The organism is Methanoregula formicica SMSP (assembly GCF_000327485.1).
In the GTDB taxonomy this organism is placed as follows: domain Archaea; phylum Halobacteriota; class Methanomicrobia; order Methanomicrobiales; family Methanospirillaceae; genus Methanoregula; species Methanoregula formicica.
This window is the reverse complement of sequence record NC_019943.1, coordinates 169250-284592: the sequence shown is the minus strand read 5'-3', so window position 1 is coordinate 284592 and position 115343 is coordinate 169250. Positions and strand designations below refer to the sequence as shown.

The 115343-nt window shown below is 56.2% G+C and carries 111 protein-coding genes (2 of these 111 running past the window's edge); 59 read left to right on the top strand and 52 right to left on the bottom strand.

The genetic code is table 11. The annotated features are described in order from the left end of the window. Positions 1-950: the 3' portion of a site-specific integrase gene (locus METFOR_RS01440; RefSeq protein WP_015284331.1), read on the top strand. It extends 187 nt beyond the left edge of the window; the window shows 950 of its 1137 coding nt (coding positions 188-1137); the start codon falls outside the window, past its left edge; the stop codon is at positions 948-950. Here METFOR_RS01440 and METFOR_RS01435 read toward each other — a convergent pair. Both METFOR_RS01435 and METFOR_RS01430 read right to left on the bottom strand, forming a co-directional pair. Further along, positions 939-2291, bottom strand: coding sequence for a hypothetical protein (locus METFOR_RS01435; RefSeq protein WP_148277563.1), 1353 nt, complete (start codon positions 2289-2291; stop codon positions 939-941). The genes METFOR_RS01440 and METFOR_RS01435 overlap by 12 nt on opposite strands. Beyond that, complete coding sequence (locus METFOR_RS01430; protein WP_083883379.1) at positions 2281-3258, bottom strand: winged helix-turn-helix domain-containing protein; 978 nt, start codon at positions 3256-3258, stop codon at positions 2281-2283. The genes METFOR_RS01435 and METFOR_RS01430 overlap by 11 nt, the downstream gene beginning before the upstream one ends. Before the next feature lie 233 nt (positions 3259-3491). On the opposite strand from METFOR_RS01430, the gene METFOR_RS01425 reads away from it, so the two are divergent. From METFOR_RS01425 to METFOR_RS01415, 3 genes are all read left to right on the top strand, one after another. Then, positions 3492-4190 (top strand): ComF family protein, encoded by a 699-nt coding sequence (locus tag METFOR_RS01425; protein ID WP_015284328.1) that lies wholly within the window; start codon positions 3492-3494, stop codon positions 4188-4190. Positions 4191-4251: 61 nt separating this feature from the next. Then, positions 4252-5133: a DNA-processing protein DprA gene (dprA, locus tag METFOR_RS01420; protein ID WP_233504426.1), complete on the top strand. Its 882-nt coding sequence runs from the start codon at positions 4252-4254 to the stop codon at positions 5131-5133. 446 nt (positions 5134-5579) lie between these two features. After that, positions 5580-5783, top strand: coding sequence for a hypothetical protein (locus tag METFOR_RS01415; protein WP_015284326.1), 204 nt, complete (start codon positions 5580-5582; stop codon positions 5781-5783). A 163-nt stretch (positions 5784-5946) separates the two neighbouring features. Here METFOR_RS01415 and METFOR_RS14340 read toward each other — a convergent pair whose 3' ends face one another. Next, a complete protein-coding gene (locus METFOR_RS14340) occupies positions 5947-6384 on the bottom strand; it encodes a plastocyanin/azurin family copper-binding protein (protein ID WP_015284325.1) in 438 nt (145 codons plus the stop codon). Positions 6385-6444: 60 nt separating this feature from the next. Then, positions 6445-8589: a DEAD/DEAH box helicase gene (locus METFOR_RS01405; RefSeq protein ID WP_015284324.1), complete on the bottom strand. Its 2145-nt coding sequence runs from the start codon at positions 8587-8589 to the stop codon at positions 6445-6447. Between the two features lie 287 nt (positions 8590-8876). Here METFOR_RS01405 and METFOR_RS16115 point away from each other — a divergent pair, with 287 nt between their 5' ends. From METFOR_RS16115 to METFOR_RS01385, 4 genes are all read left to right on the top strand, one after another. Beyond that, positions 8877-9002, top strand: a complete 126-nt coding sequence (locus tag METFOR_RS16115; RefSeq protein WP_015284323.1) for a symporter small accessory protein — start codon at positions 8877-8879, stop codon at positions 9000-9002. Beyond that, positions 8992-10557, top strand: a complete 1566-nt coding sequence (locus METFOR_RS01400; protein ID WP_015284322.1) for a sodium:solute symporter family protein — start codon at positions 8992-8994, stop codon at positions 10555-10557. The genes METFOR_RS16115 and METFOR_RS01400 overlap by 11 nt, the downstream gene beginning before the upstream one ends. An 85-nt stretch (positions 10558-10642) precedes the next feature. Next, positions 10643-10975 (top strand): 4a-hydroxytetrahydrobiopterin dehydratase, encoded by a 333-nt coding sequence (locus METFOR_RS01395; RefSeq protein WP_015284321.1) that lies wholly within the window; start codon positions 10643-10645, stop codon positions 10973-10975. Between the two features lie 515 nt (positions 10976-11490). Next, entirely contained in the window at positions 11491-12648 is a 1158-nt protein-coding gene (locus METFOR_RS01385) for a CPBP family intramembrane glutamic endopeptidase (protein ID WP_015284320.1), read from the top strand. 170 nt (positions 12649-12818) lie between these two features. On the opposite strand, the gene METFOR_RS01380 is transcribed toward METFOR_RS01385, so the two are convergent. Continuing rightward, positions 12819-16736: a DNA-directed DNA polymerase II large subunit gene (locus METFOR_RS01380; protein WP_015284319.1), complete on the bottom strand. Its 3918-nt coding sequence runs from the start codon at positions 16734-16736 to the stop codon at positions 12819-12821. A gap of 27 nt (positions 16737-16763) precedes the next feature. Between METFOR_RS01380 and METFOR_RS16030 the strand changes: the two genes are divergently transcribed. Continuing rightward, the gene (locus METFOR_RS16030; protein WP_267878660.1) at positions 16764-16898 is read left to right on the top strand and encodes a hypothetical protein; all 135 of its coding nucleotides are present in this window, start codon (positions 16764-16766) and stop codon (positions 16896-16898) included. Here METFOR_RS16030 and METFOR_RS01375 read toward each other — a convergent pair whose 3' ends face one another. Further along, complete coding sequence (locus METFOR_RS01375) at positions 16899-17627, bottom strand: PEGA domain-containing protein (RefSeq protein WP_015284318.1); 729 nt, start codon at positions 17625-17627, stop codon at positions 16899-16901. It lies immediately after the preceding gene. Positions 17628-17922: 295 nt separating this feature from the next. Then, on the bottom strand, positions 17923-18600 hold the full coding sequence (locus tag METFOR_RS01370) for a mechanosensitive ion channel family protein (RefSeq protein WP_015284317.1): 678 nt from the start codon (positions 18598-18600) through the stop codon (positions 17923-17925). Positions 18601-18803: 203 nt separating this feature from the next. Between METFOR_RS01370 and METFOR_RS01365 the strand changes: the two genes are divergently transcribed. The 4 genes from METFOR_RS01365 to METFOR_RS01350 all read left to right on the top strand — a co-directional run bounded on the left by METFOR_RS01365 (position 18804) and on the right by METFOR_RS01350 (position 25466). Further along, the gene (locus tag METFOR_RS01365) at positions 18804-20192 is read left to right on the top strand and encodes a PAS domain-containing protein (protein WP_148277562.1); all 1389 of its coding nucleotides are present in this window, start codon (positions 18804-18806) and stop codon (positions 20190-20192) included. Between the two features lie 137 nt (positions 20193-20329). Beyond that, the gene (locus METFOR_RS01360) at positions 20330-21709 is read left to right on the top strand and encodes a COG1361 S-layer family protein (protein WP_158491339.1); all 1380 of its coding nucleotides are present in this window, start codon (positions 20330-20332) and stop codon (positions 21707-21709) included. Positions 21710-21720: 11 nt separating this feature from the next. After that, complete coding sequence (locus METFOR_RS01355; RefSeq protein WP_015284314.1) at positions 21721-23055, top strand: COG1361 S-layer family protein; 1335 nt, start codon at positions 21721-21723, stop codon at positions 23053-23055. Positions 23056-23132: 77 nt separating this feature from the next. Then, a complete protein-coding gene (locus METFOR_RS01350) occupies positions 23133-25466 on the top strand; it encodes an efflux RND transporter permease subunit (protein ID WP_015284313.1) in 2334 nt (777 codons plus the stop codon). Between the two features lie 51 nt (positions 25467-25517). On the opposite strand, the gene METFOR_RS01345 is transcribed toward METFOR_RS01350, so the two are convergent. Next, the gene (locus METFOR_RS01345) at positions 25518-26051 is read right to left on the bottom strand and encodes a HEAT repeat domain-containing protein (RefSeq protein ID WP_233504424.1); all 534 of its coding nucleotides are present in this window, start codon (positions 26049-26051) and stop codon (positions 25518-25520) included. 37 nt (positions 26052-26088) lie between these two features. Then, entirely contained in the window at positions 26089-27207 is a 1119-nt protein-coding gene (locus METFOR_RS01340; RefSeq protein ID WP_015284311.1) for a DUF1646 family protein, read from the bottom strand. Between the two features lie 174 nt (positions 27208-27381). On the opposite strand from METFOR_RS01340, the gene METFOR_RS15205 reads away from it, so the two are divergent. The 3 genes from METFOR_RS15205 to METFOR_RS01325 are packed head-to-tail and all read left to right on the top strand — an operon-like array spanning position 27382 to position 29879. Next, complete coding sequence (locus METFOR_RS15205; protein WP_148277560.1) at positions 27382-27579, top strand: hypothetical protein; 198 nt, start codon at positions 27382-27384, stop codon at positions 27577-27579. A 13-nt stretch (positions 27580-27592) separates the two neighbouring features. Further along, positions 27593-27916: a V-type ATPase subunit subunit G family protein gene (locus METFOR_RS01330; RefSeq protein WP_015284309.1), complete on the top strand. Its 324-nt coding sequence runs from the start codon at positions 27593-27595 to the stop codon at positions 27914-27916. A 25-nt stretch (positions 27917-27941) separates the two neighbouring features. After that, complete coding sequence (locus tag METFOR_RS01325) at positions 27942-29879, top strand: V-type ATP synthase subunit I (RefSeq protein ID WP_015284308.1); 1938 nt, start codon at positions 27942-27944, stop codon at positions 29877-29879. Positions 29880-30360: 481 nt separating this feature from the next. On the opposite strand, the gene METFOR_RS01320 is transcribed toward METFOR_RS01325, so the two are convergent. The 10 genes from METFOR_RS01320 to METFOR_RS01275 all read right to left on the bottom strand — a co-directional run bounded on the left by METFOR_RS01320 (position 30361) and on the right by METFOR_RS01275 (position 38978). Then, positions 30361-31074 carry a DUF5131 family protein gene (locus METFOR_RS01320; RefSeq protein ID WP_015284307.1) on the bottom strand — a complete coding sequence of 238 codons (714 nt, stop codon included), beginning with the start codon at positions 31072-31074 and terminating at the stop codon, positions 30361-30363. A gap of 5 nt (positions 31075-31079) precedes the next feature. After that, positions 31080-32210, bottom strand: coding sequence for a three-Cys-motif partner protein TcmP (locus tag METFOR_RS01315; RefSeq protein WP_015284306.1), 1131 nt, complete (start codon positions 32208-32210; stop codon positions 31080-31082). A gap of 114 nt (positions 32211-32324) precedes the next feature. Then, positions 32325-33002, bottom strand: coding sequence for a V-type ATP synthase subunit D (locus METFOR_RS01310; protein WP_015284305.1), 678 nt, complete (start codon positions 33000-33002; stop codon positions 32325-32327). Positions 33003-33008: 6 nt separating this feature from the next. Continuing rightward, the gene (locus METFOR_RS01305) at positions 33009-34436 is read right to left on the bottom strand and encodes a V-type ATP synthase subunit B (protein ID WP_015284304.1); all 1428 of its coding nucleotides are present in this window, start codon (positions 34434-34436) and stop codon (positions 33009-33011) included. Then, positions 34433-36181, bottom strand: coding sequence for a V-type ATP synthase subunit A (locus METFOR_RS01300; RefSeq protein WP_015284303.1), 1749 nt, complete (start codon positions 36179-36181; stop codon positions 34433-34435). Before METFOR_RS01300 ends, METFOR_RS01305 begins: the two co-directional genes overlap by 4 nt. Positions 36182-36185: 4 nt before the next feature. Beyond that, positions 36186-36506, bottom strand: a complete 321-nt coding sequence (locus tag METFOR_RS01295) for a V-type ATP synthase subunit F (RefSeq protein ID WP_015284302.1) — start codon at positions 36504-36506, stop codon at positions 36186-36188. Further along, on the bottom strand, positions 36499-37572 hold the full coding sequence (locus tag METFOR_RS01290; protein ID WP_015284301.1) for a V-type ATPase subunit: 1074 nt from the start codon (positions 37570-37572) through the stop codon (positions 36499-36501). Before METFOR_RS01290 ends, METFOR_RS01295 begins: the two co-directional genes overlap by 8 nt. A 1-nt stretch (position 37573) precedes the next feature. Beyond that, entirely contained in the window at positions 37574-38131 is a 558-nt protein-coding gene (locus METFOR_RS01285; RefSeq protein ID WP_158491338.1) for a V-type ATP synthase subunit E, read from the bottom strand. A 180-nt stretch (positions 38132-38311) separates the two neighbouring features. Next, positions 38312-38530 carry an ATP synthase subunit C gene (locus METFOR_RS01280; RefSeq protein WP_015284299.1) on the bottom strand — a complete coding sequence of 73 codons (219 nt, stop codon included), beginning with the start codon at positions 38528-38530 and terminating at the stop codon, positions 38312-38314. 103 nt (positions 38531-38633) lie between these two features. Further along, positions 38634-38978 (bottom strand): hypothetical protein, encoded by a 345-nt coding sequence (locus tag METFOR_RS01275; protein ID WP_015284298.1) that lies wholly within the window; start codon positions 38976-38978, stop codon positions 38634-38636. 151 nt (positions 38979-39129) lie between these two features. Here METFOR_RS01275 and METFOR_RS01270 point away from each other — a divergent pair, with 151 nt between their 5' ends. Further along, positions 39130-39459, top strand: coding sequence for a hypothetical protein (locus tag METFOR_RS01270; protein ID WP_015284297.1), 330 nt, complete (start codon positions 39130-39132; stop codon positions 39457-39459). Positions 39460-39507: 48 nt separating this feature from the next. Here METFOR_RS01270 and METFOR_RS01265 read toward each other — a convergent pair whose 3' ends face one another. The 3 genes from METFOR_RS01265 to METFOR_RS01255 are packed head-to-tail and all read right to left on the bottom strand — an operon-like array spanning position 39508 to position 42461. After that, entirely contained in the window at positions 39508-40674 is a 1167-nt protein-coding gene (locus tag METFOR_RS01265; protein WP_015284296.1) for an aconitase X, read from the bottom strand. A gap of 4 nt (positions 40675-40678) precedes the next feature. Then, complete coding sequence (locus tag METFOR_RS01260; RefSeq protein WP_015284295.1) at positions 40679-41914, bottom strand: UbiD family decarboxylase; 1236 nt, start codon at positions 41912-41914, stop codon at positions 40679-40681. After that, positions 41907-42461, bottom strand: coding sequence for a UbiX family flavin prenyltransferase (locus METFOR_RS01255; RefSeq protein WP_015284294.1), 555 nt, complete (start codon positions 42459-42461; stop codon positions 41907-41909). The genes METFOR_RS01260 and METFOR_RS01255 overlap by 8 nt, the downstream gene beginning before the upstream one ends. 56 nt (positions 42462-42517) lie before the next feature. On the opposite strand from METFOR_RS01255, the gene METFOR_RS01250 reads away from it, so the two are divergent. Then, complete coding sequence (locus METFOR_RS01250) at positions 42518-42856, top strand: hypothetical protein (protein WP_048110732.1); 339 nt, start codon at positions 42518-42520, stop codon at positions 42854-42856. Positions 42857-42865: 9 nt separating this feature from the next. Here the strand turns inward: METFOR_RS01250 and METFOR_RS01245 are convergent, their stop codons facing one another. The 3 genes from METFOR_RS01245 to METFOR_RS01230 form a co-directional block, all read right to left on the bottom strand. Further along, complete coding sequence (locus METFOR_RS01245; protein ID WP_015284293.1) at positions 42866-43339, bottom strand: hypothetical protein; 474 nt, start codon at positions 43337-43339, stop codon at positions 42866-42868. A gap of 15 nt (positions 43340-43354) precedes the next feature. Continuing rightward, positions 43355-43831 carry a hypothetical protein gene (locus METFOR_RS01240; protein WP_015284292.1) on the bottom strand — a complete coding sequence of 159 codons (477 nt, stop codon included), beginning with the start codon at positions 43829-43831 and terminating at the stop codon, positions 43355-43357. Positions 43832-44337: 506 nt separating this feature from the next. Then, complete coding sequence (locus METFOR_RS01230; protein WP_015284291.1) at positions 44338-45543, bottom strand: HD domain-containing protein; 1206 nt, start codon at positions 45541-45543, stop codon at positions 44338-44340. A gap of 39 nt (positions 45544-45582) precedes the next feature. Here METFOR_RS01230 and cofD point away from each other — a divergent pair, with 39 nt between their 5' ends. The 3 genes from cofD (at position 45583) to METFOR_RS01215 (ending at position 48854) form a co-directional block, all read left to right on the top strand. Next, complete coding sequence (cofD, locus tag METFOR_RS01225) at positions 45583-46485, top strand: 2-phospho-L-lactate transferase (protein WP_015284290.1); 903 nt, start codon at positions 45583-45585, stop codon at positions 46483-46485. Between the two features lie 95 nt (positions 46486-46580). Further along, on the top strand, positions 46581-47510 hold the full coding sequence (locus METFOR_RS01220; RefSeq protein ID WP_015284289.1) for a PEGA domain-containing protein: 930 nt from the start codon (positions 46581-46583) through the stop codon (positions 47508-47510). A gap of 156 nt (positions 47511-47666) precedes the next feature. Then, positions 47667-48854, top strand: a complete 1188-nt coding sequence (locus METFOR_RS01215; protein ID WP_015284288.1) for a HEAT repeat domain-containing protein — start codon at positions 47667-47669, stop codon at positions 48852-48854. Between the two features lie 80 nt (positions 48855-48934). On the opposite strand, the gene METFOR_RS01210 is transcribed toward METFOR_RS01215, so the two are convergent. Further along, complete coding sequence (locus METFOR_RS01210) at positions 48935-49603, bottom strand: flavodoxin family protein (protein WP_015284287.1); 669 nt, start codon at positions 49601-49603, stop codon at positions 48935-48937. A gap of 131 nt (positions 49604-49734) precedes the next feature. Between METFOR_RS01210 and METFOR_RS01205 the strand changes: the two genes are divergently transcribed. Together METFOR_RS01205 and METFOR_RS01200 are read left to right on the top strand one after the other, a co-directional pair. Continuing rightward, positions 49735-50106 (top strand): cupin domain-containing protein, encoded by a 372-nt coding sequence (locus tag METFOR_RS01205; protein WP_015284286.1) that lies wholly within the window; start codon positions 49735-49737, stop codon positions 50104-50106. Positions 50107-50181: 75 nt separating this feature from the next. After that, entirely contained in the window at positions 50182-50544 is a 363-nt protein-coding gene (locus METFOR_RS01200; RefSeq protein WP_015284285.1) for a hypothetical protein, read from the top strand. 84 nt (positions 50545-50628) lie between these two features. Here the strand turns inward: METFOR_RS01200 and METFOR_RS01195 are convergent, their stop codons facing one another. From METFOR_RS01195 to METFOR_RS01185, 3 genes are all read right to left on the bottom strand, one after another. Continuing rightward, positions 50629-51216, bottom strand: coding sequence for a diguanylate cyclase family protein (locus METFOR_RS01195; protein ID WP_015284284.1), 588 nt, complete (start codon positions 51214-51216; stop codon positions 50629-50631). Positions 51217-51359: 143 nt separating this feature from the next. Further along, positions 51360-52124: a sulfide-dependent adenosine diphosphate thiazole synthase gene (locus METFOR_RS01190; protein WP_015284283.1), complete on the bottom strand. Its 765-nt coding sequence runs from the start codon at positions 52122-52124 to the stop codon at positions 51360-51362. A 125-nt stretch (positions 52125-52249) separates the two neighbouring features. After that, positions 52250-52840 (bottom strand): thiamine-phosphate synthase family protein, encoded by a 591-nt coding sequence (locus METFOR_RS01185; RefSeq protein WP_148277559.1) that lies wholly within the window; start codon positions 52838-52840, stop codon positions 52250-52252. Positions 52841-52994: 154 nt separating this feature from the next. Between METFOR_RS01185 and METFOR_RS01180 the strand changes: the two genes are divergently transcribed. Then, positions 52995-53669, top strand: coding sequence for a VTT domain-containing protein (locus METFOR_RS01180; protein ID WP_048111057.1), 675 nt, complete (start codon positions 52995-52997; stop codon positions 53667-53669). A gap of 141 nt (positions 53670-53810) precedes the next feature. Here the strand turns inward: METFOR_RS01180 and METFOR_RS01175 are convergent, their stop codons facing one another. The 3 genes from METFOR_RS01175 to METFOR_RS01165 all read right to left on the bottom strand — a co-directional run bounded on the left by METFOR_RS01175 (position 53811) and on the right by METFOR_RS01165 (position 57528). Then, on the bottom strand, positions 53811-56378 hold the full coding sequence (locus METFOR_RS01175; protein WP_233504421.1) for an oligosaccharyl transferase, archaeosortase A system-associated: 2568 nt from the start codon (positions 56376-56378) through the stop codon (positions 53811-53813). A 69-nt stretch (positions 56379-56447) separates the two neighbouring features. Then, positions 56448-56789: a hypothetical protein gene (locus tag METFOR_RS01170; RefSeq protein WP_048110728.1), complete on the bottom strand. Its 342-nt coding sequence runs from the start codon at positions 56787-56789 to the stop codon at positions 56448-56450. 232 nt (positions 56790-57021) lie between these two features. Next, positions 57022-57528: a hypothetical protein gene (locus tag METFOR_RS01165; RefSeq protein WP_015284278.1), complete on the bottom strand. Its 507-nt coding sequence runs from the start codon at positions 57526-57528 to the stop codon at positions 57022-57024. 230 nt (positions 57529-57758) lie between these two features. Here METFOR_RS01165 and aspS point away from each other — a divergent pair, with 230 nt between their 5' ends. The 3 genes from aspS (at position 57759) to METFOR_RS01150 (ending at position 60562) form a co-directional block, all read left to right on the top strand. Beyond that, on the top strand, positions 57759-59051 hold the full coding sequence (aspS, locus tag METFOR_RS01160) for an aspartate--tRNA(Asn) ligase (RefSeq protein WP_015284277.1): 1293 nt from the start codon (positions 57759-57761) through the stop codon (positions 59049-59051). Positions 59052-59114: 63 nt separating this feature from the next. Next, on the top strand, positions 59115-60020 hold the full coding sequence (locus METFOR_RS01155) for a methionine synthase (protein WP_015284276.1): 906 nt from the start codon (positions 59115-59117) through the stop codon (positions 60018-60020). A 62-nt stretch (positions 60021-60082) separates the two neighbouring features. Continuing rightward, entirely contained in the window at positions 60083-60562 is a 480-nt protein-coding gene (locus tag METFOR_RS01150; RefSeq protein ID WP_015284275.1) for a hypothetical protein, read from the top strand. A gap of 43 nt (positions 60563-60605) precedes the next feature. Here METFOR_RS01150 and METFOR_RS01145 read toward each other — a convergent pair whose 3' ends face one another. Beyond that, positions 60606-61241: an RAD55 family ATPase gene (locus tag METFOR_RS01145; protein ID WP_015284274.1), complete on the bottom strand. Its 636-nt coding sequence runs from the start codon at positions 61239-61241 to the stop codon at positions 60606-60608. 93 nt (positions 61242-61334) lie between these two features. Next, positions 61335-62876, bottom strand: coding sequence for a class I adenylate-forming enzyme family protein (locus tag METFOR_RS01140; protein ID WP_015284273.1), 1542 nt, complete (start codon positions 62874-62876; stop codon positions 61335-61337). Between the two features lie 72 nt (positions 62877-62948). On the opposite strand from METFOR_RS01140, the gene METFOR_RS01135 reads away from it, so the two are divergent. Further along, positions 62949-63413, top strand: a complete 465-nt coding sequence (locus tag METFOR_RS01135) for a hypothetical protein (RefSeq protein ID WP_148277558.1) — start codon at positions 62949-62951, stop codon at positions 63411-63413. A 41-nt stretch (positions 63414-63454) separates the two neighbouring features. On the opposite strand, the gene METFOR_RS01130 is transcribed toward METFOR_RS01135, so the two are convergent. Continuing rightward, entirely contained in the window at positions 63455-64021 is a 567-nt protein-coding gene (locus METFOR_RS01130; protein ID WP_015284272.1) for a cysteine hydrolase family protein, read from the bottom strand. 67 nt (positions 64022-64088) lie between these two features. On the opposite strand from METFOR_RS01130, the gene METFOR_RS01125 reads away from it, so the two are divergent. Beyond that, entirely contained in the window at positions 64089-64895 is an 807-nt protein-coding gene (locus METFOR_RS01125; RefSeq protein ID WP_015284271.1) for a sulfite exporter TauE/SafE family protein, read from the top strand. 468 nt (positions 64896-65363) lie between these two features. On the opposite strand, the gene METFOR_RS01120 is transcribed toward METFOR_RS01125, so the two are convergent. Continuing rightward, complete coding sequence (locus tag METFOR_RS01120) at positions 65364-67781, bottom strand: CDC48 family AAA ATPase (RefSeq protein ID WP_048110726.1); 2418 nt, start codon at positions 67779-67781, stop codon at positions 65364-65366. 42 nt (positions 67782-67823) lie between these two features. Here METFOR_RS01120 and larC point away from each other — a divergent pair, with 42 nt between their 5' ends. The 5 genes from larC (at position 67824) to METFOR_RS01095 (ending at position 73728) form a co-directional block, all read left to right on the top strand. Continuing rightward, complete coding sequence (larC, locus tag METFOR_RS01115; RefSeq protein WP_015284269.1) at positions 67824-69014, top strand: nickel pincer cofactor biosynthesis protein LarC; 1191 nt, start codon at positions 67824-67826, stop codon at positions 69012-69014. A gap of 62 nt (positions 69015-69076) precedes the next feature. Beyond that, positions 69077-69640, top strand: a complete 564-nt coding sequence (locus METFOR_RS01110) for a GNAT family N-acetyltransferase (RefSeq protein ID WP_015284268.1) — start codon at positions 69077-69079, stop codon at positions 69638-69640. Positions 69641-69696: 56 nt separating this feature from the next. Further along, the gene (radB, locus tag METFOR_RS01105) at positions 69697-70371 is read left to right on the top strand and encodes a DNA repair and recombination protein RadB (protein WP_015284267.1); all 675 of its coding nucleotides are present in this window, start codon (positions 69697-69699) and stop codon (positions 70369-70371) included. A 109-nt stretch (positions 70372-70480) separates the two neighbouring features. Continuing rightward, positions 70481-72532 carry a PAS domain S-box protein gene (locus METFOR_RS14335; protein ID WP_015284266.1) on the top strand — a complete coding sequence of 684 codons (2052 nt, stop codon included), beginning with the start codon at positions 70481-70483 and terminating at the stop codon, positions 72530-72532. Positions 72533-72642: 110 nt separating this feature from the next. Continuing rightward, on the top strand, positions 72643-73728 hold the full coding sequence (locus tag METFOR_RS01095) for a radical SAM protein (protein WP_015284265.1): 1086 nt from the start codon (positions 72643-72645) through the stop codon (positions 73726-73728). A gap of 24 nt (positions 73729-73752) precedes the next feature. On the opposite strand, the gene dapF is transcribed toward METFOR_RS01095, so the two are convergent. The 3 genes from dapF to METFOR_RS01080 all read right to left on the bottom strand — a co-directional run bounded on the left by dapF (position 73753) and on the right by METFOR_RS01080 (position 77182). After that, on the bottom strand, positions 73753-74574 hold the full coding sequence (gene dapF / locus METFOR_RS01090) for a diaminopimelate epimerase (protein WP_015284264.1): 822 nt from the start codon (positions 74572-74574) through the stop codon (positions 73753-73755). A 131-nt stretch (positions 74575-74705) separates the two neighbouring features. After that, positions 74706-76055: a diaminopimelate decarboxylase family protein gene (locus METFOR_RS01085; protein WP_015284263.1), complete on the bottom strand. Its 1350-nt coding sequence runs from the start codon at positions 76053-76055 to the stop codon at positions 74706-74708. Positions 76056-76216: 161 nt separating this feature from the next. Continuing rightward, positions 76217-77182, bottom strand: coding sequence for a ribose 1,5-bisphosphate isomerase (locus tag METFOR_RS01080; RefSeq protein WP_015284262.1), 966 nt, complete (start codon positions 77180-77182; stop codon positions 76217-76219). A gap of 57 nt (positions 77183-77239) precedes the next feature. On the opposite strand from METFOR_RS01080, the gene METFOR_RS01075 reads away from it, so the two are divergent. The 10 genes from METFOR_RS01075 to METFOR_RS01030 all read left to right on the top strand — a co-directional run bounded on the left by METFOR_RS01075 (position 77240) and on the right by METFOR_RS01030 (position 87110). Next, positions 77240-78097 carry an HAD family hydrolase gene (locus METFOR_RS01075; protein WP_015284261.1) on the top strand — a complete coding sequence of 286 codons (858 nt, stop codon included), beginning with the start codon at positions 77240-77242 and terminating at the stop codon, positions 78095-78097. A 35-nt stretch (positions 78098-78132) separates the two neighbouring features. Beyond that, positions 78133-79746: a methyl coenzyme M reductase system, component A2 gene (atwA, locus tag METFOR_RS01070; protein WP_015284260.1), complete on the top strand. Its 1614-nt coding sequence runs from the start codon at positions 78133-78135 to the stop codon at positions 79744-79746. An 8-nt stretch (positions 79747-79754) separates the two neighbouring features. Then, positions 79755-81284 (top strand): methyl-coenzyme M reductase-associated protein Mmp3, encoded by a 1530-nt coding sequence (gene mmp3 / locus METFOR_RS01065; RefSeq protein WP_015284259.1) that lies wholly within the window; start codon positions 79755-79757, stop codon positions 81282-81284. Beyond that, the gene (locus METFOR_RS01060; protein ID WP_015284258.1) at positions 81281-81739 is read left to right on the top strand and encodes a methanogenesis marker 6 protein; all 459 of its coding nucleotides are present in this window, start codon (positions 81281-81283) and stop codon (positions 81737-81739) included. Before mmp3 ends, METFOR_RS01060 begins: the two co-directional genes overlap by 4 nt. 2 nt (positions 81740-81741) lie before the next feature. Further along, positions 81742-82188 carry a methanogenesis marker 5 protein gene (locus tag METFOR_RS01055; protein ID WP_015284257.1) on the top strand — a complete coding sequence of 149 codons (447 nt, stop codon included), beginning with the start codon at positions 81742-81744 and terminating at the stop codon, positions 82186-82188. After that, complete coding sequence (locus tag METFOR_RS01050) at positions 82185-83423, top strand: methanogenesis marker 15 protein (protein WP_015284256.1); 1239 nt, start codon at positions 82185-82187, stop codon at positions 83421-83423. The genes METFOR_RS01055 and METFOR_RS01050 overlap by 4 nt, the downstream gene beginning before the upstream one ends. A gap of 1 nt (position 83424) precedes the next feature. Next, positions 83425-84009: a methanogenesis marker 17 protein gene (locus tag METFOR_RS01045; protein WP_015284255.1), complete on the top strand. Its 585-nt coding sequence runs from the start codon at positions 83425-83427 to the stop codon at positions 84007-84009. Beyond that, positions 84006-84944: a methanogenesis marker 7 protein gene (locus METFOR_RS01040; RefSeq protein ID WP_015284254.1), complete on the top strand. Its 939-nt coding sequence runs from the start codon at positions 84006-84008 to the stop codon at positions 84942-84944. Before METFOR_RS01045 ends, METFOR_RS01040 begins: the two co-directional genes overlap by 4 nt. Positions 84945-84958: 14 nt before the next feature. Further along, on the top strand, positions 84959-85456 hold the full coding sequence (locus METFOR_RS01035) for a carboxymuconolactone decarboxylase family protein (protein ID WP_015284253.1): 498 nt from the start codon (positions 84959-84961) through the stop codon (positions 85454-85456). A gap of 328 nt (positions 85457-85784) precedes the next feature. After that, positions 85785-87110, top strand: coding sequence for a COG1470 family protein (locus METFOR_RS01030; protein WP_015284251.1), 1326 nt, complete (start codon positions 85785-85787; stop codon positions 87108-87110). Positions 87111-87295: 185 nt separating this feature from the next. On the opposite strand, the gene METFOR_RS15700 is transcribed toward METFOR_RS01030, so the two are convergent. Further along, positions 87296-87667, bottom strand: coding sequence for a hypothetical protein (locus METFOR_RS15700; protein WP_052310732.1), 372 nt, complete (start codon positions 87665-87667; stop codon positions 87296-87298). Positions 87668-87721: 54 nt separating this feature from the next. On the opposite strand from METFOR_RS15700, the gene METFOR_RS16165 reads away from it, so the two are divergent. Next, positions 87722-87820, top strand: a complete 99-nt coding sequence (locus METFOR_RS16165; RefSeq protein WP_148277706.1) for a DUF3387 domain-containing protein — start codon at positions 87722-87724, stop codon at positions 87818-87820. Positions 87821-88207: 387 nt separating this feature from the next. Here the strand turns inward: METFOR_RS16165 and METFOR_RS01020 are convergent, their stop codons facing one another. Next, entirely contained in the window at positions 88208-88660 is a 453-nt protein-coding gene (locus tag METFOR_RS01020) for a GNAT family N-acetyltransferase (protein ID WP_015284249.1), read from the bottom strand. 179 nt (positions 88661-88839) lie between these two features. On the opposite strand from METFOR_RS01020, the gene asnB reads away from it, so the two are divergent. Both asnB and METFOR_RS01010 read left to right on the top strand, forming a co-directional pair. Then, complete coding sequence (gene asnB / locus METFOR_RS01015) at positions 88840-90741, top strand: asparagine synthase (glutamine-hydrolyzing) (RefSeq protein ID WP_015284248.1); 1902 nt, start codon at positions 88840-88842, stop codon at positions 90739-90741. A gap of 79 nt (positions 90742-90820) precedes the next feature. After that, a complete protein-coding gene (locus tag METFOR_RS01010; RefSeq protein ID WP_048111054.1) occupies positions 90821-92170 on the top strand; it encodes a mannose-1-phosphate guanylyltransferase/mannose-6-phosphate isomerase in 1350 nt (449 codons plus the stop codon). A 24-nt stretch (positions 92171-92194) separates the two neighbouring features. On the opposite strand, the gene METFOR_RS01005 is transcribed toward METFOR_RS01010, so the two are convergent. From METFOR_RS01005 to METFOR_RS00985, 5 genes are all read right to left on the bottom strand, one after another. After that, on the bottom strand, positions 92195-94039 hold the full coding sequence (locus METFOR_RS01005; RefSeq protein ID WP_015284246.1) for a YgiQ family radical SAM protein: 1845 nt from the start codon (positions 94037-94039) through the stop codon (positions 92195-92197). 39 nt (positions 94040-94078) lie between these two features. Beyond that, a complete protein-coding gene (locus METFOR_RS01000) occupies positions 94079-94663 on the bottom strand; it encodes a PPC domain-containing DNA-binding protein (protein ID WP_015284245.1) in 585 nt (194 codons plus the stop codon). Positions 94664-94768: 105 nt separating this feature from the next. Then, on the bottom strand, positions 94769-96592 hold the full coding sequence (locus tag METFOR_RS00995) for a DUF2207 domain-containing protein (RefSeq protein ID WP_015284244.1): 1824 nt from the start codon (positions 96590-96592) through the stop codon (positions 94769-94771). A 13-nt stretch (positions 96593-96605) separates the two neighbouring features. Next, a complete protein-coding gene (locus tag METFOR_RS00990) occupies positions 96606-97175 on the bottom strand; it encodes a LemA family protein (protein ID WP_015284243.1) in 570 nt (189 codons plus the stop codon). Between the two features lie 297 nt (positions 97176-97472). Next, on the bottom strand, positions 97473-98444 hold the full coding sequence (locus tag METFOR_RS00985) for an EF-Tu/IF-2/RF-3 family GTPase (protein WP_015284242.1): 972 nt from the start codon (positions 98442-98444) through the stop codon (positions 97473-97475). Here METFOR_RS00985 and METFOR_RS14330 point away from each other — a divergent pair. From METFOR_RS14330 to METFOR_RS00965, 4 genes are all read left to right on the top strand, one after another. Beyond that, positions 98431-99006: a DMT family transporter gene (locus tag METFOR_RS14330; protein WP_148277557.1), complete on the top strand. Its 576-nt coding sequence runs from the start codon at positions 98431-98433 to the stop codon at positions 99004-99006. The genes METFOR_RS00985 and METFOR_RS14330 overlap by 14 nt on opposite strands. Continuing rightward, positions 99006-99338 carry an EamA family transporter gene (locus tag METFOR_RS14325; RefSeq protein ID WP_015284240.1) on the top strand — a complete coding sequence of 111 codons (333 nt, stop codon included), beginning with the start codon at positions 99006-99008 and terminating at the stop codon, positions 99336-99338. The genes METFOR_RS14330 and METFOR_RS14325 overlap by 1 nt, the downstream gene beginning before the upstream one ends. Positions 99339-99532: 194 nt before the next feature. Next, on the top strand, positions 99533-100216 hold the full coding sequence (locus METFOR_RS00970) for a class I SAM-dependent methyltransferase (RefSeq protein WP_015284239.1): 684 nt from the start codon (positions 99533-99535) through the stop codon (positions 100214-100216). Beyond that, positions 100209-101105, top strand: a complete 897-nt coding sequence (locus METFOR_RS00965; protein WP_015284238.1) for a class I SAM-dependent methyltransferase — start codon at positions 100209-100211, stop codon at positions 101103-101105. The genes METFOR_RS00970 and METFOR_RS00965 overlap by 8 nt, the downstream gene beginning before the upstream one ends. 47 nt (positions 101106-101152) lie before the next feature. Here METFOR_RS00965 and METFOR_RS00960 read toward each other — a convergent pair whose 3' ends face one another. The 4 genes from METFOR_RS00960 to METFOR_RS00945 form a co-directional block, all read right to left on the bottom strand. After that, complete coding sequence (locus tag METFOR_RS00960; protein WP_158491337.1) at positions 101153-102334, bottom strand: glycosyltransferase 87 family protein; 1182 nt, start codon at positions 102332-102334, stop codon at positions 101153-101155. Between the two features lie 210 nt (positions 102335-102544). Beyond that, positions 102545-103663 carry a glycosyltransferase gene (locus METFOR_RS00955; RefSeq protein WP_015284236.1) on the bottom strand — a complete coding sequence of 373 codons (1119 nt, stop codon included), beginning with the start codon at positions 103661-103663 and terminating at the stop codon, positions 102545-102547. A gap of 21 nt (positions 103664-103684) precedes the next feature. Continuing rightward, a complete protein-coding gene (locus METFOR_RS00950) occupies positions 103685-105226 on the bottom strand; it encodes a glycosyltransferase family 39 protein (RefSeq protein ID WP_015284235.1) in 1542 nt (513 codons plus the stop codon). A gap of 111 nt (positions 105227-105337) precedes the next feature. Beyond that, positions 105338-106195 (bottom strand): nucleoside 2-deoxyribosyltransferase, encoded by an 858-nt coding sequence (locus tag METFOR_RS00945; protein ID WP_015284234.1) that lies wholly within the window; start codon positions 106193-106195, stop codon positions 105338-105340. Between the two features lie 31 nt (positions 106196-106226). Here METFOR_RS00945 and METFOR_RS00940 point away from each other — a divergent pair, with 31 nt between their 5' ends. The 7 genes from METFOR_RS00940 to cgi121 all read left to right on the top strand — a co-directional run bounded on the left by METFOR_RS00940 (position 106227) and on the right by cgi121 (position 113136). Next, positions 106227-106718, top strand: a complete 492-nt coding sequence (locus METFOR_RS00940) for a DUF367 family protein (RefSeq protein ID WP_015284233.1) — start codon at positions 106227-106229, stop codon at positions 106716-106718. A 155-nt stretch (positions 106719-106873) separates the two neighbouring features. Next, a complete protein-coding gene (locus METFOR_RS00935; RefSeq protein ID WP_048110724.1) occupies positions 106874-107905 on the top strand; it encodes a type II glyceraldehyde-3-phosphate dehydrogenase in 1032 nt (343 codons plus the stop codon). Positions 107906-107930: 25 nt separating this feature from the next. Further along, positions 107931-108872: a tyrosine--tRNA ligase gene (locus METFOR_RS00930; protein ID WP_015284231.1), complete on the top strand. Its 942-nt coding sequence runs from the start codon at positions 107931-107933 to the stop codon at positions 108870-108872. Continuing rightward, the gene (locus tag METFOR_RS00925) at positions 108869-109693 is read left to right on the top strand and encodes a serine protein kinase RIO (protein ID WP_015284230.1); all 825 of its coding nucleotides are present in this window, start codon (positions 108869-108871) and stop codon (positions 109691-109693) included. Before METFOR_RS00930 ends, METFOR_RS00925 begins: the two co-directional genes overlap by 4 nt. Before the next feature lie 54 nt (positions 109694-109747). Continuing rightward, positions 109748-110293 carry a KH domain-containing protein gene (locus METFOR_RS00920; protein WP_015284229.1) on the top strand — a complete coding sequence of 182 codons (546 nt, stop codon included), beginning with the start codon at positions 109748-109750 and terminating at the stop codon, positions 110291-110293. A gap of 148 nt (positions 110294-110441) precedes the next feature. Beyond that, positions 110442-112604, top strand: a complete 2163-nt coding sequence (locus tag METFOR_RS00915; protein WP_015284228.1) for an ATP-dependent DNA helicase — start codon at positions 110442-110444, stop codon at positions 112602-112604. A gap of 4 nt (positions 112605-112608) precedes the next feature. Next, positions 112609-113136 (top strand): KEOPS complex subunit Cgi121, encoded by a 528-nt coding sequence (cgi121, locus tag METFOR_RS00910; RefSeq protein ID WP_015284227.1) that lies wholly within the window; start codon positions 112609-112611, stop codon positions 113134-113136. Between the two features lie 67 nt (positions 113137-113203). Here cgi121 and METFOR_RS00905 read toward each other — a convergent pair whose 3' ends face one another. After that, entirely contained in the window at positions 113204-113692 is a 489-nt protein-coding gene (locus METFOR_RS00905; RefSeq protein WP_015284226.1) for a MogA/MoaB family molybdenum cofactor biosynthesis protein, read from the bottom strand. A 94-nt stretch (positions 113693-113786) separates the two neighbouring features. Continuing rightward, positions 113787-114050, bottom strand: a complete 264-nt coding sequence (locus tag METFOR_RS15195; protein WP_015284225.1) for a hypothetical protein — start codon at positions 114048-114050, stop codon at positions 113787-113789. Between the two features lie 366 nt (positions 114051-114416). On the opposite strand from METFOR_RS15195, the gene METFOR_RS00900 reads away from it, so the two are divergent. Then, positions 114417-115343 carry the 5' portion of an ORC1-type DNA replication protein gene (locus METFOR_RS00900; RefSeq protein ID WP_048110723.1) on the top strand. The gene runs 369 nt beyond the window's last position, so the window shows 927 of its 1296 coding nt (coding positions 1-927); its start codon is at positions 114417-114419; its stop codon lies off the right edge, out of view.

Genomic DNA, 115343 nt, shown 5'->3' with positions numbered 1-115343 from the left:
GGTTCCTCCCACAATATCGTGATGCTACTATGACTGATCTTGTTCAGGCAATCGGTGATGCCAGGATAGCGAAAAATCAGCGAGGTGAACCGTACAAACAAAACACACTTCACGATCACATTACCCTGATTAAACGATTCTATACTTGGTTAATCGAGAACCAGTACACGCACGTTTCTGTTACCCCTGCGGGCATCAAGAGAATCAAACCTCCTCCCGTTCAGAGAGTAACCCATTCCCCTGATGAGATCCTGACTAAAGCTGAGATCAACAAGATGGTCAAGACTACCAAAAACCCAATGTACCGCGCGGTTGTTTGCATGTTGTATGAGGGGGGATTTCGGGCGAAGGAGATCGGTACTCTGACCTGGAGCCAGGTTTCATTCGATCAATATGGGCTAGCTGTCCGGACGGATTTGAAGACGCGGATTCCAAGATACATCAGGCTCATTAAAAGTAAGAAATATCTCAATGCCTGGAAACGAATCTACCCTGGCAATCCCTCTGGAAAAAATCTGGTTTTTCTGAATAATGATGGGAATCCACTTTCTCACAATGTCCTATCTAGGCAAGTCCGGATTATCGGTCAACAGTCAGGGATTATGAAAAAGGTCACACTCCATATCTTCCGCCATTCCAGGATCACGCACCTCATCAAGATGGGAGTTCGTGAAGATGTCATCAAACTGATGATGTGGGGGAGTACGGACACCGAGATGCTTCAGACCTACAGCCACATTTCGAATAAAGATATCAGCGAAATCGTACGGCAGATGGAGGGGATAAAATTGAAACCTTTGACTGAGGATCGGACTCTCGCTCCACGACAGTGTAAATATTGTTGGGAGATCAATCCTCCAATGTTTAATTATTGTGGAAAATGTGGGAGAGAACTCAAACGACCGGATGGATCAAATGATAAGAAAAAGGAGGAGAAGTTATTTCCTTAGTTCCTCTGCTTCAGCATTAAAGAAATCAAGCTTAACTTGGATTGCTTCTCTCTCCAATTTTTGTTCATCAATTTTTTCGAACATAGAGGCTAATTTATTTTTAATGTCATACTCAGGATCAGTAACTTTCCTTGATTTTGCCGCAACCGTTAATACATCAGAGAGGAATTCTTTACCGTTTTTATTTGGTGCAATTTGAATAATTCCTTCAGATTGGGCATCCTTACTGATAAGGCCAATTAAATCGAGAGTATTCCTAACTTGTTGAACTACAGGGATCTCATATTCATCAATTAACTCCTCTTCAGTAAGCGTTCCCTGTTTTTCCAGTTTTACAAGAATTCCAATTGATTCGGGAACACTTCTGACGAGACATAATGTTGCTGCTGCGTTATTATATTCATAATAATTCATGTTTAGAAGAGTGCCACTTGTAGGTCTACTAAGTGCATCTTCCATCTGAAGTGTCCGAGTTTTTTGAGCTAAGCCCATATTATCCATATGTCTTATTAGCCGGTTCACCAATCGGTGATTCTTCCCAGTTGCTTCAGCTATTTCATTCTGTGTGATAAATCCACCACACTCTCCCTGTAATACTAATAAATCTCTTAATCCGACCCGAACTACATCCGTTGTGTCAAGGACCGTCTTCCAAGTATCCAAGGACTTATCACCTGTAATATACGACTTGGCAAATGTGAATGTCCTACCCGAAATACTATGGGAACGAATTACGTCCACACTTTCCAAAGCATTATAATCCCGACTGAAGAGATAACGACGTGGGGAATTTGCCTCAAGCGTATCAGTAAGCTCTGGAAAATCTTGGACACGGTTGATAATATCAAAATGATTCTGTTGCTCTTCGAATAATTTTGCATTATTAAGAAAATTATTAAAAACGTACAATTTGCTGCTGATGGGATAGGGCATTACTTGCAAAATTCTCTGTCCAGATGCGTCAAGTTGGATAAGTCCATCATTAATTAAATGTGGAATTACCGTATCCCGCAAACTAGTGTTAAAACTCGCCCGTTGACTTGTTGTTGGTGTAACATTCCAGACTCGTTCCTTAATCTCACTCAAAGAACGTGTAGAATGTGCAACATCTAAAAATGCTAAAGCACGGGCAAGACTCACAGCAGAACTAAAATGTCCTGCATGTCTCTCATAATTTCGCAAAGGGTTAGACAATACAAATTCTCGAACCCCACGGATCATTTGATCTTCGGCTCTTATGACATTGTTTAATGTAACATCGTTTAAAGAAGAGAGAGTATTCGGACGAATTTGCCTAACAAGAGGATCTGACAAATAAGGGTCATAAAAATTATTTGTCAAACTCTCTCACTCCTTTGATGACTTTTTTTGTGCAGTCATTGAAAAATTCTTTCGAGATAACGAGATTATCACTCTTAGAGTCCAATGAGACGAAATGGGCATCCTTTACTTTTATTCGCCAGTTTTCATGTTTGAATAACCTATCGAGATCGGGAGCAAAATCATAATTCGCTAATGCTTTTAAGAGAATTTCCCGGTCGTTGTTATTTCGTGTAGAGGTGATGACATCAGAATAGGTTGCGAATATTTGTTCATTGATATCAAGAATTGGTGCATACGGATGAATGGTATTATTTGATGCTTTCTTTTCCATCTTATAACTCATAGCGGAGGCCAGTCCTCTAATCAATGTCAAATATTGAATATATTGACGGTTGACTTTCTCGATTTTATAAAGGGGTTCGAACAAGGTCGTAATATCATTACCCGCCGGAGCTCGGATGGTTTTAATTTCAATAATGTTATGGGTGGCACAAGTGACCATTATTCTTCGAATAGTATCAAGTGAGATGGCTTTTCCGATTATTTGTCCTAATTCGAGATCATTAAGCCCTTCTTTCAGATTTTGCATGACTTCCCAACAGTGATTTTCAAAAACAAGAGAAAATGGTGAGAACGGATCGCAAATGAGCTGATCATAGTTTTCAGCAAGCATTGATGCAGTTATATGACTCGTTGTAGAGGACTCCAATTCTGCATCAAGCGCGGGTGTTCCCCCAATCCATTTAATTACAGACTCCTTGTTTGATTTAAAGGAGATCACCAAACCCTCTTTCTGAATTAGGCGGACTCGCCTACTTACAGTTGGCTTACTTATTTCCAAGGCTTCCGCTATCTCATTATAGGAGGCTTGTTTTTTCTCAAAAAGATAATTAATGATCTTGGTATCCGTTTCGGAAAATTGTGTATTCACCAATTTTGCCACATGTGTGATTTTTGGTAAACCTGTTTTTGATCCAACCATCATTACCACCTAATCAACAATGCAACGTTGCATCATCGTTGCAAGATCATGTAACCTATACTCCTAACTTGTATTAATTAATTTATTTTCGACTCGCAACAAGACTGGCGGTGATCTTAACACTACTTGTATGATCGCACACCACTTTCACTCCATGCGGTATCGAATATATAGTGCCTTGATTAATACTACAACATTGAAAGAAGTGCGATACATCCGAGAGATGAGGGCAGTCAATGTGTCAGGTGTTTACACGCTCTGATGGGACTGAACTAGAAATTCTTCACCCACCATATTGTGAGATTTGTGGGAATCCTATTCCTGATTCGTTTGCATTATCTCATCCTTATTGTGGAGCTTGTAAAGATTGTTCCGATAAACTCCATCCTATCGTTCAAGTCAGAGCGTTTGGAAAATATTACTATGAGGACGAAAAGCCCGATGATGTTCTCAGTAATGAGATCCGTCGCTTTAAAAGAGACAAACGGCTTGCCCCACTTCTCTTGGAATGTATGTATTATGCAATTGATGTTCAATATCCAGACCTTCAAGAATTAGATGTGGTAATCCCAGTGATGAGAGGTACGCAGGATGGGGGATACAACCAATCTGGCCTCTTGGCACAAGGTATTGCTGCTCATTATGGGAAGCCATTCGTGGACGTTCTCTACAAACAACAGCCCTATCGATCAATGCATGACATCCATGATCACCGTGAAAAAGAGGCTGAAATTGCAGGAAAGATTGGATGCAATTATGTCTTCGAGAGTGATGAGTCTGTTCTCCTCATAGATGATACGTGTATTGACATGGTTACAAAACGAGAATGCGCTAGAGTGCTTAAAGCGAATGGTGCAAGTACTATCAAATCACTTGTAATTGGGAGAATGGTCAACCGGAGACACATGGAAACATTACGGAGATATAATGACTAAAAATTCTATCAAAGAGATAGCTTTTCTTGCTTGTCTCAATGATACACAGTCGTTAAAAAAAATGGAGTATGTCAAATATTTCCAGGATAGCGTATTCCTGCATGAGTTATTTGACAACACATTCGTCAATTATGTTCATTGTGTTTACCGTTATCCGGATATCGGACCCATTATTGAAAAATCCGAGAATATCCGGAAAAAGAGACTAATTGACTTCTATGTCGATGCCATCAATGGGTACACGAGAGAGGATGTTCGTATCATTTCAATCAATGATAATGCGTATCCAAAAAAACTCATCAATATTTCAGATCCCCCATTCATAATTTATCAAAAAGGGGATCCCTCGTGCCTTACAAAGCCTGCAATAGGTGTGGTAGGATCGAGAACAATCAGTCCCAAAGGGATAGAAAATGTTCGAGAGATCGTTAAAACATGCGTTGACCTTGGATTTGTTATTGTCAGTGGCCTCGCTCTAGGAACTGATACCTATGCACATCAAACAGCGCTTGAATGTGGCGGAAAAACAATAGCAATCCTACCTGGGGATATCGATAACATTGTTCCAACAGAGAACAGAGATCTCGCCAATAAGATTGTTTTTTCCGGTGCCCTTATCAGCGAGATCACTAATCTCACTAAAATGCATAAGGGCCGATATATTGAGAGAAACCGCATTACGAGTGCACTCTCAAATGCTGTTATTGTGATCGAGAGTGACGAACATGGGGGGTCGATTCGCCAGGCTGAAACCGCATTTAAACATGGAAAAACGGTTTTCATTGTCCGAGCGGATAAATCAGATGAAAGAGCGTTCAGAGGGTATAAAAAATTACTATCACTAGGTGCAATATCCTTGGATTCGCCCCTTGATCTCCCGCAACATCTCGAAGCAATCCGAAAGCCAGAATCGAAAATTGCAACACTCGCGGATTTCTCTTGATCCGAAAATCATTATTAGATAACCATACTTCTGAAAACGCGCGAGATGAGAACGTGACTTAAAATGGGCTCTGTTCGGCTGATTTCTGGGGGTGATTTGAACTCCGATCATAAAATCTCCCCCTCGGCGTATTTAGAAACGTTCAAATCTTCTTTAGTTGAGAGTTGAACATTATTGTTAACGCACCCCCTCGGCGTCTGTCACGTGTCTTCATCCTGCCTTTCCGTTCCCGTTCGCGGGGTGGTACAGTGATGCGGATCTCTTCTCCTGAAAATTCTGAAAAATATTCCCAGATTGGTTGAATTTTTTGTAAAAAATCCATATAATTGATTTTCTCTTTTATTACCCGTTCCAAAGCAATAAATATCGAATGTTCATATTATATGATCAATACAGGATGCTGCCCTCAGGGAACAGTGCAGCGGCCGGGAACAGGTGAACAAAGGATGCTCCGGATCAAACAGAACAAACCCCCCATATCCGCCGACGCAAAGGCATTCCGCGCCATCCGCAGGCTGAACCTGAACCGCACCTACATGCCCCTGAAGATCGGGGCAATCGCCGGGTATATCCTGCTCGGGATGCTCTCGGCGTCAACCTCTATGTTCGGTATCCTCGTGGGTGCCATCCTCCGCCTTGTCGGGCTGTAACCCCGGCGGCTCCGGATCCGTTTTTACCTGCCAATGGCGCCTTTGTGACGTTTTTTTGTGACAACGCTTACGGTAATTGCCATCAGGCCCGGTATTCCGGTTGCTTCTGCGTATCGCTCGAAAAAAATGAAAAAAGGGATTGCAGGATTGCCCGGGGATCGTTCTATTCCACTACGGTAACCCGTCCCTGCATCGCAGGGGCAATAATGCAGCTGTACTCATACACGCCCGGCCGGGTGAATTTCTGGCTTGAGGACTGGCCGGGGGCAAGCAGGAACGCGGTGAACCCGCCCGTGACAAAGCTGACCCGGTGGGGTCCCTCGTCTGCATTGACCCACCGGACCTGCGATCCCACTTTAACCGTGACTTCTTTGGGTGAGAAACCGGTGTCGTAGATCCAGACGGTGAGCTCTGTTGGCGTGAGCGTTGGCGTGGGGGGGATGATGGTTGCGACCGGCAGCGGGGTTTTCTGAGTGGTTACCTGTTTGGCGGTTGTTGCCGGAACCGGCATTGAAGACGGTTCCGCGGGAGTTTCCTGAACGCACCCCCCGACAAGCACCAGGACCGCAACAAGGGTGATAAGGGCGAGCCATTTTTGCATAAGAACCGTTTTCCGGGGTATCACAAAAAGGGATCCGTCCTTCTTGGAAAGGGGAGCGGATCACTCCCCCGTGCCGGGCTCCGGGGCAGAGGGAGGAAGCGCAGTAACCGCCATCCCCGCGAGTCTTTGTTTAAACTCGGTAATATGGTAATAATCCGGAAGAACAGTCTTCCGGAAGAGATGGTCTGAAAGGAGCCCGGCGAATTTCCAGGCATCCCGTTGCGGTGCCGGGAGAATCTCCGCAATCTCTCCCGGGCTCAATGCCCGGACTGCCTCCAGTGCAGCGATCACCCGGGCAATGGTATCCTGTTTGCCTGCACCCGACACGCGGAGAAGGAAATCACCGGAACTGACCCTTGACTTCTCTCCCAGGCAGTGGACAAGGAGGAGTGCAAGGACGCGGTTGAACCTGCTGCCGTGGAAGGAGTACACCTCCACGATCCTCCTTCCGGCCCGCTTCCTTTCTCTCACAAAGAGACCGCTCCCGTCCACCTCCTTCGGGATTGTTTGCAGGGCGTTGTGGAGTATGGCCCGTTCAGGATCCCCAAGCGGCAGCCGGGTTGTTCTCTCCTTCCGGATAGCCCCGGCCCGCTCGCAGATGAGGCCGGAGAACCCGGCTTCGCCACTGCCCCTCCAGAAGGTGCGGGCCCCACCAGCGACAGACGGAACAACAACGACAATGTTGTGGCCTTCGTCACACTTCACCATCGACCAGATCTGGCCGCCCAGCGTCACGTCGCCATCGCTGTGGCTGTTGACAAAACGTGCATCGAGCTTCCCCACGGCCTCGCCCTCGGGCGTCATGGCCCGGTACTCCCCGCCGCCGGCAATGACCGAGTACAGGTCTTTCCAGTTCGATCGCCCCAGCACCCGCTCCGCCTCGGTCCCGGGCATCAGCATCTCGCCGTCGGTTGCAATGAACCCCTCATCGACGAGGTGCCGAATCAGGCGTTCCAGCTCCGTCGGCCGGATCCCGGAAAATGCCGGCCGGGCAAGGAGGGTTTTCATAAGGGTTCCCCAGCCAGTCCGCCCCTTCTGAAGGGCAAGGAAGAGCTGCTGGAGGAGGACATTATAGGGTTGCTCCGGTGGGTGCAGGTTCTCGACCCTGCGGTCGATGGCACATTCGATGATGGCACAGCTGCAGAGCAGCTGACAGGGGGTTTCCAGTACAAAGACAACGAACGCCGGGCGTCCCCGCCTCCCGCTCCGGCCCATCCGCTGGAGGAAGGACGACACGGTATCCGGTGGACCCACCTGGACCACAACATCCAAGTCGCCGATATCGATCCCCAGTTCGAGCGTGCTCGTGCAGACAATGCAGGCCCCGTCCTCAGACAGGAACGCCTCCTCGGCCTTCCTCCGCATCACCGGAGAGAGTGACGAGTGGTGGATATGGAGGTTACGCACCCGCCCGGAGAGGGCTTTCATGAGGTGCTCGGCACCGCTCCGGCTATTGACAAAGACCAGCGCCTTTCTCCCGGTAACGACCCGCACAAGCGCACTCGTCCGCAGGTCCTCGTCCGGCTCGATGATGAACGAGAAGTGTTTCTCTCTGGGTGCCGGGGCTACCTCAACCAGTTTCTGGCCCTGCCTCCCATCGGAGAGCCAGGAGAGGATCTCCTGCGGGTTCCCGGCCGTGGCAGAGAGGCCGATCCGCTGGATCTTCCGCCCGGCCAGTTCGTCCAGCCGGTCGAGCAGCACCCTGAGATGGACACCGCGATCGGTCTCCACGAATGCGTGGAGCTCGTCAACGATGACAAAACGTACCTGCCTTAGGTCTTGCGAGAGCTCGCGCTCCTGCAGGAGGACCTCAAGCGATTCGGGAGTGATCATCAGGAAATGGGGAGGCTCCCCTTTCCATGACCGCCCCCCTTTGGGGACATCGCCATGCCATTTCATCACTGACAACGATGTCGGCAGGCAGAATGCAGAGAACCGCTCTTCCTGATCATTGATCAGCGCTTTTGTGGGTGCGATATAGAGGCAGGCCACCCCGGGCTGGCCATTTTTCAGGACAGCGTCCATCACCGGGATCAGGGCAGCCTCGGACTTTCCCCCGGCCGTAGGGGCAATGACCAGCGTGTCGCTCCCCCCGGAGATGGCGACACAGGCCCGTTCCTGCACCTCGCGGAGTTCAAACCAGCCAAGCCGCTGGGAGAGCACCTGCCGGAGAGACTCGTGGAGGGTGGAGAAGACGGATGCCACGGTTGTACCTGAAGAGGGTTAAGCCGCTACCGATATGGTCTTTTGCGCGGATGGCCAATAGCGTGCTATAGGATAGCATTGTACAGAAGTATGCACCAGAGAATAATTGAAAACCGTTATATATTGTGGTCTTCAGAGTAAGATCCGGTAAACAATGAGGTTGCAAGGGGCTTATTCCACTGTTTCTCACAAGAGCCCGTGCTACGCATTCTTCTTTAGATAGGGGACCGTCGTTCTGTTTGGTCCCCGTGTAATGTCGCGATGAAGAGTTTACCAGAGGTTTTTCTATGCTCTTTGGAATTCCTGATCTACAGATAGTGCTCGGCTATGGGCTGTCCATCGGGTTAGCCCTGGCGTGTATCGTGTACGGTTTGCTGTACTGGAACGAGGGGGACGGCGGTCATGGCAGTTAATACGCTGACGATGACGGCGCTGGTGCTCATCTACCTTGCAGCCACCCTCATCATCGGCTATTTCGGGTACAAGAAGACGAAAAGCTCCGAGGACTACCTGGTTGCCGGACGGTGCAGCCACCCGGTGATCATCGCCCTTTCGTACGGTGCAACGTTCATCTCCACGTCCGCGATCATCGGGTTCGGGGGACAGGCGGCAAACCTCGGGATGAGCCTGATCTGGCTCACGGTGCTGAATATCGGGGTCGGCATCCTGCTCGCGTTCGTCCTCTTTGGCAAGAAGACCCGGGAGATCGGGCACCGCCTCTCGGCGGTCACGTTCCCGGACCTGATGTGCAAGATCTACAAGTCCCCGGTCCTCCAGTACATTGCCGGGTTCATCATCGTTGTCTCGATGCCGCTGTACACTGCCGCCATCCTCATCGGCGGGGCACGGTTCATCGAGCCCACGCTCGGGATCGAATACACGACGTCCCTGATCCTCTTTGCCGTGATCACCGCGGTCTACGTGGTCTTCGGGGGCCTCATCGCGGTCATGTATACCGATGCCTTCCAGGGCACCATCATGCTGATCGGTATGACCGTCCTGCTGGCCCTCACCCTTGTGGTGGTCGGCGGATGGACTAACGGGGCGACAGCCCTCACCAATATGGCTGACCTTGTACCCAAGGCACTTGCAAGCCAGGGCATGACCGGCTGGACAACCATGCCGGAACTCGGCTCGCCGATCTGGTTCACGGTCATAACAACGCTTGTCCTCGGCGTGGGTATCGGGGTACTCGCTCAGCCACAGCTCGTGGTCCGGTTCATGACGGCAAAGGACAACAAGTCCCTGAACCGGGCAGTCCTTGTCGGCGGGCCGTTTATCCTGATGATGACCGGTGTCGCGTTCACGGTAGGAGCACTCAGCAATGTGTATTTCTACCAGACTTCAGGCAAGATCGCCATCGATGCTGCCGGGGGCAATGTCGATGCCATCATGCCGCTCTTCATCAACCAGGCCATGCCCGAGATCTTTGTTGTCATCTTCATGCTGACACTCCTCTCGGCAGCCATGTCCACGCTCTCCGCCCTTTACCATGCCATGGGCACTGCCCTGATCTGCGACCTCTGGGGCCGCGGGAGGGAGTGCGCCCTCTCCTTAAAGGCACACCAGGCCGGCATCGTCATCATGATGGTCCTCTCAACGATCCTCGCCCTGCTCATGCCCATCAGCATCATTGCCCGGGCTACCGTCATGTTCATGGGGCTCTGCGCCTGTGCCTTCCTGCCGGCTTTTGCCGTAGGCGTCTATGCAAAGGCGCCATCGACAAAAGCAGCGCTGTGGAGCATGGTTACCGGTGCTGTCGTCTGGTTTGTCTGGACTGCGTTCTTCCATGCCGCGGAGGCAAAACCTCTGGGCCTCTGCCAGGCACTCTTCGGCAAGGTCACGCTCCTTGGTGCACCATGGACCGCGGTGGACCCGATCGTGATTGCACTCCCGATCTCGCTCATCGTCATGGTCGTCATGCAGGTGCAGGCCGGAAAGGCACAGCCGGCTGCTACAGCCGCATAACCGGGATAAATCCCCTGCCGTGGGAGCGTCCGGCTTGCGGGCTCCCTTGGAGAAACTTTTTTTGCCGGCACACCGAGAGATAACCATGGAACTCGCACACCAGAAGTGCACCACGTATAAAGCAGGATCCCCCCCACTCACGAGAAAGGATACTCTCGAATACCTTGCGCAGGTGCCGGGCTGGACCTTAAAAAACGGCCATATTTCCAGAACCTTCACCCTTGCTGATGCATCGGCCTGCATCGCGTTCTTTGGCGAGATTGCAGCCCTCGCAACCGAGGAGGGGCATTTCCCGGATATCTGCATGCGGGAGTCCCGGTATGTCGATGTCTCCCTGTATACCTATCCCGCCGGCGGACTCACCCTCAACGATTTCATCATCGCTGCCCGGCTCAACGCGAAAGACACGGCACAATAAGACACTTTCTTTGACCCGGGTTTTTTTAACCGGATTGGTTGCGCAGGAACAACCAGACCCGGCTCAAGTTTTTCAAAATAATTCCGGGTTTGAAAATTTTTCGCGCGAAAAAAATCCGGATTGAAAAGCTGCCCCTGCCCGACCCCCCTTGGTTTCGCGTGGAGGAATTTTTAGGAAAGTTTACATCGCAGATTCCACATGAAATTAAGGTGTTTTTTGCATACCTGAAAAGGGGGGTCGGGCAGGGGCAAACCGGAAAAAAACGATCGCGTTTGAAAATTTTTTCGTACGGTTTGATGAGAAAAACGTTCAGAAAAGATGCGAGAAGCAGGAGTTGAACCTGCGAACCCCTTCGGGAACAGATCTTGAGTCTGCCTCTGTTGGCCACTTAGATATTCTCGCGCAGAATAGTATGGGGGAGAGGAGAGTAAAAGGCTTTCACAGGACACAAAATGCCGCCAAGAAATTCCCAATTCCCACATCCTTAATTACCAAAATGTCCCCATTAGATGAGCATGATTGAGCGCTTGTGGCAGGGCCGATACCGCGATCTCCTCATTGCAGTCCCGGTAATCGTATTCTTCCTCATCCTGCTGGCGCTTTCAGGTTCTGAGGTCCTGGGCGGGGACCTTGGGGAGTTCGTGCTTGCCGGCGGGATGGTAGCACCCTTTGTCATCCTCGCCTTCCTCGCCTATACAGGGGAGACGTACCGCTGGGCCCGGTATACCGCAGTCCTCTGGCTCCTTGGTATCCTCTTCAGTATCTGGGTCGTGACCCTTATGATCACTCTTGCACCGGTGATCAGTCTCTCCGGCGATGAGGCGGCCCTCGACGCGTTTCTTGAGACGCAGCCTCCGGAATCGATGGGCCTGGTACTCCTCGTCTCGCTCGGGGCTGTCCTCGCCAGTCTCCTCGGCTTCTCCCGCTGGTTGCGTGGGCTCCTGTCCCGCGTCCTCCCGTTCAACCCGGATTCGTTTGCCCATACCATCGGTCTTGTCTGTGTTATCGCGCTCATTGTTCTTCCATTGGTCCCGCTGGCTGTCAACGGCAATGCTCCGTTCCTGGATGCCGGGCTGCAGGAAGCCCTTGGTATCGGGAGCGAGGAGCCGGGTTCCAGCGTCAAGCTCGACATCTTCACCCTCATCTGGACAACCGTTGCCTCGTTCTTCTTTGTCGGGCTCTGGGTGAGAAAAGACCTTTCAGCAACGCTCTCTCGTCTTGGCCTGGTCCGGCCTTCCGCCCGGCAGGTTGCCCTCGGGGTAGCAGCAGGCATCCTGCTCGTAGGAGCCTTTACCGTCATTGATGATCTCCTGGTGCAGCTCTTCGTTGCCTGCGGTATCACGGTGACAGACGAAACTTTGGTGAACAACCTGTTCATCGCTTCCTTCACGCCACTTGCGGCACTCGTGGCATCAGTCGCCGCAGGGTTTGGGGAAGAACTCTCGGTCCGCGGCGTGATCCAACCCCGGTTCGGTATCCTCCTTGCGGCACTGGTCTTTGCATCCCTTCATGCGTACCAGTACGCGTGGGATGGTGTTATCGAGGTCTTCCTCATCGGGCTCTGCTTCGGTGTGCTCCGGCAGTACACCAACACCTCAACGAGCGCCATTGCGCACGGGGTCTACGATCTCGTGCTCTTCTCCCTCATCATGGCGGGGATCACGACGATTTAGGGGAGGGAGAAGGGAGGTTCGAGAAGGAGAAAATTTCCGCCGGATATCTTCAACCCACACCTTGGTCGAAGAACCCTTCGGGTTCCTCGAAGAACTACGTTCTTCTCATCTCACAAGTCTGATGACTTGTTCGATTCTCCAGCCTGCCCTTCCCTTGCGGGAACGGCAGTCTACATGAAATCCGCCAACCCAAGCTGTTGCTGCTTCTCCTCACCGAAGGTAGACTCAATCGCTAAATCGATCACTTCCACCCGCTGCTTGGTGTATTCTGAAATATGGTATTTCCGGCAGATCTCCCGGGACATCTCCAGGTACTTCTTGACAGAGCCCTCGTGGACGGTCGGGATGATATTGCCATTGCAGATGCCCTTGCCTTTGAACTTCGTGCACTTGCCGGCAAGCGGCATGCGACGGTAGCTCGTGTTGCACTTCGTGCACCGGAACTTCTGCTTGGAGAAGGCCGAGAGGTTTCCCATCAGGTCGCGGATGAAGTGCGTGTTTAAGACCCGCTCTGCCACGTCATCGGCATCCACCGCCCGGATCTTCTCAGCGAGTTCAAGTTCTGCACCGAGCTTGTCGGTCATCGTCTTCATCTGGGTGTACATGGATTCGATGGGGCCGGCCGAGATATCCGAGGTGTCGTGGGTGAACTGGAAGCCCTCAAGCTGGGCCGGCGTGCCGAGCCGGTTCTCGACGCGGTCGATGAGCTTGACGATGGTTTTTGGCTCCGCGTACGTGAGGGCACTCGTGTAGACCTCGATCGGGTACCGCTCACAGACATCGACATTGAGCGCTTCCTTGTCGATCTCAGCCGGGTCGATACGGCTCGTCAGCACCAGGGGTGCGTCCATGGAGCCCCCGCGGTTCTGGGGCAAAAACGAGCGCGAGAAGTTGATAAGGCCATCGAGAAGGAGCATGATGCAGTCCTCGTCGCCGTCGCACTGGCCGGTGAAGATGCCATTTGCCACCAGGGTGTGGTCATCGGCAACCGTCAGGCAGTACACGCGTTCCTCAGGGGCGGGGACCTGTTCGGCCAGCTTGATCGTATCGGAGATGACACAAGAGCCCTCGAAGACAGGTACTGCATCGCCGGGTTTGAGTTCCATGGCCCGGATCTTGCGGAGATAGCCGGTGTCCCAGACCAGCATCGCGTGGTCGGGGGTAACGACGAGCTCCTTCCCGCGGGAGGTGGTGAACCGTATCAGTGTCTGCGGGGCCCGGTGGACCGAGACCGAGGTGACCTTCCGGAGCCGGATCTGGCCGGTGGTGTCTACGGCGCGGGTCCAGAACGGACGGGCCGGGTCCGAGTAATAGGTGCCGAGCCGGTCAAGGCCGGGCCGGGTAAGGTCGAAATTCTCCAGCACGAACTTCCGGATCGGGATCTTCTCCCACCGTTTCCCATCGTTGACCTCGATCTCCGTGTCGCCCCAGAAGCAGTTCCGACGTTTGGCGGCATGGAAGAACGGGTGGGCATATCCCACGTTGGCCCGGGTGAACCCGACGATCCGTGCCAGAACGCCGGCGCTCGTGTGCGGGGCAAGGCCGATGACGAGATGCCCGATGAGGTCATCGGGCTTGCTGACCTTGTAGAAGGGTTCAAGGCCATAGCATTTGACGAGCAGTTCGTCCATGAACTTTGCCACGCTGATCAGCCATTCGGCGCAGGAGTCGGAGACGAGGATGTCCTGCGGGTGGAGCTCGACGACCTGCGACCCGTTCTGGAGGTCGTAGCCGTGCGTATCTTTCGTGTACCCGAGCGAACGCATCTTCTCGACGGGAACGCGGACCTCATCAGGCCGGATGTGGGTGAGCGGCAGGTCGATCATATCGAACCGGGTCGTGCCGTCCTTGAAGACAAAGACGTTCTGCTGCGCCCGGAGAATCCCCTTCTCCATTGCCTCCACGGTCTTCTCCCGCGAGATGACGCCCTTGACCCCCTTGACGAGCGCGATGCTGTCGGCCTTCAGGCCCATCCGCTCCATCGCCTTTGCGTACTCTGCCTTCACGTTCAGGCTGATCCGCTGGCTGCACAGGGCGGGGACATCGCAGTTCGGGCAGCGGTCCTGCGTAAGCTCGTGGCCGCACTTTGAGCAGGTGAAGAGGGCGATCGTGTGCCCGCCGCAGTTCCCGCAGCGGTTCATGTAGGTGATCTCACCGCACTGGCTGCACCGGCGCCGTCCCACTTCGATCTCGATGATCCCGCCCTCTTTCTGGAAGTCAAGATCCACATTGTCTGCGTCAATCTCCGCGGTATGCGTGGAGGCGGACTGGAAAGAACGCCGGGCCCCGCCGGAGTCCCCGAGCGGGAAGAGGACATGGGGCGGCGGGTTCATCTTCCGGGGTTTCGATTTCCCCGGCCGGCCCATGCGGCCGCCGATCCGTGTCCCGGACCGGGACCGCATCTTCAGGCCGGAGAGGTGCATCACGAGATCGAGCGGGGCTGCGTCAGCAGGAAGAGTCTGCCAGGTATCCCGTTTCTTCAGGTTGCTGTCAAGCCCGAGCCCGGCAAGGAACGCCAGGTACGTATGGATCACGATCTCGTCATCACGGACATCATGGGGCAGGAGGATCTCTTCAAGCGCTGTCTTGATGGCCGGATCCAGCGGGATGTGGAGGCCATCTTCCTGTATCGCCCCTTTTGCGGCTACATACCCGGCAACTGCCCGGATCTGGTCGGAAGAGATGTCGTCCCAGAACCACGTCCACGCCGGGTGGAGATATCCCCCCTTCTTCGCAGAGTCCAGGGCCTCCGTCTCATCCTTCGGAGGCTTTACCCCATCCCCCACGTCAAGCTGCCACCACTCCTCGCAGTATCCTGCCGGCACGAGCGGATGGTTGTTCTCCAGAAATTCCCCGAATGAGATGAGGATCTCGCCGATATCGAGGATCTTCTCGATCCCCGGGCTGAGCCGTTTTGCCGTGGCTTCGTCATCGATCCGGAGAACGCTGCCTTCCCTGAGCCGCACCGTCGGGCCCTCGAGCGTATCCACCGGCACCACCCCGCAGGCCTTGCCGGGCCGCTCGGTCTTCATCTGGGTGCCCGTCGCAAGGAATTCTCCGAGGACATAGAGCGTGGCCGGATGCATGCCGGCAGCGGCAAACCCGGTGTTCCGGGACCTCCCGTACCGGAGCCGGAACCCCCCTTTCCGCATCGGGTAGGAGAAGACCGGCCGGCCGCCGATGAGATCGCGGAGGTACTTGTCGAGCGGCTTTACTCCCGTGCTCTTGCCGCCATCCCCGCTCTTGGCCGCACCGGCGATCAGCTTGTCGAGCCAGTTCCAGCCCTCCATCTTCATCTTCTCGACCCGGCCTTTGAGCTTCCGGGCCTTCCCGGCAATCCCTTCGCCGATGACGAGCGCCATGCCCCCCCGCACAACGTTCGTCTCCACCCGCTCCAGGTTCCGGTGGCCCGATACCTCTTCCTGCTCGGTTGCTTCACCGTCAATGCAGACCGGGCAGTTCTCGATGATGAGCCGGATCTCGGCCTCGCTCGGGAGGTACTGGAGGTTCATGATCGAGTTGTACTGCCGGATCTCCTCGACGTACCGCTCCACCTCATCCTGCCGCGCAATGTAGCGGTTAATCCCCAGTTTCTGACGCACGTAGTCGCCGACCAGTACCGACATGGCCTGCGCCGTACCTCCGGCACTCCGGATCGGGCCTGCATAGAAGATCATCAGGTACTGGGTCCCGTCATCGTTCTTCCCGAGCGCGACCTTGGCAATTCCTTCCGTGGGTGCCGACACGACGCCTTCTGTCAGGAGCGCCATGGCAACGCGGATGGAGTGGTCGAGGACTTCCATGATGTCCTTCTCCCCGAACCTCCGGGCAACGAAATCGTCACCGATACGGAGTGCCGCCTCCTCGCGGGACATCGTTGCCTCGAGCTCGCGGATCCGGGCTGCCACCCCTTTGACCCCGGTCAGGACCTCCACCCGGTCCGCAAGGTCGCTTGCAATCGGGATCTCGACATCCATGCTGGGGTCGAGGCCCCGCGACCGTGCCTCCTTTGCTATCGCAATCTGGCGATGGAGTTCGTCCAGCAGGGACTTCTCGTAGGCCTCCATCACGGGCGAGAGCTTGAGCATATCTACGGATGGGCCGTGAGGAGATTTATGAGTGCTGATTCAGGAAGCGGTTTTGAAAAGCCGACCCTGGCGGCAGGGACATCATACAGGGTCGTGAGGATGGAAACTGCAAAAACAGGAAAACCGGGCAGAGGTATCAGGTACCCCCAAACGCCCGTGTAATTATTCTTTCTTTGTCTCGTCTTCCTTTTTCGCCGCTTCTGTCTTTGCCTTGTGCGTAAAGATGGATGCACCGGCGCCGATCGATGCGGTGACGATACCAATCAGGGCCGCAAGCACAGTCGGGTTCTCAAGCGGGCTCTCAGAAACGGGTTCTGTGGCAACCGGCTGGGCCGTTATTACCGGGGCAGCAGTGGCGGGAGGCGCCGATGGCGTGGCGACAATAATCTGCGGGGAGCCGGTGCTCATGGGGTGGAGCGTCCCGTACTCGGTAGTCTCCTGGCCGGCAATAACATAGATCGTCCCTTCATAATCGATATACCCGCTGAGGGAAAGGCGGATCAGGTGGTTTCCCGGCGCAAGCCCGGGTACTGTTGCCGGGGTAGTCCCGTAATACACCCCATCGATCAGGATTGCAGCACCGGGAGGGGACGAGGCCACGAACACGCCCCCGGTTGTCGGTGTTGTGGTGGGAATGACCGTTGTCACGGTTGTTGCCGGGATGGTTGTAGTGGTCGTTGTCGGGGCCGCAGTGGTGGTTGTCGGCACTGCGGTGGTGGCCGTCGTTTCCACGGTCGTTGTCGGTGGAACGGTGGTCTCTGTGGTGACGAGGGTTGTTTCGCTGGTCGTGGAAATGCTCGTGTTCGTGACGTTCCCTTCATCGGCCATCACGGGCACGACCATGCACGCTATGACAAGAAGGAGCACAAGATGCGTATAGTTCCTGTTCATGATAGGATCTCCATGATTTCTTATCCTTGTGCGGATCCCTGCCCGTGAGAGATCCGCCGGCCTCCGGTCACGGGAGACCTCCCGGAAGGGGATCATGGTTCTTGAAAAGTATTGCGTGGTCTGCCATGATGAATGTTGCCGGAGGGGGGGAACAGCTGCCAGCGCTCCCTCTGATCCGGACCGGTTCCAAAGTGGCGGAGGTATCTGCGGGAAGCATGAAAAAAGGACGGGTATAAAGTGAGGGGAAAAAATCCCCTTTTCCTGCACAAGAATACAGGGTCTTTTTTTGTGATCCTTACTTTGTGATTGATTCCACGACCTTGTCCATGATCTGTTCGCTGCGGTTCTTCATACCGAACCAGACAACGATTGCGATCGAGGCGCCAAGGCCGATACCGATGCCCCAGAAGATGGGCGTGATGATCGTGTAGATGATCGTGAGGTCAAGCATGAGCTGCGAGAGTGCAAGCATGACAACAACGAAGTACAGGAAGAGCCGGAGCAGGACGAGAACCGGGGTGACCAGTTCGATCTGCGAGGTCTGCGAATACTTCCTGAAGAAGTCGATGAAGTAATCGACAAGGATAATACCCACGACAAGGATGATCACGAATGCGACAACATGCGGAATGTACTCGAGGACCTGCGTCATGAACTTGCTGAGGTAGTCGAGGTTGAGGATGTCAACTGCCGCAAGGATTGCGATAAGGTACACGACACAGCGCATGGTGATGTCGCCCAGATAGCCCAGCGACACATGCGATGTTGCTACGGTCTTTCCCACATCTGATTCCCCGATCACGGGGGCGGTCGATACAGCGGCCATGGCCTTGTCGACGATGATACGGACTGCCTTGCCCAGCACACGTCCGACAATCCAGCCAAGAAGAAGAACAATCACTGCACCAATGATGGCAGGAAGAACTGCCACTACGTTTTCCAATCCACGGGAAATAATGTCAACAGACACCATACAAATTACTCCTGATTCCGATGTTTTTTAATCCTTCTGAAATAGGGTTGCAGCAGGGAATGCTGCATACACTACAGTGTAGTGTTATCGTTGTTTGTATTTAAACTATTCACTAATAGATTATACATCCTGATGATTCATAACACTTATAAATTTTGGAGGTCAATAGATTACCTACAACGCCTCCGGGCATGTTCACAGCCATGATGCAGGATTACCAGCAGGAACTCGGCGCAATACGGGAGCTTTTGAAAAAGAACCAAAATGGCATGAGTGTCACCGACATCTCCAAAGCGCTCAAAAAGAACAAGAATACCATCGGGCGTTACCTGGATATCCTGCTTATCTCCGGGCAGGTCGATATGCGGACCTATGGCATGGCAAAGGTGTACACACTTTCCCAGCGCGTCCCGCTCTCCGCCATGCTGAGCTACTCAAAGGAGCTCATCATGGTGCTGGATGACGAATTCCGGATCATCGATGTCAATGCAAATTTCCTGACCCTGCTCCACCTTTCCCGGGAGGAGGCTGTCGGGAAGAATATCTCGTTTCTCCAGTCTCCCGAAGTGGATGTTCACGAGCTGCTGGACAGCATCTCAAAGGAGAAAAAAAAGGCAGAGACAACCGTCACCTTCCTCGTGAAAGGCAAAGAGGAACGGATTTTTCACCAGAAGTGCATCCCCACGGTATTCGATGACGGGGGAAAAGGGATCACCCTGGTGCTTGAGGATGTGACGGAACGCATCCTTGCCGAGCGCGAGATCCGGGAGAGCGAAGAGCGGTTCCGGATGATGGCAGAGAACATCCGGGACGGCCTCATCATCTTTGAGAACGGGAAGACCGTGTACGCAAATCGTCGTATTGCCGAGATAACCGGGTATTCCTTCAAGGAGCTCTGGACAATGAACACGCTCTCCATCATCCCTCAGGAGTGTCGTGACGAAGTGACACGGCGAATCCGGGACATCGAATCGCACCCGGAGTCCCCGGGCGATCTCAAGATGTGGATCATCAGGAAAGATGGCGAGAAACGGTTTGTCTACATCCGTATTAATGCCGTCAGGCGCGGGAGTATCCTCTACAATTTCGTCGTCTTTACCGATATCACAGAGCTGAAAAACCAGGAGGCAAAGGTCCGCGAGAGCGAGCAGCGGTTCCGGATGATGGCAGAGAATATCCAGGACGGCCTCATCATTGTCGAGAACGACAAGGTGGTGTACACAAATCACCGCATCAACAAGATCTCCGGCTATTCAGACGAGGAGATGATGACCATGGGACTCCACGGAACAATAATCGTGGAGAACGTATCCGGGGGAATGGCTGATGCAGGCCTCATCCCGCTTTCCGAGAAGACGAAGATCGAAGAGATAATCAAAAGTGTAGAGCCGGATTCCGGGGTCCCCGGCGAGTTCAGGATCTGGATCCGGAGGAAAGACGGGATCCCGCGGTTTATCCACGGGAAGGTCACCGCTGCCCGACAGGGTTCCGTGACCAGCACCTACATCACGATTGCGGATATCACAGATTTTGCCGAACGGGAGAACGCCCTGCGCCAGCGTATCGATGCGCTCCAGGACCTCCTGCGCTGAGGCTGGCATGTGCCCATCTTGTTTGCCCGGCTGGAGTTCCGGAGTTTACTATTCATATGTATAACCCATTGGAGAAATGTTTTAATATGATTGAATTCAACACTAGTGAGACATCTGGAAAACAGCGAGAAATTCTTATGACAACGATAAATTACCTGACCAGGGGTTCCCTCATCAGAACCGGAATCCCGTCGTGCCGGGACGGCAGGAGCCACCCCCACCTGTCCCTCCTGCTCCTGGCCGGCATTGCCATGACATTGTTTGCAATCGCTCCGGTGAGTGCAGAGGATGGGACACAATACCTTGCAGGCAGCCCGAAACTCTCTGCGGCTATCTCCGGGAACAACGAGCTCACCCCAGGAAAAGAAGTCCAGCTCGGGATCGTGATCCAGAACACCGGGACAAACCAGTTCAAGTTCGTCCGATCAAATATCGTAAACCGCGATGACCTCCCGAACACGGCAAAATTCCTGACCGTAGGCCTTGGCGCAGGGAGTTCTCCCCTTATCGTGAAGTCCGACCCGCAGCTGACCGGCGACCTTCCGGCAAGCAGCACGGCAACCGCGACCTTCACCGTGAAAGTCCCGACCGATGCAGCGGCCGGAACCTACCAGCTCCCAGTATCCCTGCAGTACACCTACCTCTATAATGCCGACCAGTATGGATACGACACGATCGAATACCGGTACAAAGCCATGAACGAGACCCTCACCATCCCCGTGAAGATCAAGCCGGACGTCCGCCTTGACGTGGAGTCCGTGCAGGTCAGCGGCCTCAACGCCGGGACTGAGGGCTACGTGACCCTTATTGTGAAGAACATCGGTCACGAGGACGGGAAGAAGGCCATTCTCAGCATTGCCCGGAATGACGGCAGCCCGGTTATTCCCACCGAGGGTAGTGCCTATATCGGCGATTTCCGTGCCGGGGGTACGGCAACTGCTATCTTCCGGACATCGATTGACTCCGGTGCAGAGGAGCAGACCTATCCTCTCGACGTGTACGTCAAATACGAGAACAGTGACGGTGACACAATCACTTCCGAGAGCGAATCCATCGGCATCCCGGTTGGCGGAAAGATCAAGTTCGCGATCGTCTCCGGACCGCAGACTATTGCCGCAGGCCAGAAGAAAGTGATCACGGCACAATTCAAGAATACCGGTGGGGCAACAGCACACCAGGCCGTAGGCCGGATCAGCATGGTCGACCCCTTCAGCAGCAATGATGACTCGGCATTCTTAGGAGACCTTGCTCCCGGAGAGATGAAAGAGGCCTCGTTCCTTGTTTCCGCCGATGGCACTGCAACCGTGAAATCGTACGGTATCGATGCTGAGGTCCGCTACCGCGATTCCCTTGACAACCAGGTTGTCTCGGACCCCATAAAACTCAATGTTGAAGTGGTGCCCGAAAAGAACTTCATGTCAACCCTCACCGGCAACCCGGTACTCCTGGCCCTGCTGGTCCTGGTCGTCATCGCAGCTGCCGGATTCTATTACTACCGTAAGAAGAAACTCCAGTAACGGGGAAGAACATGGCCCATTCCCGTTTTTCCAGGACTTGTGGCAATGCTGCCCTTGTCGCAATCGCCATCCTTGTCTGCGCAGCAGCGGTCATCATCCCGGCTTCCGCAGCAACCAAATACCTCCAGGGAAGCCCGGATCTCTCTGCCAGCGTGGTGGGAACCAATGAGTTCTCCCCGGGAGAGGATGCCACCATTACCATCCTCATCAGGAATACCGGCGTCAGTACGCTCAAACAGCTCAACCAGGGCACGATCAGCTACGAGGACCTCCCGACAACGGCGAAATTCTCAACGATCGGGCTCTCTTCGGGGACCGATGCCATCATTGTCAAGAGCGATCCGCAGTTTGTCGGCGACATTCCCGCCGGGGGGGCAGGCAGGACAGTCAGCTTTTCCGCCAAGATCTCCTCGAACGCAACCATTGGCGAGTACCAGCTGCCGGTGACCATCAGTTACCAGGTTCCCGACATTGAGCGGCAGGAGGTCGCTGATGTCTACCAGTACTCCTACACGAAAACCAGCACGACCATCCCTGTCACCATCAGGATCAAACCTGAGGTAAAGATCGCGGTGGTCGAAGCCATTCCTGACACGCTCAGTGCAGGTACTTCCGGGTATGTTGTCCTCAAGATACGAAACGACGGGCCCGAGGATGGCATTAAGGCGAGCGTCAAACTCACGCAGAGCGGGTCGAGCGCAGTCATCCCGACCGACAGCACCGCGTTTGTCGGGGACTTCCCGAGTGGTGGTATCATCTCCTCCCGGTTCAAGATTTCTGCCTCCAAGGACGCTGCTGACCAGATTTACCCGGTCGATGTCTCCGTCACCTATACCAACCGGGAGGGCGAGATCGTCACCTCCCGGAGCGAATCCGTGGGTATCCCGGTAAGCTCCAAGATCAGTTTCTCCGTGACATCCCCCGTTCCTTCTGTTGCAGCAGGTTCGCATGATGACATCGAGGTCACGTACCGGAACAACGGCAGGACCACGGTCTATGAGACCCAGTCGCGGATCACCACCCATGGAGGAGTCACCGCAGAAGGCACGGTCGCGTACCTTGGCGAGATCCGCCCCGGGGAGACCGCGACTGCCCTCTACGAGGTTGCCGTGAGCGGGGAGACAGAGCCGGGGATGTATACCTTCGACAGCAAACTCCGGTTCCGTGACGCGCTGGGTAACAGCATGGAGTCCGACACCGTGCCGGTGACCATTCAGGTTCTCCCGGCAAAGGCCGGTACCATCGCAGGAATCCCGACAACAATCCTGGTTGCAGGGCTCATCCTTGTGGTCCTTGCAGCAGGCATCGGGTACATGGCATACCTGCGGAAGACAAAACCGCAGTGAAGGCATATGACGTTTACGCAGGAGCAGCTGCTCCCACCCCAACAAAAACACTCCCAACACCGTGCCGAGGGACGGCCATGATCAAGGAAATCTTCGAGGGCATCGCACATGCCATCACCAGGAGGCCCAAACTCGTAGCCTGCCTGCTTGTCGCGGTCTTCTGCATTGGTCTGTATGGCATGACCCTGCTCTCCATGCAGACCGGATGGGAGACCTACGTTGACAAGGACACTCCCCAGGGCGCCCTCCAGGCAAAATACAACCAGGAGTACAAATCGGCTTCGATCATCCTCATCATCGAGGCAGGCGATCCGCTCAGCCCGGACGTTCTCGCATATATCGACGACCTTGAGAAGAACATCAAGCAGCAGCAGAATATCGAGAGCGTTGGGAGCATCACCGATTACCTCAAGGCGTACAACGGCGGCTCGCTTCCCTCATCAAAGGATGAGACCCTGGTGCTGGTCAACGCCCTTCCCGAAGACCTGCGCTCCACGCTCTATCCCTCCAATGTCTTAACACTCGTCCAGATCAAGCTCACGCCTAGCCTGTCCGAGGATGTGCAGAAATCGGTACTGAATAATATCGAGTCCGTCATCGATAGCTCCCCCATTCCGCCAGGCGTGACCGTAGAGATGTCCGGCTCCCCGGCATTCGCCCAGCAGATGGGTGCCGGTTTAACCAGCAACATGGGTATCCTCATTGGCGGGGCGATGATCCTGATGGTCATCACCATGGGGATCCTGTTCGCCTATGTCCGCCACCGCTTCATGCCGGTCCTTCTCGTGGGCCTTGGCCTCATCACATCGCTGGGGCTCATGGGCCTTGCCGGGATCTCCTTAAACATGGCCGTGATCGGGGCATTCCCGGTCCTGATCGGTCTTGGGATCGATTACGCCATCCAGTTCCATGCCCGGTTCGATGAAGAAGCACGGAAGGGATCGCTTGATGACGCGGTCTTCATGACCGTGACCCGTACCGGCCCTGCCGTGCTGTACGCGATGCTGGCCACCTCCATGGGGTTCGTGGCCATGTTCATTTCGACTGTCCCGATGATCCGCTCGTTCGGGCTGGTCGCCATCATCGGTATTAATACCTGTTACTGGTTCTCCTGCATTGGCATGCCCACGCTCGGCCTCCTCTTAAACTACAAGCCCAAACCGCAGACCGGGCAGTGCTACGCAGTTGGGACAGATGCCTGTGACACGGTCATCGGAAAGGAGCAGAACAAAAAGAAGAGCGGCTTCTCGTACGCAGATTTCCTTACCAGCACCTCGGTGAAGATTGCAAAGAACCCGGTGCCGGTCCTGCTCCTTGCAGGCCTTATTGCCCTCATCGGCTTCCAGATCGACCCGACCATCCCGGTCAGTTCTGATGAGAACGCGTTTGTCCCCTCTGACATGCCGGCCAAGATCAACATCGACAAGGTCACTCGCATTATCGGGGCAACCAGCACCGCGGACTTAATGGTCCAGGGGTCCCGCGTCACGGATCTTGATACGGTAAAATGGATCAAAGAGTTCCAGGACTATGAACTGGCCCATCACAAGGAGCTGACAGGCGCGACCAGCATTGTCACCTACATCCTCCAGTACAATGGCGGCGCGATGCCCAAAACCCAGGCAGAGCTCGACACCGTCATTGCGAAGATCCCCCAGAGCACGAAAGAGGCATACCTCAGCAGCCCCATGAACGGGATCGTCCGGTTCAGCACCACCGACATGGAAATGACCCAGATGAACGATCTCAAAGAGCAGATGGAAAAGGAGATCAAGTTCCTCGAACCACCCGTCGGGATCACAGTCGAACCGGCCGGGAGTTTCGAACTCTACACCAGCCTGCTCGGGTCAATGTCGGAGTCCAAGGACCAGATGACCCTGCTCGGTTTCATCTTCGTCTTTGCGTTCCTGATCCTGGTATACCGCCACCTCCACGCGGTCTCCCCGATCATCCCGATCATCTTCGTTGTCGGCTGGAACGCGGTGATGATGTACCTCATCGGCCTTACCTACACTCCGCTGACGGCAACGCTCGGGTCCATGACGATCGGTGTCGCCGCCGAGTACACCATCCTGGTGATGGAGCGCTATGCCGAAGAGGAGGAGCGGCTGCACAACCCGATTGCCGCAATCCAGGAGAGCGTCCAGAAGATCGGCAGCGCCATCACGGTTTCGGGCCTTGCAACCTTCTTCGGGTTCTCGGCACTCTGCCTTGCCACCTTCCCCATCATCAGCAACTTCGGCATCTCGACCCTGATCGCAGTCGGGTTCTCCCTGACGGGCGCGATCTTCATCATGCCCGCGGTGCTCTCGCTGATGGGGCAGCTCTCCGAATGGCTTGATTCACGGAAGAAAGGGCACACCGTGCCGCCGACTGCCGCCAGTGAAACTCCGGCAGCACCGGCAGAATAGAACTATTGGCCCTGCCCCGGATCCCCCGGGGCACAATTCCCTTAACCTTCTTTAGTCTTCTTTTCTGGCGTCTTCAACAATGACCGGCACGCCCGCCTCGCCCAGCTTCCAGAGCGTGAGCGTGGCACATGACCGGACAATCTCGTCCGCATCATGCAGCCGCTGCCGCAGGGGCTCGATGGCGGGGGTGCCAATCCGGCAGAGCGCCTGCGAAAGAAAACCACGGAGCTCTGCCTCATCGGACGCCATGGCATCGATGAGCGGAGTAACAGCTTTTGCCCCCATCTCCCCCAGTGCTGCTGCACCATAGCGCCGGAATGCCTGCGCCGGGTTGGCCTTCATGGCTTCAATGAGCGGTGCGATGGCGGGAACACCGATCCGGGAGAGGGCAACCGCTGCGTACCAGCGCCGGTCATTGTCTCCTGCTTCCGCAAGTTCCTTAAGAAGCGGGACAACCGCCGGCTCCCCGATCTCCTGGAGGGCCGCAACAGCAGCGTGGCGGACATCAAGGGAGGGATCGGACAATCGTGCAATCTCCTGTTCAACCTTCTCTGCCACCGCCATGTTCCCGCCTGCATCGCTCATAGGTATCATTGATCTGGGCATTCCACCCTCATGAATATCACGCAAAGCCAAGCCAGGCCGGGACAAAGAGGATGGCAAAGAAGACTGCCATCAGCGCAAGGCCGAGAGGGACGCCGATCCTTGCCCACTCGCTGCTGGTGATCCCCAGCTTGCAGGCCGCGATGATGTTGGGGATATTCCCGGGGATGAGCATCCCGCCGGCAATGAGCAGGCCCATGAGAGCACTTGTGATCTGCTGGGCGGAGAGCGCCGGGCTGATCTCTGCTGCGGCAAGGGTCGCGTTGTCAAGGACTGCTGAGACAATGTTGATCCAGTACAGGCCGGCTGACGGGATGCTGATGATATACTGGAGGATCAGCGGCTTGAACCCCTCCCCCAGGAAGACAAGGGCCATGATGAAGAGATACACCTTGCCGGCCCGGAGGAAGATCTCTCTGAGCGACTCGCGCTGGACGATACATTCAAGTTTCTCATTGCCGGTGTGGCTCCGGGAGAAGAGGACCACCCCGACGACCCCGAGCGCAAGGACGGCCGGGATGATGAAGAGGGCCAGCCGGTCGAAGAGGAAGGTGAACCCGGCATAATACGGGGCGCCCGAGAGTTTCGAGACAACGATCGTGGACAGGGGTTCCCCTAAGGGGGTAAGGCCCGCCCCGAGGCCGATGGAGAAACAGGAGACAACGGTCACCTCCACCTTGGCCTTCTGCACGATCGGCAGGGCGTTGACGATCTCGACCAGGATGATCGCGGCAAGGATTGCGGAGATGATGCTTGAAACCAGGCCGAGCCCGACGATGAGGAGAAAGACTATCCATTTCAGCGGGATCCGGTCAACCATACCGACAATCGCTTCCTGCATACGGTGGTGGAAGAAGTAGATCAGGAGACCGAAGAGGAGGACGATCTGGACGATCCCGACAGGGATGCCCCAGATGCTTGCGATGTTCAGCGAGGAGAAGAGCGCCTCCTCAACGATCGCGATGCTCCAGCCGGTCTGCTCCCCGGGAAGGGTGATGAACCCGGAAAGGGTCAGCGCTGCGACACCACAGACAAAGAGGAATGCTTCGAGATTACACTCGATATATTTCACCCGGAACGGGAGGATGAGCACGAGTATAAAGATGATGAGAAGCCCAACGTTTGCCAGCATGTCCATGTTCTCTCTCCAAAAAACCGATCAGGAGGGCGGTCTGCCCGTTGATGATTATACATCTGACCCAGGATGTTTAATGAATTACCGTCCATTGGCCATGGACAGAAGAGCTTCAACAAGGTTTATATCCCCATGGCACGGTATAGGCAATTGATCATTTCCGAAGGAGGTGCTGGTGTGGCACAGGACCTCATGAAAACGATCGGTGCACTGCAGGACGCGGCAGTCGGGCGCTGCCGCAAGCGGATTGAGGATGCAGCACTGAAGGCGAAGGGACTTTTACGGACCGGGGAGCAGGGCGATAACGAGTCGTCTCCTGCACAGAGACCCTCGTGCGGGGTGACCTCGATCCTGAAACGGAAGCACGGACTATAACGGGGAAGGGGAGATGGATACCGAACGGACGCTCCTGCAGCAGATCCGGGACAAAGAGCAGGAACTGGGATCCCGGATCGAGGGGACGAGAAAAAACGCCGCCGCGATGATCGCTGCAGCACAGAGCGAGGCCGATGATCTCGTCTGCACGGCTGAGAGCCTGGCAAAGACTTCCGCGGAAAAGGTCTACTGGACGGAACGGGGGAGGACCGAGACCGAGATCGCAGAGCTGAAGAGGGCAGCAGAGCAGGATACCGCCGCGGCAATAGCCCGGGCGGAGAAAAACATTCCCGCTGCTGCCGATGCGATCGTTAGGTACGTGACCGGGGAGCAGTGAGGGGCACAAGGGACAGGAGGGCCGTATGCTCCAAGCGATGAAACGGATCCAGGTGGTCGGACCCCGGGAGGATCTCGGGCAGGTAGTGGATTTCCTGTACCAGGCAGGCACGGTCCACCTTGAGAAAGCAACCGAGCTTGTCTCAAAGGAGGAGATCCGCCTTGACAGCGTGCGGCAGGAGGAGACGGCAGAAGTCTCCTCGGTCCTTGCCACCATCAGCGCAATCCTCTCAACCCTTCCAATTACCGCAGACGATGAAACCGCCCAGGATGCGCTGAGGGCTTCCCTTTCGTCAATGACCTACAAGGAGATCCTTGCCCGGAGCCGCGAGATCATCCACACGCTCGAGACGACGACACGGGAGCTTGCGGCAAAGAAAGGCGAACTCGTGCTCTCGGTAACAAACCTGAACCGGTACGAGAAGGTCCTCGACATCATCCAGCCGATCGAAAAGGAACTCCCCGTGCTCGAAGGCTTCGAGGTCACGATCCTCCTCATCCAGCAGGAGCACAAGGATGTCCTGGACCTGATCAAAAAGGAACTCCTCGCAATCACGGGTGATCGTTTCGAGATGACCTCAACAACGGTCGATGCAGAGACCCTTGCGGCCATCATGGTCTTTCCCAAGAAATTTTCCGAAGAGATCCACTCCTTCATCTACTCCGTGAACGTGAACGAGGTCCGCCTGCCAAAGGAATATTCCGGCCGACCGTTCTACGAGATGTATGCCCTTCTCGAGGACAGCCGGCTCCGGGCCCAGGACGAGATAGCCCGGATCGACCGTGAACTCCTCGCTTTCTCTGCAACATGGTACCAGGAGCTCGTTGTCCTGAAAACCTATCTCGATAATATCCACTGCGAACTCGGGGCGTACCGGAACTTCGGGCAGTCCGAGTATGCGTTTGTGATCATGGGATGGATCCCCAAAAAACACGTAAAGAAAACCCAGCAGGAGCTGAAAGCCCGGTTCAGCGGTCGGGTTGTCCTCTGCGAGCTTCCGACAAGCGAGAAGGACATGGAGAGTGCCCCGGTCTTTTATGACAATCCCTTCTGGGTGAAACCGTTCGAGTTCATCATGCAGCTTGTCACACCGCCGCGGTACCGCGAGCTCGATCCGTCCCCCATCCTTGCGATCTTCTTCCCGCTCTTCTTCGGGATCATGGTCGGGGACATCGGGTACGGGCTCGTCATCCTCGCCTTCGCGCTCGTGATCCGGCACAGGTTCCGGGCCATGGCATTTGCCCGGAGCCTTGCCGACATCCTGATCATCTCATCGATCCCGGCCATCTTCTTTGGCTACCTCTTTGGCGAATTCTTCGGCGATTTCGGCGAGCACATGGGCTGGTTCCACCCGGTCCATTTCCTTGGCATCACGTGGAACCGGGTGGACGCGATGATCCCGATGCTCGTACTCGCGATCCTGCTGGGTGTCATCCACGTCCTCCTCGGTCTCGTCATCGGCATCCGGAACGCGGTCATCACGAAGAAACGTAAGCACCTGTACGAGAAGTGCGGCATGCTGCTGATGATCGTGGCACTGATCGTCCTGATCACTACCCTCGCGGGATTCCTGCCGGAAGTTGCCATGTACCCGGCCATCGCTCTTGTCATCGTTGCCCTGCCGCTCATCCTTCTGGGGGCCGGGATCTTCGGCACCATCGAAGTGATGAGCACGGTAGGGAACATCCTCTCGTACGCCCGGCTGATGGCAATCGGCATGGCCTCGGTCATTCTCGCGATCGTTGCCAACCGGCTTGGCGGGGCATTCGAGATCGCCATCATCGGCATCATCGTTGCCCTCCTGCTGCATGCCCTCAACATCGTGCTTGCGATGTTCTCTCCTTCGATCCACTCGATGCGTCTCCATCTCGTGGAATTCTTCAGCAAGTTCTACGAAGGAGGCGGGGTGCCGTACAAGCCGTTTGCCCGGCCGGCGGGGGAGGGGGAGAAGAAGGGGGAGTGAGTGGAAATCCCGGTTCCGGGACCCGATCCGGAACCCCTGATTTTCCCTTCCCGACAACCAGCAGCACGTCCGGACCCGACTTTCGCGGCTGTATTAGCGCTATTTACGTCTCATTTTTTACGACGGAAAAATGGGAAAAATAAGGGACTTAGTCCTGCTTTTTGCCGAATTAGTCCTGCTTTTTAGGGTACTTAGTCCTAAGGGGTCTTGTGGGATCAGAATTCACCGTCGAAGAATCCCTCATTGGGAATTCTTCTCCTGCTCTAAGTCTGACGACCTGTCACACGTCGGAGAATCCCCTCATCGGGATTTCCGGGGGAGTCTTAAAAAACAGGGGGTTCTTTGAGAATGATCTACTGATCCGTGACGGGTCAGTGACCTGTCACGGGTATTTTTTGAAGAGTCTCGATCTGAGGATTCTTAGTATAGCTCGGAGAGATATTTCTCCTTCGGTCATCGTCGGGAAAATGCGGACTCCTTCCTATACTGTTGCCGGCATCTGGTCCCACGTCCGGCCTTCAAGGATCCGGCCTGCACGCTTCTTGAACACACCACCCCACTGCTTGAAAAAGAACGGGACGTTTGATGCAAGACAAACATCGCGGATATCAGTGACCCATTCTTCCTGCATCGGCCGTGCCCCGGGCCCGGACTCGCCACCAACAATGACCCAGTCAATGCCTTGAAGGTTCAGACCCGGAAGCGGACCGATCAATGGTTCGAGCGAGAGGAATTTTGTTTGCGCACTTGTTGCTCTGAGTTCATCGATACGATAGAGATAATCCTCGCACTCAACGCTGACACCCAGCCAGACATTTTTCGGTATCGCGATCGATTGTTCGATCTCTCTGAAGCGATTGGAACGTTTTGTGAGAACTTGAAATGTATGCCACGATGCCTTTCGCATGACATCAAATGTTTTCCTGATGAAGGAGGTCGGAACATCTTTGTGGAAGAGATCACTCATTGAATTGACAAAGATCATCCGTGGCTTTCTCCATTCAAGAGGAAGCGGAAGCATCCGCTCGTGTAAGGTCACCGCAAATCCGTTCCGGTAATTCGGCTGGCCCATTGCTTGGAGCCGGAGAGCCATCCGCTCAGCATAACAATGCCTGCAGCCCGGGCTGATCTTGGAGCACCCGGTGACCGGGTTCCATGTTGTTTCTGTCCATTCGATACCGGAATTTTGAGCCATAGGTACTACCTGTCTCTAGGAGGGAATGTTACTTTCACATTATCTCCAAATGTTGGAATACCTTTTCTTGGAGGACGGGTCTCTGCGGAAGGATTTGTAATTATTTTTCCTTGATGTTCAAGATGAAGCAATGCATCCTTATAATTTCGACTGACAAAACGCTTCCCAACATTATGCTGCTCAAATATTTCTTTCATAGTTTGTGTTTTCCCGGCAAATTCTGTGAGTAACATCTCTTCAAGATCCTCAATCGGACGAGAGTATTCATAGAGTAACATTTGTCTGATTGTTGCCGGATTATATTCAAACGAGGGAACACCCTGAATATCGCTGGAGCTTTCTTTCGCCATAATATCCTTCATTATCTGATAACCACGAGGATGTTTTGTGGCCAGAATTAGATGATGACTCGTACAATGCCGATGGTCATCTTTAAAACAAAAAGGTAGGACGTATGTTGCACCTGCATCATGAAGAGCTTCTGTCACTGCCTCAATGATAGTCAATTCTTTTTCTTCAGCAGGTACTGCATCCAATTGACCCTTCAGTTTCTCAGCACGCTCCTTTCCGAAAAGTGCATCCATGTGTTCAGTTACTTTCGGATTTGTGAGGCTGACCTGTATTCGATTGTAATTAAAGAAAAGGATACAATCACACCCCCAGTTTTTGAGTACAGATCCTATCAAATCTATGGATAATCCCTTGTAACCCCAAGGATCAAGAAAAAGGAGTGTCGGGACGAGATTCTTATCGGAGAAGACCTTTTCAAAGCCAATATCAACTTCATCATTACAAACAGTAGGCCGATATTTTAGAGACTCAATTCCTGGTAAGGAATTGATTGCTCGTGCTAATGATGTGGCGTGCTCAGGATTTGCATCATTAAACAACGCGACTAACATATTTCTTAAATCAAATTCCTGAATTGCTCTCTCTAATATGAGAATCGGTGTAGATTTTGATCCATCCCCATAAAACCCAGGACCAGCAAATAGATCGATGTAAGCGATCTTTCCACTGTATTTTTTTGCTGATGGAATAATTACCTTTGACCACGCCCAAAAATATTTACGGACAATCTCAGTTTTTATCAAAGATTGCTGTCTTTGTTCCTCAAAAAAATCAGTTAATTCCATGCAATATCCTCGATATCTGATCATTATCAGATTTTTTTTATACTTTTTTGTACCTCGTTAAAGAAGCATAATTTTAACGAATATAAAAATAGCAGTCCACAGTATGAAAGTGTCTCAATCAGACTCTTGGATTCCCATCTTCACCTTCTTCTCCCTCACCTTCTTTTTCTTCTTCTCTAAGAGGCTCTTCACCTTCTTGAGCCGGAACAAATCCTCCCGCTCCCGCTCCTCAATTGCGTTCTTGATATACTTGGCCTGGCTCCTCAGCTCCGGGATCAGGATCTGTTCGAGCGCGTTGACGCGCCGGCGGTTCATCTGGATCTCCGCCCCGAGCCGGCGCATCGCGGTCTCGGTCTCGGCGAGCTTGATGAGGAGGTCGAGCTCCACTTCGTACCGCTCGGCCGTCTCATCGATCCGTGCACTCGTGGCAATAATCCCATAGCCCCGCTCCAGCATGCTCTTGGACACGCGTTTCTTCTCGATGACCGGGACAGGCACGCCCATGATGTTCTTGCCGCTGATGCCGACCGTGATGGAACGCCGGGTGGCAAACGAAGCAGAACGCAGGGTCACCGGATCATCGGTTGCGGCCGCGATCATCAGCGCAAGATCGGCAGCCCGGGAGATCTGGTCAAGCTCGTCGCGGGAGTCCGATACGCTGGAGAGGATCTTGAAGAACTCCTGGATGAGCGCGTCCATCTTCTCCCGCAGCAGGTCGCGGCCCTGCTCGGCAAGCTTGATCTGCGCCTTCTTCTTCATCAGCTCCATCCGCGTGGGCTTGACCTGCTCCATCTCCGCTCAGCTCCCTTCGCTCTTCTCCTGCTGCGCAGTCACTTCCTGTGCGGCCGGGTGATATTTCGCGATGTGCTCGCGCTTGATCCGTTTCAGCTCATCCACCGGCAGGGTCGAGAAGAGGTCCCATGCAATCGCAAACGTGGTCTCGATAGCCCGGTCCTCATCCCCCTGCGTGATGAACTGCCGCTCGAAGGCATCCGCGAACTTCAGGTATTTCCGGTCAAGATCGGTGAGCGCTTCCTCGCCCACGATTGCCACAAGCCGGCGCAGGTCGCGGCCGTACGCATAGCTGGCATAGAGCTGGTCGGCAACGCCCCGGTGATCCTCGCGGGTCTTGCCAGGGCCGATCCCGAGGTTCATGAGCCGCGAGAGGCAGGGCAGGGCATCGACCGGAGGGTCTCCTCCGCGCCGGAAGATGTCACGCGAGAGCACGATCTGCCCCTCCGTGATGTAGCCCGTGAGGTCAGGCACCGGGTGGGTGATGTCGTCATCGGGCATCGTGAGGATCGGGATCTGCGTGATCGAGCCCTTCTTCCCTTTCAGCCGCCCGGCCCGTTCGTAGATGGAGGCGAGGTCGGTGTACATGTAGCCGGGATACCCGCGCCGGCCCGGCACCTCCTCGCGGGCGGTCGAGATCTCGCGGAGCGCCTCGCAGTAGTTGATCATATCCGTTAAGATCACGAGCACGTGTAAATCGTGGGCAAAGGCGAGGTGCTCTGCAACCGTAAGGCCGCACCGCGGCGCCGCGAGCCGCTCGACTGTGGGGTCGTCGGCAAGGTTCATGAAGAAGACAACGCGATCGAGCGCCCCGGTCCGCTCGAAGTCCTGCATGAAGAACGAGGCTTCTTTGTGCGTGATCCCCATGGCAACGAAGACCACCGCGAACTCCTCGCCCTCGCCCCGGACCTTTGCCTGCCGGGCGATCTGGGCGGCGAGCTTGCTCGCGGGAAGGCCGGAGCCGGAGAAGATCGGCAGCTTCTGCCCGCGGACAAGGGTGTTGAGGCCATCGATCGCCGACATCCCGGTCTGGATGAAATCCGCGGGCTTGTCACGGGCCGACGGGTTGATTGGCTCACCGGCAATGTCGAGCACCGCCTCCGGTATGATCTCCGGACCGCCGTCGCGGGGCGTTCCCACGCCCGTGAAGATCCGGCCCAGCATGTCCTTGGAGACCGTGATCCGTGCCGGCTCGCCAATGAACCGGGCGGTTGTCCCGACAAGATCGATCCCCCGCGTGCCCTCGAAGACCTGGACAACCGCATGCTCCTCGGAGATATCGAGAACCTGCCCGGTCCGGACCTCGCCGTCCTTTAAGGTGATCTTCACAATCTCGCCGTACGATGCGCCAAGGACGCCGGAGACAAAGATGAGCGGTCCCGAGACGTACTCGATGGTCCGGTATTCTTTGGTCAGGAGGGAAGAGTCCTTCATCGCTCCACCTCCAGATGCGACACCGCAGCAGTCACTTCATCGATCATCTTCCGGACCGCTTCCGCATCGGCCGCCTCTTTCATCCTCCCGATGGTTGCCCGGAGCGGGAGCGCCTGCACCTGCCGCAGGCTTACGCCCCGGTTCATTGCCAGGTTCACCTGCTCGTAGTAGGTCATGATCACCTTCAGCATCATGTACTGTTTCTCCACGGGACAGAACGAGTCGGTGTCGCTGTACGCGCTCTGCTGGAGGAAATCTTCGCGGATCATCCGTGTCACCTCGAGGATTGCTTTCTCGCTGTCGGGCAGGGCATCGGGGCCAACGAGCTGGACAATCTCCTGCAGCTCGACTTCCTTCTGGAGCAGGTACATTGCCTGCTCCCGGAGCTCCCGCCAGTCGTGGGCAATGGACCTGTCGTACCACTCCGCGATGCAGTCAAGGTAGAGGCTGTAGCTCTTGATCCAGTTCACGGACGGGAAGTGCCGGCGGTAGGCGAGGTTTGTGTCAAGCGCCCAGAATGTTCCCACAACCCGAAGGGTGTTCTGCGTGATCGGTTCCGAGAAGTCCCCGCCGGGCGGTGAGACTGCTCCAACGACCGTGACCGAACCGGTCCGCTCTGCCCCCTCCCTGCTCCCGAGGCAGATGACCCGTCCCGCCCGCTCGTAGAAGGCCGAGAGCCGGGTGGCGAGGTAGGCAGGATAGCCTTCCTCGCCCGGCATCTCTTCGAGCCGGCCCGAGACTTCACGCAGCGCCTCGCCCCAGCGTGAGGTCGAATCGGCCAGCAGCGCCACGTCATACCCCATGTCCCGGAAGTATTCCGCAATGGTGATGCCCGTGTAGATCGAGGCCTCGCGGGCGGCCACCGGCATATTGGAGGTGTTGGCGATCAGGATCGTCCGCTGGATGAGTGGGAGTTGTGTACGCGGGTCCACGAGCTCGGGGAATTCCGCGAGCACGTCCGTCATCTCGTTGCCCCGCTCGCCGCAGCCGATGTAGACTACGACCTGTGTGTCCGACCATTTCGCAAGTGTCTGCTCCGAGACCGTTTTGCCCGTACCAAAACCGCCCGGGATCATCGCGGTGCCGCCCTTCGTGACCGGGAACATACAATCGAAGACCCGCTGTCCGGTGATGAGGGGCAGGAGGGGGTCGAGCTTCTTTGTGTGCGGCCGGGGGATCCGGACCGGCCAGGTATGCATCATGCTGAGTTTTGTCGCGTTGTCGAGAACGCAGACGATTTCTTCGACCGTGAACGGTCCGGACCGGATCTCCGTGACGGTGCCTGCGACTTTCGGGGGAACGAGGATGCGGTGCTCGAACTGGAACTCTCGTACCGTGCCGATGATGTCCCCGGGCCCGAGCTTGTCGCCTTTCTTCACGGAAGGCGAGAACTCCCACTTCTTCTTACGGTCAAGCCCCGGTGCGGTGATGCCGCGGCCGATGAAATCGCCGCTCATCTCTTTCAAGACCGGCAGCGGGCGCTGGACGCCATCGTAGATGGAGGAGAGGAGGCCCGGGCCCAGCTCCACCGAGAGCGGCGTCTCCGTGTTCTCCACGGCCTCGCCCAGCGTCAGGCCGGTCGTGTCCTCGTATACCTGGATAACTGCCTCGTCACCCTCGAGCCGGATGATCTCGCCGCGGAGGGCCTCGGCCCCGACCTTCACCACGTCGTACATCTTGGACCCCTTCATGCCCTTTGCCACGATCACCGGGCCCGAGATCCGTGAAATTGTCCCCGATATCATACCATCACCTCTTCAGCACGATGTTGTACCCGATCGCTTTTCTGAGGAGCCGCTCGATATACGTCCGCCGGTCCACTTCCTTCTTCTTTGAGGGGATTGGGATGATGAGCGGGCGGTGCATCTTCTCGATCCGGTCCATCAGCTTCTCGTCAAGCCCGAGCATGTACTCCTCATTTACTGCAACGATCCCGATGTCGTCCTTGTGGAGGAGGGGAGGGATTGCAGCCCGGGCCTCCTCCATGCCGTCCGCCTCGTATACCTCTGCTCCCGCGAGCCGGAACCCCGATGCCCGGTCGCTGTCCGTCACGATGACCAGCTTAAACATAGACAAGCTCCTCCCGGAGGTTCTCGACCGGGAAGTCGGCCGTCTTGCAGCGCGAGATGATCCGGATATTCGTTATCTCGTTGTACTTGGCCCAGAAGTACCCGATGAGGGACGCCACGCTCAGCGGGTCGCCAAGGAATGAGTCGACACCCTCCCGTACCAGGTGCCGCTCCAGCTGTTTCTCGATAACGGAGATCTTCTGGGCCCGGAGCACATCCTCCGGGATCGTTGCCAGGAACCGGTAGCGCGTGGGATGTAACGTGGGGTACCAGGTTGTGGAGAGCATAGCCGCAGCCTCCGCGATCGTGGGAAGGACAAGGACCCGGGCGATCATCTTCTCATCCAATGCCTGACCTCCTTCGAGCAGGAACTTCTGTGCATCCTCGGGTGCGATCCGGTCCCTCACCATCCGGAGGATTGTCTTGATATTCACCACATCGACCTCAAGCGAGAGCACCTGGCGGATCTTCGCGTTGTTTGCCCCTTTTGCAGAGACTGCCTGGAGCGCGTCGTTGTAGTAGAACCGGTCGAGCGCACACTCCAGCATCCCGAGATCCCCGCTCTTTGCAAACTCCGGAAATGCCGTTGTGAGCGGCCGGGCCCAGCGGATGTCCCATGTTGCAAGGAGATCGATCACCGCCTTTACGTCCGGTTGCCGGACAAGCTCGGTGAGGGTTGCTTCGTCCAGTTCGCCAACGGGAACAAGACAGTCCACAATCTCCTCGTTCGTCACGTGGATGTTCTTTCCGCGGAGGATTGTCTTGATGTTCTGCACATCCCAGCGGTGCAGGAAGATGCTGATATAGAGCCGCGCCTCTTTCTCCTTCGAGAAGTCGAGGACCTTCCGGAACGTCCGGACAAAGTTGTTCCGGAGGGCATATTCAACAGCAGTGACTCCCGTGTACTTCCCTTTTGCCTCGATGAGGTCCTCGCGGTACGCGGTCTTCTCGAGCTCGGCTATCAGCGAGTCCATGTCCGGCTGCAGGATAAGGTTGTCAAGCGTCCGGTGGTCGAGGAGCCGGCTCTTCATTCCCCGGATCCGGGCGTTGATATACCCCCAGTCCATCTCAGCCTCCGGAAAGGATTTTGTAGATCGCAAGCCGCTTGTGCTCCCGGATCCGCTCGATGCGCGACTCAACCGTGTTGGCGATGGTGACAAGGCCGTCCGGTGATGCTGCAACAAGGCCGCCGGCGCACTCGATGTCAGGGATGACCTCGCAACGGATACCTATGGCTGCAAGCGTTGTCCTGCAGAGATCCAGGTCGCGTTTGTCAACGTGAAGGACAAACGGATTTGTTCCCACAGCACTCACCGTCTCCCGTGCGAGCCGTTCGAAGATGGCAGGGTACTGCTTGTCCTGCCGGAGCCCGGACAACCGTCTCTCTGCCTCTGCAAAGGCGGAGAGGAAGATCTTCTCCCGGCCCCGGAGGGATTTTTCCTTGGTCTCTCCCTTTGCCAGGTAGAGCTGCTTGTTGCGCTCGATTGCCACAGACCGTTCTGCATCGCGGATCGTAGCCTGCTGGATCTCCTCGGCCCGCTTCCTTGCCTCAGCCCGGATCGCTTCCGCCTGCTGTTCTGCCTTTTGCAGGAGCTCCCGCTCCCTTGCTTCTGCACTTTCCTCCACGGATTTCAAAAGATTATCATAGGCCACGGCATCACCGTCCTCTCATGCCTGCTCCGGCAGGGCGGGGTGCCAGCCCGGTCTCTCCCGGGGTTCCCGGCCCGGGAAAGGGGTGATAAGGATTTTTTTGGGAACGCACTGCTCACGGGGCTTCCCGCACCGGAGCCGATTCGTCTGCGTGAGTCACTTCACCATCAGGATGATCATGGAAGCGACAACGAACCCGAGAATGACCAGGGTCTCGGGGATTGCCTCCAGGATGATGATAGTTCCGGCGGTCTCCGGCTTCTCAGCAATCGCACCGGCGCCGGCTGCTCCGATGCGTGACTGCGCCCAACCTGTACCAATCGCACCAAAGGAGAATGCGATGGCAGCACCGATGGGGACTTCCCAACCAACCATCTCGTTACCTCCTAATGATAGAACCTACAGAGTCCAGCTATAATAAGGTTATTGGGCGTTTTCAGGGCAGACCGGGGGAGTACTCCCGGGCCTGCACGACGTGTCACGCTTTTTTTCCTGCGTTTTTTGCATGGGAGATGACCGCATCCATGGCTTCCATGGTTGCGCGGGGGATGGCGCGGCCCGGTGCAGCCCCGCCCAGCAGGAGGAGTTCGCGGATATCCTCCTTTGTGAGCGTGGAGAACGCGTACTGCTGCCACTTCTCGCGGTCAACGCCGATCCAGATCTCGGCAAGGATCTCCCGGAGCCGGGTATAGTCCCTGCCGGAAAAAGAGGCCCATCCGGCATCAGGGGCGCGGCGTATCTTCTCGATCGCAGCCTCGATCGCCTGTTCTTTCTGGAGCTGGAACCGTCTCCTGCCCAGCTCTTCTTCACTGGTAGAGGGCATAGTTCCCGTACAGGGGAATTATCCTGTCCAGGATTATAGCATTTTCCCTTGCATGGGGCTGACCGTTTTGTGCCGGCCATTCATCCGCAACATTTATGGGTGCACAGCGGGACTCACTCATCATCCCCGAAACGGGGCTGGAGGAAAGAGTATGCCGGAGGTTACCCAGGCAGAGCTGGGAAGGCGCCTGTACCATGTCCACCGCGGGAAGACGGTCGAGAGTTCGATGAAACTGATGCAGCAGGGCATCGGTGCGGACTGGAAATTGCTGTCGGAAGCTGAGATCATGCTCCTCTCTCACCTGCTCCAGTGCACATGGAACAAGATCGACCAGAAGGTATGGGATAAGATCCCGTTCATGACAATGAACATGGAAACGGTCAAAAAGATCCTATCTTATGGTGACGGTGTGCGGCCGGGAAAGAATCCCTCGCCCGAAGCCGTGGAAGAGATCCGGAAGATCCTGCTGGCCGTACGGTGAGAAACTATTTTAAAAATATCTGTGGCCGTGATCTCCCGACGGGGAAGATCACTCCGTTGCCACTTTAACGCACTCCGCAATCGTGCCGATCCGGGCAACCGCGGCGCACATGTCCGGCACGTACGCAAGGGCTTTTCCCGAGTTCACCATGATCGCCTCGTACTGTTCCATCACCGGTGAAACCACCATGCAGGTGTCGGCAAAGACACGGGCGCCGCTCTTCTCAATCTGGTCCACGGTCTTCTGGTTCCGATCAATCACGCCCTGTGAGGCGAAGACATAGAACGGCATGGTGACAACCTTGCCCTTCAGGAGACCGGCTATCTCCCCCAGCTCCAGCGGCGAACAGTGCGGGCAGCCTACGGCAACCGCATCCACCGGGATCTCTTTGAACAACCGTTCGACATCTCCTGTCTCAACGTTGATCACCTCAAGGCCGGAGAGCTCGAAAAGTCCCTGCGCTGCCTCGGGAGTCACGCCCTCGACATGGTACAGTGCCACGGCACCGGTCGCCGCCATCGCCGCCCCGAGCCCCTTGAGCCGTTCGGGAGTCGCGGACTCAAGCCCCGAGAAGAAGGGGATCCGGTTGCCCACGAGTTTTCCCGCATGGTACCCGAGCGCCCCGTAATGGGATATGTCCCAGTTACGGGTATCTGCCTCGACCCGGACGATCACCTGCGGCTTGCGCTTCTCTTCAAGGTGGAGCCCGTAACAGGGCGTCTTCCCCACGAGTGCCGCGGCAAGGGCACCGGGACCTCCTTCCCGGTTCGTCCTCGCCCCAATCACCGAGTTTGCATAGCTGACCGCGGAGGACTCCGACCAGGCAAGATGGTCGCCAAACGATGTCTCGCGGAGGTAGTAGGGTGTGCAGGTGCATTCCAGGGCAATGCCGAGCCGCTCGTAGGCAGCAACAACGGCCTGCTGCTTTGCGGCAAAGTCCGGATCAACGCCCATCTCTTCCCAGCGCTCCCGGGGCATGCCGATCGGGTTCAGCACGGCCGGGACAATTGCCTTTGCATCGAGCGATGTAAGCCACTGGAGGCCGTACTCGCCGATGGTCTTGTAGGATGCACCGCTCACCTGCGCGCTCTTAATCGGGACGAGCCGCTCCGCACCGAAAACCTTGCCGAGCGCAACAATGAGCTCAAGCATCTTCTGCTTCGTCTCGCCCTGCTCCCCGGCAAGGATCCGTTCGTCGTCGCGGTCGAGCTGCATGGCGTCACCACGTTGCGCGGCGGAACTCGTCCTCGCGCCCGAGCACCATGGTCGCATCCACGCCGACTTTGACATTCGTCCCGTCTTCGAGCTGACAGGGATCGAGTGATGAGCCGCGAACCCCCTGGATCACCATGATGTCCCGGTCCCCGCTGACCCGTGTCGCAATGGCGTACTCGACTTCATGAGGATTGGCCGGGTCGATGTCCTCGTCAACGACAACGACATGCTTGAGGGATGTGTGGGCAGCAAACGCCGCCATGATCGCATTCTTCCCGTCGCCCTGCGTGCTCTTCCGGATCTGGATCACGGCGTGAAGGTACCCGCAGCCCCCTTTCGTGAGGAGGACATCCTTCACTTCGGTGACCCCGGCAACTGCCTTGTAGATCTTCGGCTCGTAGGGTGCCCCCATCAGCATCTTGTGCTCATCGCCACCGGGCAGGATACCGTGGTAAATGAAGTCCGGCTTTGTGTACATGCCCGTGATCTCGATGATGTGCTGGCGGCGGATCGGGTCGTATGTCCCGGTGATATCGACGAACGGCCCCTCGTCGGTGAGCTCGGCCGTGATGAATCCTTCAAGCACGATCTCCGCTTCAGGGACGAGCACGCCATTGCTGCACTTCTTCACCTTCAGCGTGCCGCCCATCAGCTCCGCGGCGTACGGGAGTTCTTTCCCGGTCGGCACTCTTGTGCAGCTGGCAAACGTAACCGCCGGGTGCGTCCCGATGGTGATCGCGACGGGCAGTTTTTCGCCTTTCGCAATGGCTTTCTTCACCATCACGTGTGTGTGCCTGCCCTCGACGAGCCGCGCAACAACGCGGTGGTCATCGAGCACCTGCATCCGGTGAATCGACCCGTTTTCGACACCCTCCCAGCGCGAGAAGACGATGGCGGAGGTGAGGTACTTCCCGGCATCTTTCGGGAAGTGGTGCATGATCGGAAGCTTCGTGAGGTCCGGCTTCTGCATCTTCAGGGTCCCGTCTTCAATGACGTTCCCATTGAACTGCGCATCCGCAAGGGTCTTCACCATCGTTGCCTCGTCTATCCCGAGCGCAAGAGCGAGCGAGGCCCGGTTCGCTGTCAGGTTCATCACGGCCTTGTGGCCGGCAAGGTTATGGAAGAAGAGGGGCTTGTCCGTCTTCGCGGCCATCTTCGGCGCTTCCATGTCCGGCGAGACAGCTTCCTTCACATCAGTGACCAGCCCTGCCTTCCGCATCTTCTCAATAAAACTACGCATCGTATCCCTCCCAGCGCCCGCTCAGCGTATGCTCGACATCCAGGTGATCGAGCACCCGGGCGACGACCATATCCACGAGATCTTCGATAGTCTTTGGCCGCTGATAGAATCCCGGGCTTGCCGGCATGATGGTAGCGCCCGCCTCCTCGGCAGCAAGCATATTCTTGATATGGATCCGTGAGAGCGGCATCTCGCGGGTGACAAGGATACACTTCCGTCCCTCCTTGAGGCAGACATCGGCGGTGCGGGTAATCAGGTTGTCCGTGTACCCGTTGGCAACAGCGGAGAGCGTCTTGGAGCTGCAGGGGATTATCACCATCCCGTCGTACTTATGCGAGCCGCTCGCTATAGAGGCAAAGAGCTTGTCGTTGTCATGGTAGGTTGCAGAAAATCCCTCAAGCGACACACCTTCATGGGCTGCAATCTTCGCTGCAACATCCGAGACAATGACATGTACCTGCGCTTCCCTGCAGAGCACCTCAAGCAGGCGCCGGGCATAGACAGCCCCGCTCGCCCCCGTCACCCCGACAACGATCTCCTTCTTCATAGCAGAACAACCGCCTCTCCTGTGATACCAATGTCAGAGCGCGGGGGAAAAAGAGTTTGTGGATTCGAAAGGTCCATCAGGACCTTGAGAAAGAGAAGAACGCTTCAGCGTTCTTCGACTTTCGACTAGTTCGAAGAGCCTGCAGCTCTTCTCTTTCTCGACCTTCTCATGAAGGTCTCGAATTCATCAGAACCAGGAAGACGAGAAGATTTGCAGAGCAAATCTTCGAAAACCGAGAGGCCCATCAGGGCCTTGAGGTCGAGAAACATCCTTCAGGATGTTTCGAGTTCCGAAAGGTCCATCAGGACCTTGAGAAGGAGAAGAACGCTTCAGCGTTCTTCGAGTTCCGAGGGGTCATCAGACCCCGAGAAGAGGAAGATCTACCAGCCCCCTGAGGAAAAGGTTCACTCCTTCTTCTCAGGTACCACCGGCACCCTGTTCCGGGAAGGCGCAAAGAACCTGAACCTGACCTGTGACTCCTCGATTTTCCGGGCATGCTCGGGGTTGATATCGCGGCGTGCCTCGATCACGAGCCTGTTGAGGATGTTATGGAGCCGGAGGGTATCGTAATCCTTGTCCTTGTACTCGTTCAAGAAATCCAGGAGGTCGTTGGTGCTCCGGAGCACTCCCGTGCTCCCGACAAGGTTGAGCCGGTTCAGCGTCAGGGCCAGGTTCTTCTTGGCAACATCCATCTTGTATGGATCCCCGCCGGCAAGGTTGAGCTCTGTAATGGCATTGAGGAGATCGGAATAAACCCTGAACTTGTGGGTGCTCTCGTGCATCTTTCGTTCAGCGCTGCGGAGTTTCAGTACTGCAACCGCGATAGCAGCCACAATAACGATGACGCCGCAGATTGTCACAATCCAGTCTTCAATCATGGTACTATCTCCGTTTCACGGATTCCGCTTTGCAGCGGTAACCCACACTTTAGCGCAATTTCCTGTCATCGTTAATTTGTAGGGTCCATCCCCATGCATCGCAATCCATTGTTCTCTTTCGTAGGGCTGGTCTTTTCCATAGCCATCATGGATTACTAATTTTTGTGTATTTACATCAGTTACATCAATTGAAAACCAGCATTTCTGCACATCATCGCTCAATGGCTGGACTTTAAAGTAAACGCCCCAAGATGGATCGTCAACCCTGAATTCTTTCACGAGGACATCTTTTTCGGTCTGAAAAGTGTAACCTTGGGGATCCTGTAGATAGTGATCGCCAAGAGAGAACGAAACCTGGGGGGTAATCCTAGCGGTTTCTGTCGCCACCTGCGTACCAGTAGACGCAGGTGTTGTGGTCGTGCCCTGGGTGCACCCGGCGATCGCGACACCAGCGATCATCAGGATACAGGCAGCAAGAACATGATACTTCATATGCGTGAGTGTTGGAAGACTGGGATATTATTGTTTATCCGACAGGTCATAAGGCCTGAAGGATTCTTCTCACTCCCGAGTTTGATAAACCGCGAAACTTCGGGTTCCGACCAGTCATCAGACTGGGAGGACGAGAAGAATGCATCAGCGTTCTTTGAGTTCCGACTGGTTCATCAGATCTAGAGACGTTAATCACAAAGCAATTGACGAGGGGCCGCACCAATGGTGGGGAGTCGCATAGGTACACAACCAAAGCGTTCCTGCCCTTACAAGCAAGTCATCTTCGGGATAATTTTCCTGTTTTCCCATAGCAGGCAGCCTGCCCAAAAACAATTTGTACCCACGCGACCCCCTTCAGTCAGATTTCTCATAAACACCTTTTTAGTAAAAATTCCGACGGCAAGTGGGTGGGACCACGCATAATAGCGATGCAGGGGGTCGCACGGGTACAAACGTACGCTGGAGTTTCCTCCCCCTGCCCGGTTCTCCAAGACCGCAAAGCCTGCCTAAAACAGCGTATCCTGCCGGGTCGGTTTTTTGATGTGCAGGATCTCGCAGGCCGCATCGCCGACCGCATCGCGGTGTTCCGGCACCGTGTAGATGCCGAGGCGCCACTGCTCGCGCCGGGTCATGTTGAGGGTCCGGATCCGGGGCGAGAGCTCCTCGAAACTGGTGACGGCATTCCGGCTCTGCACCCGGACGCCAAGGGACATCTCGCGGGGGATGGGGGGGATGTCCACGAGCACTTCTTCGGCCCGGATCCCTGCCTTTTCCGCTATCTGTGCTGCAAGGTCCCGGGACTTCTCCAGGGTAATCCCCTCCTGCCAGGTCGCCGGGTTGATCTGGTCGCTGCCGGCATACACGGCCCGCTTGTACAGGCGCCGTTCGTAAAGCCTGAGCGCGATCCCGCGGGAGACCGGGTTTTCTGAAGTGCGCAGGGAATGCATGCAGCCTGCATCGTCAAAGCGCAGGAACTGCTGTATCTCCTCTTCGCCCATGCCGGCACAGTGTTCCAGGGCAGCGAGCTGGAACATGCTCTCTCCGATCCTGCTGACATGGTGGTAATAGACGGTCGGCCGCATCAGCGTCCGGGCGATCAGGAGGGACTCGGCGGCATTCACCCCGTTCTCGTCCAGCACGGTTCCGTCCGGGTACCGGATCAGGTGCCGGATGAGGCGCTGGGCGTCGACCGTGCCATAGGGCGCGCCGGTATAGTAGGCATCGCGCAGGAGGTAGTCCATCCGGTCCACATCGAAGTCCCCGTGGATGATACCGGAGAGGGGATGCTTCCCCTCAACAACCTGCGACAGTGTCTCCGGGTCCACCCCGGCTTCCGCAAGAACACCTGCAGTCGTTGTATCAATAACCGGCCGGATCTCATCATGGGTCCGGTGCAGGTACTGCTCCATCAGCGGCTCGCTCGCATGCGAGTAGGGGCCGTGGCCGATGTCGTGGAGGAGTGCGGCGGAGACAACGAGCCGGTGCTCGTCCTCCGGCAACTGGAACCTGCGGCAGGCAACATCGGCAAGGAACATGGTCCCCAGGGAATGCTCGAAGCGCGTGTGATTTGCCCCGGGATAGACAAGGAACGAGAAGCCAAGCTGGCGGACATACCGGAGGCGCTGGAGCACGGGCGAATCGAGCAGCCGGAGCGCATAGTCCTCCATCTCGATGTAGCCGTGGACCGGGTCCTTGATGATCTTGGCGTTCACTAAAGAATCTTCATATACATCGCATAAAAGTATTGAGTAATGATTACGTTCCTGTCGGGCGGGACCGGCACGCCCAAACTGTTGCGGGGCATGCAGCAAGTGATGGACCGGCACGAGATCTCGGTGATCGTGAACACGGCCGAGGACATCTGGATCTCAGGGAACCACCTCTCACCCGATGTTGACACGGTCATGTACCTCTTTGCCGGTATCCTCAACACCGACACCTGGTGGGGGATCCGGAACGACACCTTCACCACCCACGACGAGATCATGCGCCTTGGCGTCGATGAGTTTATCGGCATCGGTGACCAGGACCGGGCGGTCCACATCGCCCGGGGCGAGATGCTCCGCGGGGGGATGCGGCTGACAAATGTGACCAAGTTCCTCTGCGAGCGCTACGGTGTCCGCGAGAACGTGCTGCCCATGACTGACACGGAAGTGACAACGCAGGTGAAGACCGAGCTGGGCCCGATCCATTTCCAGGAATACTGGGTGCGGGCACGGGGAAAGATCGCGATCCAGGGGGTCATGCGGAGTTACGCAGAACCGCCGGTGGCAACACCCGAAGCGCTCGAAGCCATCGAAGCGAGCGATGCAGTCGTGATTGGCCCCTCCAACCCAATAACAAGCATCTCTCCGGTCCTTGCCTGCGGGGGCATCAAAGAAGCGATCCAGAACAAGATCGTCCTCGCGGTCAGCCCGTTCATCGGCAACGAGCCGGTCAGCGGCCCGGCTGCGGCCCTGATGCGGGCAGCCGGCTATGAACCGAACGCGATCGGGACGTTCAACTGTTACGGGGGCCTGACCGATATCTTTGTCCAGGATATCCGCGATCCCGTTGAGGTCAGCCACGCGGTGCGTTTCGACACCCTGATGACGGACGAGGACAAGAGCGTGGCCCTCGCAAACGAGGTCCTCCGGCTAATCGCGGCCGCCTGATCCAAAATCCTGCCCCTGCGCGGTGGTCCGGCGGCCCGTTTTGCAAATCTATATATCGCTCCGCAATAACGGTTAACGTAAGAGGGAAGATCGCTTTGATCCGGAACCTACTGATTGTGCCGCTGGTTTTTTTGGTCCTGCTGGCGGGTTGTGTCTACGAATCCCCCAAAGAAACGGGGACAATCCAGTTTACGTCGTCGCCAACGGGCGCCCAGGTCTATTTCGACTCCCAGTTCAGGGGAACCACACCGGTCTCCCTGACAGATGTGGAGCCCGGGAACCATGCCATCGAGTTCCGGTATCCCGGTTATGAGGGCTGGTCTGAGATCATGGTCGTATCTTCGGGCAGGAACAATGTCTTTGCCGCCCTGATCCCCACAGCCTCCGTCGTAACTACAACACCGGCGATCACAACAACGGTTCCGGCGGCATCGTCTTCCTCACCGGTGATCCTGACCGTCACGCCAGGCAGGAACCCGATGATCGTGGGGGAGACAAACACCTTCTCGGGAACCGCCTCCGGAACAAAGAGCGTTATCGTGACGATCTATGGAACCGGGATTTACTCCGCCGGGAGTTCTTCCCTTCCAAAAGACGTTGATGCCTTTGGTAACTGGGCATATGTCTGGAACCCGGGAACCAAACTCCTGCCGGGTACGTACCGGGCCACTGCAACCGATCCTGACAAGAAAACCCTGGCCCAGGCAGAGTTCGAGGTTATCGGCAACGGGGAAGTGAGTGTTGTCCCAAGCACATACTCTGCTTCCCGGGGAGACACGATCAAGTTCTCCGGCCTCTGTACCACCAATGCCCCTGAGGTCGAGCTTGTGCTGTACGGTCCTGACCGTTATGCCGGTGGGATCAAACTGGGTACAGTCTCGGTGCAGGCAAACGATAACTGGGTCTTTTCCTACACCCTGGACAACACCGTGCCGACCGGCACCTATACCATGAAAGCGTACGATGTCCCAAAGACAACATCGGGCTCTGCCCAGTTCACGGTAGGGTATACCGGACAACCCTGATGCATTCTCCCTCTCCCTCCCTTTTCTTCAGCTCCCGGTCAGGAATGAAAAACAGAGTTTTTGGGCGAGATCGGGCAGTATTGCGCCAATCTGGCGAGAACATTTACCCGATACCTATTTGAACATTTTCACCTAATATTCGTCTGGAGAAGTTTTATGAGTGTAGTGAAAAAATTCCTCAACCTGTTCAAGTCAGGGGCGGAGGAGGGCGAAGAGGCGCGCCTGAGAGCACAAAAGGAGCGCACCGAGAACCTCCTGAAAGCCCTGACCGACGGCGACCTCGATGCCCGCTGGGCCGCGGTCCGGTCTGTCGGCGACCTTGGCGAAGCCTTTATTGAACCACTGATCCGGGGGCTCCAGGACGATTACTGGATCATCCGCAGGGGCTCCGCCGATACGCTGGGCAAGATCGGGGCACCTGCGGTCACCCCGCTGATTGCAGCGCTGGCTGAACCCAGTGACGATGTCCGGCAGGAGACGATCCGGGCTCTCCAGCTGATTGGCGAGCCTTCGGTCAGTCCCCTTGTCCAGGCAGCCAAGAATCCCCACCCGCTTATCCGCAGGGGCGCTGTGCAGGCGCTGGGGTTGATGGGCGAGGAACGGGCTGTCCCGGTACTTGTCGAGGCCATGAAGGATACCGATGCCGGCGTCAGGTACGAGGCTGCCGTTGCCTTTGGCCGCATCAACGATCCCCGCTGCATCCCGCACCTGATCGAGAGCCTGAACGATGTGCAGGAGCGGGTGCGAACCGCGGTCATGGCGACCCTCTGCTCTCTGGGGATCCCCGCCATCGATCCCCTTATCCGTGCACTCATCGCCCAGAACGAGGATGTTGGCAGGCGGGCATCCCTTGCCCTCGTGACAATCGGGGAGCCGGCCATCGACCCGCTGATTGCGGCACTCGCTGACCAGAACCCGGGCATCCGTAGGGGTGCAATCGAAGCGCTCGGCCAGATCGGCAATACGCGGGCAATCCCGAAGATCATCGAGTGCCTCGAAGACGATATCCGGCCTGTCCGGATCGAGGCTGTCAGGGCCCTTGCAGCCCTTGGCGTGCCGGCAATCGCCCCGCTCATGCAGGTCTTCCGCGAGGGGGACAACCGGATCCGGTCCGGTGCCATGGAGGCGCTCTGGATGCTCGGCCAGCCGGCAACAACGCCCCTTATCATGGTCTTAAAGGACGAGCAGAGCGATGTCCGGAAGCGGGCCGCACTCCTGCTGGGCGAGATTGGCGACCAGAAGGCTGTCGACCACCTGACCGGGCTCCTCTCGGACGACAACGTTGCCGTCAGGAAAGAAGCGTTCGAAGCCCTCGAGATGATCAAGACGCGGACCGCTCAATAATACCAATATCCGTCTTTTTTCCGTTCGTTCAGACGGTCAGGGTGTCCGTGCTATGCGGGTGTTCTCTTCTTAAAAAAAGTTCAGGGCAGTTCTCCTGCCGCTTTCCAGTAATCGTACTCGTGCTTCCAGAGGTCCTTGTTAAAGGATACAAGACGCTTGAAGTACTCTTTGCGTTCAAAGAGAATCTTCTCCTGTGCGGGATCGGACCACTTTGTCTTTATCGCTTCGGCAAGCTTCTTTCCGAGCGCCTTTGACTCTTTCTCCGCACCGGTAATGGCAGCCGGATCGGCGCCCAGGTGCACGGCAACCTTCCCGACGGTCATTGCACCGTAATTGCCAAGGGCCATGTTCATATAATCCGCAACCTCGTTTGCATAGGATCCACCTGCGGTGCAGACAGCGCACCCGTACTTGCCGGCAAATGCCTGGCAGTGGACCGTGTCTGCCATCCGGTCGAGCATGGTCTTGAGCTGGGCAGTCACTGCGTTGATATAATTCGGCGACCCGAGGACAATCCCGTCCGCGTCTGACATCTTTTCAAGAAGCGCAGGGAAATCGTCGTCATGGATGCACTCTCCTTTTGCATAACAGGTTCCGCATGCAGTGCAGTAGTGGATGTCCAGAGCACAGATATCGACAAACGTAATGTCCGCACCCGCCTGCCGGGCGCTTTCGAGAACCGCCATCACGAGCCGGCGGGTCTGGCTCTTCTCGCCTTTCGGGCTGGAATTGATACCAATGATCTTCATAGTACCACTACAGTAATGATACCTGCAGGAGGCTATTAAGATGCACGGTACGGGACAGTGCCAGCTATCCACGGCAATGCTGCGACGGCTCCATATACCAGCGTGTCCCAAGATCCTGAAGAGAGATTTCCATGCTTATCCGAAGTGTTGCAGACAGCTCCCATGAACGCGTGATCGACCGTTCTCTCTTGTGCGAACTTCTGCATCCCGATAAGGTCCCGGAAGCCACGGGCCTTGGGTGCAGCATTGCCCATGCGATTGTGCCAGCGGGAGAGTCCACGCTGCCCCATGTATTGGACCGGTCGGTGGAGCTCTACTATATCCTTGAAGGAAAGGGGGAAATCCATATCGGAGACGAACAGGCGTCCGTACGGGCAGGGCAGATCGTGTATATCCCCCCGGGGGCCCGCCAGTTCATCCGCAATTGCGGTACCGAAGACCTTGTATTCCTCTGCATTGTATCCCCCAAGTGGCAGGCGTCGGATGAGAGGCTCATCGGCTGATTTCCCGGGCTCGCTGGTCCCTGCAATTGCATTCCATGAATTATTTTTTTATAGTGGGAGGGCTATCCTACCCATATGGCGTTGTCGGGGAGTACGCCAGAGCGGAGGACGCGCATCATCTTCTACCTGATCCTGTTCGTTGCCGTACTCTGGGCGGTCTTTCTGCTACACCGGGGCGAGGTGTTCCAGTTTATTCTCCTGTTCGCTTCGCTTGCAGCAATCAACCCGGTTGTCGGGTTCATCGAAATAAGGAACAGCAGGGAGAACCGTCCCCTCTTTCTCTTCTACTGCCTTACCCTCGTTGCCCTTCTCTGGGCAGCGTTCCTGCTGTACCTGGGCGTCCGCCTCTGGATCAGCCTCTTCCTCTTCATAACCGTTGTCGGGGTTCCCATCCTGCTCAGGGAGATGGAACGGTCCCCGGCAGAACCCTCTGCATGAACGGGGAGCCCTTTTGCTGCTGGTACAGGGGTTCTTTTCCTAAAAAACAAGGGGCGGAAGAACCCCGATGTCTGAAAACCAGGATTAATCCCAGTACGTCTTTACAAACAGACGGCTCTTCTGTACCCTCTGCGTGAAGAGTTTGAGGAAGAGGGGCACGATCAGGATACAGATCACCCCATTGCCGATGAACCAGGCAGTAAATGCCGTAGTGAACGATACGGTCTCGATGAGCGAGAGCGTCAAGACTGCCCAGGCAGCGCCAACCAGGTTGTTGATGATGACGGCAAAGAGAATAACATACGTATAGTCCCGCGGATTGGACATGGTCAGGTCTACCCCAAAACTCCTGACCGCAACGAGCGGGATGAGGACCTGGAGCAGGCCGGCACCAGCCCAGAGGAGCGCGATGAGGGGGTTGTGGACAAGGGTCTCGGACACCAGCAGGCCTGAACCGACAAGGGTCCCGACATAGGCCGCGATCGCACCGTACCCCCCGAACCAGAGGGTGAAGAGGATCATGAAGGCAACGGCGATGAACACCCACGAGATCACCCCACCCCCGACGGTTGGAAACACCGTAACGGAAAGCCATGCAAGGATGGTATCGATGAGGATAAGGACGAACGTAAGAATGACAAAGGAATACGTTGGTTCATTCTCATGCTTCATGAAAACCACTTTATTCCTTATTGTCTCCCTGTATAAATATCATTTTTTCTTACGAATGGAAAAACTACTGTTTCACTTGAGAGGCAATACGGGAATCCCGTTAAATGCAACCGTGATAATGCGTGGCGATAAAGTGGGAATTGTTATGCTTTCATTTCCCGGAGAACGATCTGTGCTGCACGTTCTCCCGACAGAAACATCCCGCCAAAGACCGGCCCCATCCGGCTCTCGCCGGCAACCGCATTCGCCGCCATACCGGCAACCACGAGTCCGGGGAATATCTCCTTTGTATGGTTCAGGATGTTTGTCTCGGCCCGGTCAGCCCACATAAAACCTTCGCCTTTCACCCGGATGTCTCCACCTTTCTTCTCGACAAGACGGGCCACGACTGCATCGTGACCGGTGGCATCAACAGTATAACGGGAACCCATCACCAGCGGATCGACATGGAGCTTTCCCATCTCGACTGCTGTCCAGTTGATGACCAGCCCGCTGATTCGCTTGTCGGCTTTGATCATGACATCCTCCACCGACATGAGGTTGAAGAACTCGACCCCGGCATCGCAGGCTGCTGCGGTAAGCTTGGATACCGCCTCCACTGACCGGGCAACATAATAGCCGCTCTCAAAGGGAGTGTACCGGATGCCGAAGAGGTCGAGGAGGCGGCGTGCTTCTTCCTGCACTACGATCCGGGGGAACATCATCCCGCCACCCCACATCCCGCCGCCAACCGAGAGTTTCTTCTCAATGACTCCGACTTTTTTTCCCTGCCCGGCTATGAGCGCTGCACAGGTAAGCCCGGCCGGCCCGCCACCAACCACCGCAGCATCGAGTTCCAAGTGATTGATAAGCACATTCGTCTGCGAGGCAAGAATTGCCCTGCTGATGGTGAGTTCATCCAGTTCCATGAGGTCAGATCCCTCTCCTGAGATGTGGAAAGGTGTATGTGCAGACTATAAAAAAGGATTTGTTTAATACGATGAGGTGTAAGGTATTCCGGTTCAGCCCGTCGTTAGAGCTTCGGGAGCCTGCATCAGCGGCGGGAATATTCACGGACGATTGACAGGAGTTCCGTTACCGTGCTGATCGGCTCCGGGCCAACGATCACGCTGACTGGCTCCTTCCCGAAATCCCCCCGGTCGCAGATGATCTTCGGGGCACGATCACCGGTTTTCCTGATCGCTTCTGCAGCTTTCCATGACATCGTTGACCCCTCGATATTCCGCCCCCCTGTGGACTCTTCAGACCGGTCAATCACAGCAAACGGCCAGTCCTTCTGCCTGCAGTACCACTCAAGCCACTGGATAAGATCCGGAGGAGAGGAGAAATTGATTGCCACCCGGATCTCCGGGTGATCCTGCATGATCCCCAGAACAAACCGGGCTAGGTGGCCCGATGCCCCGAACCGCGGCCGCCCGGCAGCGTGGGGCATCCCTCCGACAACCGTGATCCGCCCCTCAATTGCCAGCACATCGGCAGGGGTTTTTGCTCCCGGACTGGCATACGCCATATTGGTCCGGACCTCCGGAATAAATGCGGCAAATTCCCGGCAGTCCTCGATCGCACCAAGCGCAATCATCATGCGCCCGTACATTTCTATCTCAACGTCGCTGTCAATACCCATCTGCTTCCCCAAACGCTCCATTACCCGTTGGCAGCCAATCCTAAAATAGTGGCCCTTCCCCCCTTGTACTCCCTGCAGGACACTGCCCGGAAAACGCATGCTCGTTAATCAGATAATAGATCATTTATTGTCTGCCGGGCCAAACATAATGGAAATGGATCTGCCGTTTGTTTTCCTCGACCTCGTGTTACACATCGACAAATACCTTCCGGGGATCATCGAGAGTTATGGTTTCTGGACATTCCCGATCCTGTTTGCCATCATCTTCTGCGAGACAGGCCTCGTGGTAACGCCGTACCTTCCTGGCGACTCCCTGCTTTTCGTTGCAGGAACCCTCGCCGGGGCCGGTTACCTCAACATCGAGGTCCTGATCGTTGTCCTCCTCGCCGCGGCAATCCTCGGGGACACCGTGAATTACTGGATCGGGCACACAACCGGCATGAAAGTCCTGGACATGAAGTGCAGTTTCGTCCGGGCCGAGCACCTTGACAAGACGCGTGAATACTTTGCACGGTATGGCGGTATCACCATCGTGATCGCCCGGTTCGTCCCCTTTATCCGGACCTTCGCCCCGTTCCTTGCCGGCGTGGGCAAAATGAGCTATCGCTGGTTCCTCACCTACAATATCGTTGGAGCGGTCCTCTGGGTCCTCGCATTCACTCTTGTTGGATTCTTCTTCGGGGGCCTGCCTATTATCAAAGAGAACTTCAGCCTCATCGTGTACCTGATCATCGGGGTCTCGATGCTGGCCGTGGGGTCCATCATTTTCCAGATGCTCCGTAAGTCATCGTGTAATGAGAGGGTTACGGGCCCGGAAGGAAAGAACTAAGGAGAACCGTATAAAAAATCCCGTGCCCGTCCTGTTTTCCACGACAACGCGATCCGCGAGAATACAGAGCAAGGGGCCGGGAGCTCGTTTCATATTCTCAATAAAGGGGGTAAGGGGGGCAGGGATCTGTCCAGACCCCGGTTAATGAATGGTGAGTCCCTCAATGACTGCCGATTCCGGGACATCGAATTCCCGGCCGGTTGCGATAATCTGGTATTTTCCGGTGGCCCTGACGTCATACTCGTTACCAGTTGTCGAATACGGCACAATGAATTCCCCGTCCGTGCTCTCCTGGTAATACGTAAAGGTCCTGCCGGTATTCGTGATCAGGGGTACCGCAATAATCCCGTCTCCCCGGATATGCGCACCCTTCACATATTCGAAGGTCTTGACAAACTTCAGGTCAGCAGAATCCGATGCCAGGCTGTTGGTAGGAGATTCGTGGACAAGGCGGTAGTGCTGCAGCGCAGGTACCGTATCGGCCGGGGAGAGGAGTGAGACACTGATCAGCTTTGCATGGTAGCCGGGCCGGGCCTGGCTGTTGAAGGTCCGGGCTCGTTCAGTGGCATTCGCGGTATCCATCTCTTCTGCATTCACGATGAGCGGGAACGACAGGCCGGTGATGCCCGGGTCGGAATATTCGATATAGAGAATACGCGCCGGCTGCACCATGGAGCCGTCAAGGTTGTGGAGGCGCGATACCATAGTGTGATAGTACAGGGGCGTATAGATGAGCCGGGCCTCTACCATGCCGGACCCTTCGGCTCCGGGGACGTACAGGTATTCCATGTAGGGGCTTTCCTTAACCGAGGAGTTGTACCACGTTGCCATAGGCGGGAATTTCGCGGTATCCATCAGGCTGTCGGTGATGACATAGCGCGTATGCAGGTTGTCAAGGATCCTGCTGGCACCGGACTCCGATGTTGACACAAAGAACGCCGCCGCCCCGTCGGGTCCGGCCACTCCCTGCTGGAACGGGTTGGCGTTCGGGATCCGCTTTGCGATAAACGTGATCATGTGGCCGTAATCCCACCAGGTCATGACACCGTACGACTGTTCAGGATAGGCAAAGGTCTTCTGATCGTATATCTTCAGGTAGTCGACACCCGTATCTGGGGTGTTGTTCCCCAGCCAATCAAGCGATTCCCGCCAGTCGGGGATGAGGTTGTCCCCCCGGGCAGAGACGACCGAGTAATTCGTGGAAACGGAAGAATAGCAGAACAGGGCCGCAACAAGAGCGGTGGCGATAACCAGCCCAATCAGGACCGCGTCCGTTCCGGAGCGTGCTGCGGTACGCTTTTTGGATCCCCGGGAAGATTTCTTCTTTCCCTTGCCGGCTTTCTCCTTCTCAATGCTGGCGGATACTGCCGGGGAATGCTCGGATCTGGTCCGCCGTACAAACGGGGAGATCACCGGCATCCCCTTTTCCACAACGAATGCGACACAGACCGCTGCCATGAGGGCGATGGTGATGGCCAGATAATACTCGTACCGCATATGCTGCCAGGTGGAGATGAGCATGACCAGCGACCAGACAAGGGCAAAGACCTGATGGGGGTGCTCATCGATCCAGTTGTTGTACAGCATCACAAGAACTCCCCCGGCAAACAGGATGAGACCGTAATGGTATGTCAGCCAGGCTTTACCCTCCGACCAGCCCATGGCCTCCTCGACGGTCTCGGTAACCGCCTGCTGCCCGAAGAACTGTTCAACGGCGTTGATGAACATGGTGAAGACTTCGGGTAACAGCAGGGAGAGGAGGACAAGGACCAGACATGCGCACCCCGCAAGGGTGGCCGGGTAATACCACGGGTTTTTTCCTTTGAGGAGCCAGGCAAGACCGTACAACACTCCTGTTCCGACGATCAGGGTGAGATACGCGTAGATATGCCCGATGGAATACGTTGAGAGACCCATTCCCGGGTCTTTCAGCCCGAACAGCAGGAGCCCGGCTATTGCAGTGAGAAAGACCGTCCCGTTGATGACAACGAGATACTCGCTGGTGCGGTTCCGGAAAGCATCAACAACGAACTGGGTGAGCGTGAAAAGGCCGACAATCAGGGCAAACAGGATCATTGTCGGCATAGTGAAGAGGCCGAGGAGATATCCGACCCCGGCAAGACCGGCGAGGCCCGCGGTTTTCCCCCAGGTCTTCACGTCCCGGATATCGATATCTGCACCTTTCGCCGACAGTACCGCACCGGTGTACAGCAGGCAGAAGAGTGTTGAGAAGAACACTTCGGCAATATGGTGGTCGATGTAACCATACATCGAGACGGTGAAGAACTGCCCGGCAATAATGGCAGAGAACCCCGATGCCAGAACACCGGTCTTCCAGTCGCCAAATGCCCTGCCCACATAGTACATCAGGACCACCGTGGCAGCCGCAAGCAATGGGGTCACCAGGAGAGCGGTGCCGATGATCTCCGGGCGTGTTGCCGAACCGGTTACCAGGCAGAAGAGGGCGATGATGGTCGGGAATACCGGTCCCCAGTAGATGCTTGTCCCGAACGGATAGTGGGTCATGGCATCGAACCAGCCATACTGCAGGGAGTTGGCAAGCAGCGACTCCGTCTGACGGAGGTTGTAAAACGGATCGTCCATGGCAACCATCCTGATGAGGTCGCTGTGTCCTATTGAGAGCAGGGGGACGAGCCGGAGCCAGAGCGCAAACAGTGCAAAGAGACCGACTGCCAGTGCTATGAGCACTTGTTGTTTCTTGAGTGCCGGGGGAAAAACCATGGGTTTGCCTTCAGGATAACTGATTGTGCTGCAGGATTATACTTTCTCTTCCTGATCGCAATTTTTCCGCCGGTAATACAGAATTCCGGCCCCGATAACCACGATGGCAATTACTGCTGCTGCCATCACCAGGGGATCGAACGAGAAACCAATAGACCGCGGGCCGGCGGCCATCTCCCCTTTGGGGGCTGCAAGAACGGTCTCGTTCAGCTCGGATTTGACAACTACCTGCTCCCGGGTTTCCCGGAACTCCGGGGGAAGGGCAGCCGGATCCAGGGAGGTATTGGTCGTATTGATCTCGACCGGTGTGAAGAATGGCCCGGCCTTCGCTGGTTCGGCTGCCCCTGCCGGACTCAGGAATGAGAATGCCAGGAACACGAACAGAAAAACAAGAGGCAATTGCCTGCTTATCCCATTGTGCAGTCTCTTTACTTTCATGAAGGAGAATGTGCGAGGGGATCCTGCATTATGTTTGTGGTTTTATACTAGGATCTTCCCGTTGTTATCAGTCGTTATACAGTAAATCGGGCATCGCGGAGAGAGTCAGCCGTCATTAACCGCGAGGTCGTACCGTAACCGGGAAAACCGGAAAAAGAAGAGAGGATAGATATTATACCGGCTGGGCATTCATGCTGGAGGGGATGATATGCCGGATCACCATCTCCGGCACCTGTGTCGATGTTTTGACACTCATATCGAAGTTCGCATTTTTCCCGGTTGAGCCAAGATAGGTGAGGGTGATCTGGAAATCCGTCTCGATGACCGGGAGACCCATCACCGTTACCTTTGCGTGCCCGGGGCCGATGACGCGCTGCTGGCCGACAACGAGTTTCTCCTTTGTTCCGTCAACATCACAGAACAGTTCGTTGTCATAGGAGGCGACAAGGATGCGGCTGTTCCCGATCGTCACCGGTTCGCCATCCGGCAGGGTGACGCGGTAATTCGTCGTGTAGGGGAGAGAACTCCCGGTAAGCGATCCCATAACCACAACGGTCAGGGTAAAGACCGCAAGCGTGGCAAGGACAAGGATGAGTACAACGATGCCGACCAGCGCCTTGGTGCCGGTACTCCAGCCCTTCGTGCCCTGCGGCTCCTTGGATTTTTCTGGTTCTGTCATGATTCTTCACCTAAGTGGGGTTCTTTGAATAATATATGGGTTATGGAATTTGACTGGTAGGCATAGGAGAAGGAGATGATTTTTGACAGATTCGTCAGATCCCAGGCAGATCCTTCTCGTTTCCTGCGTCCGGTTACCCACGAAAAGGAAAAACCATCCCTGACTTCTGATTGAGCCCCGAACCCACAATAACATCATTACCTCCCGATGCCCATTGTTATAGGATTTTGATGCGCACGCCCATTGCACAGGTCACCCCCGCATCCGGTTCCGCCGAGATCGCCGGCTGGGTCCACGAGGTCAGGGATCTCGGCGGACTCGCCTTCATGCTGATCCGCGACCGGACCGGCATCATCCAGGTGACCATCCCGAAGAAGAAAGTATCCGAACAGGTCCTTGCCGCGGTCAAGGCAGTCTCCCGGGAATCGGTTGTCCGGGTCAGCGGCCCGGTCAAGGCCATCGACAAGGCGCCCGGCGGCCGCGAGCTTGTCCCGGAATCGATCGAGATCATCAGCCTTGCCGAAACCCCCCTCCCGCTCGATGTCTCCGAGAAGGTCCCGGCCGAGCTCGACACCCGGCTCGATGCACGGTTCCTCGACGTGCGGCGGCCCCGTGTTGCTGCGGTCTTCGAGATCCGAAGCGCTGCGTGCTATGCAATCAACCAGTTCCTCCACGACGCAGGATTCACCGCCATAACCACGCCCAAGATCGTGGCGGCGGCAACAGAAGGAGGCACCGAGCTCTTCCCGATCGCCTACTTCGACAAGGAGGCCTTCCTCAACCAGAGCCCGCAGCTCTACAAGCAGATGATGATGGCAGCAGGTTGCGAGAAGGTGTACGAGATTGGCCCGATCTTCCGTGCCGAGGAGCATGCAACGACAAAGCACCTCAACGAGGCTACCTCGATCGATATCGAGGTCTCGTTTGCCGACCATCTCGAGGTCATGCGCATCCTTGAGAACCTCATCATCCACACCTACGGGTACGTAGAGAAGACCTGCAGCGCCCAGATCGCCAACATCGGTGTCGAGGACTTTGCTGTCCCGAAGGCCGGTTTCCCCCGGCTCCCGTACGCGGAGGCCATCGAGATTGCAAAGAAGGGAATCGAAGAGCCGATCAAGTACGGCGACGACATCAGCCCGGCAGCAGAACGGGCGATCGGTGCCGAGATGGGCGGTCACTATTTCATTGTTGACTGGCCATCCGAGATCCGGCCCTATTATGCCATGCAGTACGAGAACGACCCCTCGATCTGTAAGGCGTTCGACATGATGCACCCGCGGATGGAGCTCTCGAGCGGCGCCCAGCGTGAGCACCGGTATGACCGGCTCGTGCAGCAGATCAAACAGAAGGGTCTCAATCCCGAGAGCTTCGAGTTCTACCTCAAGCCGTTCCGGTACGGCATACCCCCCCATGCTGGCTGGGGTCTTGGAGCCGATCGGCTGGTCATGACCATGCTCGGGCTCTCTAACGTGCGCGAGGCGGTTCTCTTCCCCCGGGACATGCACCGGCTCGTGCCGTAACACCCGACCACGAACTATTTTTCCTTCCGGGTCAATCGATCTGTACGATCGGAGCCGTTTCCCATGTCCAAGGCATATTTCATCAACAAAGTGCTCGCAACCACGGTTGTTGGCAGTTATCCGGTGGTCAAGGCAGGCGGCTTCAAGAGCCTCTTCGACCCGCTGGGTAGTGCCGTCGAGACGGCCGTTACCGACATGATAGGGGCCGGCATCGATATCATCTCTGACGGTCAGGTCCGGGGCGACATGATCGGTGCGTTTGCGGGCAAGCTTCCGGGCATTAAGGGGCAGGAAGTTGTCGGGAAGATCCAGCCTGCTGCTTCCGCGATCACCGTGACGGATACCAAATACGCGATCTCGAAGTTCCCGAAAGTAAAGGGGATCGTTACCGGCCCGTCAACGCTCGCCCACGGCCTCCATATCAGCACCCCGATGTACCGGAACAAGGAAGAACTGGCACTCGACCTTGCCGCTGCGCTTGTTGTCGAGGCCCGGAGCCTCGAGGCAGCCGGGGCTGCGGTGCTCCAGATCGATGAGCCGATCCTCTCGACCGGTGTCGCCGACCTTGCTACCGGAAAGCAGGCCGTGGAGATGATCGCATCGTCCGTGCGGATCCCGGTCTGCATGCATGTCTGCGGGAACATCGCCAATGTTATCGACGAGATCCTGAAATACAACGTGGGTGTCTTTGACTTCGAGTTCTCGAAGAACCAGGCAAACCTCGACATCCTCTCGCGCCGGGACCTGACCGGCAAGATGCTCGGGTACGGCTGCGTGGACTCGACAACCGATACGGTCGAGACCGTGCCGGAGATCCGGAAACGGATCGAGAAGGCCGTTGAATATTTCGACCCGAAGATCCTTCTCATCGATCCCGACTGCGGTATGCGGATGCGGACCCGCGAAGCTGCCTACTGGAAGCTCAAGAACATGTGCGAAGCTGCAAAGGAAGTGCGGCTGGCGCTCTGACGTTCCTGGTACCTTCCGGTTCTCGCATAAAACTTAACCATTTCAGGGTGGGATTATCTGTCATGCAAGCTCGCTATCGGTTTGCCCTTCCCGTTCTTGTCGTTCTTTTCCTGGTCTTTGCCGGCTGCATTCACCCATCCGCAGACAGCACGACTCCCGCTACATCCCAGACCATCGTAACACCCCTGCCCCTAACCTCAGCAACCGCCTGCTCGCTGACGCCCGGTCCCCGGCAGACACTCCCGGCGTACGAAGATGTCAGTATCACGGTAGACCGGAACACGATCACCGACGAACCGACCATCACGGTACGGTTTGATGGCGGCCTTGGGAACGGTATGGTACAGCGGATGACGGTGACGATGATCCGATCGGACTGTGTTACGGAACAGCAGTTCCGGGACAATCCGGTGGTAGGCACCAGCATCACGCAGATGGGGACGCTTGGTACCGACCGGGTAATTGTTGTACTCGTAATGACATCTGGCGATCAGTATACCGTGATCGACCAGAACTACCCGTTTCCGGTGAGAATGGGATAACCCTTTTTCCTAAAAAAAGAATGCCCGGGATACCGGTTTATCCTCACACCACTCTTGACGTGGTCGAGGCCTCGATACCCTTATCGGTGATGATGAACGGCAGGAGCCGCTGGGGGGCTGCCGCGTCCCGGATCTTCTGGACTGCAAGTGTCCGCTCGATCTCCGCCTGCTGGACGCTGTTCCGGAACTCGATGACCACATCGGCTGCACGCATCAGCCGGGTCATCTCCATGGGCGAGTGGATGCCGGTAAAAACAATGAACATCAGGTTTGCCCCGCGTTTCTTCATATCCTCGCGGGCGAGCCTGAGGAACTTGAGCGCCACGTCAATCCCGTACTTCAGGATGATAGCTGAAAGCGAATCCACCACGATCCGGCCTCCCGCCATCTGCGGCAGGTACATCTCGGGATGAAGATCGGCTGCATCAATCATGTCGATGTCAACATCGCCATCGTTCATGAAGTACGTACCTTCCTCCCCGCCCTCGGCCTTCCAGAACTGGAGGGCGGCAAGGTCGAGCCCGGCAACCGGCGTACCGTAGATCATGACAAGAGTCCCCTCGGGAAAGCCGCCGTCTAGGAGCAGGTTCAGGCCGACAATGCCGGTTGTCCGCTTCTTCGACCTTCCGGTAATGGCAATATCCTGGATACGGCTTCTCGTGTCAGTCGGGGCTGCCATCGGGGGTTGCACCGGACAGTATTATTGAATTGCTGGTTAAAAAGTTTGTGGGCTTTCGGGGCGTTTTGTCGCAGAATATCACGCCAAATCGGATTATACGCCCGATCCGCCGAACTTTTGCCGGAGGTCCCTCCTCAGGAGTTTCCAGCCGTGGACCCGCGGGAGCGATTCAACGATCAGCAGTTTCCGCGGGACCTTGTACCCTGCCACGCGTTCCCGGCAAAAGACATCGAACTCTGCCTGGCCCAGGCTCATCCCGGGCCGGAGAACAACTGCTGCAACCGCAAACTCCCCTTTCCGTTCATCCGGTACACCGAAGACCGCGACATCCGCAACGGCCGGGTGACGGACGATCACGTTCTCTACCTCAGTCGGGTAAATCTTCCAGCCCGACATGATGATCATGTCCTTTTTCCGGTCGGTGATGCAGAGGATCCCGTCTGCGTCCAGGTTTCCGATGTCGCCGGTCAGGAACCAGCCGTCCGGCCGGAACACATCCCTTGTAGCATCGGGCAGGTTCCAGTACCCCTTCGCAACGGCAGGCCCGCGAAGGGCGATCTCCCCGCTCTCGCCGTGCGGCAGTTCTTTCTCCGGATCACCCGTATCCACGATCTTGATCTCCGTGTACCCGACCGCGACGCCGACACTCGTAAAATTCTTGGTAAGGTGGGGATACTCGGGCAGCGTTGTTGTCCCGGAACCGATGACAATCGTCTCGGAGAGCCCGTAGGAGTTTGCAACCGGGATATGGTAGCGCTTGTCAAATGCTTCCCAGACAGAGGGGAGGAGCCCCCCGCCCCCTGAGATCATCACGCGGGCATGGCGGAGCCGCTCCTCGGTCCCGGGCGCTGCATGGACGAGCGAATGGATGACCGGGGGCATGCCGGCAAGAATCGTCACCTCGTACAATGACGCAAGAGAGAGATACCGTTCGAGATCGAACCGCTCCATCATGACATAGGTGCCGCCGGCCCGTATCACCGAAAGACCCCACGAGAGCCCGACATGCCCCATGGGATAGATGCCAAGGTAGGTATCAACCGGGCGGAGCCGGAGCGCGTCCCGTTCCGTATCGAGTGCAGTCATCCAGTTGCCATGCGTGAGCATCGCACCTTTCGGCCTTCCGGTTGTCCCGGCTGTGTACTGGATATGGCAGATATCCTCTGTCGAGCAGTTCTCGGCCCGCATGTTCGCGGGGGCGGGGGGGAATGACTCCCAGGCAACCGTGCCATCGCAGGCTCCCCCGATACAGATGACATGGACAAGGTTGGGTGCGTTCTTCCGTATCCCGGCAATGACCGGGGCATCCTGCCGGTCCGTGATGACCGCGATTGCACCGGCATCATTCAGGACATGCAGGAGCTCTTCCCCGCGATAAACGATATTAGTCGGTACTGCAACAGCACCAATCCTCCAGATCGCAAAGTAGCTGATCAGGTATTCGGGGGAACTGTCAAGGTAGATGCAGACCCGGTCGCTTTTCCTGATCCCGAGCGAGCGGAGGCCTGCGCCGACCCGGTTCATCTCGTCCCGTAACATCTTGTAGCTGTACGTCTCGTTCCGCGACGGGCAGATGAGTGCAGCCTTGGCTTCGGGAACGCTCTTTGCATCCAGGAGAGTGGTAACATTGGACATACAATAACGTCCGCTTTTACAAAATTGGGTGCTGATGTATATAGTTGTTCATTATCTGTTCTCCGTTTCCCCGTGAAAGCAGCAGAGCGGGCAGCGATGCCAAACTATTTCTTCTCTCTGGCCCGATGTATCTGCCGGACAATCATGGCGGAAGAGACAACCCAGTCACAGAAGACAGAATCCCGCCCGGATGCCCCGCAGCAGCAGTCAGCAGGATCGCGGCAGGCGGATCCTCAGGCGCAACAGAAGCCGGGCCAGCAGCAGTCCGGGCAGCGGCGACGGCATGACCGCAGGGACCGTGCCCCGTCACAGGGCCGTCACCCGGGAGGGCAGCGCCACCACTTCCGGAGGGATCATCCCCCGCGGCCGCAGCAGGAAGAGACGCCCGCCCAACCGGGAGGAAAACCTGAGGACAACGAGGCAGGTGAGGATGAGGGGGGATGCGCCCGCTCCTCCCAGCAGCACCGACACCACCGGGGCGGCCGGCCCCCGAGAAAGATCATCGAAGAATGGGCCAGTGATATTTACTGCGAATAAGAATCCGGCGCCCTCAATCTTCTAAACCCATTGTTCTTTTTTCAGCCAATCAGCTCTGGTATGTCGGTACTTTTGACAACACGGACGCCGATATTCTCCATGTCACGCAAGTTGGCCCGGTGGATCTCTTCTGTCGCCGCACCCACCGCATCATCGACTATTATGGCCGGGTAATTGTATGCGATCGCGTCGAAGACCGTTGTCCGTATGCAGTTTGGCGTCTGGATCCCGGTGACAACGACACTCGTGATGCCGAGCGTCCGAAGTATCAGGTCAAGCTCCGTGCCGATGAACGCACTCATCCGTGTCTTTGTGAGAATGTACTCTCCTTCCCGCGGTACCAGTTCATCGATGATTGCTGCTCCATGTGTGCCGGCAACCGCAAAGGGCACCTTTTTAAATTTCTCCTGCCGGATGATCTCCACATCGGAGCCGTCCGGGCGATGGATACGGAGGATATGAAAGACGGGAAGGTTCCTTTTCCGGAATTCTGCAAGAACTGCCTGGATCTTCGGGACAACGGCTGTCGCCCCCGCAACCCGGTACGGGCTGTCCTCACAAACGAAATCGTTCTGCATATCGATGATCAAGAGGGCCGGTTTTCCCATTCTGTGTTTCCCGTTAGTCTATTGACACCCGGGAGATAATAATTCTGCAACACATCCGGTGCCCTTCATGGATCCCCTCTTCCAGTATGCCTGCCTCACGGTAACAGGAATTATCGCCGGAACGGAGTCGGGGCTCTTTGGTGTCGGGGGTGGGTCCCTGATGACACCGGTCCAGTTCTGGCTCTATTCTGCCGGCGGCATGGACGCCACGCTTGCAACACGGATCGCCTTTGGCACCTCGCTTGCCGTGATCATCCCCACCATGATCAGTGGCGCGCTCGCCCACCAGAAACACGGGGTGGTGGACTGGCGGGCGGCCGTGCCAATGGGCTGTGCCGCGGTCTTCGGGGGCCTTCTTGGGGGAACGCTTGCAGCTCACCTGCCGGGCCTTCTGCTCCGGGTTTTCTTTGCCATCTTCCTTCTGATCATGGCAGTCCGGATGGTCTGGCATATCCGCGACTGCACGGTCTGCGAGCCCCATGGGACCACCGGCCAGTATCTCCTGATCGGGTTTTTCATCGGCATCCTCTCGGGACTGACGGGACTTGGGGGAGGGGCCCTTCTGGTACCGATCCTTGTCATCATGCTCAGGTACCCGATTCACCGGGCGGTAGGGACCTCCTCGGCCTGCCTCATCTTCTCTTCCGCAGGGGCCATGATTGCGTACATGGTCAACGGGATCGGTGTGAGCGGACTGCCGCCGTACTCGATCGGGTACGTTGACCTTGTCGCGTTCGCAGTCCTTGCCGCAACAACCATCCCGTTCGCCCGGGTCGGTGTCCGGTTTGCGCACGCGTGTTCCGGCAGGAACCTGCAGATCCTCTTTGCCGGGCTGCTTGTCCTGATCGGTGTGGCGATGCTCGTGAGCGGGTAATTATTCAGGATGTTCCGATAATTTTTCTGCTGGAAATTCTCCGGCCACCCGATCGCTCGATCCGGCCGCCAAAACACCCCCCCATAGCCCGATCGCAGGCGACTTTCGCGATCTGTTAGGGTTCTATTAGCGCATTTTCGACCTACCGTTGTAAAATCACCAAAATCGGAGGCGAAAATAAACGTTTCCGGAAGTTTATGACTGGTAATCCGGTCGAATACGTCAATTTCATGGTTCCTGAAAAATACCGGCTGGATCAAGAGGGGTCAAAATGGCCCCCGATCGGAAAAATACGCCTGATTTGAGAATGGGCCATTCGGGGTGCGGAGGGATTCCCATGAGGATTATTCTCCGACGGAGATTACACTTCCGGCAGGGGTGGGATCTCCTCAGTCGAGGGGAGCCTTCGGATCCTTGACTGTCTAATATTTTTGAAAAGAAAATTGGGAAATATTGAAAATGAAAAAATTACTGGTATTCCGGCGGCTGGACCTGCTTGGGGAGCCCGCCCTTGAAGTGCTGCTGGATCTTGTCGTAGTATTGCCGGAGGTTCTCGTTCATCGTCGGGTGCACTTTCTTCTGGGCCTCATCGAAATATTTCCTTGCCACGGTGACGACTCCTTCCCGGAGGGCGAGCATCCCGGCTTCACGGCAGAGCGACTCAAGGTCCGAACCCACGAACCCTTCCGTTGCACCGGCAAGGTCTGCGGCCAGCTTGTCGCGGGCAGGATCAGAAAGGACCAGTTTCTTGTCGGAGAGCATCTCCAGGATGCGCTTCCGTCTCAGGCCGGCAGGAAGCCCCGCTCCATCACCGGTAACCGGGGTGGTTGCTGCCTTAAAATCTGCAACAGAGACGTCTTTTTCTCTCCCGATTTTCTCGATGAGTTCGCCAAGTGCGTCCTCGTTGAATCCGGCGGTCATCTGCACGACCTCATCGAGCGCCGAACCTTCGATGGGCATGAACCGCGTGTGAATCCGGATGATCTTCTTCCGGTCCTCAATGCCGGGCTCACCGATATAGACAAGGCGGTCGAACCGGCCTGCGCGAAGGAGGGCGGGATCAACGATGTCCGGGCGGTTGGTTGCGCCCATGACAACGACATCTTTCAGCTCTTCCATCCCGTCCATCTCGGTCAGGATCTGGTTGAGGACATTGTCGCTTACATGCGAATCGCTGCTCGTGCCACGGGCCGGGGCAAGGGCATCGATCTCGTCAAAGAAGATGATGGAGGGGGAGACCTGCCGGGCCTTCTTGAAGACCTCGCGGACAGCCCGTTCGCTCTCACCCACCCACTTGGAGAGGAGCTGGGGGCCGCGGACCGGGATGAAGTTTGCACCGCTCTCGCTTGCAACAGCCTTCGCGATCAGGGTCTTACCCGTGCCGGGCGGACCGTACAGGAGGATTCCCCGCGGGGGTTCGATGCCAAGATCCTCGAACTTCTGGTGGTCGGTGAGCGGGAGCTCGATGGCTTCCCTCACCTCGGTCTTTGCAGAATCGAGGCCCCCAACGTTCTGCCAGCCCACGTGCGAAACCTCGAGCATCACTTCGCGCATGGCGCTCGGGCCCACATCACGCTGGGCGCTCCGGAAGTCGCTTGCCAGAACCTTGAGCTTGTCAAGCACCTCCTCGGGGATCTCCTCTGCATCAAGGTCGAGCTCAGGCAGGTAGCGCCGGAGGGCACGGATTGCCGCCTCGCGGGCAAGGGCTGCAAGGTCCGCCCCGACAAACCCATGGGTCTGCTGGGCGAGGACGTCAAGGCTGACATCCTCTGCAAGGGGCATGCCCCGGGTATGAATTTTCATGATCTCGATCCGGTCGGGCTCACCCGGCACGCCGATCTCGATCTCGCGGTCAAACCGGCCGGGCCTCCTGAGCGCTGCATCGATGGCATCAACACGGTTCGTTGCGCCGATGACAACGACCTGCCCGCGCTCTTCAAGGCCGTCCATCATGGTGAGGAGCTGGGCCACGACCCGGCGCTCGACTTCTCCTGTCACTTCCTCGCGCCGGGGAGCGATGGAGTCGAGTTCATCGATGAAGATGATGGAGGGCGCGTTCTCGCGGGCTTCCTCGAAGACCTCGCGGAGCCGCTGCTCGCTTTCCCCGTAATATTTCGAAATGACTTCCGGACCGGCAATCGAGATGAAGTGCGCACCGCTCTCGCTTGCAACGGCCTTAGCGATCAGGGTCTTGCCCGTGCCGGGCGGGCCGTACAGGAGAACCCCTTTGGGCGGCTCGATCCCGAGCTTCTGGAAGAGTTCCGGGTGCCGGAGCGGGAGCTCGATGGTCTCCCGGAGCCGCTGGAGCTCGTCCTTGAGCCCCCCGATATCTTCGTACGAGAAGCGCTTGACACCCTCGAACCCTGCCGCGGGTTTGTCCGAGAACTCGATCGAGGTATTCTTGGTGATGATCACCGCTTCCTCGGGCTCGATCTCAACGACCTTGAAGCCAACGATCTGCGGCTGGATGAAGGGCAGGCCGAGCATCACCGGGACGGTGTCGTTCTTCACCACCGGAAAGTCGATAAGGCCGTTGACAACGTGCGGGTTGTTTGCGATCGGGATCTTCTTCGGGAGGTCCTCCGGGGGTGCAAGCACCACCCGCCTTGCCTCGATCTCGTCTGCGATCTTTGCGACCCGGACCGTGTCGTTGATGCTGGCACCGGCATTGAGGCGGGTGAAGTTGTCGATCCGAACCTTCTTCTGGTTCCAGTCCTCGACAAGCGACCGCCAGACCTTGGCAACGGTCTTCCGCTTCCCTTCGATCGCGACCAGATCGCCGGGCGAGATCTTGAGTGCGAGCATTGTCTCGGGATCCAGCCGGGCCTTTCCGCCGCCCTGGTCGCCGGGGTACGCGGAATCCACCCTCAATTGCACTTCTGGCATTACCTTAAAGGTCATATACGCAGGGATTTATAAGTACTGATAATGAGAGTCCTCATTCTCGACCCTTTCCACGGTGCAGCGGGAGACATGATCACCGCTGCCCTGCTGGACTGTGGGGCGGACCGTAATATCGTCGTGCGGGCGATGAAGGCCGTGGTAGCGGAGCCGAAGATCTCCCGCGTGACCCGGGCCGGGATCCAGGCACTCCGGATCGAGACGAAAGCCCTGCCTGTTCATCGCACACTATCAGAGGTGCTGGAGCGTCTCGATACTGCCGCTCCCCATGTCCCGGCGCTGGCGATGGCCCGGCGGGTCTTCGAACGGATCAATGCCGCAGAGGAAGAGGTACATGGCGGCCACGTCCACTTCCACGAAATCGGGGCCGATGATGCAATCGCGGATATCGTCGGGGCCTGCACCGCTCTCCACACTCTTGGTATCGACCGGGTCCATATCCTGCCAGTTACGCTCGGTCATGGAACCGGCACCGGATCCCATGGCACCTTCCCCATCCCTGCACCGGCAACAGCGGCAATCCTCCGGCATGCGAATCTCTCCACGATCTCCGGGGTACACGCGGGGGAGCTCTGCACCCCCACCGGTGCTGCACTCCTGGCCGAGTTCCAGGCAGCCGCGGGTGCTCCCGGTGAGTTACCGGCATACACCATCAAAGCCCTCGGTTACGGGGCCGGGACCCGGGACCCGGCCCATGCGCCCAACGTGTTACGTGCGATGGTTGTAGAGACAACAGGCACCAATAGTGGGAACCCTGAGGACACGGTCGATATCCTCGAAACGAATGTTGACGATGTGAGCGGCGAGGTGATCGCCCACGCGATCGCCCGGTTCATGGATGCCGGCGCAAGGGATGCAAGCGCAATCCCCATCGTCATGAAGAAAGGCCGGCCGGGCTACCTGATCCGGGTGATCTGCCTACCGGAGACGAGCACGAAGATCGCTGAACTGATGGCCATGGAGCTCGGGACGCTGGGCATCCGCTGCATACCTTCCGTCCACCGGTTCATCGCGGAGCGGACGGTTGAAGAGATCGAGGTGGAGATTGCCGGAACGACAAAGAAGTGTCCGGTAAAACTGGGGTGGATGCATGGCTCGGTCTACATGCTCAAGGCGGAGTTCGAGCCGGCGCGGATCTTTTCTTCTGAAGTTGGTATCCCGGTTCGTGAGGTGCTCCGGATTATTGAGGAGACGGCCTGGAAGCAGGTGCGGAAATAACCCCCACTTCTTCCAAAAAATCTTGGAAATGTTATCGTGTTCCCCGGTCAGTGCATATACCCATGAAAACGCCCCTGCAAACAAAACGGCTATCCCTCATTCCGGCAACCCGGGAGATCCTTGAAGCGGACCTGAACGACAGGGAGCAACTCTCCTCTCTTCTTGATGCAACGATACCGGCGGGATGGCCGCAGCCGCTCATGGATGAGGGAGTTATCCGCGAGTTTCTCCGGATGATGAAGGATCCGGCAGAACCACTCTTTGCCGCATGGTACTGGGTGCTCGACGATACGGCAACAGGGACAGGGATACTTATCGGAAACGGAGGCATCCTTTCGGCAGAAGGGCACCCGAATACCGCTGTTCTCGGGTATTCGGTGCTGGAAGAGTTCTGGAACCGGGGTTACGCAACCGAAGCCGTCGGCGCACTCATCCCGGTCATCTTCTCCCTTCCAGGCATACGGGGGATCATTGCAACAACCTATCCCCATCTTACCGCATCCATCCGGGTGCTGGAGAAGAACGGGTTTGTCAGGACTGATGAAGTCCCTTCAGGTGTCGGGGCTGAAGAGGGGACCATCTGCTACCTGCGGGAAAAACAGGGGCCCGTTTCCGGCCGGGAATAACCCGGTATTCGGGCTTTATAGGATACCAGCCCCAATGTGGAAAAGACAACAGACCCATGAAGACCGAGAAACGAACCACCGGGAATGCAGCACTCGATGCCCTGCTGGGCGGCGGGCTTGAGCTCAGAACGATCACGCAGTTTTACGGTGAGCCCGCGAGCGGCAAGAGTACGCTCTGTCTCGTTGCCGCGATAGCCTGCCTCCGGGCCGGCCATGTGGTTGCCTGGATCGATTCGGAGGGATTCTCGACCGAACGGTTCCGGCAGATCGCGGGTGAAGACACCGAGAAGATTGCGGAGCGCTTTTTCCTCTTCGAGCCGGTCGATTTCGAGCACCAGGGATCGATGATCCTCGAGGTGGAGAAGGTCTTGAAAGCGCACAAGCCGGGCCTGCTCGCGATCGACTCGGCCACGGCCCTGTACCGCACCGACCTTGAGAAGGGCCGCGATGCCATGCAGGCGCTCACCCGGCAGATGATCCACCTCCTTGGCTATGCCAAGCGGTACGAGATCCCGGTCATCATCACCAACCAGGTGTACATGGATACCATCAAGAACACCTTTTACGGCCTTGGGGGGACGGCACTGGAACACATCTCCAAGGTGATCGTACGCCTGGAGAAAACGGATAAGCCGGGACTGCGCAGGGCGCGCCTGGTCAAGCACCGATCCCGCCCGGAGGGTGCATCCTTCGAATACGAGATCACGGGAGACGGCATCAGTGTCCGATAGGTTCTTTCTCTTCGCATCTGTCCATCCTTCCGCTACATTCCACGGTTTTTCATAACGCCCGTAAGATTGGAACAATTATATCGTGAGACGCAGAATAGTTCCCTCGCACATGGCATTGCGGAGGGAGATCACTGCGAGGCTCACCAATCTTCTGCGGAAGAACCCGCAGGGGCTCAGTATCACGGAGATTGTAAAAAAGATCGATATCAACCGGAACACCGCAGGCCGTTACCTTGACAACCTTCTCATCTCCGGGCAGGTCGAGATGCGCCATTTCGGGATGGCCAAGATCTACCGCCTCTCCGAGCGGTTGCCGGTCTCTTCGGTCCTCTCCCTCTCCTCCGAGTTCGTGATGCAGGTAGACGCCGGCCTCCGTATTGTGTATCTCAACGGACCGTTTGTCCGGCTCATCGGCTCAGAGGAGAAAGAAGTTACCGGAAAAAATATCGAGTTCACCAAGATCCCTTCCTTTTTCGATAACAACTATCCCCGGCTCCTCGCATCCATCCAGGAGGGAACTTCCGGGACACCCTCCCGGGGCGAACTGGACCTTCCCTCATGCGAACGCTCCTTCTCGTACCGCATTGTTCCCATCGTCTTTACAAACGGGCAGAAGGGAGCCTCCCTCATCTTTGAGGATATCACCGACAGGAAACACGGGGAAGCTCTCCTCCGCGAGAGCGAAGAAAAGTTTCGTGCCCTCTTCAACAATGCCAGCGACATGATCACGTTACACGGGCTCACCGAAACCAGGGAGCATGGAACCTATATCGAGGTGAACGATGCTACCTGCCGGAAACTGAAGTACACCCGGAAAGAACTTCTGATGATGACGCCGCGGGATCTCGTTGCCCCGGACTCTCCGACAGGTATTGGTACGAATGCCCGCATACTGATGGAAGAGAGCCACATTACAGCGGAGACAATTCTCCTTACGAAAGATGGCCAAAGAATCCCCGTTGAGCTCAATATTCATTTGTTCGAATTCAAGGGCAGAACCGTAGCCCTTGCAATAATCCGGGATGTTACCCTGCGCCGGAAGGTCGAAGCCCAGCTCCGGCTCATGAAGACCTCCATCGACAGCGCATACGACGAGGTCTTCTGGATGGATATGGCGGGAAACTTTCTCTATGTCAATGAGGCTGCCTGCCGGGAGACCGGGTATTCGCGGGAGGAACTGATGGCAATGACTGTATTCGATCTCGACCCGGACTTTTCACCGGGGAGGTGGGAGGAGTCGGTTGCGGACCTGCGGAAGAATAAAAAACAGTTCTTCCAGACACGGCACCGGAGAAAGGATGGCGTTATCATTCAGGTAGAGATCGGTTCGGTTTATGTGACGCGCGAGAAAGAGGAGATCTCGGTCTGCTTTGTCCGTAATATTACGGAACGCAACCGGATCGAGGCTGCGTTAAAGGAGAGCGAGGCCCGGTACCGCTCCCTTGCAGAGGCATCCCAGGACATGATCTTCGTTGTTGACCGCGATGACCGGGTACTTTACGTCAACCGGCGGGCGGCAGCTTTCCACCATATTACCCCGGATGAGATGATAGGAAAGCCAAGAAGCGAATTCTTCCCCTCCGATGTCTCTGCTGGCCAGCTCAGGGGACTCCGGCAGGTCTTTTCTTCTGGTGAGCCCGTGAGGAGCGAGAGCCCCATGGCAACACCTGACGGGGAAATCCTGTGGTTCGACCATGCCCTGATGCCCATTTCAGACGCCACGGACAACATCACGTCCGTGCTCGGTGTTTCGCGTGACATCACAAAGCGCGTTGTCGCCGAGCAGGAGCAGCGGATGAACGAGGAGAAGAACCGTTTCATCGCTGAGCACAGCGTGGACATTATTCACCGGCTGGATCCGCACTGTGTTTTGCTGTACACCTCCCCCTCCGTAAAGACACTCCTCGGGTATGAGCCGGGGGAAGTACTGGGGAAGTCTGTCCTTCCCATGATCCATCCCGATGACCTTCCGGGCGTGATGCAGGATCTCCACGGGATTTACGAAACCGGACAACAAACCATCATATCGACATTCCGGTTCCGGCATAAGGACGGGCAGTACATCCTCTTTGAGTCAACGACCCGCATCATCCGCGACCATGACGGGACAGTGAAGGAGTTTTTGAATATCTCCCGCGACATCTCAGGCAGGGAGAAGTAAGACCCCTGAGCAGACAGGAACCTCTTTTACGGCAAGGGGACGATACCGTCGTCCCACTTTCGCCCCCCGAACCCTGTACTTATTAACCAGTCCCCATCAGAGCTGGAGTGATGACCGGATGCGGAGGAAAGCTGGCCCGGCTGACATCACAAAGCCAGTATGACATCTGTGTTCCCGGGGAGTGTATGCAGCAGCTCTCGACAGAGATCTGCATCACCCGCAACCCGCACGCAGCCGGGTGCAACCGGCTGCTCAAGGTGCTCCTCCATGGCAGCTGTTCGTATGACTGCGCCTACTGTTCGGTCCGTCTCGACCGTTCGCACCACTCGTTTGCGCCCCATGAGCTGGCAGAGATCGTCCACGAACAGTACCGGAACAACCTTACCGGAGGGCTCTTTCTGAGTTCCGGAGTGCCACACGACACCGATGACGTGATGGACGGGCTCATCGAGACGGCCAGGATCCTCAGAGGCCGGGGTTACCCGGGGTACCTGCACCTGAAGGTCCTTCCCGGGGCGAGCCGTGATGACATCCGTGAGGCTGCACGGCTTGCGGACTGCATCAGCCTCAATGTCGAGACAACCGGGGAGAGCCGGCTCCGGTTCCTGTCGGGGATCAAGGACTATGCGAACGATATCATCAAGCGGATCGGCTGGATCGCCGATGCTGCTCCGGGACGTTTCATGACACAGCTCGTTATTGGGGCCGCGGGGGAAACCGACAGGGAGATCTTCGATTGCATTTCCTCGCTCTACGGGCAGATGCACCCGTCGCGGATCTATTATTCCGGTTTCCATTCCCTGCCAAAGACCCGGCTTTCCTCCCATGAAAGCACACCTGCGTGGCGACCGCGACGCTGGTACCAGGTCGACAGCCTCATACGGGAATACGGCTTTTCACGAAAGGAACTTCTCCCTCTCCTGGACGACAACGGGATTCTCCCCAATGACGACCCGAAAGCACTCCTTGCCCGCGGCAGCGATCCGGTTGACCTGAACTCAGCCTCTTTCGCTGATCTGATCCGGGTCCCGGGTATCGGTCCAACCACCGCACGCACCATCATTGCATCACGGGAGGATCGATGGATCCGTGGTCCTGATGATCTGGATATGGACGCGGCCTGCCTGAAGCGGGCTATGCCGTACCTGGCCTTTGAAGGAACCCCGCGCCAGGCAACCCTTGCCCTGTTCGGTTGAAGTACGATTAACGATAGAACGGGATCAGAAGATAATCCTGCCGGCAAAGACCGTTGTAGCCGGGCCTTCCATCTTCGCCCCGCCATCGTTCAGGGAGATCGTCAGCGGCCCTCCCTTTGTCTCGACATCCACGACATCACCGGCAAGTCCCAGTTTGTGGACTACGGCTGCTGAAGCCGTTGCGCCAGTCCCGCATGACAGGGTCTCATCTTCCACGCCCCGCTCGAATGTCCGGATCCGGATGCTGTCTGGGCCGGTCCGCTCGACAAAGTTTACATTCGCACCTTTCGGGAAACTGGCGTGGTGGCAGATCTTCGGGGCTATCGACCCGAGATCAACAGCATCAACGGCGTCAACGATGATGACAGCATGCGGGACACCCGTGTTCACGGCATGGACTTCGTAGCCTTCGATGGTCTCATTGTACTCTCCCGAACCGGTGGCAGGAATATCGTTCCTGTCGAATTTTGGCGGTGTCATAGTGATGGTTGCAGCAAATGTGTCCTCTTTGTACCCCATTGAAATTGCTATTTCGCCGGCGAGAGTCTCCACGGTACAGGTCTCCTTCACGTACCCGGCATCGAACGCGTACTTGGCAAGGCAGCGGATACCATTTCCGTATATTTCAGCCTCGCTCTCGTTGGGCTGGAGAAGACGCATCCGGAGATCGTTTTTCTCCGATTTTGAGAGAAAGATCACCCCGTCAGCCCCGATACCGAAGCGCCGGTCGCAGTAAATTGCTGCGAACTGCCCTTTCATGTCATCGGGAATAACGGTATGCTCCCGCTCATCGATAACGATGAAATCATTGCCGTTCTCGTACAGTTTGCTGAAATGAATTTCCATGCGGAACCCCTGCCATACCCGGCTGTTGCGTACTGTTCTGGAGAGTTGTGCCATTCCATAAAGGCATCGGTTGGCACTATTGCGGAATAGTAAAAAACGGTATCGCAGGGATATTCCTGCACCGTATCATATTATTTTTTGTTCCCTACCTGGGGAGGGGAGGTTGCCTTGTTCCGTGCAAGGCCGGAGAAGTCCGATCCTTCAAAGTCCAGGGTGGCAAAATAATCGTTTGCGGTCTCTGCTCTCCGGATCAGTTTGAATGTACCACCGTTCTGCATCAGGAACTCGGCAGACCGGAGCTTGCCGTTGTAGTTGAACCCCATCGCGTAGCCATGCGCTCCCGTGTCGTGGATAACCATGAGGTCCCCTGAGCTGATCTCGGGAAGGATCCTCTGGACTGCGAACTTGTCGTTGTTTTCGCAGAGGCTGCCGGTCACATCGTACACGTGGTCCAGGGGACGGTCCTCTTTTCCCAGCACCGTAATATGGTGATAAGCGCCATAGAGGGCGGGACGCATCAGGTTTGCCATGCACGCGTCCAGCCCGACATAATCGCGATGCTTCTTCGCAACGTGGCGTACACGGGAGACCAGGTAGCCGTACGGTCCGGTCACCGCCCTTCCGCTTTCCATGACGATGCGTATTGGCGCAAGACCGTTCTTGACAATGATCTCCTTATAGTGCCCGTGCACCCTGCGTGCATAGTCCTCAATGTCCACCTGGTGATCGACAGGAGAATAGGGGATGCCGATACCCCCGCCAAGGTTGATGAACTCCACCCGGATGCCGGTTTTCTCATGGATCTCGACGGCGAGGCTGAAGAGCAGCCGGGCTGCATCGGCAAGAATCTCCTCATCGCGCTGGTTGGAAACGATCATAGCGTGCAGGCCGAAACGGGTTGCACCTTTCTGCTGTGCGGTTGTGTATGCCCTGAGGATCTGATCGTGCGTGAGCCCGTATTTCGCTTCACTCGGATTGCCGATGATCGGGTTGCCGTGGCTGTAGTCGTCCCCGGGGTTGTAGCGGAAACAGAGAAGCTTGGGGATCCCCGCGGTCTTCTCCAGGAAGTCAAGGTGGGTAATATCGTCGATGTTGATGATTGCCCCCAGTTTTTTTGCCTGGATGAACTCTTCTGCCGGCGTATCATTGGAGGTGAACATAATCTCCTCTCCTTTGATCCCGACAGCATCGGCCAGCAGGAGCTCGGGGAGCGAGCTGCAGTCTGCTCCCATACCCTCCTCGTACAGGAGACGAAGGATGTACGGGTTGGGGAGGGCCTTGACCGCGAAGTAGTTCTTGAATCCGCCCGCTTTCCCGTCTGTCGTTGTTACCCACGAGAATGCCTTGTATAACCGTCGCGATCCGGCACGGATCGCCTCTTCATCGTAGATATGGAACGGCGTGGGGTATTCCTTCTCCAGCTTCTCAATCTGGAGCTTGGAAAAAGGAACTGTCTTTTGTATGGGTTTTGATCCCTGCATGCGTATAGATAATCTTTCCAGAAACTTATCCTTTGAGATGGTCGGGGGAGAGATGAGAGAAAAACAGTGATGAGTGGAATACCCTGCCGGAGAATTATATGAAACTGACGGTCCGGTGACCGGTAGCCATATACGGTTTTCCTCTTCCCTGCCGATAGCAATTATTCCCCGTTGAAACCCGCTGGGGAACCACCGCCCGGGTTAAATTCCCCGATCTCCCACCCGAGATACTCGCGGATAATCACGTAGGCCATCTGCGGCGGGATGGCCCCCTGTTCGGTGACGATGAGGTCGATATATTCCGGCGGGGTGACATCGAATGCCGGGTTGCGGACCGTCACGTTCGGCAGCGTCCGTGCGATCTCGTCAGGCAGGACTTCGTTGGGGGGTCGTTCCTCGATCTCAATCAGTTCCCCGACAACGGTCCGGGGTGCGAACTTGTAGGTCTCAGCGGCAACGATCACGTTCACCCTCGCCTCGGCAGCGGTATGGGCCACCTGAGAGGTCCCGATCTTGTTGACCACTGCCCCATTCACCGTCACTGCGTCCGCCCCGACAATGACGAGATTGACATTGTTGATAAATGACCGTACCGCCGAATCGACGATGAAGTTTGTTTTGATCCCTGCATCGTTCAGGGTTCGGATCGTGATGTGCCCCTGGTTCCGGGGCCGGACTTCCGTTGCAAAGACCTCGATCTCCTTGCCCTGCCGGCGGGCCTCGATCATGCAGCCGAGGGCGACCTCCGAGTTGCAGTGCGTGAGGATCACGTCGCCATCCCGGATATGACGGGCACCGAACCCGGCGATCCGTTCCACCGCATGCTGCGAGGACTGGATGAACTGTTCGGCGCGGTGGATAACCCCGTTCCTTGCCTCGTCCACGTTCACGGACGGGTCAAGGCCGGCCATGACATAATGGACGGCATTCGGGAGCGATACGGCAGTGGGCCGCGTCGAGACGAGCAGCGCTGCGGCTTGTTCCATCTCCTTTTTGAACGCTGCAGTGTCCGGGGCAGCCAGGGAGAGAGCATGATCCCTTAAGGCTTCGGCTGCCGTCCGGGCGATCCTGCCGGCACCCCGGATCTCCATGCTCTTTATCTTCTCAGCGGTTTCAGGTACGGTCATCAGCTTCACTGATCCGATCTATCAGGGAACTACAAAGAGTTATTGCCGGGTGCCACCATGTCTGTCGCCGTTGTCTTTGACAGTGCCGGAACACTCCTCTCTACCTATCGCGTTGCAAAGGACATCTGCAACAGGAAACTGCTCCCGGGGATCGAGACCACCACCCTGACGTTCAGTTCTCCTGACCGTGTGCTCATCGTCCTCCCCGTCCATTCCAAGGATCTGATGACCGTTCCTCCGGATACGCTCCTGTCCGAGTACCTGATCGACCGGCATATCGGCTTTGGGGTCAGCTGCACCCGGAAGATCCTGACTGCCGAGGACATCGGTGACGTACTGTATACCGATCACCGGGCTCTTGCAGGCGACCTCCAGGAGTGCATCCGGAACGTCTGGTCCGTATGCAAAGCGGAGGAGATGGTCACCCTCAACAGCGGGGCGATCATCAACATGGCGCACCGGGCAGTCGAGTTCGCCATTACTGCCGGAGGCTGGCCGTTCCCCGGCGCAAAGGAGACCATCACAGCCCTTCACCGCATGGGCATTCCCACGTTCATTGCGTCCGGGGACCGGGTAACCAAGCTTGAGAGGATGGCCGACCATTTCGGCATCCCCCGTGACCGGGTGTACGGGGTTGCCACACCCTCGATCAAGGCACAGATCGTCCATGATCTCCGCCAGGAGTACGACAAGGTCCTCATGGTGGGTGATGGGATCAATGACCTCTTTGCCCTGCGGAATGCCGATATCGCCATCCTGACCATTGAACAGCCGGGCGATCGCCCCGAGGAGCTGTTCAAGGAAGCGGATTACGTGGTGAAAAATGTCAGCGAAGTCAGGAAGATCGTGGAGAATCTCCTTGCCGGGGGGAAAATTTGCGATCGTGACGGCAGCGGTGTATCATATAAAAGGTAATATGCGACCTGTGCTACATTAGATACAAGGGTACTATGAAGGCTCCATTGATCACGGTTGAGAACCTCTGCATGGATTTTGATGGTAACAGGGTTCTCAAGAATATCTCCTTTGAGATTGGCGAGGGAGAGATCCTCGGGATTATCGGCAGGAGCGGGGCCGGTAAGACGGTCCTGATGCACCTCATCCGCGGGGTCGAGCAGCCGCCGACCAGCGGGAAGATCATTTATCACATGGCGGCCTGTCCATCATGCGAGCATATGGATGTCGGCAGCTCTGCGGGGAAGGCCTGCCCCCATTGCGCGGGAAAACTCGAGCCGCTGGATGTTGATCTCTGGGAGGAGAGGAACGAGAATCTCAAGCGGCGCGTGATGCGGCGGACCGCGATCATGTTCCAGCGTACCTTTGCCCTGTACGGGGATGACCGTGTCATCGAGAACGTCCTTCACGCCCTTGATGACATCGGTTACCCACCCGAGAAAGCCATCAACCGGGCGGCAGACCTCATCGATCAGGTAAAGCTCTCCCACCGCATGATGCATATCGCCCGTGATCTCTCGGGCGGGGAGAAGCAGCGTGTCGTGCTCGCCCGGCAGCTGGCCAAGGAGCCGGTCATGCTCTTTGCCGATGAGCCTACCGGTACGCTTGACCCGGGTACTGCGAAAATCGTCCACGCCATGCTCAATGATGCTGCGAAAAACAACAATATGGGTATCGTGGTTACCTCCCACTTCTCCCAGGTCATTGAGGATGTTGCCGACCGTGCCATCCTTCTTGTCGATGGGAAAATTGCTAAGATCGGTGCTCCGAAAGAGGTTATCACCGAATTCATGAAAGGCTATGATGATACCGAGAAGTTCGATGAAACGGAACTCGGCGACAACATCGTTGTGGCTCGCGATCTCGTGAAGCGGTATATCTCAGTGGACCGGGGCGTGGTTAAAGCAGTCAATGGCGTCACGTTTGAGGTGGCAGCGAAGGAGATCTTCGGCATCATTGGTAAGAGCGGGGCCGGTAAGACCACACTCTCGGGAATCATGGCGGGCTTAATCGAGCCGACAAGCGGCGAGATCAATGTCCGTATCGGCGACGAATGGATCGACATGACCAAGCCCGGCATCGACCAGCGCGGGAGGGCAACCGGCTACATCGGCCTCCTCCACCAGGAGTACGACCTCTTCCCCCACCGGACTGTGCTTGACAACCTCACCGATGCGATCGGCCTTGAATTCCCCAAGGAGCTGGCAATGAGGAAGGCACTCGTTACCTTGAAAATGGCCGGATTCACCGAGGATAAGAGCAAGGAGATCCTGGACCGGATGCCCGGCCAGCTTTCCGAGGGAGAGCGGCACCGGGTGGCGCTGGCGCAGGTACTTATCCGTGAGCCCCGGATCGTTATCCTCGATGAGCCCACGGGCACCATGGATCCGATCACCAAGGTCGATGTCAAGCACTCCATCATGCACTCCCGCGAGGAGATGGACGAGACGTTCATCGTGGTCTCCCACGACATGGACTTCGTACGGGACATCTGCGACCGGCTTGCCCTGATGCGGGGCGGCAAGATCGTCCAGATCGGCAAGACGAACGAGGTCCTTGCGGCCCTTACTGAGGAAGAGAAGAAGGTCATGGGCCAGCCCAAGGCATAAGGTGTCCCATGATCACCATCCATCTTGATGGCAGGAAGATGGATCTGGCCAAAGGGAGCACGCTGAAGGCCATCCTCTCCGAACACCCCCCGGACTGCGTAGTGGGTATCATCCGCCCGGCAACGCAGGAGCAGAGGAAGACTGCAATCCTTGCCATTTCCACTACTGCAGGTGAGATTACCATTGAACTCGGGGGTACCGGTGGCATCGGCCTCGAATCCCCGGATATTCTCCCTAAACTTTCACTCCACTGGAGCGACCGGTATGCTGCGGCATTCGGCCCGTTCCCGTCCTCCATCCGCCCGCTCCGCAAGCCCCGCGTTTATGAGAGGGGTGATGTCATCCTCGGTTGCGGAGGGTACGAACCGGAACGGTCGTACCTGATCTTTGCGAAGACCCGGCATTCGGCCGACCACGGGGCGGACGAGGAAGGTGGTGTGCTCGGCAAGGTTGTCAGCGGGCGCGGAGTACTCGACCGGTTTTCCACGGGCGACCGGATCATGAAGATCGAACCGGTCATCAGCTGGGCAGACACCAGCCGTTCCTTCACTACGACCGACCCGAAACTGGTTCTCGAAGACGGCATGCAAGTAGTAACGAGGGTCGGGATCGTTGCCCAAGGGTACGCCCCCGACACGATCACAACGGAAGCTGCGGCCAGCGTAGAGCACATGCTCGTCACCCTCCAGCACGGAAAGTTCTTCGTGGGCCGGGCTGCTTCGACCCATATCCTCGACCCGCACCTTGCCGGGCCGGACGAACTTCAGAAGGAGTACCGGAGGCCGCGGAGAGAGGGAGCTGTCACAATTCGCAATGCCGGCAAATCAGCCGGAGGAATGTTCATCTACCGGATGGATTCCCCGACAAGCCCGGCCCACAATATGGCCGGTCAGGTAGTCTCCGGCATCGAGCTGGTAAAACTGGCAAAAGAGCACGATGTGCTCCAGGTCATGGTCCGGCCGGAGCGGATCAGCCTTCTCGGGCGGCCGCTTGCAAAGGCAAAGGAGATCGCTGCAGCAGCCGGTTTCACGCTGAAAACCGACAAAGAGGGAGACGACCGGATCATCGTCTCGCAGGAGCCCGGCACAACGCTCGATGTCTTAAACGAGAGACTCGCCACGGTGACAACAGCGCCGGTGGACAAGGTCATCGATATCGAGCTCGATGATGCCGCAGCCCCGGTGAGCTGCGAAGTCTTCCGGAAATTCACCGGTCTCAAAGATCACGACGCCGGCATGATGCCAGTCTTCTTCAAGTTCGACGACGTGGTCCTCTTCAAACCGGCAATCGCTCCCGGTATCAGGATCAACCCGGAGAACCAGCCGGTGGACGAGTCGCCGGCCAATGCGCTCGCGATAACGAACGACGGCCGGAAGGGTGCCGGGCTTGTCGGCGTCCGCCTGTCAGCCAACCGGGAGTTTGGGCCAACGTCGGAACCCTTCGAGGGGACGAACATCATCGGGCGCGTGATCGATACCGAGAAACTGAAAAAAGTCAAGGAGCGGGAGACTGTGTATATCAGGGAGGTGAAGCGGTGACAGACTATACTCCGACCCATGTCGGCACTGTAACGAAATACGTTGTGGTGGAGTCGTTTGAGGTCACGCCCACGGACCTTGCCCTCCGGGGGTACGAGATCTCGAAAGGCGTGATGATCAAGGAGACCTGTTTTGGACTCGTCGTGAACGGGAAGGAGGAAGAGGTGGACCGGATCGTTTCCGAGCTCCGGAAGATGGACCCGAGCCATATCTTTGTCAAGGACCGGGGATTCCCGCCGGGCGATTCCCGGCGCTGCCGGGCAAACCTCGGGGGGGCCCGGCCCGGCTACAATGGCATGGAGTACGAGATGACTGTCATCCCCTATGTCTCGCACGGCCTTGAAGAACTGCAGAAACGCGATGCCGCAACCGTCCCGGCACCGAAAGACCCGCTCGACAAACCGGCACTGGATGTCGTCACGCTGAAGAAACTGATCGATGCACAGGAGTCCTGACAATGGCAAAAGTATTCATCTATCCCGCAACAAGCCTGATCCTCTCTGACCTCGTCTCCCGGCACGGCCACACACCGCTCTCGTCGGCCGTTGCCGTCCGCGAACGCATCCAGACCGCAGGACTCGAGTCCCCGCCCCTCCAGATCACACCCGAAGAGCCCAAGAAGGGCCTGAAATGGGCAGCCGTCGAGGTCCCGGCCGGTGTCCGGGGGCGGATGGCGCTCTACGGCCCCATGATCGAGGAGTGTGAGGCCGCGATCATCATCAACGATGCCGATCTCGCGTTTGGCTGCATGGGCTGCGCCCGCACGAACGAGCTCATCAAGTTCCTTCTCCGGCAGAAGGACATCCCGAAGCTCGACCTCGACTACCCGAAGAACGAGGAGGAGGGCGTGAAATTCGTGGCAGCTATCAGGCGCTTCCTGAATGACTTGGGAGGTAAGAAATGACCCCCCCGGTACGGATCGCCCAGCTCTCCTGCGGCCCCGATTACTCCGGTGTCCAGCACGAGATCGATGCTGCCGCAAAGGAAGTGAACGGCGAGGTATTCTTCCCGGACGTTGCCTTAAAGGACATCAAGCGGGATTTTGACACGTTCGGGCTCGATGTCCGGAGCCCCGACCTGAAGCTTGCCATTGCCCGGGCAAAGGCCCTGGTCGAGGGCAGGGTGGACGCTGACGCTGTCTTCATCGCAACGTGCTTCCGGTGCGCCGAGGCCGCTATCGTGCGGAACGAACTCCGGCGCTACATCCACGAGCACTCGAAGCTCCCGGTTGTCAGCTATTCGTTCACCGAGCGGACAACTGCCGGCACGCTCCTTACAAGGATGGAGGCCCTGACCACCATCGCGCGTCGGCGGGCGCTCCTTGCCCGGGAGACCCAGCAGGGGATCACCCTTGGCGTTGACTCAGGCTCGTCCACAACAAAGGCTGTGGTCATGAAGGACAACAGAATTGTCGGCACGGGATGGACTCCCACAACGGAAGTGCTGAAGAGCGCCCGTTCCGTGGTCGATTCCGCCCTTGCCGAGGCCGGTGTCACAATGAAGGAGATCGAGGCAATTGGCACCACCGGGTACGGGCGGTTTCTCGTAGGGAAGGACCTCAACGCCGACCTCATCCAGGAAGAGCTGACCGTCAACTCGAAGGGAGCAGTCTACCTCGCGGACAAACAGCACGGCCCTGCCACGGTCATCGATATCGGCGGCATGGACAACAAGGCCATCGCCGTGATGGACGGGATCCCGGGCACCTTCACCATGGGCGGCATCTGCGCCGGAGCAAGCGGCCGGTTCCTCGAGATGACAGCGAAACGCCTCGGGGTCGAGATCACCGAGCTTGGCCCGCTCGCCATGAAAGGATTCGGCGGCCGGGTGCCGATGAACAGCTACTGTATCGTCTTTGGCACCCAGAGCCTGGTGAACGCCCTTGCTGCCGGGTCAACCCGCGAGGATGTTGCCGCCGCTGCCTGCCACAGCGTGGCCGAGCAGGTCTTCGAGCAGCAGCTGCAGGAAGTGGACATCAAGGAACCGGTCATCATGGTCGGGGGCACGTCCCTGATCGAGGGGCTCGTCCACGCGATGGGCGAACTCCTCCAGACAAAGGTGGTTGTCCCGCACCATTCGCAGTATATCGGCTCCGTAGGATCGGCACTGCTGGCTTCCGGGTTTATCAGGGAACGTTGAGATGCAGGCCATAGAACATTTCGAAGTCGAATGCCCCGAGGCACTGGGGGCGGAATACTACACGCAGATCGCAAACGACGTCCTGCTCGACCACAACCTGATGAAAGTCATCGACAAGCTCCATATCTATATCGACCCGAAGGTGCCGGTCTTCGTTGCCGTCGGGACCTTAAAGAAGATCTCGACACGGGTCCGGATCGGGGACTTCGCCAATGTGAACCCGATGGAGACGAAGATCACGCTCGTCATCTCGGAAGAGACCTACATGGCCCCGATGCTGAAGATCCTCTGGGAGCGCTTTGGCAAGGAGAAGGTCGAGCAGCCTGACCGTTTCACCGTAATCCTGTACAATGTTCCTGCTACCCCCCAGGAGATCGAAGAGATCGTGGTGGCCGACCCGAGCGAGTCGCTCCACAAGGATCTCATTTACGCCCTCCGGTGCATCGCCCCCGAGGGCTTCCGGCTCCGAAGCGAGGTCTTCACCGGTACGAAATTCAAATTCGTGGCAAGCGAGAACACGCTGGCCGAGGACATTGGGACTCTGGTTGCTGAAAAGTTCAAGCTGATGGGCGAGGTGCCGCCATGACGCTCGTCCCCGTCACCTACAAGGGCGGCATCTACCAGCACGACATCGTCGTCGATCTGATCGAGGACCTAGGCGGCTACATTGTCCAGAAGCACATCATCGCACAGGAAGTTGTCCTCCAGTGCTTTGTGCCCCGCGAGGACATCGAGCTGATCCGGCAGATCTCGCGGCCACTTTTTGGAGAGGTTACGGACTCGCCCCTTGTCGGCACCGAGATCGCCATCGTGAGCATGAGCCTTGAGATCCATCACCTCCCCCATCCTTCCTGTGATATCGCTGAGTATGTCCGCAGGCTCGGGGCCAAGAGCAATATGGTCAGCCTGGCTCGGGGGCCGGGGAAGCGGATCGCCGGCCTGAACGATGAGGAACGCGACGTGATCAACGAGCACGACATCGCGGTCTACCTCATGGGCAACTTCGAGACCTGCATCGAGTACAAGATGCCCACGCTCCGGCGCGGGATCGAGGTGCCGATCGTGCTCTGCGGCGGCCCGGACAAGGAAGTTCTGGAGCGGATCATCAGTCCGCCGGTAGACGGGTACGTGGGCAACGTGGGCCGGTTCATGCGGCGGACAAAGGAGGCCGATGAGCTTGCGAAGCTGGACGAGATCATAGCCGAGATCACCCGCGTGCTTGAGAAGAAGCGGGAAGAGATTGCCAAGGATCCCCTCTCGGTCTACCCGGCCCGGCTCATGGGATTGATTCGGGAGCAGATTCCCGAGATCCTGCATGTGACCTCCCCGACCCCGCTGACCGTCCAGATGGCAGGGCTCCGGGTTAAGCTTCCCTACGACACGTTCGCAGAGAAGGTGAAGAAGGTGACAATCGAAGATGGGATTATGCTCGGGGAAGTGGCAGAGGTCCTTCCCTCGCGGATGAGGGATTATATCATCGTGAGGGTGCTCCCGTTCTCGGAGACGAACATTGCGGTCTGAAACGAGGTACTGGCATGGGAAAGTCATCGAAAGAGACATTTGAGGAGAAGCTTGCGCGGATTGTTGCCCAGGGCGCAGACGTAACCGCGGAAGAATGGATGAAGGTCATCGAAGAGGAGTACGGGAAAGTCCCGCTCATCTTCCGGAGGATGGGCGAGCGCCCTGAGGTACTCATCTCCCACCTGCTGTACAAGGGGACCGTTGCGGAGACCAGCCCGCTCGACCCGAAGTACGTGGAGCTGATCAGCATGGCCGTGGGTGCGGCCTTGAAGTGCCCGCACTGTACCGGTTACCACATGCAGGCGGCGATCAAGATGGGGGCCACCCGCGAGGAGATCCTCGAAGTCATCCTCTTGTCCGGCATGATCTCCAACTCATCCGTGCTCGCGAACGCGTATCGTATCGTTGACGAGAAGCTCGAACGGTGCGTGCCGTGCGAGGTGAAGGGTGTGGGCGGGGGGAAGAAAGAGAAAACAGCCTCTGGAAAGAAACAGAAGTCGGGGGAAACATAAATAGCCTTTGGTCAGGGAATAAAAACGGGAAATTGCTCTTTTTTTGGAGACAAGGAAGACAACACTGCCAATCCCGAGCGCCGCAATTTCAGAGACACGTCCCATCGGTGTCTTTGTCGGGTCAGGGATGCCAAATGACGGGTTATGAAACAATGATCTGGCTAAAATTTCATTTCGAATGGCACATATAATATAAAAAAATATTGTATTATAGGTGTTCATTTCAGACGTAAATCTCTGAACCGGAACAGCTATTGCCAATCAGCAACGGGGTGAATACCCTGGTTATCAGAGCCACCCCGGCGCTCACGAACTACAGGAGTTTTTCATGAGATCATTCAGCATATCGATCATCATTGCAGCCGCGGTCCTGCTTTTTCTTACACCGGCTGCTTGCGCAGCAGAGGACCAGACAGGCAATTCCGGTGCAGTTATGCAGGTAGTGACGGCGATACCCATACCGGCACCCACACCGGCAACCATATCTTTTCCTGCAGGCAACTACACGAAACTGGAGATCAACCCAGCATATACGCAGTTCGCCCTCAAACCCGGGGAATCCAAAGACATGACCATCACGGTCAGGAACCGGGATAGCAAAACCGTGACGCTCACGCCCAAAATCACACTGCAGCCGTACAACATTCCCTATGAACTGGATCCTTCCTGGATTACCGTCACCCCGGCTTCCGCGGATGTACCTGCCGGTGAGAGCATAAAATTCATCATGAAGGTATCGGCTCCGTCGGATGCTTCCCGGGGGCCATATAACGCCAACCTGGTCTTTACAGACGAGGAATACCCTTCGGCCTACCCGACACCCTACCCGAACTATATCCACCAGATGAATTTCAACGTGAATGTCATCGTACCTCCGGTAATCCAGATATCCCCCCAGTATATCTCCGATCAGGTTGAGGCAGGAAAAGAATACCGGTATACGGCTGAGATCAAGAATACCGGGGCGTCGTCCGTTCAGCTGGCCCCGAAAATCAGCAGCGACAGTTTCATCTCGTATGGTCCATACGGTGTCACGGAACCCGGCCTGACTGCCGACTCGTTCCAGCTGATCGCACCCTCTTCGATCCCGCCCGGCTCGACCGGCACTCTTGAAATTATCATGAAGGTTCCCACAACCGCAACAGGCTATTCGAACGGGTATATTGACCTCGGTATCGATGATCCGTCTCTTATGCAGGGAGAGGGCCGGGTATCGCTGAACTTCAATATCTGGAAACAGCCCACAGCATCATATGTGAAACAGTTCACGCTGGACGCAGCAGAACCGGTCTCCATAGAACTCACTTCGGGCTATTCAGGATATTCCGCCCCAATCGCAACCAGCACCATCCGCGAACCCTCGTTCGAGACCACGATCACCGGTCCCGACGGGATCGTGACTGCCAGGCCGGTCCAGAAGATTATCCGGGGATCCGTCAACCTTGATGGCGATCCGGTTGTATCACCCTCATCGGAGGAAGCCACCTACCATGAGGCCAGTGTCCAGTACACCGTGATATATACTGTTGAGGGCAAGCCCGGAGTCTGGCAGCTCTCCGTAACGCCAAAAAATACCCAGAACTTTGAATACAAGATTACCCTCGGGAATATGAATACGGGTATCCCATCCCTGAACCTCTTTTCTTCTCCCTAAGTGGGGAGTAAGAGCGCAGTAGCATCGGGAAACGACACGGACATCACTGAGTGGCATCGTGCCGGAATGCCATAGTGCAGGATGGGGAGAGGGAAATGGAATAACCTTCTCTTTTGAAAATGCCTTGATTATTATCAGGCAGGGGGATGAATCCCCGGCCTGTTTATTCGTTTTGCATCACAACCTCACGGGACAAGCCCCGCAAGGATCTCCGCCAGTTTCTGCGCTGTCACCGGGTCGAGCACCTGCGCCAGCACAAGGCCGGCGGTGGCAAGAAAGAGGGTCCAGAAGACCTTCTTTGTCTGCTCGTTCTTGCCGAACGCGTCCAGATCCGAAGAACTGCGCGAAGCGCAATTCGAGGATGAGAAGAATTCGCAAGAATTCTTCGAAGCCGCGTCCGTGTCCACCTTCATGGCGTACCGGACGAGCCGGGGCAGGAATATGAAGAGCGGCAGGAACAGGATGCCCGCACCGATGAAGGCTAGAGGGAGTTCCGTCCGCCCGGCAAACCAGATCCCGACAGGAACCGCGATGGTCCCTGCAAGGAGGCAGGCCATGAAGACCTCGCTGAGACTGAATCAGGTCCGGTACCCGGCGGGGTCTGCAAGCGGATCCTGATAAAATACAACTATCCCCAGGACAAGCAACCAAAAGCCGTGATATCCATTCTTGAACAAGCTGAGCTCCTGTGCGCTGAGATTAGTGCGTAACAATCAACCAGACCCTGCTCAAAAAAAATCAGGCAGACCTTACTGGTCAGGTCCGGATAAAGGCCAATCGGAGGCAGAAATGAACTCTGTTGAACCCGCCCCCGGATCCCCCCTTTCTTCCGGGGAGTCTTGGTACTCTCCACCACTCAGTGCATACGCATATCCCTTGAAATTAACCCAAACGGGCCAATTCGTGGTTCAGGTTGACCTAAAAAAGCGGGAGGTACTCGGTGAGAAATCGTTTATATGTCTGCACCTCACCCCTGACTGCGGACGATGCCGCAACTGTTTCGAAAGTGGGCGTGGTGATGAGAGGCGTCACATCCATCATACCACCCTTCCAGAAATAGCTCATATGTCAGTCCAAGACCGGAATATCACCTGTAATCATGGCGTAGTCGCTGCCTCCGGCTGTTTAACCCGAACCATAGGACAGACATTACAGCCAGCCATCTCCCCGAAACAGAACAGGAATCGCTCCCGGATCGTCCGCGGGAGATCATCCTCAGGGATGGGCACAAATCCCAGCTTCTTGTAGAACGGGATGAGGACCAGCGTTGAATGGATGAATATCTCCTCTGATGCGCATGCCTTCAGCAGTGCCTCGACAGCCACCCGTGCATATCCTTTCCCCCGGTACTTTTCCGACGCAAAGACACAATCCATCTCCACGCCATCCGGGTGGAGGGTATGCCGTGCAGTCGCAGCAAGCCGACCATCTTCGAAAATCCCGAAAATACGTTCACGTACCTTGTCTGCTTTCTGGTCCCGGTACTCCTCCCAAAGCTTTTCAGCCAGAAAGAATTCTTCAGGTTTGAGTTCCCGGACTTCAACCGTCATGACTGCTGCCTCTGATCATCTTACCGGACAGTCCTTGAACACGATACTATATCAGCGTGCGGGATCCGACTGGTTCGAAGAACCAGGAGGAAGAGAAGATTTTCCATCAGGAAAATCTTCGAACCGTCACATCTGCCTGCTCATACACTTATTATCCCACGGTACCCACCTTTACCATAATGTGCGGGATTGCAGGCCAGTACTGTCTGGACGGGAAGGCCCCGGATAGTGACCTTCTCGCTGCAATGGCCGAACGGCTCGCCCACCGGGGGCCCGACGGGCAGGGGATGAAGATCTGCGACAGCACAGGCCTTGTCCACCGCCGCCTTGCCATCATCGACCTCACAGACGAGGGGCTCCAGCCGATGTCAAACGAGGACGGGACGCTCTGGCTTGTATTCAACGGCGAGATCTACAATTTCGTGGAGCTCCGCGAAGAGCTGCTGCAAAAAGGCCACCATTTCCACTCGCATTCCGACACCGAGGTCATCCTGCACGCCTATGAGGAGTGGGGCGAAGGATGCCTTTCGCGGTTCAACGGCATGTGGGCCTTCGCCCTCTGGGACGGGAACAGGAAACAGCTCTTCTGTGCCCGGGACCGGCTCGGCATCAAGCCGTTCTATTACACGCAGGCGGGAGGGTCCTTTTTGTTCGCGTCCGAGATCAAGGCCCTACTCTCCCACCCGGATGCCGGGAGAAAACCCGATGACCTGATGCTTGGTACCTTTCTGGCGTGGGGCGTGCTCGACCACTCGGCCCGGACCATGTTCGACGGCATCTCCCAGATCCTGCCGGCTCATTATCTGGTCGTGGATGCAGACGGACCAAAGCAGCCGGTCCGGTACTGGGATGTGAAGGTCAGTCCTGCGGTGCATTCTCAAGCTGCGGAAACCGGGGCCGTGTCCCGGCTTCTCGATCTCCTCCACGATGCAACCCGGATCCACCTCCGGAGCGATGTGGCGGTCGGGACCTGCCTCTCGGGGGGGATCGACTCCTCGACATTAACCGCGCTCATCAACGACATCATCAGGAAGGACGCCCCGGCAAGCGTCGGTTCCCGGCAGAAGACCTTCTCCGCGGTCTTCACTGACAGGAGGTTTGACGAGAGCCGCTATATTGACGAGATCGTGCAGGCAACCGGGGTCGATGCCCACCGGGTCGAACCTTCGGCCGGACAGCTCTGGGACGACATCGATCACCTGGTCTGGGTTCAGGACGAGCCGTTTGGCTCCCTCTCCATCTATGCGCAGTACTGCGTGATGCGGCTTGCACAAAAGAACGTGAAAGTCGTCCTTGACGGTCAGGGCGCAGACGAGCTCCTTGCCGGGTATATCGCGTACCAGGGAACGTATCTGGCAACGCTCCTCCGCTCGTTCCGGTGGCTGACGGCAGTACAGGAACTGGCCGGCAGCATGAGCCGTCACCGGGGGTTCTTCCGTTCCGCGCTGGGTCAGCTCCGCGAGCGGAAAGCACGCCGGGGTCTCCTGACCTGCAAGGCGGAGAGTATCCTGCGATATAACGGCAGCCTTGACCATGTACTCCACCGCGAACTCACCGCAACCAATCTGCCCTCGCTCCTCCATTACGAGGACCGGAACTCGATGGCATTCTCGATCGAGTCACGCGTGCCCTTCCTCGATTACCGGTTCGTGGAATATGTCGCAGCCCTGCCGCTGAACCAGAAGATCCGGCACGGAATCACGAAGACCTGCCTCCGCCATGCCATCAAAGGAATTGTTCCGGAATCGATCCGCTGCCGGATGGACAAGATGGGGTTTGTGACACCGGAGGAGGTCTGGATGAAAGAGGATCTCCGCCCGTTCATCCTGCAGGTCCTTTCTCAAGACACCTTCCGGATGCGGCCGTACTGGGATGCCGGCGCGGTGATCCGGGATTACCTCGCGTTCCTTGAGGGAAAGTCCCCCTACTCCCCCGAGATCTGGCGGATCGTCAACACCGAGTTGTGGCTCCAAAAATTCTTTGACCAGCGCCCTGCCTTGGCAACAAACAGCCGTATAAGGTCTCAGGAGAGGATGCCGGGCTTTTCCCTGGTGCAGAAAGAGAGCGAATCCTATAAATGATCATTTCCCGACAGATATATAACGAGTTCCGGAGTTCCGGTGGATGCCGGATTCATTCCGGATTCTCTTCAGGCGTCCCATGAAATCCATCATCCTTGCCGGCGGTGTCGGGACACGACTCTGGCCGCTCTCCCGGGAATACTACCCCAAGCAGTTCATCCAGCTTGGCGGCCCCTCGCTCTTCCAGAAGACGTATGAGCGGGCGGTCCGGCTCTCGGGACCGGAAAACATCTGGGTTGTGACAAACGATATCCACCAGTACCTTGTCCGTAACCAGGTAGAGGAACTTGGGTACACCCTTAACGATTCCCGCTTGCTTGTTGAACCGGAAGGCAAAAACACTCTGCCCGCTATCGGGTGGGCATTGCAGCGTATCCGGGAGGCCTATCCCCACGCAACAGCCGCGGTGTTCCCGAGCGATCACATCCTGGGTGAGGCCGCCCTCGACCAGATCCGTGCAGCTGATCCAGTGGCAAAAAAATACCTTGTCACCTTTGGCGTCAAACCGACTTCTCCCCATACCGGGTACGGGTATATCAAGCAAGGGAAAAAACTCCCCCTGGGAAATGTTGTCGACCAGTTCAAAGAGAAACCTGATGAGAAAACTGCAAAGGAGTATGTCAAGCGGAACTATCTCTGGAACAGCGGGATCTTCCTCCTCTCGACAGACTGTTTCTTTGCCGAACTCAAAAAATACCAGCCCGGGCTCTCCGGGGCTCTGGGCGGGGGGGAGGATCCGGACTATGGATCGCTTGACGCCATCTCCATCGATTACGGGCTGCTGGAACACTCAAAGAAGGTTGCCGTGGTGCCGCTCGAAGCGGAGTGGAATGATCTCGGTACATTCAGGGCCCTGTACGAGACAGAACAGCATGGCCGTGATGGAAATGTCGGGGAAGCCGAGTACCTCGCCGCCCGGAACAATTACGTGCATGCGCCGGGCAAACACGTCGGCCTGATCGGGGTGAGCGATCTCATCGTTGTGGACACTACCGATGCCCTCCTAGTCTGCCATAACCGACAGGCAGAACAGGTCAAGGATCTAGTCACGCGGCTCAACCAGAAGAATGACCCGGTGACGCAGTTCCATCGCCAGGTACACCGCCCGTGGGGCTCGTACACGGTCCTCGAGGAGGGCGCGATGTACAAGATCAAGCGGGTGACCGTCAGGGCCGGGGAGCGGCTCTCCCTCCAGCTCCACCATCACCGGAGCGAGCACTGGGTCGTGGTGAACGGGACTGCCGAGATCGAGCTGAACGGCGAGAAAAAGCTGTTGCGGAAGGGGGAGAGCACCTATGTCCACAGCGGAATGAAACACCGGCTGAAGAACCCCGGCCTCATCCCCCTTGAGGTCATCGAGGTCCAGCTCGGCGACTATCTCGAAGAGGACGATATCGTCCGGTTCGATGATGAATACGGCAGGAAATGACAGAACTGCCTTGAGACGATCAGGTTATTTCTTTTTTGCTGATTTGCGGTTCTTCCCCAAACTTCCTGAGGAATAACCGGTGTTCTCCCGGACCAGGCACTCCTGACCGCTGCCGATAAGGTCTTTGCGTCCTGCTGCCACCAGCCCTTCGACGACCAGTCCGCGGTTCCGCGGTTCGCGGTACTGGAGCAGGGCACGCTGAACCTGTTTCTCCCTTCCCTTTGCCACGTGCACGGGCTTTCCGGTGAACGGATCAAGCCCGGTATAATACATGCATGTCGAGACGCTCATCGGAGTCGGGGTGAAGTCCTGTACCTGCTCGGTATAGAGATTGTTGTCCCGGATATACTCGGCCAGCCTGACCATATCACGGACGGTGCATCCCGGATGACCGGACATAAAATAGGGGACAAGGTACTGCTTCTTTGCTTTTCCTTCCTGCAGGTGTGCAAACTGTTTGCGGAACCGATCAAAGACTTCCTGCGGGGGTTTGTTCATCAATTTCGTCACGGAAGGCGAGATATGTTCCGGAGCCACTTTCAGGTGACCGGAGACATGGTGGTCGCAAATCAGTCCAAGGTACTCCCCCAGATCTGCCTCCACGAGATCGTAGCGGATACCAGAGCTGATGAAGACTTTCCGAACGGCGGGAATGTTTCTGAGAGCCATCAGGAGATCGCACTGGGCTGCATGGCTTGCATGGAGGGTCCGGCAGGCCGGGCCGCACTGTTTGTCCCGGCAGGCCCCTGCCTTCTCCCAGAGATCGCAGTACATGCCGTACATGTTTGCCGTCGGGCCCCCGACATCCTGAACAATGCCTTTGAATCCCGGTATCTTCGTCATCCGGGTTACCTCCCGCACCAGGGATTCTCTGCTCCGGCACTGGACAATCCGTCCCTGGTGATGTGTGAGGGCACAGAACGAGCAGGCGCCAAAACATCCACGATGGCTTGCCACCGAGAACCGGACCGGCTCGAGTGCCGGGACAGGCTGCTTGTAGGATGGGTGAGCCTCGCGGGAAAAGGGAAGCTCGTAAATGTGGTCAAGTTCCGGTGTGCCCATCGGCAGGGCAGGGGGATTCTGGATGATGACCGTCTTCGGGTGGGGCTGGGCAACGGCCCTCCCCCGCACCGGGTCCTGTTCGGCATAATGGAGGGCGAATGCCCGGGCATAGGCCTGCCTGCTCCCGGAGACCTCGGAGAAGCCGGGGATCTCCACGATCCCTGACGGGGGGCTGCTTCTCCATTCGGCAAGTTCCATGGTATAAGCAGTTCCCCGTATATCGCGAAGGGCTTTCACGGATTCGCCGGCACCGAGCCTGCGGGCAATCTCCACCATCTGCCGCTCGGCCATCCCGAACGCAAGGATATCGGCAGGGGCATCAGCAAGAATCCCCTGCCGCACCCGGTCCTGCCAGTAGTCGTAATGCGCGAATCGGCGGAGGCTCGCCTCGATCCCGCCAAGAACAACAGGAATACCGGGGAAGAGCTGCCGCACCTTATTGGCATAGACAATAACGGCCCGGTCCGGACGCTTCGGGACCCCGCCCGGTGAATAGACATCATCGCTCCTCCGCTTCCGGTTCGGGGTGAAGTTGTTCACCATTGTGTCGACATTGCCGGAAGAGAGGCCAAAGAAGAGGCGGGGAGTCCCAAGCCGGGTGAAATCCGCATCGGACTTCCAGTCGGGCTGGGCGATGATCCCGACCGAGAAACCGGCGTCCCACAGCGTCCGCCCGATAAGTGCGGTCCCGAATGACGGGTGGTCAACATATGCATCGCCCGTGATGAGAATAATGTCGAACCGGTCAATGCCAAGCCGCTTTCCTTCTTCCCGGGACATCGGGAGAAAATGTGGCTGCGGGATCATAAAGAGCGTGGTTGCACTGGCCGGATGGGCATGGGTGGATTACACCGGCGGTTTCTTGGTAAGATCGCGGATGATCTCGGCAAGACCGCCCGGCAGCTCGCTCTCCCCGTTGTTCTTCCCGCTTGGTGTTGCCGGCTCCCCTTCCTCCCCGGGCAGGGTCGCTTGCCCATTGTCCTTTGCGGCGGGGTCTTTTAAGACCGGGAGGTGGAGCTGCATCTTTTGGTCGAACTCGCGCCGGGCAGAGAGGCCGGTGATCTCGTAGATGACGGCCTCGACAATAAGGTACGTGACAGCTCGTTCACGCAGGCAGCCGGTCAGGGCATGGCCGGCGCGGCCCACGGATGCATGACAGTGGATATAGGGGCCGATTTCCCCCGGGTAGATGGTCCCGACGCCAAAGACTTCCCAGCCTCCCTCAAAAAAGACATAATGCGGGTCGGGCGGGATGACCGGCTTCTCGGGCCCGGTCACCATCTTCCCGTCCATCAGGGCACCAAGGAAGACTATCGAACCGGCCTGGATACCCTTGTCCGCAATGAATTGGCGGAGATAGGCTAACAGGTCTTCCCCGTCGTCGATTCTCACGACAAAGATCCGGCCGATCTGACCTTCCGTGTATTGCATATCATCAGATCCGATATCTGGTATTGATATGGTGTGCCCCGGTTTATATCATATACGGCAGGAAAAATGTGCCCGGCACAGCACGTCGCCGGCAGGAGGGGGGGGTCAGCGGCCCCCGGCACCTCCGCCGCCAAACCCTCCACCGCCACCAAAACCGCCTCCGCCAAATCCCCCGCTACCCGAGCTGCGTTGGCTGGGCGGCGAGAACGTTGAGAGCGGGACAAAGGCATGGGTCATGCCCATGACCCCGAGCGGCACTCCCGTCTCGGGGATATTGATGTTGAGGGCCTTCATCGCGGCTTCGACCTTCTCACCAACGCCAAGAGCCGTGCCATACACGAGCCACTCGCCCCACATCGGGAGGTCGGCGGGTGCGTACTTTTGGATCATTGCCATGTTGGAGAGGAACCGGGTAAAGGCGTCCCACTCCAGCTTGTCGCTGTAATGGTCGTCCTTCCAGTGCCCGAAGAGGGTTGTCGGGGCCGCAAAGGCAATCACTGCCTGGACAACGACAACGATCCAGAGCGCCAGGGTGGGAAGGAGGATATACGACAGCATGGGCGTGACAAGAAGGAGGATAATGGTTATCCCGAGCATAACGAACGCCCCGAATAGGAGGGGGACAACATGGTCCCTGCCATCCACGATGTACTCGCCGGAGAGCGAGGTATCCACCCGGCTGGTCACATCGGAAAGAGAGCGCTGGTACCGGAGCGCAGTCTCCTCGGCGCTCCGTTCAGTCTCCGCCCGTTTTGTCAGCCCTGTAATCCGCATCGTGTCAACAATCCCGTCTTCGGCAAGGGTGTTGAGAAACGCAATGACGCGCTGCTCGTACGTATCCGTGCCGCTCTTGGACAGGACGCGTATCTGGATTCCTTTGCCTTTGTCGGTTTCCGTAATGGTGATATTCTTCCTCCGGTGGAGGTCGAGCAGGGTGGCATAGTACCCGTCCGCGTCAAAATCTGTGGCATCATTTTTAAAGATAAGGTTCACCTGCCAAGGCTTCAGGTTCGTCCGCGGCATAGTACTCAGGTAGGCAGGCACCGTGAACTCCTTCTCCCTGCCGTACCTGTGGTATATCACGATCAGCAGGAGGGGGACAAGGATGACTGCAACCATGCTGAGGGCGTTCAGGAGCCATGAGGCATAGTACTGGAGGTTATACCAGAATGCCCCTGAAGCGGTACTCTCTTTCACGTTGGGGATTTCTGACCTGAATCCCTTGATCCTGCTGAAGGCCTCTTGTGTGCCAAGCATCTCGACGGCCAGGATCTCGTCTGCTGCAAGGCTTCCGGTGATGACATAGCTGTCGTCCGCTTTACGAACCTCAAGGGAGGGGGGATAGGCGTAGACCGTGTCGATCCCTGCCGCCGGGACCATGATGTTCACGCTGCGATACGGGATGTGTGTTGTGCCGGCCAGCTTCAGGTTGAGGTGTGTTGCAGACGCATCATACTCGAGTGGGGGACTGAGAACGTACGAGTACCGTGCAGGATACTCGCTGGCAGTGAAGTACGATGGATTGTAGATCCCCACCTCGTTGTACTCTGCGAGGCCCTCCAGCCGGCTGCGGGATGACTCACTGGCAGATGTCCCGTACAGGGTTACCGTTCCCTTTGAGTCACGGATATACCCGGTTGTCCCTGAAGCGGGTTCCATAGCCACGAAACGGATAAACGGCTCCACGCTGTCAGTAAGGGTGAGAGGGGCATCCCAGATACGGTAAAGCATCCGGTACTCTCCGCTGGTACCAACGTGATACGTGTACTGCTCGGAGAGTGTCCCGTCGTTGGAAAGGACTGCTTCGTAGGAGGTGACTGAGAGGTCCCCTTCAAAGAGTGGGGGGAGGATGAATACGAGGATGAGGGCGATGATGCCAAGGGCAAGCCCTGCCCCGACAACCAGCCCCAGTTGTCGTGTCTCGCTCACAGGAATTACCCGGTCAGAACTCGATCTTCGGCGGGGTCTTTATGGCTTCCTCGAACTGGAGATATTCGAGCTTGACAAGGTGCATCATCTTTGCTACGAAATTCGAGGGGATAGTGTCCATCATCGTGTTGAACTCCTGCGAAATGTTGTTGAAGGTGTAGCGCTGCCGGGCGATCTCCTCCTCCAGGCCCTTGACCGAGTCCATGAGGCTTGTCACGGTGGTCGAGGTCTTGAGGTCGGGATAGTTCTCGGCAACCGCAAGGAGGCGGCCGAAGATGGAACGGGATTCCGCCTCGACCTTGTTCAGGTCGCCGGGGCCGGCTGTTGCAACGCTCGCCCGCATGGCGGTGACGCGTTCGAGTGTCTCCTTCTCGAACTTCGCATAGCTCTTGACAGCGCCGAGCAGCTGGTCAATCATGTCGAGCCGCTTCTTCATGGCAACCCGGATCTGGCCAAGTGTTGCCTCGGATGAGTTCTTCAGGCTGACAAACCGGTTGTAGATGCTCACAATCCAGAGGATGAGTCCGATGATGAGCAGGACAATGATGCCCGGGATAATCCAACCAATGATTCCTTCCAGCATTGTTCTCGCTTGTACTGATGATCGTTTTGAGTGATAAGGTAATTGGCGACCGGCAGGAAGCGATACCGGTATCATGCCCGCACAAGAAAACAGCAGACCCAGTACCTGGAGAAAAAGGGAGGCTGGTTTTCAGCCAGACATTACCTGAAAAAATTCATCGCGATCGGGATCGTGATTTAAAACAATCACGGGAATTCCCCTCACCCTTCAGGTCACAGATCTATCGAATCGAAAAACAATCCTGATCGATCAAACCCTGATAGTGATTGTTTTCCAGATCGTTAAAAAAACGGGGTATTATTGGATAATCATCGAGCCGACAACCCGGAGCTTGCCGCCTTCCAGATAATGGAGCACAATCCGGGCACCAGGGAGATAGACCAGATCCTTTTCCATCGTGAGGGTCAAAGTCGGCATCCGCCAGTCGCCTTCAACAACAGTTTTCTCCAGCCGTGTCGGGAGGAACTGCATCCAGTGTCCGGCATACAGTACCATGCCCTCCTTGAGCGGGGCAGGCCAGTACTTCACCAGCTGGGCCCTACCGGTCACTGTGTTTGCATGCTGCACGGCCGGATCTGTGGTGAGCACAAAGCCGCGGTCAAGGTCCTCTGACTCAATGTTCTTCAGGGCCAGTCCTACGCGGTCACCGGTCACTGCTGACTCGGCATCGTCATCGTGCTTCTGGATCGAGCGGATCTGGGCGGTCTTATCCGTGGGGAGGACGCGGAGCATGTCGTGTTTTTTAATGCTGCCCTGCGCAACAGAGCCGAGGACAACAACGCCGACACCCTTGACATTGAAATGGGCGTCCACCGGCACGATGCCCTTTCCGGCGCCTTCGTGGCTCTTCTGGTGGGCGGTCTGCTTCACCGAAATCTCAAGCATCTTTTCCCGGATCCCGACCATGTCCTCTTCGAGGAGCTCGTAGTGCTCAAGCACCGTGCCCTTGATGAGCGGGGCGATCTGGTCGGGTGAGATATAGTTCTTGAGGATCAGCCACCCGGTCGATTTACCAGCGGACTGGAGCATCAGCACGCATTCTCCAAACGCTGCATTGATCTCATCGACCACGAGGATGATGCGGTCCGACAGGGAGACTGCATAGAAGAGAGAGGACAGTTTCTCAGGATACCGGGTCGGTTCGATGAACGTGACCGTTGCATCGCCTTTTTTAAGATTATAGAAGGTGATGTCACTTGCCGTCCCCTTCTTACCCAGATCCTTGGCATAATCCGGGGGGGCGAGGATTGCGACGGTGAGGTTGGACATAACAATAACTATTCGTGTACAAGTATTAGGGATTTTAGCCCGGATCTGCCCTTCAAATGATTTTCACGCTGTCCCCCGGGGGGATCCGCATACTGATATCCGGTGGGTAAAACAAACAGTGATATTTCCCCAGATGCTATGCCTAGTGATGTATTTTCCAGGAATCGGCTCTTTTATTGAAAGAGTCCGGGCAGCGAATCCATCTCAGTTCTACCTCTTTCTGTTGATAATTTCCATTCTCATCCAGGCATTCGGGGCTGTATGCACGAAATTCGCCGCGGGGCTGGGACCTTCAAGCACCTTTTTCGGTATTAATGCCACTCTTATCGTTTATTGTATCATTCTGGGGGGGATGGGGCTCCAGGTACTCTTCTGGCAAGCCTCTCTGAGACACTTCAGTCTCTCTTTTGCCTATCCATTCAGGAGCCTGGTGAGCTTCATCGTATTGATTGCAGCATTTTTCCTTTTCCAAGAGGCGGTTACCCCTTTCAATGTTGGCGGCCTGATTATCATCTCCATTGGTATCGTTTATCTCGTGAAGGATAAGGAGGCATCTGACTGATGTTTTATTTCGCCCTTACCCTTGTTGTTATCATCCTCACGAGTATAGCTCATCTGCTTTTGAAAAAAGGCTCTGTTGATGCAGCGGCCGCCAGGAAGAAGATGTACCTTCATCCTCTTTCAATCACTGCATACCTGTTATTTGCTGTAGCCGCACTTCTCTCAATATTTGCCATGAAAGGCCTCGATCTCAAGGTCTTTTTTGCCCTGACATCATTGACGTACATCTGCATCCCGCTCCTGTCTTTCGTATTCCTCAAAGAGCCAACAACCAGAAACAAACTGCTGGGGATCATCATCATCAGTTTCGGAGTGATTATTTTCTATTTCTGATTTTTCAGATGCGGGATCCGGGTGCCGCACAGGAATGGTCCTGTCCCTAGTAGCTGCCTGTGATAAATTGATTACATAAAAAAACCGTACAATATGATTGGAAGATCCTTAGCGGTATTGCTGCTTTTTCTTCACGAAACAGGTGCCAGACTGCCCCCGAGTTCAAGGTTATAATCGAATAACACCGGTGTTGAATGATAGAATGGGATTATTACTGGACAAGAAAGCAGACCGCTCTCCACAGTACGTATGACCAAATCGCGGTCGTATACCGGCAGAATATCATCAAACCCCACCTTGAACGATTCATCCGCAAATATATGAGGCCGGAAGGGATGCTCCTGCATGCCGGTTGCGGGGGCGGCCAAGTCGAGGAGGAGATTACGGGTTCATATACTATCATCGGTATGGACATCTCCCCGAACGCCATTGACCTGTACAGGAAAGTACACACCGATCCAAAACTTATAATGGGGGATATCCTTTCCATCGGAATAAAAGATGGATCCCTTGACGGGATTTACAACCTTGGCGTAATGGAGCATTTCAGCGAGGAGGAGATCGACCGTATCCTGCGCGAGTTCCACCGGGTTCTCAGGAAGGATGGCGTTGTGATCCTGTTCTGGCCACCAGAATTCGGGTCGACAGTGATTTTCTTCAAGCTTGTGCATTTTGTCCTCAACTCGGTTTTTAAGAGAGATATCTACTTCCAACCCCCGGAGCCCAGCCGGGTCCGCTCACGAAAATGGGTTACCGAGAAAGTGACACGCGCCGGCTTCTCCTTAGAAGAGATCAGTTTCCGGCTAGAGGATTTCTATACCAATATGGTGATCGTGGCCAGGAAAAACGAGGGATCAACAGGTGCATCGCATGACTGATCGGAAACAACCCGCGGGGCAATGTCCCGTTTGTGGTTCAAAGGACCTCAGGACCCTTTACGATGATACCTTGGGGAACGACCTTCCCCCGTTCGATTATGCGTTTTCTCCCGAACATATGAGGACCTACGAGGTTGTGAGGTGCAACACCTGTTCCCATGCATTCTGTATTCTTCCGGCTGATGATATCTGGAAGAATTATCAGTCCGTCGTGGATGCGGAATACCTGAGCCGCGAAGAAGCCCACCTGCTTACGGCAGAAAAGGTCGTAGAGACCATGCAGAGATACATCCCTTCCGGAATACTTCTTGACGTCGGTTGTGCAACCGGCGATTTTCTGGCGGTTGCCAAAAGCCGTTATGCTGTCGAAGGGCTCGAACTCTCGCAATGGTCGTCCGATATTGCAAAGAAACGCGGGTTCACGATCCACACCTGCACGCTGAGCGAGATTCCACCGGAAAAGAAATACGATATCGTAACGCTCTTCGGGGTCATCGAACATTTCGAATCACCGGCACAGGAAATTGCGCGGATCTCCCGGCTTGTCAGGCCTGGCGGGTACGTTTTCATCTGGACCGGTGACATTGATTCCTGGCTTGCCCGGTTACTGGGAAGAAAATGGTGGTACATCCAGGGCCAGCACATCCAGTTCTTTTCCCGTACCTCCCTAGACAGGGTGTTCTCTGATGTGGGATTCGTTCCCGTTGCCTGTGAGAGATATCCGTTCACGACAAGTCTGGGGTCCCTGAGCAAGTCGGCGTTCAGGTACAGGATCCTGAGGCCGGTCGCCAGACTGTTTCTGGACAACAGGATTGCCCGGAATCGTGTGATAACCCTGCGGCTCCCTGGAGAAATGCTCGCCGTGTACCGGAGAGCTGGGCATTCATAAAAAGGGTTTTTTTCCCGGGGCGTATCCCGGAATCCGTAAAAAACAGATTATGATGCAGCTTTACTCTTCCCCATCCTGAGTTTCCTGACAATCCCCAGCGGGTTGATAACGAACCAGAGGCAGACGAACAAAACCAGGTACTCAAGCGTGAACGCAGCCAGCGTGAGATACCATCCCCCGGAGAGTGTTGGGTTAGTATACACCGTGCTGGTATAATAAGCGCCAAACATCAGCGGAAACTCGATGAAGGCTGTTATCTGGACCAAGTATACCAGGATGATCTTCCGGTAATCATCAACGGCAAGAATGCAGAGGATTGGGGTAAACCAGACGATATACTGGGGGCTCCTGACCTTCACGCAGAAAATGACCAGAACAATTGCGACCAGAACCAGTTTTAAGAGCAGCATGGGATCTTTCCTGGGAAACGCCCAGGCCGTATAGACCAGCGCGAGAAGCCCGATGCCCATGATGGCAAACATGACCGTGAGGACCATGTCAAGGGAGACGCCCAGGCCAAAGACATCATGTAGCCAGGAATAGATTGTGAACGTGGCCGTATTCGAGTAGTATTCCATGCCGGTCCGTACCGGGAGATAGGTTCTGAGGATATCCTTCCCAAAAAAGAGAAATGGCACGATGAATATCACGGCGAGCGGAATGAAAATCCTACAGACATTGAGGATCTCCTGCTTGAGGGAGGAACTATGGGTATTGTACAGGACCATGAACGGGAGAGCGATGATGGGGAAAATCTTTGCAAAAAAACCCAATGCAGTTCCGAGATAACCCATGATTTTCTGCCCGTAGAGGGTGAAGAGCAGGGCGATCATGAGGAAACACGTAGGAAAGGCATCATATTTTGTCAGAATAAAATATGCAGCAGAAAATGCCGTTGCATACACAAGGCCTGCATACAATGCGGTCTTCTCACTCCCTAATTTAAGGGCAATAAGGTATACACAGACGGTAATGACAATATCGCAGAGAACCATCAGAGCCTGGAAACTATAAAAGAATGCCAGGGCATTCTGAAAAAGCAGTGCGGGTACAAGGGCTATTACAATAGGAATGAAAATCAGGACGGGATAATCGAAGAAATAGTGAACGTAAGGCAGCTGGCCCTGCGTAAGCATAACCCCGTGTTCCAGATAGAAGCCGATATCGAAATAATCGATAAAGGAGTGAAATATCACTGGTGTGCCAACGAGAACGAGGAGCTTCGTCATCAGCGATGCGAGGATAAGATAAAAGATATGCTGACGAAAAACCGTTGTATCGACATTATCAAACCTGATGGAAAAAAATTCAAGGGGCCGCTTTCCAGATTGCGCTTTACTCCCCGATACATCACCAACTGGCTTATTTTTCTTTACCATTGTAGTTCTCCAGATCAAATATTCGCATAGAGTAAATTGAATTGTTATAGGTATCGGTTTCTATTTCCGGATCCAGGTAACCCGACGATTAACAGTAAAATTCCAGATAAACCCAACAAGGGTTCCAATTAACTGGGCAGCCAGATAATAGATACCGAATACTGCAGTCAGTACTAGGAAGATGCCCCAGTTAATCACTGCACCCCCGGCCGATACGATATTGAAGGTAACAAAACGGTACCACCGGTTTGAATACTTCCTGTTCTCTTCGGAACGGAATGTCCAGAGATCATTCCAGACGAAATTATTCAGGATAGATATTTCGATGGCAATAGCACTGGCAAGGAGATTCGCTGGATAATCGTTAAGGGCCGTGTACTCAACAAGGAAGAACATGATCCCAAGATTGACGACAATGCCGGAAAGCCCCACAATCCCGAACTTGAAGACCTTCTTCCATTCCCGCCAGGCTGCACTCTGGTGATGGACAAAGGAATAGACTGTGATATCTGCTACCTGCTGGGCGTACTCAATGATTGTTTTAATTTTCAGCTTGCTTGATCCAATCTCCCGGTCGCTGAATTCAAACGGGATCTCTTTGTCATTCTCCCACGAGCCTTTCCCCAGCACTTCCAGAAGAATCTTGTATCCTCGTGGTTTCAGTTTTGCCCCTGCGATGACGGATTTCCGGACAGCAAAGAATCCGCTGACTGGATCGGTAACTTCCGGGAAGAGGAGGCGCCCAAGGAAGGTCGCGCCAAGGGAGATGATCCGGCGCTTGAGCGGCCATTTCCGGATCCCGCCACCTTCCATGTACCGGCTCCCGATCACAACATCGGCACCTGCGCGGATTTCCGCATACATCTTCGGGATAAGAGCCGGGGGATGGGAGAGATCGGCATCAATGACAACAAAGACATCTGCACTCGCTTGAGAGAATCCATCGGCAACCGATTGCGAGAGCCCGTGATCGGCTGTCCTCACGAGGAGATTCAGGTTCAGCAGGCTCTTTTTGAGTTCGGTGACAATGGCAATTGTATTATCTGGAGAGTTGTCATCGACAACCAGTATTTCCCCATTGAGGCAGCTGTTCCGGAAGACCGTATCCACTTCGCTGATGATGGTACGAATATTTGCTTCTTCCCGGAATGTGGGGATGATTACCGTCAGATCATACATGATGGTGCAGCGTTATACGTGTTATCCTGATCGGATTGGGGTGAACAAATAAATTCCCGGCGTCGCTTCAACGCCTTTTGTATGTTCCTGGAGCCAGGCAACAGAACCTCCCGAGGGATCGGCCGAGCTGATATCCCCGGTAACGATATAGTATACCCTCTGAGTGGTATTCAATTCCCCGAAGGATGCCAGTTCTTCCGCGCTCTGGGCACCGTACCTGAACGTCTCTTCGGTGGTATTGGAGTAGTAATAACTGAACGGCTGGGAGATGTACCCGGGAACCAGAACCAAGATATCCCCCGGCCGGGCTGCCTGACGCATCTGTCCGGCAAATCCTCTCCAGTCCTCTTTGGAATACGACGTGTAGTAGTCAACAAAGAATGGAGTGGTCACACTGAGGACGACAAGCAGTGCCATGACCGCGTAGACGATCTTCCGGCTGGAAAGCAGGGCATAGACAGGCTTATACGAGAGTGCAATCCCGACAAAATAGACCGGCGCCAGAATGATGAGGTACCGCGGCACCATCGGGATCTTGTAAGAGAGGAACCAGCTGATGACAAACGGAAGAACAGTGAGGGCGAGAAGAAAGATGCCCTTGTTCCGGTCGATGAGAAATGCATGGATGATCCCCACAATAAACAAGAGGAGGAAGAGGAACATCACGAGCTCCGAGAATCCCGACAGCTGGCGGAACGTCTCCAGGATGATGCCGGCACCCTGGATGCCGAACGTCGGTCCGCCCGATGTCCTCTTTACGAAGAGCTGTACCGTAACGGCAAGGAGGGGCAGGCTGATCAGGGCAAAGGCTCCTGCTCCGATAAGCACGGGTTTGAGCGCCGAACTGTCCTTCTTCCACTCCATGACCTTCACGCCAATGGCATAGAGAACCAGCGCCCCGGTGATGACAAGGGTATAGAAGTGGGCCCAGAAGGCAAGCGCTGAGAGGAGGCCGAAGAGAGCCCAATGGACCGTCTTGTTGGTCTTCAGAGCTTTCAGGAAGAAGACCATGGCAAATGCGATGAAGAAGAGCCCCATGGAGTATGCCCGGGCTTCCTGCGAGTACAGGATGAGGAAGGGGGAGAACGTGCAGGCCGCTGCAGCGATGATCCCGACATTCCGGTCCATGAACTCCTTCCCAACCCAGTATACGAGGGGGATGGTCAGGACGCCAAGCAGGGCCGGGACGAACCGGAGGATCACTTCGTTGTTCCCGAGCATCAGCATCAGGTGTTCGACCCAGTAAAAGAGGGGCGGGTTGAACTCGCCGCCGGTCGTTGCCTCCCAGATCCCGGGGATGGACATCGAGGCGAAGGTATAGGTCGAGGCTTCGTCCAGCCAAAGGGAATTGAAGTCGAGGTTGAAGAACCGGAGTACAGCCCCGATCGCCGTGAGGGCGAGGAGGATCAGAACATACCTGCTGTGGGTGAGGAGGGCGATGATATTTTCCGGCGTAAGATCCCGGAACGTGCTGATGGGGGAGACAAATCCGTTGTCCAGATCGCAGGCATCCGTTCCGGAGGGTCTTTTCCGGTCTCCCTTCTCCTCACGTTTCTTCGCCATGATAACTCAGTACTATTGCGTAAATAGTCCCATATAGATTATTGCACTGCGATTTCCTTCGGAGATTTATGTGGATCCAGGCAGATCTTCAGGGATCGCTGCAGGGTAAGATCACCGATCGTCTTTGAGCAGGAGAGGTGCGCTGAGCGTTTCGAGAAGGGCTTCCGGGATGGAGACAACGGTGGACGATTGTTCCAGCATGAGGTTGACGTGCTCGCAGGCCCCGACATGCCGGAAGTCCGTCCTGAGGGCTACGATCTTCTTTCCTTTCGCAAAGGCATATCCCATCTCCCATGCGGTCCCGGAATCGGCGTCAGCTCCATCGATGACAGCAACAACAATGTCGGCTGCATCAAGAGCTGAAAGGTTGGTGGTAAAGAGCCGGGCCTGCACATCCTTCTCCCTGCCTGCCGAATCATCGCCGGCATCCTGTGGGAGGTGAACGGAGAAGAAGTTCTCCCGCAACAGACCGGCGAGGTAGGCGTTATACGTCCGTTCCGCTGCCGAGAAGAGGGGGGCTGCCAGGTACACCCGGTACCGGGAAAACGTGATTGCATCCATGGCCGGAATCTCCGGGAACCGCGAGAGAAACACCCCTCTTCCCGCACGTTTCGGGGATTCATCGCCCCTGCTGCCGTAATATGTGGTGGTCACCCCGCAGGTGGGAGAAGAGTTAACGCCGATGATGCACAGGGGCGGGCCATTTTCCCGGATGATCTCCTTCACCTCTGTTTCGAGATCATCAAGCAGCCGCAAAAATGCCGGGCTGTCCAGTCGTTCCAGGAATGTGCCGGGCTGGCGGGCTGGCCCGAGGTAAAGCGTCTCCGGGCAGGGCAGCGGGATCATCCGGATCCCGAATTCTTTGCACCGGGCCTGCGTGCGCCGGAACGCTTCGATGTCCGAGGGTTTCGTGATCCCTTCGGCACGGAGGCCCGGGTTGAGGATGCAGGGGCTGCAGAGCACGTACATTATTTAGAGTGTTGACACGCACAGATGATCAATGATACCCCTGTATGCCTTCCGGGACAACAGCTGCGATCCCCGGAAATGCACGGTCAAGAAACTGGAGCGGGCCGGGTTTCTCAAAATCTTCCAGAAACTCCAGCAGGTCCCGAGGAATACCCTCATACTCGATCCCACGGCAGAACGGGCGCTCTCCCCCGCAGACCGGTTCGTAAAATCTCTTACAGTGCTGGACTGCTCCTGGGAGGTTCTCGATACCGGCGCAATCAGTTCGTGGAGGATACGGCGGGCCCTCCCCTTCCTGATGGCAGCCAATCCTGTCAATTTCGGCAAACCCTGCAAGCTCTCTTCGGTCGAGGCGGTTGCAGCGGCACTCTACATCATGGGGGAGAAAGACCGGGCAAAGGAGCTGCTCTCAAAAGTGAACTGGGGCATCCGGTTTCTTGAAGTCAACAAGGAGCCGCTGGAACTCTATGCCTCAGCAAAGGACAGCACGGAAGTGGTGAAGTACCAGGCGCTGTTCATCTGAGGGGCATCCTGTTTTTATGTCCACGTGACCCATGGGCATGCAGCCATCCCGTTTGAGCGGGAAATTATTCAGGGACACTCACCAGCCGTTGTTCCCTGTCAGGCCGTGCAATCGTTTCGCATAGCTTTTTCATTTCCGGCGCAATGTACGATTGTATGATCAAGGTTGCCATAAACGGGTACGGGACCATCGGCAAGCGCGTGGCCGATGCGGTGGCCGCCCAGAAGGACATGAAGGTGATTGGCGTCTCCAAGACCCGGCCGAATGCAGAGGCGTTCGTGGCAAAGCAGCGCGGGTTCCCGCTCTATATTGCAGACATCTCCAAAAAGGAGGCATTCGAGAAGGCCGGGCTCAAAGTTGCCGGCAGCGTGGAGGACATGTGCAAAGCGGCCGATGTTATCGTGGATGCTACGCCGGGAAAAATCGGTGCAACGAACAAGGCCTTGTACGAGAAACTGGGCAAGAAGGCCCTCTGGCAGGGTGGGGAGGAGCACGAACTGGCAGGGTTCTCCTTCAACTCGTCCTGCAACTACAAGGACGCCATCGGCAGGCAGTTCGTCCGGGTGGTCTCGTGCAACACCACGGGCCTGTGCCGGATCATCAATGAAATTGACAAGGAATATGGTGTGAACCATGTCCATGCCATCATGGTCCGCCGTGGATCGGACCCCGGCGAGATCAAGAAGGGGCCCATCGATGCGATTGTCCTCGACCCGGTCAGCGTCCCCAGCCACCATGGGCCGGATGTCCTTTCCGTGCTCCCCCACATCTCCATCACCACCATGGCGATGATCGTCCCGACAACCATGATGCACATGCACGCGATCCAGATGACCACGAAGAAACCGGTTACCAAAGAGCGGGTCATCGAGCTCATCAACAAGCACCCCCGGCTCGGTCTCATCAAGAAGACTGCCGGGCTCAAGAGCACCGCCGAGCTCAAGGAGTTCGCGATGGACCTCGGCCGGCAGCGTTCGGACCTCTGGGAGAACTGCATCTTCGAAGACTCCATTTACGCAAACAAGAACGAGCTCTGCTTCTTCCAGGCCATCCACCAGGAAGCCGATGTTGTTGTGGAGAACGTCGATGCAATCCGCGCAATGATAGGCGGCGAGAAAGATGCAGCAAAGTCCGTTGCAGCCACGAACGCGGCACTCAATTTCAAAACAATCCAGAATAACCATTAACTCCCTTCATAACCCATTCTTTTTGATGGACGCATACGAGCGTGTTACCCGGAACACTGTCGAAGTCGTCACCGACGACGATCTCCGGGCGCTTCTCACAAAACCAGTCAAGCGTGTCTATGCCGGTTACGAGCCGAGCGGGGAGATCCATCTCGGCCACCTTGTCACGATCAACAAACTGGTCGACCTCCAGGCGGCGGGTTTCGAGGTCACCGTGCTGCTCGCCGATCTCCACGCGTTCCTGAACCGGAAGGGGACGATGGAAAAAGTCCGCGAACTGGCCGATTACAACCGGCGCTGTTTCGAGGGGCTGGGCCTTAAGAACGTGAAGTACGTCCTTGGATCCGAGTTCCAGCTCAACCGGGAATACCAGCTGCTGGTGCTCCGGCTCGCGCAGGAGATCACCCTGAACCGGGCAACGCGGAGCATGGACGAGGTCGGCCGTCAGATGGATACACCGACGGTCTCCCAGATGATCTACCCCATCATGCAGGCTGCCGACATTGCGCTGCTGGGTGCCGATGCTGCTGTCGGTGGGATCGACCAGCGGAAGATCCACATGCTTGCCCGGGAGCACCTCATCAACTTCGGGTACAAGGCGCCTGTCTGCATCCATACGCCCATCCTGAACGGGCTGGACGGCAAAAAGATGTCTTCGTCGCAGGGGAACTACATCTCTGTTGCTGATACCGAAGACGAGATCCGGAAGAAATGCCAGAAAGCGTTCTGTCCTCCGGAGATCGCGGAGAACCCGATCCTCCAGATCTTCCAGCACCACGTCTTCCCCCGGCTCCCGGAGATCACTATCAAGCGGCCGGAGAAGTTCGGCGGGGACCGCTCATTCGGCAGCTATGCCGACCTTGAAGCAGCCTATGGGAAAGGAGAGATCCACCCGCTTGACCTCAAGAAGGCCTGCGGGGAATCCCTTGTCGAGATCCTTGCACCCGTCCGTGACTACATCCAGTGAACTGCAGGATCAACGAATACCGGTGGCACCGCGTGAAACGGGAAACCAACATCGATAAAAGACTGGAGCGGTTCGACCAGAAGCTCGAAGAGATGGGCGTCCGTATCAAGGATGCCAATGATCTCAAAGTCCGGGATGATGTCTTCGATGAGATCACTCTCCTTTCCTTGTACAAACTCGTCCACAAGAAATGGCTCTCGGTGCTCGGGGGATCGATCAGCACCGGCAAGGAAGCAAACGTATTCTATGGTGAACGTGACGGGGTTCCTATCGCCATCAAGATCTACCGGATCCGCACGGCGAATTTTACGACCATGAGTTCGTACATTGTCGGGGACAGGAGGTTTTCCCACGTCAAGAAGGCCAAGAAGGAGCTGATCTTTGCCTGGACACGGAAGGAGTTCTCCAATCTTGCCCGGGCACGGGAGGCGGGAGTTGCCGTGCCGGAACCATTCGTCTGGGACCGGAACATCCTCATCATGTCATTCATGGGCGATGGTGAGACACCCTGGCCCCAGATCCGGAACGCGGACCTGCCGGACCCCGCGGATGCCTATGCCCGGATTATCAGGGATATTGATATCCTGTACAACAAGGCTGAGCTGGTCCATGCGGACCTGAGCGAGTTCAATATATTGTACGGAGACCAACCATATCTCATAGACATGGGCCAGTCGGTCACCCGGGATCACCCCCGTGCCCTCCCGTTCCTGATGAGGGACATCAAAAACATCAACCGGTTTTTTAAGAACCGCTGCGAGACCCAGGACGAGGTCGAGATCTTCAATGCCGTGACCGGGTTGAATGTTGCCGAGCCGTGATGCCGGCCCGGATTGCCCTATGAACCACCAGACCGTACAAGGGAGAGATACGCTATGATGCAGGAGATAAAAATCACCGGAAACAGGGTTGGCGTGCTGATCGGAAAGGGCGGCGCCACGAAAAAGGAGCTGGAGGCAAAGACTCACACCACCATCACCATCGACAGCAAGGAGGGGCTTGTCAAGGTCGAAGGGATCGAGGAGGACACCGTCTCGCTCCTCAGGGCTGTTGAGATCGTCAATGCCATCAACCGCGGCTTCTCGCCCGAACGGGCATTCGAGATGATTGAGGATGAGGACCTCCTCCTCGAAGTAATCGACCTTGCCGGCATGGCAGACAACCCCCGCCAGCTCGACCGGCTGAGAGGACGGATTATCGGGAAGGATGGCCGCGCCCGCGAACAGATCGAGGACATGACCGACGTGGAGATCTCGGTCTTCGGCAAGACCGTGGCCCTGATCGGGTACCCCGAGCAGCTCAAGACCGCCCGGGCGGCCGTGGATATGCTCATCGAGGGGGTCCCCCACGAGAATGTCTTTGCGTTCCTTGACCGGAAAAAGAAAGAGGCAAAGCAGGACATGATCAGCTACTATTACTGAGGGGTTTTTCAAAAGCAGATTTTCATATTTATGTATTCCGGTGCATTTCCTGTGGAGAATAATTTGATTTATTGGTTAGATTTCTCTAAAAGAACTGAAATATCGGCTTTTTTCAGTGGAATTAAAGGGGTTATTTTGGAGGTGTGACATGCAGATCAGCGAGATCCCCCTTCCGGAACATCTTAAACAGCAGTACCTGGCAAAGGGCATGCAGGTACTTTACCCGCCCCAGGCAGAATGCGTTGAGCGGGGGATGTTTGAGGGCCGGAACCTGCTCGTCGCCATTCCCACTGCAAGCGGCAAGACGCTGATCGCAGAGATGGCGATGCACAGCCATATTGCCCGTAAAGGCAAGTGCCTCTATATTGTCCCCTTAAAAGCGCTGGCAAGCGAGAAGTACGAGGAGTTCAGTAACAAGGGTGTGCGGGTGGGTATAGCCACCGGTGATTTCGACCGGCGGGACGATATGCTCGGCAACAACGATATTATCGTTGCCACCAGCGAGAAGGTGGACTCCCTCCTGCGCAACAATGCCCGGTGGATTGCCGAAATCACGCTCCTTGTCATCGACGAGGTCCACCTCATCGACTCCTCCCACCGCGGGCCGGTTGTGGAGATGGTCATAGCCAAGATGCGGTACCGGAACCCGGCCATGCAGGTGATCGGGCTCTCGGCAACCATCGGCAATCCCAAGGTCCTTGCCGGGTGGCTGGATGCGGAACTGGTCACCAGCACCTGGCGGCCGGTCGACCTCCGGCAAGGTGTCTTCTGCAATGATCGAATTCACTTCCGAGAGGGGGAGCGCCGGGTCAAGGTTGTTTCGAAAAATTTCGATGACATCAACCTCTGCCTAGATACCATAGCTGAGGGAGGCCAGTGCCTGGTCTTCGTTTCATCGCGCCGTAATGCCGAAGCTTTTGCCAAACGGGCTGCCGGAGCGATCAAGAGCGAGGACCCAGGCCTGAAAGAGCCTGCAAAGGAACTGGAGAGGACCGCGGAGACGGAGATGGGGAAGACGCTTGCCGCCTGCGTTGCAAGGGGGGCGGCATTCCACCATGCCGGGCTCTCCCGCCCGGAACGGGCTGTCGTCGAGGAGGGATTCCGGAAGGGCCTGATCAAGTGCATCTCGTCAACTCCGACACTTGCCGCGGGGCTGAATCTCCCTGCACGCCGGGTGATCATCCGCGATTACCTCCGGTTTGCAGCCGGTGAGGGCATGCAGCCAATCCCCGCGAGCGAGTACCACCAGATGGCCGGAAGGGCCGGCCGGCCCCGGTTGGACCCCTACGGCGAGGCAGTACTCATTGCAAAGGACGAAGGGCAGGTCGAAGAGCTGTTCGAGTATTATATCGACGCCCCGGCAGAAGAGGTCCATTCAAAGATTGCCGAGCCGAACGCGCTCTATACCCATGTGCTCTCCCTCATCGCCTCCGGGTTTGCCGGCACGCGAAACGAGCTCCTCTCCTTCATGGACAGGAGTTTTTACGTCCACGAGCACCGCCAGGGCAGGCTGATGCAGAGGGCAGTCGATACCGCACTGAAATTCCTTGTTGACAATGACATGATCCTTGAGGTCGGCGAACATCTCGGATCCTCGGAATTCGGGACCCTGGTATCAAGGCTGTATATCGATCCCCGAAGCGCCGCCATGATCGTTTCGACCCTCCATAAGGAGAGCGATTATTCCGATCTCGGGCTTCTCCACCTCATCTGCAGCACGCCGGATATGCCCCGGCTCTATGTCCGGAACACGGACCGTGCAGCCCTCGACCGGATGATGGATGAACATGACGGTGAAATCTGGCTCGAAATGCCCGGTGAGGAGGAGGAACAGGAGGAGTATTATCGTGCCCTCAAGACGGCGATGCTCCTTTCGGACTGGGCCGACGAGATGCCGGATGCCCGGATATGCGAGCGCTACTCGGTCGGGCCGGGCGACGTGTACGGTATGGTGGAGAGTGTGAACTGGCTGCTGCATGCCAGCGGGGAGCTCTCACGGATGTTCGCTTTGACCTTCCACCCCAGGATCCGCGAGTACGAGACCTGCATGAAGAACGGGATACGGCGCGAGCTCCTCCCTCTCGTGAAGCTCCGTGGCATCGGGCGTGTCCGTGCCCGCCGGCTCTTCAACAATGGTATTACCTCCCCCGAGGCCGTCCTTGGGGCAGGGATCGAGACGGTGACAAAACTGATCGGCCGGGGTATTGCCGAGCAGGTGTTCGCCCAGCTGGAGAAGCGGGTCCGGGCGACACCTCTGCCGGAAGGTGAGGATAATATGGCGGGGCAGTCAACACTCTCCCGGTTCAGGTGACTGCATGAACGGAGATACCAGGACTTGTGAGATCCGGGCGGCCACGTGCTGGATTGCTGACGTGCCATCCTTTCTCAGCCGGCTCCGGGAAATCGCAAAGCAGTTCAGTACGCACCTCATTTGTTTTAATGCCGATATACTCGCCGGAAAGCGCCATGCAGAGGCAGCGTTGCGTTATGCGGTCCGCTCGTGCAGAAAGGGCGCGGCCATATCCAATACCCTCGAGATGGAGGCTCTGTTGTATGCTGCAGGATCGCGGCAATGCAATGTTGCTGCATCCTTCGGTATCCACGACGGAGAGAATCACCTGTGGGTCTGCTGTTATCCACTCTCCTCGGGGATCTGGGATGCCCTGAGTGCAGACGTTTCATTTACCGACGGGACGGGACAAGATACAATAGATGGGGAAAAACGTGACGGTCTCATGAAAATTTTCGGGATAACCTCCGAAGAGCTTGGCACTCTTGACAACCCGGAAAAAATTGTCGACCTCGTCCTGGAGCGGGTTGCCCTCCTTGAAGTCCAGCGATAGTGGTATCTTGCCGCTTCACGGTCTGTCTTTCTCCTTCATCAGATCATTTTCCCCGGACCGATCCCACTTACAGATTTCCGTGCGAGAGGATATGGGCAATCTCAGGGACGATTAGTTCTGTTGTTGCAAGGGTTACCGCAGGAGTTGATCCGGGAATGCAGAAAACCGCCTTTCCCTTACAGGTGCCGGCTACCGCACGGGAGAGCATCGCTGCCATGCCGATCTGCTGGATGCTCTTCATACGGAAAAACTCGCCAAAACCTTCAATCCGCTTTTCCAGGAGTGGCGAGATCGCCTCTATCGTACAATCATCATGGGTCAGACCGGTTCCTCCATTAAAGATAATGCAGTTCGCCTGTTTCATGGCAAGGTACCAGGCATCCCGGATATTTCCAATCCGGTCGGGAACAATGGTGTAATACGTAACCGGAATATTGTTCTCCCTGAGGATCTGCTCGATAGCTCTTCCGCTGGTATCGATCTCTCGGGTTCTTGTTGTGGAGACCGTGATGATGGCAGCAGAAATTTCAAGAGGCCGGGTATGGGCGTGGTTCATAATACTGTGATGTTATCTGTCCCGGATTAAGAGAATTCTGTAATAGGTTGGAAGATTGACCAATGCTTCCTGTTATTCTTTCATGAGGGGGTTGCTAATAGCCCCCTTTCTTGATTCCCATCCAACAAATAAGCGTCCAGATTTGCAGGGGTATATGTAATTCTCGTGCTTTTTCCTGTTTTTTGAGGGGTTTTGCGTAGGGGTTTACCAGAAACGGTAATTCATTTGTCATCTGTTGTGCTGGTTCTTCGGCAACAGAGACCCCTTTGTTTCTTCTGGAATTGTCTCCGGCAGGTCCGGTCTGTTTCCATGATTCCGGCTGATACTTTGATTCGAATTGAAAGTAAGCCAATATCATTTCATACAATTTATATAGTATTAAAGATATACATAAAAATAGCTATTATTTTGAAAATATCAACAGAGTATCTGTTGATGTTATTTTCATTCCACAGGAAATAAAGGGGTCTCCCCCACTAGCATATTAAACCTTGTGCCGCGTTGCTGGGCAATATCGAAGTGAAAGTCGAAGTCAATAGTGGCAAGGCAACCGTATGTAAAATGAAAAAAAGAAGTCAAAATGATATGCGCATATTTTACCCCTTTTTTAAAAAAAACAGATAATCGTGCGATCTCCATGGGAAATAGAGGGGTTTATAAACGGTCAGACAAACCGATCGTTATTTACTCTCAACCCACTAATCCTCAGCTCCTCAGTGTGACTATGCCGGAAACAGATGACCCCTCAACGGGACTATTCAAAAAATATCTCACCAATAACCGCATTTTCAAGGACCGGGAAGTATTGCGGCACTCCTATCGCCCCCAGATCCTCCCGCACAGGAAACCCCAGATTGATGAGGTTGCCTCGATTCTTGCCCCATCTCTACGAAATGAGACCCCCTCCAATATTCTCATCTATGGAAAGACCGGAACTGGTAAGACCGCTTGTGTCCGGTATGTCGGCTCAGAACTGGAGAAGGCAAGCAGCAAGATGGGGACGCTTTGTAGGATTGTGCACTTGAATTGTGAAGTGATCGACACTCAGTACCGGGTCCTGGCCCAGATCGCCAAATGCCTCGATGTGGTCGATGAGATGTCAAGCGACAAAACCCGGACCCACATCCCGATGACCGGGTGGCCGACCGATCAGGTATACGCAGAACTGAAGAACCAGCTTGAGGCTGGTGGTGGGGTTCTTGTCATCGTCCTGGACGAGATCGATAAACTCGTGAAGAAGAGTGGCGATGACACGCTCTACAATCTCACACGGATCAATGCCGACCTTAAAAGTTCCAAGGTATCTATCATCGGGATCTCCAACGACCTGAGCTTCAAGGACTTCCTGGATCCCCGCGTTCTTTCATCCCTCTCTGAAGAAGAGATTGTATTCCCTCCCTACAACGCACCTCAGCTGGTCGATATCCTTGCCCAGCGTGCCGAACAGGCATTTGTCACCGGAGCAATAGCAGAAGGCGTCATTCCGCTCTGTGCAGCGCTCGCCGCCCAGGAGCATGGCGATGCACGGCGGGCACTCGACCTTTTCCGGATCTCCGGGGAACTCGCCGACCGGGATGAGGAGTCCAAGCAGGTGACGGAAGGGCACGTCAAGCAGGCGCAGGCCAAGATCGAGACGGACAGCATGATCGAA

What these genes read in the sequence shown, in the direction of transcription:
- METFOR_RS01430 (WP_083883379.1), bottom strand. Translation starts at nt 3,258, where the DNA reads ATGATGGTTGGATCAAAAACAGGTTTACCAAAAATCACACATGTGGCA.
- METFOR_RS01425 (WP_015284328.1), top strand. Translation starts at nt 3,492, where the DNA reads ATGTGTCAGGTGTTTACACGCTCTGATGGGACTGAACTAGAAATTCTT.
- dprA (WP_233504426.1), top strand. Translation starts at nt 4,252, where the DNA reads ATGGAGTATGTCAAATATTTCCAGGATAGCGTATTCCTGCATGAGTTA.
- METFOR_RS01415 (WP_015284326.1), top strand. Translation starts at nt 5,580, where the DNA reads ATGCTCCGGATCAAACAGAACAAACCCCCCATATCCGCCGACGCAAAG.
- METFOR_RS14340 (WP_015284325.1), bottom strand. Translation starts at nt 6,384, where the DNA reads ATGCAAAAATGGCTCGCCCTTATCACCCTTGTTGCGGTCCTGGTGCTT.
- METFOR_RS16115 (WP_015284323.1), top strand. Translation starts at nt 8,877, where the DNA reads ATGCTCTTTGGAATTCCTGATCTACAGATAGTGCTCGGCTATGGGCTG.
- METFOR_RS01400 (WP_015284322.1), top strand. Translation starts at nt 8,992, where the DNA reads ATGGCAGTTAATACGCTGACGATGACGGCGCTGGTGCTCATCTACCTT.
- METFOR_RS01395 (WP_015284321.1), top strand. Translation starts at nt 10,643, where the DNA reads ATGGAACTCGCACACCAGAAGTGCACCACGTATAAAGCAGGATCCCCC.
- METFOR_RS01385 (WP_015284320.1), top strand. Translation starts at nt 11,491, where the DNA reads ATGATTGAGCGCTTGTGGCAGGGCCGATACCGCGATCTCCTCATTGCA.
- METFOR_RS01380 (WP_015284319.1), bottom strand. Translation starts at nt 16,736, where the DNA reads ATGCTCAAGCTCTCGCCCGTGATGGAGGCCTACGAGAAGTCCCTGCTG.
- METFOR_RS16030 (WP_267878660.1), top strand. Translation starts at nt 16,764, where the DNA reads ATGAGTGCTGATTCAGGAAGCGGTTTTGAAAAGCCGACCCTGGCGGCA.
- METFOR_RS01375 (WP_015284318.1), bottom strand. Translation starts at nt 17,627, where the DNA reads ATGAACAGGAACTATACGCATCTTGTGCTCCTTCTTGTCATAGCGTGC.
- METFOR_RS01370 (WP_015284317.1), bottom strand. Translation starts at nt 18,600, where the DNA reads ATGGTGTCTGTTGACATTATTTCCCGTGGATTGGAAAACGTAGTGGCA.
- METFOR_RS01365 (WP_148277562.1), top strand. Translation starts at nt 18,804, where the DNA reads ATGATGCAGGATTACCAGCAGGAACTCGGCGCAATACGGGAGCTTTTG.
- METFOR_RS01360 (WP_158491339.1), top strand. Translation starts at nt 20,330, where the DNA reads ATGACAACGATAAATTACCTGACCAGGGGTTCCCTCATCAGAACCGGA.
- METFOR_RS01355 (WP_015284314.1), top strand. Translation starts at nt 21,721, where the DNA reads ATGGCCCATTCCCGTTTTTCCAGGACTTGTGGCAATGCTGCCCTTGTC.
- METFOR_RS01350 (WP_015284313.1), top strand. Translation starts at nt 23,133, where the DNA reads ATGATCAAGGAAATCTTCGAGGGCATCGCACATGCCATCACCAGGAGG.
- METFOR_RS01345 (WP_233504424.1), bottom strand. Translation starts at nt 26,051, where the DNA reads ATGAGCGATGCAGGCGGGAACATGGCGGTGGCAGAGAAGGTTGAACAG.
- METFOR_RS01340 (WP_015284311.1), bottom strand. Translation starts at nt 27,207, where the DNA reads ATGGACATGCTGGCAAACGTTGGGCTTCTCATCATCTTTATACTCGTG.
- METFOR_RS01330 (WP_015284309.1), top strand. Translation starts at nt 27,593, where the DNA reads ATGGATACCGAACGGACGCTCCTGCAGCAGATCCGGGACAAAGAGCAG.
- METFOR_RS01325 (WP_015284308.1), top strand. Translation starts at nt 27,942, where the DNA reads ATGCTCCAAGCGATGAAACGGATCCAGGTGGTCGGACCCCGGGAGGAT.
- METFOR_RS01320 (WP_015284307.1), bottom strand. Translation starts at nt 31,074, where the DNA reads ATGGCTCAAAATTCCGGTATCGAATGGACAGAAACAACATGGAACCCG.
- METFOR_RS01315 (WP_015284306.1), bottom strand. Translation starts at nt 32,210, where the DNA reads ATGGAATTAACTGATTTTTTTGAGGAACAAAGACAGCAATCTTTGATA.
- METFOR_RS01310 (WP_015284305.1), bottom strand. Translation starts at nt 33,002, where the DNA reads ATGGAGCAGGTCAAGCCCACGCGGATGGAGCTGATGAAGAAGAAGGCG.
- METFOR_RS01305 (WP_015284304.1), bottom strand. Translation starts at nt 34,436, where the DNA reads ATGAAGGACTCTTCCCTCCTGACCAAAGAATACCGGACCATCGAGTAC.
- METFOR_RS01300 (WP_015284303.1), bottom strand. Translation starts at nt 36,181, where the DNA reads ATGATATCGGGGACAATTTCACGGATCTCGGGCCCGGTGATCGTGGCA.
- METFOR_RS01295 (WP_015284302.1), bottom strand. Translation starts at nt 36,506, where the DNA reads ATGTTTAAGCTGGTCATCGTGACGGACAGCGACCGGGCATCGGGGTTC.
- METFOR_RS01290 (WP_015284301.1), bottom strand. Translation starts at nt 37,572, where the DNA reads ATGGACTGGGGGTATATCAACGCCCGGATCCGGGGAATGAAGAGCCGG.
- METFOR_RS01280 (WP_015284299.1), bottom strand. Translation starts at nt 38,530, where the DNA reads ATGGTTGGTTGGGAAGTCCCCATCGGTGCTGCCATCGCATTCTCCTTT.
- METFOR_RS01275 (WP_015284298.1), bottom strand. Translation starts at nt 38,978, where the DNA reads ATGCCCTCTACCAGTGAAGAAGAGCTGGGCAGGAGACGGTTCCAGCTC.
- METFOR_RS01270 (WP_015284297.1), top strand. Translation starts at nt 39,130, where the DNA reads ATGCCGGAGGTTACCCAGGCAGAGCTGGGAAGGCGCCTGTACCATGTC.
- METFOR_RS01265 (WP_015284296.1), bottom strand. Translation starts at nt 40,674, where the DNA reads ATGCAGCTCGACCGCGACGACGAACGGATCCTTGCCGGGGAGCAGGGC.
- METFOR_RS01260 (WP_015284295.1), bottom strand. Translation starts at nt 41,914, where the DNA reads ATGCGTAGTTTTATTGAGAAGATGCGGAAGGCAGGGCTGGTCACTGAT.
- METFOR_RS01255 (WP_015284294.1), bottom strand. Translation starts at nt 42,461, where the DNA reads ATGAAGAAGGAGATCGTTGTCGGGGTGACGGGGGCGAGCGGGGCTGTC.
- METFOR_RS01245 (WP_015284293.1), bottom strand. Translation starts at nt 43,339, where the DNA reads ATGATTGAAGACTGGATTGTGACAATCTGCGGCGTCATCGTTATTGTG.
- METFOR_RS01240 (WP_015284292.1), bottom strand. Translation starts at nt 43,831, where the DNA reads ATGAAGTATCATGTTCTTGCTGCCTGTATCCTGATGATCGCTGGTGTC.
- cofD (WP_015284290.1), top strand. Translation starts at nt 45,583, where the DNA reads ATGATTACGTTCCTGTCGGGCGGGACCGGCACGCCCAAACTGTTGCGG.
- METFOR_RS01215 (WP_015284288.1), top strand. Translation starts at nt 47,667, where the DNA reads ATGAGTGTAGTGAAAAAATTCCTCAACCTGTTCAAGTCAGGGGCGGAG.
- METFOR_RS01210 (WP_015284287.1), bottom strand. Translation starts at nt 49,603, where the DNA reads ATGAAGATCATTGGTATCAATTCCAGCCCGAAAGGCGAGAAGAGCCAG.
- METFOR_RS01205 (WP_015284286.1), top strand. Translation starts at nt 49,735, where the DNA reads ATGCTTATCCGAAGTGTTGCAGACAGCTCCCATGAACGCGTGATCGAC.
- METFOR_RS01200 (WP_015284285.1), top strand. Translation starts at nt 50,182, where the DNA reads ATGGCGTTGTCGGGGAGTACGCCAGAGCGGAGGACGCGCATCATCTTC.
- METFOR_RS01195 (WP_015284284.1), bottom strand. Translation starts at nt 51,216, where the DNA reads ATGAAGCATGAGAATGAACCAACGTATTCCTTTGTCATTCTTACGTTC.
- METFOR_RS01190 (WP_015284283.1), bottom strand. Translation starts at nt 52,124, where the DNA reads ATGGAACTGGATGAACTCACCATCAGCAGGGCAATTCTTGCCTCGCAG.
- METFOR_RS01185 (WP_148277559.1), bottom strand. Translation starts at nt 52,840, where the DNA reads ATGGGTATTGACAGCGACGTTGAGATAGAAATGTACGGGCGCATGATG.
- METFOR_RS01180 (WP_048111057.1), top strand. Translation starts at nt 52,995, where the DNA reads ATGGATCTGCCGTTTGTTTTCCTCGACCTCGTGTTACACATCGACAAA.
- METFOR_RS01165 (WP_015284278.1), bottom strand. Translation starts at nt 57,528, where the DNA reads ATGACAGAACCAGAAAAATCCAAGGAGCCGCAGGGCACGAAGGGCTGG.
- aspS (WP_015284277.1), top strand. Translation starts at nt 57,759, where the DNA reads ATGCGCACGCCCATTGCACAGGTCACCCCCGCATCCGGTTCCGCCGAG.
- METFOR_RS01155 (WP_015284276.1), top strand. Translation starts at nt 59,115, where the DNA reads ATGTCCAAGGCATATTTCATCAACAAAGTGCTCGCAACCACGGTTGTT.
- METFOR_RS01150 (WP_015284275.1), top strand. Translation starts at nt 60,083, where the DNA reads ATGCAAGCTCGCTATCGGTTTGCCCTTCCCGTTCTTGTCGTTCTTTTC.
- METFOR_RS01145 (WP_015284274.1), bottom strand. Translation starts at nt 61,241, where the DNA reads ATGGCAGCCCCGACTGACACGAGAAGCCGTATCCAGGATATTGCCATT.
- METFOR_RS01140 (WP_015284273.1), bottom strand. Translation starts at nt 62,876, where the DNA reads ATGTCCAATGTTACCACTCTCCTGGATGCAAAGAGCGTTCCCGAAGCC.
- METFOR_RS01130 (WP_015284272.1), bottom strand. Translation starts at nt 64,021, where the DNA reads ATGGGAAAACCGGCCCTCTTGATCATCGATATGCAGAACGATTTCGTT.
- METFOR_RS01125 (WP_015284271.1), top strand. Translation starts at nt 64,089, where the DNA reads ATGGATCCCCTCTTCCAGTATGCCTGCCTCACGGTAACAGGAATTATC.
- METFOR_RS01120 (WP_048110726.1), bottom strand. Translation starts at nt 67,781, where the DNA reads ATGCCAGAAGTGCAATTGAGGGTGGATTCCGCGTACCCCGGCGACCAG.
- larC (WP_015284269.1), top strand. Translation starts at nt 67,824, where the DNA reads ATGAGAGTCCTCATTCTCGACCCTTTCCACGGTGCAGCGGGAGACATG.
- METFOR_RS01110 (WP_015284268.1), top strand. Translation starts at nt 69,077, where the DNA reads ATGAAAACGCCCCTGCAAACAAAACGGCTATCCCTCATTCCGGCAACC.
- radB (WP_015284267.1), top strand. Translation starts at nt 69,697, where the DNA reads ATGAAGACCGAGAAACGAACCACCGGGAATGCAGCACTCGATGCCCTG.
- METFOR_RS14335 (WP_015284266.1), top strand. Translation starts at nt 70,481, where the DNA reads ATGGCATTGCGGAGGGAGATCACTGCGAGGCTCACCAATCTTCTGCGG.
- METFOR_RS01095 (WP_015284265.1), top strand. Translation starts at nt 72,643, where the DNA reads ATGACCGGATGCGGAGGAAAGCTGGCCCGGCTGACATCACAAAGCCAG.
- dapF (WP_015284264.1), bottom strand. Translation starts at nt 74,574, where the DNA reads ATGGAAATTCATTTCAGCAAACTGTACGAGAACGGCAATGATTTCATC.
- METFOR_RS01085 (WP_015284263.1), bottom strand. Translation starts at nt 76,055, where the DNA reads ATGCAGGGATCAAAACCCATACAAAAGACAGTTCCTTTTTCCAAGCTC.
- METFOR_RS01080 (WP_015284262.1), bottom strand. Translation starts at nt 77,182, where the DNA reads ATGACCGTACCTGAAACCGCTGAGAAGATAAAGAGCATGGAGATCCGG.
- METFOR_RS01075 (WP_015284261.1), top strand. Translation starts at nt 77,240, where the DNA reads ATGTCTGTCGCCGTTGTCTTTGACAGTGCCGGAACACTCCTCTCTACC.
- atwA (WP_015284260.1), top strand. Translation starts at nt 78,133, where the DNA reads ATGAAGGCTCCATTGATCACGGTTGAGAACCTCTGCATGGATTTTGAT.
- mmp3 (WP_015284259.1), top strand. Translation starts at nt 79,755, where the DNA reads ATGATCACCATCCATCTTGATGGCAGGAAGATGGATCTGGCCAAAGGG.
- METFOR_RS01055 (WP_015284257.1), top strand. Translation starts at nt 81,742, where the DNA reads ATGGCAAAAGTATTCATCTATCCCGCAACAAGCCTGATCCTCTCTGAC.
- METFOR_RS01050 (WP_015284256.1), top strand. Translation starts at nt 82,185, where the DNA reads ATGACCCCCCCGGTACGGATCGCCCAGCTCTCCTGCGGCCCCGATTAC.
- METFOR_RS01045 (WP_015284255.1), top strand. Translation starts at nt 83,425, where the DNA reads ATGCAGGCCATAGAACATTTCGAAGTCGAATGCCCCGAGGCACTGGGG.
- METFOR_RS01040 (WP_015284254.1), top strand. Translation starts at nt 84,006, where the DNA reads ATGACGCTCGTCCCCGTCACCTACAAGGGCGGCATCTACCAGCACGAC.
- METFOR_RS01035 (WP_015284253.1), top strand. Translation starts at nt 84,959, where the DNA reads ATGGGAAAGTCATCGAAAGAGACATTTGAGGAGAAGCTTGCGCGGATT.
- METFOR_RS01030 (WP_015284251.1), top strand. Translation starts at nt 85,785, where the DNA reads ATGAGATCATTCAGCATATCGATCATCATTGCAGCCGCGGTCCTGCTT.
- METFOR_RS15700 (WP_052310732.1), bottom strand. Translation starts at nt 87,667, where the DNA reads ATGGCCTGCCTCCTTGCAGGGACCATCGCGGTTCCTGTCGGGATCTGG.
- METFOR_RS01020 (WP_015284249.1), bottom strand. Translation starts at nt 88,660, where the DNA reads ATGACGGTTGAAGTCCGGGAACTCAAACCTGAAGAATTCTTTCTGGCT.
- asnB (WP_015284248.1), top strand. Translation starts at nt 88,840, where the DNA reads ATGTGCGGGATTGCAGGCCAGTACTGTCTGGACGGGAAGGCCCCGGAT.
- METFOR_RS01010 (WP_048111054.1), top strand. Translation starts at nt 90,821, where the DNA reads ATGAAATCCATCATCCTTGCCGGCGGTGTCGGGACACGACTCTGGCCG.
- METFOR_RS01005 (WP_015284246.1), bottom strand. Translation starts at nt 94,039, where the DNA reads ATGATCCCGCAGCCACATTTTCTCCCGATGTCCCGGGAAGAAGGAAAG.
- METFOR_RS01000 (WP_015284245.1), bottom strand. Translation starts at nt 94,663, where the DNA reads ATGCAATACACGGAAGGTCAGATCGGCCGGATCTTTGTCGTGAGAATC.
- METFOR_RS00990 (WP_015284243.1), bottom strand. Translation starts at nt 97,175, where the DNA reads ATGCTGGAAGGAATCATTGGTTGGATTATCCCGGGCATCATTGTCCTG.
- METFOR_RS00985 (WP_015284242.1), bottom strand. Translation starts at nt 98,444, where the DNA reads ATGTCCAACCTCACCGTCGCAATCCTCGCCCCCCCGGATTATGCCAAG.
- METFOR_RS14325 (WP_015284240.1), top strand. Translation starts at nt 99,006, where the DNA reads ATGTTTTATTTCGCCCTTACCCTTGTTGTTATCATCCTCACGAGTATA.
- METFOR_RS00970 (WP_015284239.1), top strand. Translation starts at nt 99,533, where the DNA reads ATGATAGAATGGGATTATTACTGGACAAGAAAGCAGACCGCTCTCCAC.
- METFOR_RS00965 (WP_015284238.1), top strand. Translation starts at nt 100,209, where the DNA reads ATGACTGATCGGAAACAACCCGCGGGGCAATGTCCCGTTTGTGGTTCA.
- METFOR_RS00960 (WP_158491337.1), bottom strand. Translation starts at nt 102,334, where the DNA reads ATGACGAAGCTCCTCGTTCTCGTTGGCACACCAGTGATATTTCACTCC.
- METFOR_RS00955 (WP_015284236.1), bottom strand. Translation starts at nt 103,663, where the DNA reads ATGTATGATCTGACGGTAATCATCCCCACATTCCGGGAAGAAGCAAAT.
- METFOR_RS00950 (WP_015284235.1), bottom strand. Translation starts at nt 105,226, where the DNA reads ATGGCGAAGAAACGTGAGGAGAAGGGAGACCGGAAAAGACCCTCCGGA.
- METFOR_RS00945 (WP_015284234.1), bottom strand. Translation starts at nt 106,195, where the DNA reads ATGTACGTGCTCTGCAGCCCCTGCATCCTCAACCCGGGCCTCCGTGCC.
- METFOR_RS00940 (WP_015284233.1), top strand. Translation starts at nt 106,227, where the DNA reads ATGATACCCCTGTATGCCTTCCGGGACAACAGCTGCGATCCCCGGAAA.
- METFOR_RS00935 (WP_048110724.1), top strand. Translation starts at nt 106,874, where the DNA reads ATGATCAAGGTTGCCATAAACGGGTACGGGACCATCGGCAAGCGCGTG.
- METFOR_RS00930 (WP_015284231.1), top strand. Translation starts at nt 107,931, where the DNA reads ATGGACGCATACGAGCGTGTTACCCGGAACACTGTCGAAGTCGTCACC.
- METFOR_RS00920 (WP_015284229.1), top strand. Translation starts at nt 109,748, where the DNA reads ATGATGCAGGAGATAAAAATCACCGGAAACAGGGTTGGCGTGCTGATC.
- METFOR_RS00915 (WP_015284228.1), top strand. Translation starts at nt 110,442, where the DNA reads ATGCAGATCAGCGAGATCCCCCTTCCGGAACATCTTAAACAGCAGTAC.
- cgi121 (WP_015284227.1), top strand. Translation starts at nt 112,609, where the DNA reads ATGAACGGAGATACCAGGACTTGTGAGATCCGGGCGGCCACGTGCTGG.
- METFOR_RS00905 (WP_015284226.1), bottom strand. Translation starts at nt 113,692, where the DNA reads ATGAACCACGCCCATACCCGGCCTCTTGAAATTTCTGCTGCCATCATC.
- METFOR_RS15195 (WP_015284225.1), bottom strand. Translation starts at nt 114,050, where the DNA reads ATGATATTGGCTTACTTTCAATTCGAATCAAAGTATCAGCCGGAATCA.